The organism is Streptomyces sp. NPDC007264 (assembly GCF_042869095.1).
In the GTDB taxonomy this organism is placed as follows: Bacteria; Actinomycetota; Actinomycetes; order Streptomycetales; family Streptomycetaceae; genus Streptomyces.
In genome coordinates this window covers 224,052-335,967 of the sequence record NZ_JBIAFD010000002.1, presented here as the reverse complement: position 1 = coordinate 335,967, position 111,916 = coordinate 224,052, and the positions used below count along the sequence as shown (strand labels likewise).

The 111,916-nt window shown below is 72.9% G+C and carries 102 protein-coding genes and 3 pseudogenes (1 of these 105 running past the window's edge); 55 read left to right on the top strand and 50 right to left on the bottom strand.

All coding sequences use genetic code 11. The features are described 5' to 3' along the window. A pseudogene (gene mgt, locus ACFYMU_RS04265) lies at positions 1-300 on the top strand (macrolide-inactivating glycosyltransferase); it begins 961 nt to the left of the window's first position. Between the two features lie 62 nt (positions 301-362). Here the strand turns inward: mgt and ACFYMU_RS04260 are convergent. Further along, on the bottom strand, positions 363-2,633 hold the full coding sequence (locus ACFYMU_RS04260; protein ID WP_388367507.1) for an MMPL family transporter: 2,271 nt from the start codon (positions 2,631-2,633) through the stop codon (positions 363-365). A gap of 369 nt (positions 2,634-3,002) precedes the next feature. Between ACFYMU_RS04260 and ACFYMU_RS04255 the strand changes: the two genes are divergently transcribed. Continuing rightward, complete coding sequence (locus ACFYMU_RS04255) at positions 3,003-3,620, top strand: DsbA family protein (RefSeq protein ID WP_388367505.1); 618 nt, start codon at positions 3,003-3,005, stop codon at positions 3,618-3,620. A 36-nt stretch (positions 3,621-3,656) separates the two neighbouring features. On the opposite strand, the gene ACFYMU_RS04250 is transcribed toward ACFYMU_RS04255, so the two are convergent. From ACFYMU_RS04250 to ACFYMU_RS04180, 15 genes are all read right to left on the bottom strand, one after another. Next, entirely contained in the window at positions 3,657-4,394 is a 738-nt protein-coding gene (locus ACFYMU_RS04250) for a sirohydrochlorin chelatase (RefSeq protein WP_388367503.1), read from the bottom strand. Positions 4,395-4,402: 8 nt separating this feature from the next. Then, the gene (locus ACFYMU_RS04245; RefSeq protein WP_388367501.1) at positions 4,403-5,311 is read right to left on the bottom strand and encodes an ABC transporter permease; all 909 of its coding nucleotides are present in this window, start codon (positions 5,309-5,311) and stop codon (positions 4,403-4,405) included. Then, positions 5,298-6,077: an ABC transporter ATP-binding protein gene (locus ACFYMU_RS04240; protein WP_388367499.1), complete on the bottom strand. Its 780-nt coding sequence runs from the start codon at positions 6,075-6,077 to the stop codon at positions 5,298-5,300. The genes ACFYMU_RS04245 and ACFYMU_RS04240 overlap by 14 nt, the downstream gene beginning before the upstream one ends. 45 nt (positions 6,078-6,122) lie before the next feature. Next, positions 6,123-7,235, bottom strand: coding sequence for an aliphatic sulfonate ABC transporter substrate-binding protein (locus ACFYMU_RS04235; RefSeq protein ID WP_388367497.1), 1,113 nt, complete (start codon positions 7,233-7,235; stop codon positions 6,123-6,125). 264 nt (positions 7,236-7,499) lie between these two features. Next, entirely contained in the window at positions 7,500-8,828 is a 1,329-nt protein-coding gene (locus ACFYMU_RS04230) for a sulfate adenylyltransferase subunit 1 (protein WP_388367495.1), read from the bottom strand. Positions 8,829-8,830: 2 nt separating this feature from the next. Continuing rightward, complete coding sequence (gene cysD / locus ACFYMU_RS04225; protein ID WP_388367493.1) at positions 8,831-9,766, bottom strand: sulfate adenylyltransferase subunit CysD; 936 nt, start codon at positions 9,764-9,766, stop codon at positions 8,831-8,833. Beyond that, entirely contained in the window at positions 9,763-10,332 is a 570-nt protein-coding gene (cysC, locus tag ACFYMU_RS04220) for an adenylyl-sulfate kinase (protein WP_388367491.1), read from the bottom strand. The genes cysD and cysC overlap by 4 nt, the downstream gene beginning before the upstream one ends. 2 nt (positions 10,333-10,334) lie before the next feature. After that, the gene (locus ACFYMU_RS04215) at positions 10,335-11,045 is read right to left on the bottom strand and encodes a phosphoadenylyl-sulfate reductase (protein ID WP_388367489.1); all 711 of its coding nucleotides are present in this window, start codon (positions 11,043-11,045) and stop codon (positions 10,335-10,337) included. Continuing rightward, a complete protein-coding gene (locus ACFYMU_RS04210) occupies positions 11,042-11,227 on the bottom strand; it encodes a hypothetical protein (RefSeq protein ID WP_388367487.1) in 186 nt (61 codons plus the stop codon). Before ACFYMU_RS04210 ends, ACFYMU_RS04215 begins: the two co-directional genes overlap by 4 nt. Next, positions 11,224-12,915 carry a nitrite/sulfite reductase gene (locus ACFYMU_RS04205; protein WP_388367485.1) on the bottom strand — a complete coding sequence of 564 codons (1,692 nt, stop codon included), beginning with the start codon at positions 12,913-12,915 and terminating at the stop codon, positions 11,224-11,226. The genes ACFYMU_RS04210 and ACFYMU_RS04205 overlap by 4 nt, the downstream gene beginning before the upstream one ends. Positions 12,916-13,054: 139 nt before the next feature. After that, positions 13,055-13,138, bottom strand: a complete 84-nt coding sequence (locus ACFYMU_RS04200; RefSeq protein WP_310591794.1) for a putative leader peptide — start codon at positions 13,136-13,138, stop codon at positions 13,055-13,057. 127 nt (positions 13,139-13,265) lie between these two features. Continuing rightward, a complete protein-coding gene (locus ACFYMU_RS04195) occupies positions 13,266-13,838 on the bottom strand; it encodes a GNAT family N-acetyltransferase (protein WP_388367483.1) in 573 nt (190 codons plus the stop codon). 63 nt (positions 13,839-13,901) lie between these two features. Continuing rightward, entirely contained in the window at positions 13,902-15,290 is a 1,389-nt protein-coding gene (locus ACFYMU_RS04190) for a hypothetical protein (RefSeq protein WP_388367481.1), read from the bottom strand. Positions 15,291-15,438: 148 nt separating this feature from the next. Then, entirely contained in the window at positions 15,439-16,806 is a 1,368-nt protein-coding gene (locus tag ACFYMU_RS04185; protein ID WP_388367480.1) for a GAF domain-containing protein, read from the bottom strand. A 308-nt stretch (positions 16,807-17,114) separates the two neighbouring features. Then, positions 17,115-18,749, bottom strand: coding sequence for an acyl-CoA dehydrogenase family protein (locus ACFYMU_RS04180; RefSeq protein ID WP_388367478.1), 1,635 nt, complete (start codon positions 18,747-18,749; stop codon positions 17,115-17,117). Between the two features lie 124 nt (positions 18,750-18,873). Between ACFYMU_RS04180 and ACFYMU_RS04175 the strand changes: the two genes are divergently transcribed. Genes ACFYMU_RS04175 through ACFYMU_RS04165 form a run of 3 tightly spaced genes read left to right on the top strand, consistent with a single transcriptional unit; the run spans position 18,874 to position 21,767 of the window. Then, on the top strand, positions 18,874-20,031 hold the full coding sequence (locus ACFYMU_RS04175; RefSeq protein WP_388367476.1) for a YihY/virulence factor BrkB family protein: 1,158 nt from the start codon (positions 18,874-18,876) through the stop codon (positions 20,029-20,031). A gap of 55 nt (positions 20,032-20,086) precedes the next feature. Continuing rightward, complete coding sequence (locus ACFYMU_RS04170) at positions 20,087-21,028, top strand: AraC family transcriptional regulator (RefSeq protein WP_388367474.1); 942 nt, start codon at positions 20,087-20,089, stop codon at positions 21,026-21,028. Positions 21,029-21,032: 4 nt separating this feature from the next. Then, entirely contained in the window at positions 21,033-21,767 is a 735-nt protein-coding gene (locus tag ACFYMU_RS04165) for a helix-turn-helix domain-containing protein (RefSeq protein ID WP_388367472.1), read from the top strand. On the opposite strand, the gene ACFYMU_RS04160 is transcribed toward ACFYMU_RS04165, so the two are convergent. From ACFYMU_RS04160 to ACFYMU_RS04150, 3 genes are all read right to left on the bottom strand, one after another. Continuing rightward, complete coding sequence (locus ACFYMU_RS04160; RefSeq protein WP_388367470.1) at positions 21,750-22,151, bottom strand: VOC family protein; 402 nt, start codon at positions 22,149-22,151, stop codon at positions 21,750-21,752. The two genes, ACFYMU_RS04165 and ACFYMU_RS04160, sit on opposite strands and share 18 nt — an antisense overlap. 92 nt (positions 22,152-22,243) lie before the next feature. After that, positions 22,244-23,587, bottom strand: coding sequence for a sensor histidine kinase (locus ACFYMU_RS04155; RefSeq protein WP_388367468.1), 1,344 nt, complete (start codon positions 23,585-23,587; stop codon positions 22,244-22,246). Next, positions 23,584-24,276, bottom strand: a complete 693-nt coding sequence (locus ACFYMU_RS04150; protein WP_388367466.1) for a response regulator transcription factor — start codon at positions 24,274-24,276, stop codon at positions 23,584-23,586. The genes ACFYMU_RS04155 and ACFYMU_RS04150 overlap by 4 nt, the downstream gene beginning before the upstream one ends. Before the next feature lie 98 nt (positions 24,277-24,374). Here ACFYMU_RS04150 and ACFYMU_RS04145 point away from each other — a divergent pair, with 98 nt between their 5' ends. After that, complete coding sequence (locus ACFYMU_RS04145; RefSeq protein WP_388367464.1) at positions 24,375-24,956, top strand: hypothetical protein; 582 nt, start codon at positions 24,375-24,377, stop codon at positions 24,954-24,956. A 95-nt stretch (positions 24,957-25,051) separates the two neighbouring features. On the opposite strand, the gene ACFYMU_RS04140 is transcribed toward ACFYMU_RS04145, so the two are convergent. Genes ACFYMU_RS04140 through ACFYMU_RS04125 form a run of 4 tightly spaced genes read right to left on the bottom strand, consistent with a single transcriptional unit; the run spans position 25,052 to position 28,339 of the window. Continuing rightward, positions 25,052-25,273 carry a ferredoxin gene (locus ACFYMU_RS04140; protein ID WP_388367462.1) on the bottom strand — a complete coding sequence of 74 codons (222 nt, stop codon included), beginning with the start codon at positions 25,271-25,273 and terminating at the stop codon, positions 25,052-25,054. After that, positions 25,270-26,598 carry an NADH-ubiquinone oxidoreductase-F iron-sulfur binding region domain-containing protein gene (locus ACFYMU_RS04135; protein ID WP_388367460.1) on the bottom strand — a complete coding sequence of 443 codons (1,329 nt, stop codon included), beginning with the start codon at positions 26,596-26,598 and terminating at the stop codon, positions 25,270-25,272. The genes ACFYMU_RS04140 and ACFYMU_RS04135 overlap by 4 nt, the downstream gene beginning before the upstream one ends. Further along, positions 26,595-27,326 (bottom strand): ferric reductase-like transmembrane domain-containing protein, encoded by a 732-nt coding sequence (locus ACFYMU_RS04130; RefSeq protein ID WP_388367458.1) that lies wholly within the window; start codon positions 27,324-27,326, stop codon positions 26,595-26,597. The genes ACFYMU_RS04135 and ACFYMU_RS04130 overlap by 4 nt, the downstream gene beginning before the upstream one ends. Next, a complete protein-coding gene (locus ACFYMU_RS04125) occupies positions 27,323-28,339 on the bottom strand; it encodes an FAD:protein FMN transferase (protein ID WP_388367456.1) in 1,017 nt (338 codons plus the stop codon). Before ACFYMU_RS04125 ends, ACFYMU_RS04130 begins: the two co-directional genes overlap by 4 nt. A gap of 3 nt (positions 28,340-28,342) precedes the next feature. Between ACFYMU_RS04125 and ACFYMU_RS04120 the strand changes: the two genes are divergently transcribed. Continuing rightward, complete coding sequence (locus ACFYMU_RS04120; protein ID WP_388367454.1) at positions 28,343-28,906, top strand: hypothetical protein; 564 nt, start codon at positions 28,343-28,345, stop codon at positions 28,904-28,906. Between the two features lie 175 nt (positions 28,907-29,081). Next, positions 29,082-29,336: pseudogene (locus ACFYMU_RS04115) on the top strand (carboxylesterase family protein); the annotation flags it as partial. 122 nt (positions 29,337-29,458) lie between these two features. Here ACFYMU_RS04115 and ACFYMU_RS04110 read toward each other — a convergent pair. From ACFYMU_RS04110 to ACFYMU_RS04100, 3 genes are all read right to left on the bottom strand, one after another. Further along, positions 29,459-30,244 (bottom strand): alpha/beta fold hydrolase, encoded by a 786-nt coding sequence (locus ACFYMU_RS04110; RefSeq protein ID WP_388367452.1) that lies wholly within the window; start codon positions 30,242-30,244, stop codon positions 29,459-29,461. 221 nt (positions 30,245-30,465) lie between these two features. Further along, entirely contained in the window at positions 30,466-31,395 is a 930-nt protein-coding gene (gene mmuM / locus ACFYMU_RS04105; protein ID WP_388367450.1) for a homocysteine S-methyltransferase, read from the bottom strand. Then, on the bottom strand, positions 31,392-31,784 hold the full coding sequence (locus ACFYMU_RS04100) for a winged helix-turn-helix transcriptional regulator (RefSeq protein WP_388367448.1): 393 nt from the start codon (positions 31,782-31,784) through the stop codon (positions 31,392-31,394). The genes mmuM and ACFYMU_RS04100 overlap by 4 nt, the downstream gene beginning before the upstream one ends. Before the next feature lie 96 nt (positions 31,785-31,880). Here ACFYMU_RS04100 and ACFYMU_RS04095 point away from each other — a divergent pair, with 96 nt between their 5' ends. The 4 genes from ACFYMU_RS04095 to ACFYMU_RS04080 all read left to right on the top strand — a co-directional run bounded on the left by ACFYMU_RS04095 (position 31,881) and on the right by ACFYMU_RS04080 (position 35,747). After that, on the top strand, positions 31,881-32,762 hold the full coding sequence (locus tag ACFYMU_RS04095) for an NAD(P)-dependent oxidoreductase (protein WP_388367446.1): 882 nt from the start codon (positions 31,881-31,883) through the stop codon (positions 32,760-32,762). Positions 32,763-32,947: 185 nt separating this feature from the next. After that, positions 32,948-34,063: an aminoglycoside phosphotransferase gene (locus ACFYMU_RS04090; RefSeq protein ID WP_388367444.1), complete on the top strand. Its 1,116-nt coding sequence runs from the start codon at positions 32,948-32,950 to the stop codon at positions 34,061-34,063. Positions 34,064-34,449: 386 nt separating this feature from the next. Further along, complete coding sequence (locus ACFYMU_RS04085; RefSeq protein ID WP_388367442.1) at positions 34,450-34,953, top strand: hypothetical protein; 504 nt, start codon at positions 34,450-34,452, stop codon at positions 34,951-34,953. Then, positions 34,950-35,747, top strand: coding sequence for an isocitrate lyase/phosphoenolpyruvate mutase family protein (locus ACFYMU_RS04080; RefSeq protein ID WP_388367440.1), 798 nt, complete (start codon positions 34,950-34,952; stop codon positions 35,745-35,747). The genes ACFYMU_RS04085 and ACFYMU_RS04080 overlap by 4 nt, the downstream gene beginning before the upstream one ends. Here ACFYMU_RS04080 and ACFYMU_RS04075 read toward each other — a convergent pair. Both ACFYMU_RS04075 and ACFYMU_RS04070 read right to left on the bottom strand, forming a co-directional pair. Further along, positions 35,719-36,630, bottom strand: a complete 912-nt coding sequence (locus tag ACFYMU_RS04075) for a hypothetical protein (RefSeq protein WP_388367439.1) — start codon at positions 36,628-36,630, stop codon at positions 35,719-35,721. The two genes, ACFYMU_RS04080 and ACFYMU_RS04075, sit on opposite strands and share 29 nt — an antisense overlap. A 4-nt stretch (positions 36,631-36,634) precedes the next feature. Continuing rightward, positions 36,635-37,012 carry a hypothetical protein gene (locus ACFYMU_RS04070; protein ID WP_388367437.1) on the bottom strand — a complete coding sequence of 126 codons (378 nt, stop codon included), beginning with the start codon at positions 37,010-37,012 and terminating at the stop codon, positions 36,635-36,637. Positions 37,013-37,780: 768 nt separating this feature from the next. Here ACFYMU_RS04070 and ACFYMU_RS04065 point away from each other — a divergent pair. Then, a complete protein-coding gene (locus ACFYMU_RS04065; RefSeq protein ID WP_388367435.1) occupies positions 37,781-38,197 on the top strand; it encodes a hypothetical protein in 417 nt (138 codons plus the stop codon). A 181-nt stretch (positions 38,198-38,378) separates the two neighbouring features. Here ACFYMU_RS04065 and ACFYMU_RS04060 read toward each other — a convergent pair whose 3' ends face one another. Together ACFYMU_RS04060 and ACFYMU_RS04055 are read right to left on the bottom strand one after the other, a co-directional pair. Further along, positions 38,379-38,948: a TetR/AcrR family transcriptional regulator gene (locus tag ACFYMU_RS04060; RefSeq protein WP_388367433.1), complete on the bottom strand. Its 570-nt coding sequence runs from the start codon at positions 38,946-38,948 to the stop codon at positions 38,379-38,381. A 72-nt stretch (positions 38,949-39,020) separates the two neighbouring features. Continuing rightward, positions 39,021-39,836 carry a class I SAM-dependent methyltransferase gene (locus ACFYMU_RS04055; RefSeq protein WP_388367996.1) on the bottom strand — a complete coding sequence of 272 codons (816 nt, stop codon included), beginning with the start codon at positions 39,834-39,836 and terminating at the stop codon, positions 39,021-39,023. 158 nt (positions 39,837-39,994) lie between these two features. Between ACFYMU_RS04055 and ACFYMU_RS04050 the strand changes: the two genes are divergently transcribed. Beyond that, complete coding sequence (locus tag ACFYMU_RS04050) at positions 39,995-40,432, top strand: DUF6892 domain-containing protein (protein WP_388367431.1); 438 nt, start codon at positions 39,995-39,997, stop codon at positions 40,430-40,432. 56 nt (positions 40,433-40,488) lie between these two features. Here ACFYMU_RS04050 and ACFYMU_RS04045 read toward each other — a convergent pair whose 3' ends face one another. Continuing rightward, the gene (locus tag ACFYMU_RS04045; protein WP_388367429.1) at positions 40,489-40,671 is read right to left on the bottom strand and encodes a DUF397 domain-containing protein; all 183 of its coding nucleotides are present in this window, start codon (positions 40,669-40,671) and stop codon (positions 40,489-40,491) included. After that, positions 40,668-41,528, bottom strand: coding sequence for a helix-turn-helix domain-containing protein (locus tag ACFYMU_RS04040; RefSeq protein WP_388367427.1), 861 nt, complete (start codon positions 41,526-41,528; stop codon positions 40,668-40,670). Before ACFYMU_RS04040 ends, ACFYMU_RS04045 begins: the two co-directional genes overlap by 4 nt. Positions 41,529-41,682: 154 nt before the next feature. Here ACFYMU_RS04040 and ACFYMU_RS04035 point away from each other — a divergent pair, with 154 nt between their 5' ends. Beyond that, positions 41,683-42,138 (top strand): ATP-binding protein, encoded by a 456-nt coding sequence (locus ACFYMU_RS04035; RefSeq protein WP_388367425.1) that lies wholly within the window; start codon positions 41,683-41,685, stop codon positions 42,136-42,138. Between the two features lie 97 nt (positions 42,139-42,235). On the opposite strand, the gene ACFYMU_RS04030 is transcribed toward ACFYMU_RS04035, so the two are convergent. Next, positions 42,236-42,640, bottom strand: coding sequence for a peptidase inhibitor family I36 protein (locus tag ACFYMU_RS04030; protein WP_388367423.1), 405 nt, complete (start codon positions 42,638-42,640; stop codon positions 42,236-42,238). 177 nt (positions 42,641-42,817) lie between these two features. Then, positions 42,818-43,852 carry a helix-turn-helix domain-containing protein gene (locus tag ACFYMU_RS04025; protein ID WP_388367421.1) on the bottom strand — a complete coding sequence of 345 codons (1,035 nt, stop codon included), beginning with the start codon at positions 43,850-43,852 and terminating at the stop codon, positions 42,818-42,820. A 285-nt stretch (positions 43,853-44,137) separates the two neighbouring features. Between ACFYMU_RS04025 and ACFYMU_RS04020 the strand changes: the two genes are divergently transcribed. The 3 genes from ACFYMU_RS04020 to ACFYMU_RS04010 all read left to right on the top strand — a co-directional run bounded on the left by ACFYMU_RS04020 (position 44,138) and on the right by ACFYMU_RS04010 (position 47,173). Continuing rightward, positions 44,138-45,127 carry a hypothetical protein gene (locus tag ACFYMU_RS04020; protein WP_388367419.1) on the top strand — a complete coding sequence of 330 codons (990 nt, stop codon included), beginning with the start codon at positions 44,138-44,140 and terminating at the stop codon, positions 45,125-45,127. A 235-nt stretch (positions 45,128-45,362) separates the two neighbouring features. Beyond that, on the top strand, positions 45,363-46,334 hold the full coding sequence (locus tag ACFYMU_RS04015; protein WP_388367418.1) for a helix-turn-helix domain-containing protein: 972 nt from the start codon (positions 45,363-45,365) through the stop codon (positions 46,332-46,334). 5 nt (positions 46,335-46,339) lie between these two features. Next, positions 46,340-47,173, top strand: coding sequence for an endo alpha-1,4 polygalactosaminidase (locus ACFYMU_RS04010; RefSeq protein WP_388367416.1), 834 nt, complete (start codon positions 46,340-46,342; stop codon positions 47,171-47,173). An 87-nt stretch (positions 47,174-47,260) separates the two neighbouring features. Here ACFYMU_RS04010 and ACFYMU_RS04005 read toward each other — a convergent pair whose 3' ends face one another. Further along, complete coding sequence (locus ACFYMU_RS04005; protein ID WP_388367414.1) at positions 47,261-48,169, bottom strand: LysR family transcriptional regulator; 909 nt, start codon at positions 48,167-48,169, stop codon at positions 47,261-47,263. Between the two features lie 103 nt (positions 48,170-48,272). On the opposite strand from ACFYMU_RS04005, the gene ACFYMU_RS04000 reads away from it, so the two are divergent. The 9 genes from ACFYMU_RS04000 to ACFYMU_RS03960 all read left to right on the top strand — a co-directional run bounded on the left by ACFYMU_RS04000 (position 48,273) and on the right by ACFYMU_RS03960 (position 58,214). Next, complete coding sequence (locus ACFYMU_RS04000; protein WP_388367413.1) at positions 48,273-49,103, top strand: oxidoreductase; 831 nt, start codon at positions 48,273-48,275, stop codon at positions 49,101-49,103. A 156-nt stretch (positions 49,104-49,259) separates the two neighbouring features. Beyond that, a complete protein-coding gene (locus tag ACFYMU_RS03995) occupies positions 49,260-50,546 on the top strand; it encodes an MFS transporter (protein WP_388367411.1) in 1,287 nt (428 codons plus the stop codon). 103 nt (positions 50,547-50,649) lie between these two features. Then, positions 50,650-51,381, top strand: coding sequence for a FadR/GntR family transcriptional regulator (locus tag ACFYMU_RS03990; RefSeq protein WP_388367409.1), 732 nt, complete (start codon positions 50,650-50,652; stop codon positions 51,379-51,381). 50 nt (positions 51,382-51,431) lie between these two features. Continuing rightward, positions 51,432-51,740 (top strand): hypothetical protein, encoded by a 309-nt coding sequence (locus tag ACFYMU_RS03985; RefSeq protein ID WP_388367407.1) that lies wholly within the window; start codon positions 51,432-51,434, stop codon positions 51,738-51,740. Positions 51,741-51,983: 243 nt separating this feature from the next. Further along, a complete protein-coding gene (locus ACFYMU_RS03980; protein WP_388367405.1) occupies positions 51,984-53,096 on the top strand; it encodes a TerC/Alx family metal homeostasis membrane protein in 1,113 nt (370 codons plus the stop codon). A 360-nt stretch (positions 53,097-53,456) separates the two neighbouring features. Beyond that, complete coding sequence (locus ACFYMU_RS03975) at positions 53,457-55,247, top strand: L-lactate permease (RefSeq protein ID WP_388367403.1); 1,791 nt, start codon at positions 53,457-53,459, stop codon at positions 55,245-55,247. A 44-nt stretch (positions 55,248-55,291) separates the two neighbouring features. After that, complete coding sequence (locus tag ACFYMU_RS03970) at positions 55,292-56,062, top strand: (Fe-S)-binding protein (protein ID WP_388367402.1); 771 nt, start codon at positions 55,292-55,294, stop codon at positions 56,060-56,062. Then, positions 56,059-57,504, top strand: a complete 1,446-nt coding sequence (locus ACFYMU_RS03965) for a LutB/LldF family L-lactate oxidation iron-sulfur protein (protein WP_388367401.1) — start codon at positions 56,059-56,061, stop codon at positions 57,502-57,504. The genes ACFYMU_RS03970 and ACFYMU_RS03965 overlap by 4 nt, the downstream gene beginning before the upstream one ends. After that, entirely contained in the window at positions 57,501-58,214 is a 714-nt protein-coding gene (locus ACFYMU_RS03960) for a lactate utilization protein C (protein WP_388367399.1), read from the top strand. The genes ACFYMU_RS03965 and ACFYMU_RS03960 overlap by 4 nt, the downstream gene beginning before the upstream one ends. Before the next feature lie 190 nt (positions 58,215-58,404). Here the strand turns inward: ACFYMU_RS03960 and ACFYMU_RS03955 are convergent, their stop codons facing one another. Continuing rightward, entirely contained in the window at positions 58,405-59,277 is an 873-nt protein-coding gene (locus ACFYMU_RS03955) for an aldo/keto reductase family oxidoreductase (RefSeq protein WP_388367397.1), read from the bottom strand. Positions 59,278-59,408: 131 nt separating this feature from the next. Here ACFYMU_RS03955 and ACFYMU_RS03950 point away from each other — a divergent pair, with 131 nt between their 5' ends. Continuing rightward, positions 59,409-59,855, top strand: a complete 447-nt coding sequence (locus ACFYMU_RS03950; protein WP_388367396.1) for a winged helix-turn-helix transcriptional regulator — start codon at positions 59,409-59,411, stop codon at positions 59,853-59,855. Positions 59,856-60,073: 218 nt separating this feature from the next. Here the strand turns inward: ACFYMU_RS03950 and ACFYMU_RS03945 are convergent, their stop codons facing one another. Next, entirely contained in the window at positions 60,074-60,307 is a 234-nt protein-coding gene (locus ACFYMU_RS03945; protein ID WP_388367394.1) for a hypothetical protein, read from the bottom strand. 442 nt (positions 60,308-60,749) lie between these two features. On the opposite strand from ACFYMU_RS03945, the gene ACFYMU_RS03940 reads away from it, so the two are divergent. Then, complete coding sequence (locus ACFYMU_RS03940) at positions 60,750-61,760, top strand: helix-turn-helix domain-containing protein (protein WP_388367392.1); 1,011 nt, start codon at positions 60,750-60,752, stop codon at positions 61,758-61,760. A gap of 23 nt (positions 61,761-61,783) precedes the next feature. Here ACFYMU_RS03940 and ACFYMU_RS03935 read toward each other — a convergent pair whose 3' ends face one another. The 3 genes from ACFYMU_RS03935 to ACFYMU_RS03925 all read right to left on the bottom strand — a co-directional run bounded on the left by ACFYMU_RS03935 (position 61,784) and on the right by ACFYMU_RS03925 (position 67,500). After that, the gene (locus ACFYMU_RS03935; protein ID WP_388367390.1) at positions 61,784-64,642 is read right to left on the bottom strand and encodes a glycoside hydrolase family 2 TIM barrel-domain containing protein; all 2,859 of its coding nucleotides are present in this window, start codon (positions 64,640-64,642) and stop codon (positions 61,784-61,786) included. A gap of 232 nt (positions 64,643-64,874) precedes the next feature. Continuing rightward, on the bottom strand, positions 64,875-66,149 hold the full coding sequence (locus ACFYMU_RS03930) for an ROK family transcriptional regulator (protein ID WP_388367388.1): 1,275 nt from the start codon (positions 66,147-66,149) through the stop codon (positions 64,875-64,877). 109 nt (positions 66,150-66,258) lie between these two features. Beyond that, a complete protein-coding gene (locus ACFYMU_RS03925; protein ID WP_388367386.1) occupies positions 66,259-67,500 on the bottom strand; it encodes an FAD-binding protein in 1,242 nt (413 codons plus the stop codon). A 158-nt stretch (positions 67,501-67,658) separates the two neighbouring features. Here ACFYMU_RS03925 and ACFYMU_RS03920 point away from each other — a divergent pair, with 158 nt between their 5' ends. The 3 genes from ACFYMU_RS03920 to ACFYMU_RS03910 all read left to right on the top strand — a co-directional run bounded on the left by ACFYMU_RS03920 (position 67,659) and on the right by ACFYMU_RS03910 (position 71,471). Beyond that, positions 67,659-68,333, top strand: a complete 675-nt coding sequence (locus tag ACFYMU_RS03920; protein ID WP_388367384.1) for a pyridoxamine 5'-phosphate oxidase family protein — start codon at positions 67,659-67,661, stop codon at positions 68,331-68,333. 61 nt (positions 68,334-68,394) lie between these two features. Next, on the top strand, positions 68,395-69,750 hold the full coding sequence (locus ACFYMU_RS03915; protein ID WP_388367383.1) for a radical SAM protein: 1,356 nt from the start codon (positions 68,395-68,397) through the stop codon (positions 69,748-69,750). A 215-nt stretch (positions 69,751-69,965) separates the two neighbouring features. Next, entirely contained in the window at positions 69,966-71,471 is a 1,506-nt protein-coding gene (locus ACFYMU_RS03910; RefSeq protein ID WP_388367381.1) for a cellulose binding domain-containing protein, read from the top strand. A 118-nt stretch (positions 71,472-71,589) separates the two neighbouring features. On the opposite strand, the gene ACFYMU_RS03905 is transcribed toward ACFYMU_RS03910, so the two are convergent. Further along, positions 71,590-72,876, bottom strand: coding sequence for an MFS transporter (locus ACFYMU_RS03905; RefSeq protein WP_388367379.1), 1,287 nt, complete (start codon positions 72,874-72,876; stop codon positions 71,590-71,592). Positions 72,877-72,991: 115 nt separating this feature from the next. Here ACFYMU_RS03905 and ACFYMU_RS03900 point away from each other — a divergent pair, with 115 nt between their 5' ends. From ACFYMU_RS03900 to ACFYMU_RS03885, 4 genes are all read left to right on the top strand, one after another. After that, a complete protein-coding gene (locus ACFYMU_RS03900) occupies positions 72,992-73,669 on the top strand; it encodes an ArsR/SmtB family transcription factor (RefSeq protein ID WP_388367377.1) in 678 nt (225 codons plus the stop codon). 205 nt (positions 73,670-73,874) lie between these two features. Beyond that, positions 73,875-75,125, top strand: coding sequence for an MFS transporter (locus tag ACFYMU_RS03895; protein WP_388367375.1), 1,251 nt, complete (start codon positions 73,875-73,877; stop codon positions 75,123-75,125). Positions 75,126-75,406: 281 nt separating this feature from the next. Then, positions 75,407-77,137, top strand: coding sequence for a lamin tail domain-containing protein (locus ACFYMU_RS03890; protein WP_388367373.1), 1,731 nt, complete (start codon positions 75,407-75,409; stop codon positions 77,135-77,137). Further along, positions 77,134-77,694 carry a hypothetical protein gene (locus tag ACFYMU_RS03885; protein ID WP_388367372.1) on the top strand — a complete coding sequence of 187 codons (561 nt, stop codon included), beginning with the start codon at positions 77,134-77,136 and terminating at the stop codon, positions 77,692-77,694. Before ACFYMU_RS03890 ends, ACFYMU_RS03885 begins: the two co-directional genes overlap by 4 nt. A gap of 97 nt (positions 77,695-77,791) precedes the next feature. Here ACFYMU_RS03885 and ACFYMU_RS03880 read toward each other — a convergent pair whose 3' ends face one another. After that, positions 77,792-79,366, bottom strand: a complete 1,575-nt coding sequence (locus ACFYMU_RS03880) for a long-chain-fatty-acid--CoA ligase (RefSeq protein ID WP_388367370.1) — start codon at positions 79,364-79,366, stop codon at positions 77,792-77,794. Between the two features lie 215 nt (positions 79,367-79,581). Between ACFYMU_RS03880 and ACFYMU_RS03875 the strand changes: the two genes are divergently transcribed. Next, positions 79,582-80,793 (top strand): TetR/AcrR family transcriptional regulator, encoded by a 1,212-nt coding sequence (locus ACFYMU_RS03875; protein ID WP_388367368.1) that lies wholly within the window; start codon positions 79,582-79,584, stop codon positions 80,791-80,793. 338 nt (positions 80,794-81,131) lie between these two features. Here ACFYMU_RS03875 and ACFYMU_RS03870 read toward each other — a convergent pair whose 3' ends face one another. Then, on the bottom strand, positions 81,132-82,340 hold the full coding sequence (locus ACFYMU_RS03870; protein ID WP_388367366.1) for an oxygenase MpaB family protein: 1,209 nt from the start codon (positions 82,338-82,340) through the stop codon (positions 81,132-81,134). 270 nt (positions 82,341-82,610) lie between these two features. Here ACFYMU_RS03870 and ACFYMU_RS03865 point away from each other — a divergent pair, with 270 nt between their 5' ends. The 9 genes and pseudogenes from ACFYMU_RS03865 to ACFYMU_RS03825 all read left to right on the top strand — a co-directional run bounded on the left by ACFYMU_RS03865 (position 82,611) and on the right by ACFYMU_RS03825 (position 92,793). After that, complete coding sequence (locus ACFYMU_RS03865) at positions 82,611-84,236, top strand: succinic semialdehyde dehydrogenase (protein ID WP_388367364.1); 1,626 nt, start codon at positions 82,611-82,613, stop codon at positions 84,234-84,236. A gap of 8 nt (positions 84,237-84,244) precedes the next feature. Then, positions 84,245-84,712 (top strand): DUF4334 domain-containing protein, encoded by a 468-nt coding sequence (locus tag ACFYMU_RS03860; protein ID WP_388367363.1) that lies wholly within the window; start codon positions 84,245-84,247, stop codon positions 84,710-84,712. After that, positions 84,709-85,761, top strand: coding sequence for an alcohol dehydrogenase catalytic domain-containing protein (locus ACFYMU_RS03855; RefSeq protein WP_388367362.1), 1,053 nt, complete (start codon positions 84,709-84,711; stop codon positions 85,759-85,761). The genes ACFYMU_RS03860 and ACFYMU_RS03855 overlap by 4 nt, the downstream gene beginning before the upstream one ends. A 50-nt stretch (positions 85,762-85,811) precedes the next feature. After that, positions 85,812-86,975: an acyl-CoA dehydrogenase family protein gene (locus tag ACFYMU_RS03850; protein ID WP_388367360.1), complete on the top strand. Its 1,164-nt coding sequence runs from the start codon at positions 85,812-85,814 to the stop codon at positions 86,973-86,975. A 108-nt stretch (positions 86,976-87,083) separates the two neighbouring features. Next, a pseudogene (locus tag ACFYMU_RS03845) lies at positions 87,084-87,929 on the top strand (3-hydroxyacyl-CoA dehydrogenase family protein); the annotation flags it as partial. 308 nt (positions 87,930-88,237) lie between these two features. Then, the gene (gene rsgA / locus ACFYMU_RS03840; protein WP_388367359.1) at positions 88,238-89,338 is read left to right on the top strand and encodes a ribosome small subunit-dependent GTPase A; all 1,101 of its coding nucleotides are present in this window, start codon (positions 88,238-88,240) and stop codon (positions 89,336-89,338) included. Positions 89,339-89,425: 87 nt separating this feature from the next. Continuing rightward, positions 89,426-90,910: a DNA-3-methyladenine glycosylase 2 family protein gene (locus tag ACFYMU_RS03835; protein WP_388367993.1), complete on the top strand. Its 1,485-nt coding sequence runs from the start codon at positions 89,426-89,428 to the stop codon at positions 90,908-90,910. A gap of 2 nt (positions 90,911-90,912) precedes the next feature. Next, positions 90,913-91,470, top strand: coding sequence for a methylated-DNA--[protein]-cysteine S-methyltransferase (locus tag ACFYMU_RS03830; protein ID WP_388367357.1), 558 nt, complete (start codon positions 90,913-90,915; stop codon positions 91,468-91,470). A 93-nt stretch (positions 91,471-91,563) separates the two neighbouring features. Continuing rightward, complete coding sequence (locus ACFYMU_RS03825; protein WP_388367355.1) at positions 91,564-92,793, top strand: SGNH/GDSL hydrolase family protein; 1,230 nt, start codon at positions 91,564-91,566, stop codon at positions 92,791-92,793. Between the two features lie 98 nt (positions 92,794-92,891). Here ACFYMU_RS03825 and ACFYMU_RS03820 read toward each other — a convergent pair whose 3' ends face one another. Further along, positions 92,892-93,872 carry a helix-turn-helix domain-containing protein gene (locus ACFYMU_RS03820; protein ID WP_388367353.1) on the bottom strand — a complete coding sequence of 327 codons (981 nt, stop codon included), beginning with the start codon at positions 93,870-93,872 and terminating at the stop codon, positions 92,892-92,894. A 244-nt stretch (positions 93,873-94,116) separates the two neighbouring features. Beyond that, on the bottom strand, positions 94,117-94,854 hold the full coding sequence (locus ACFYMU_RS03815) for an SDR family oxidoreductase (RefSeq protein ID WP_388367351.1): 738 nt from the start codon (positions 94,852-94,854) through the stop codon (positions 94,117-94,119). Between the two features lie 143 nt (positions 94,855-94,997). Here ACFYMU_RS03815 and ACFYMU_RS03810 point away from each other — a divergent pair, with 143 nt between their 5' ends. The 3 genes from ACFYMU_RS03810 (at position 94,998) to ACFYMU_RS03800 (ending at position 99,105) form a co-directional block, all read left to right on the top strand. Continuing rightward, a complete protein-coding gene (locus ACFYMU_RS03810; RefSeq protein ID WP_388367349.1) occupies positions 94,998-95,570 on the top strand; it encodes a TetR/AcrR family transcriptional regulator in 573 nt (190 codons plus the stop codon). 183 nt (positions 95,571-95,753) lie between these two features. Beyond that, on the top strand, positions 95,754-97,265 hold the full coding sequence (locus ACFYMU_RS03805) for a PP2C family serine/threonine-protein phosphatase (protein ID WP_388367347.1): 1,512 nt from the start codon (positions 95,754-95,756) through the stop codon (positions 97,263-97,265). A gap of 97 nt (positions 97,266-97,362) precedes the next feature. Then, a complete protein-coding gene (locus tag ACFYMU_RS03800) occupies positions 97,363-99,105 on the top strand; it encodes a pyruvate dehydrogenase (RefSeq protein ID WP_388367345.1) in 1,743 nt (580 codons plus the stop codon). 104 nt (positions 99,106-99,209) lie between these two features. Here ACFYMU_RS03800 and ACFYMU_RS03795 read toward each other — a convergent pair whose 3' ends face one another. Next, positions 99,210-99,935, bottom strand: a complete 726-nt coding sequence (locus ACFYMU_RS03795; RefSeq protein WP_388367343.1) for an SDR family oxidoreductase — start codon at positions 99,933-99,935, stop codon at positions 99,210-99,212. A gap of 104 nt (positions 99,936-100,039) precedes the next feature. Between ACFYMU_RS03795 and ACFYMU_RS03790 the strand changes: the two genes are divergently transcribed. Beyond that, positions 100,040-100,888 (top strand): LysR family transcriptional regulator, encoded by an 849-nt coding sequence (locus ACFYMU_RS03790; RefSeq protein WP_388367342.1) that lies wholly within the window; start codon positions 100,040-100,042, stop codon positions 100,886-100,888. Between the two features lie 403 nt (positions 100,889-101,291). Continuing rightward, positions 101,292-101,690: an ATP-binding protein gene (locus tag ACFYMU_RS03785; protein ID WP_388367990.1), complete on the top strand. Its 399-nt coding sequence runs from the start codon at positions 101,292-101,294 to the stop codon at positions 101,688-101,690. 58 nt (positions 101,691-101,748) lie between these two features. Here the strand turns inward: ACFYMU_RS03785 and ACFYMU_RS03780 are convergent, their stop codons facing one another. Continuing rightward, a complete protein-coding gene (locus ACFYMU_RS03780; protein WP_388367341.1) occupies positions 101,749-102,792 on the bottom strand; it encodes a DUF2637 domain-containing protein in 1,044 nt (347 codons plus the stop codon). 765 nt (positions 102,793-103,557) lie between these two features. Here ACFYMU_RS03780 and ACFYMU_RS03775 point away from each other — a divergent pair. Next, positions 103,558-104,379 (top strand): GntR family transcriptional regulator, encoded by an 822-nt coding sequence (locus tag ACFYMU_RS03775; protein ID WP_388367340.1) that lies wholly within the window; start codon positions 103,558-103,560, stop codon positions 104,377-104,379. Positions 104,380-104,448: 69 nt separating this feature from the next. Here ACFYMU_RS03775 and ACFYMU_RS03770 read toward each other — a convergent pair whose 3' ends face one another. The 3 genes from ACFYMU_RS03770 to ACFYMU_RS03760 form a co-directional block, all read right to left on the bottom strand. Continuing rightward, entirely contained in the window at positions 104,449-104,955 is a 507-nt protein-coding gene (locus ACFYMU_RS03770; protein WP_388367338.1) for a DUF2231 domain-containing protein, read from the bottom strand. 184 nt (positions 104,956-105,139) lie between these two features. Then, a complete protein-coding gene (locus ACFYMU_RS03765; RefSeq protein WP_388367336.1) occupies positions 105,140-105,889 on the bottom strand; it encodes a hypothetical protein in 750 nt (249 codons plus the stop codon). Between the two features lie 164 nt (positions 105,890-106,053). Next, positions 106,054-107,826, bottom strand: coding sequence for a PucR family transcriptional regulator (locus ACFYMU_RS03760; protein ID WP_388367335.1), 1,773 nt, complete (start codon positions 107,824-107,826; stop codon positions 106,054-106,056). A 199-nt stretch (positions 107,827-108,025) separates the two neighbouring features. On the opposite strand from ACFYMU_RS03760, the gene ACFYMU_RS03755 reads away from it, so the two are divergent. Genes ACFYMU_RS03755 through ACFYMU_RS03745 form a run of 3 tightly spaced genes read left to right on the top strand, consistent with a single transcriptional unit; the run spans position 108,026 to position 111,871 of the window. Beyond that, the gene (locus ACFYMU_RS03755; RefSeq protein ID WP_388367333.1) at positions 108,026-108,916 is read left to right on the top strand and encodes an FAD binding domain-containing protein; all 891 of its coding nucleotides are present in this window, start codon (positions 108,026-108,028) and stop codon (positions 108,914-108,916) included. Further along, the gene (locus ACFYMU_RS03750; RefSeq protein WP_388367331.1) at positions 108,916-109,488 is read left to right on the top strand and encodes a (2Fe-2S)-binding protein; all 573 of its coding nucleotides are present in this window, start codon (positions 108,916-108,918) and stop codon (positions 109,486-109,488) included. The genes ACFYMU_RS03755 and ACFYMU_RS03750 overlap by 1 nt, the downstream gene beginning before the upstream one ends. A gap of 1 nt (position 109,489) precedes the next feature. Next, positions 109,490-111,871: a xanthine dehydrogenase family protein molybdopterin-binding subunit gene (locus tag ACFYMU_RS03745; RefSeq protein ID WP_388367329.1), complete on the top strand. Its 2,382-nt coding sequence runs from the start codon at positions 109,490-109,492 to the stop codon at positions 111,869-111,871. The last annotated feature ends 45 nt before the right edge of the window (positions 111,872-111,916 follow it).

Below are 111,916 nucleotides of genomic sequence, written 5' to 3'. Positions count from 1 at the left end.
GCGGGCGGCAGCCAGGAGGGCCTCGCGACCGCCACGCCGATGGTGGCGGTGCCGCAGGCCGTGGACCAGTTCGGCAACGCCGAGATGCTCCGGTCGCTCGGCGTCGCACGGCATCTGCCCATGGAGGAGGCGACGGCCGAGGCCCTGCGGGAGGCGGTCCTGGCGCTCGTCGACGATCCCGGCGTGGCACGCCGGCTCAAGGAGATCCAGGAACGGACGGTGCAGGAGGGCGGCACCCGACGGGCGGCCGACCTCATCGAGGCGGAGCTCCCGCACCGCGGCGCGCCCCGCGAGCCCTGACACGCGAGGTGGCCGGGGCGCAGGCCCCGGCCACCGTCGTCCACGCCGTCACCGGCAGCGGGTCACACGCCCACCTTCTCGTCCTCGACCGCCGGCGGAATGGGCGCCACCGGCGCCGGCTCGTCGTGCGTGAGGTCGGGCAGCCGGTTCAGCCACTTCGGCAGGTACCAGTTGCGCTCGCCGAGCAGGGCCATCACCGCGGGGAGCAGCACCCCGCGGATGACGGTCGCGTCGATCAGCACCGCGGCGGCGAGGCCCACGCCCATCTGCTTCATGGACTGCATCGACAGGGTGCCGAAGATCCCGAAGACGGCGACCATGATGACCGCGGCGCTGGTGACGACGCCCGCCGTGGTCACCACGCCGTGCATGATCGCCTCCTTCGTCGTACGGCCCCGCAGGCGCGCCTCGCGGATCCGGGAGACCACGAACACGTGGTAGTCCATCGAGAGCCCGAAGAGGATGACGAAGAGGAACAGCGGCAGCCAGGTGACGACGGCGCCCACGCCCTCGGCGCCCACCAGCGACGCGCCCCAGCCGTGCTGGAAGACGGCGACCAGGATGCCGTACGCCGCACCGGCCGACAGCAGGTTCAGCAGGATCGAGGTGATCGCGACCGTGAGCGAGCGGAACGACAGCAGCATCAGCAGGAAGGCGAAGATCACGACGAAGGCGAAGACCGGTACCACCGAGCCGAGGAGCCGGTCGTTGAAGTCCTGCGAGCCGGCGACCTGACCGGTGATCGGCGCCTGTACCCCGTCGATCTTGCCGAGGGTCTCCGGCCGCACCGTGTCGCGCAGCAGCTTCAGGCTCTTGCCCGCCTTGTCCAGATCGGAGCCGCCGACGAGGGGCACGGAGATCAGGGCCACGTTCTGGGCCTCGTGCACCTTGACGTCGACCGGGCCGCGCGAGGCACCGGAACTGATCGCCCGCGCCCGGAACTCGGACAGCGCGGCCTTCACGTCGGCGGCGCCGATGTCCTTCGCCTTCACGACGACCTGGGCCGGGTCGGAGCCGCCGGGGAAGGCGTCGTTGACGCGGGTGTACGTGCCCACGATGGGCAGCCTGTCCCCGAACTCCTGGTCCAGGGTCAGGTTCTGGGTCTTCATGCCGAGCGCGGGCGCCGCGATCGCCAGCAGGGCTCCGGCCGCGACCGCCAGGGAGACGGCGGGCCGGGCGAGGACGACCTTGAGGACGGCGCCCCATGCCCGGCTGCCCTCCTCGACCGAGCGGCCGCGCCGGGCCAGCCGCTTGCTCCGGCTGTCCGGGTGGAGGAACGGGATGCGCCCCTTCTCGACCCGCTCGCCCAGCAGCGACAGCAGCGCGGGCAGCACGGTCACCGAGCCGACCATGGCGACCGCGACGACCATCAGCGAGGCCAGACCCATCGCCTCGAAGGTGGCGATCCCGGTGAACAGCAGGCCCGCCATCGCGACGCAGACGGTCACACCGGAGACGATGACGGCGCGGCCACTGGTCGCGGCGGCGATGCGCAGCGCGGTGCCCGGGTCCCGGCCGGCCGCGCGCTCCTCGCGCTCGCGCCGCAGGTAGAACAGGCAGTAGTCGACGCCGACGGCCAGACCCACGAGCAGCATCACGGAGTTGGCGGTGTTGTCCATCGGCTGGAGATGGCTGACGACGCCCATCAGGCCCATCGTCGCGATGATCGCGGTGAGGGCGAGCGCGACCGGCAGCAGCGCGGCGACCACCGCGCCGAACGCGATCAGCAGGATGCCGAGCGCCATCGGCACCGCGGAGTACTCGGCCTGCTGGAAGTCGTCACCGTACGCGTCGGAGAACGTCTTCTGGATGCTGGCCCCGCCGATCTCCTCGATCCGCAGCCCCGTGTGCTCCTTCTGCACCCCGGCGACGGCCTTCAGCACCGGCTCGACCCGGTCGCCCGCGGTGTCCGCGTCGCCGCGTATGTCGAACTGCACGAGCGCGCTGCGGCCGTCCTTGGAGATGGTTCCCGCGTCGTACGGGGAGGTGACGTTCGACACCCGGCCGGTGCCGTCGACGGCCCGCACGACCTGGGTGACGGCGGCGCGGAACTGCGGGTCCGTGGCCGTGGTCCGGCCGTCCTTCGCCTGGACCAGGACGGTCTCGCCCGCCGGCCGCTTGATCCCCGCGTCCTCGATGATCTTGCTGGCGGTGTGGGTCTCGCCCTGGAGCTGGTCGCTCTCCTTGACGTCGACCCGGCCGGCCGCCGACCCGGCGGCCATCGCCAGGACGACGAACAGCACCCAGATGCCGACGGCAGCCCATCGATGCCGGGCGCTCCAGCCGCCGGCCCGGGCGGCGAAGCCCCGCACCCTCGTATCTCCGTTCCCCATGACGGGCTGCCCTCTCGTGCGCGGGTGGCGACCCCCTGCCGCCACCGTCCGCTACGAAGGTATGCGGGATATAAGCGCCGCTCGTCGTGCTGCCCGGTGAACCGTGCGCGGCCCGGGTCATCCCCTCGGACCCCGCCGCCTCAGCATCTGGGAGGACAGTGGCCCCTTACATCTACCCGGGTTCTCCCGCTCCGGGATCAGGGTCGGGGCGCCGGCCGTGCGGTCCCCGCCGGGTGCCGGGCGCGCCGGCGCACGGACGAGGTGCTCGGGCCGGCCGTCACGACGCGGGACGGCGGCCGGAAAGTGGACCAGTGGAACGGTCATCGATTGGACCGGAGGCCTGCGCCAATCCCCGACTAGCGTGACGGCATGCAGAACACCTCTCCCACCCGTGTCGACTTCTACTTCGACCCCGCCTGCCCGTTCGCCTGGATCACCTCCCGCTGGCTGCTGGAGGTCGAGCGAGAGCGTCCGCTCGACCTCCGCTTCCACGCGATGAGTCTGTATCTCCACAACATCGGCAACGAACTCCCCGACTGGTACCGGGAACTGGTCGACAAGTCGATCGGCCCGGTGCGGGTCGCCGTGGCGGCCGCCGAGCGGCACGGCGAGAAGGTGCTGCGTGACCTGTACACCGCCTTCGGCACCAGGATCCACGAGCGCAAGGAGGAGGACTTCGACACGGTGGTCGCCGAGTCGCTCGCCGAACTCGGTCTCCCGGCCGAGCTGTCCGCCGCCGCGCACGACCCCGCGTACGACGACGCCGTGCGCCGCAGCCATGACGCCGGCGCCGAGCCCGACTCGGGCGGCTACGTGGGCACACCCACCCTCCACGTCGACGGGACGGTGTGGTTCGGGCCGGTCCTGCGCGCCGTCCCCCGTGGTGCGCGGGCGGCCGAACTCTTCGACAGCTTCCGGGTGCTGGCCGGGCATCCCGACTTCTTCGAGCTGAAGCGGACCCGCACGGGCGGCCTGTCCTTCGACTGAGCCGGGCGTGCACGCGGGCGTCGTACGCCCGTGCCCTCAGGCGCCCATCGCGGCCGGCACCGGCGTCCGCGCCGCGTCGTAGCGCTCCAGCAGCAGGCGCGCCACCTCCGGTGCCGGGCCGAGCACCTCGGCCAGGACGTCCGCCTCGGCGGCGCCCCGCGCGATGCGGTCCGGCAGGAACCCCGGCGCCAGCACGTACGGCGCCACGGCCACCCGCGCGCAGCCCAGGGCCCGCAGTTCGCGCACGGCGTCCTCCGTGCGCGGAAGGGATGCGGAGGCGAACGCAGGCCGCACGGCGCACCAACCGGTGAGCCGCCACTCCCGCGCGATATCTGCGATCACTGCGATCGCCTCCGGGTCGGTGGACCCCGCCGAGGCCAGTACGACCCCGGTCGAGGACTTGTCGGCGGGGCCCAGCCCCGCCTCGTACACACGCCGTTCGAGGGCGCGCAGCAGCAGGGGGGAGGGGCCGAGCACGTCCGCCTGACGGACCCTCAGCCCCGGTGGGGCGTTCCGCAGGACCGCCGGGATGTCCGCCTTCGCGTGGAACGCCCGTGTGAGCAGCAGGGGCAGGGCCACGACGTCGCGCACCCCCTGAGCCGCCAGCGAGGTGAGCATCCCGGGCACGGACGGGACGTTGAAGTCCAGGAACGCGGTCTCCACGCGCAGCCACGGCCGCAGCGACCGCACCCGCCGTACCAGGGCGTGGACGGTCCCGGCATGCCGCGGATCGCGGCTGCCGTGGGCGACGACGAGCAGGACCGGACGGTGCATCGGGGCGCTCACCTCTGCACGAGCAGACCGCGGCTGCGCAGCACCCACCGCTCCAGCGGACTGAAGATCAGCAGGTCGATGGCGATGCCGACGAGCAGAACGAGCAGGATGGCCTCGAACACCATGGCCATGTCGCTGGCGTTGCGGCCGTTCTCCAGCAACTGGCCGAGGCCCACCCCCAGGTCGGGGAAGGACGCGATGATCTCCGCCGCCATCAGCGAGCGCCACGAGAACGCCCAGCCCTGCTTCAGCCCCGCGACATAGCCGGGCAGCGCGGCCGGCAGCACGATGTGCCAGGTCCCCCGCAGACCCGTCGCGCCCATGGTGCGGCCCGCCCGCAGGAACAGCGGCGGCACCTGGTCGACGCCGGAGACCAGGCCGTTGGCGATGGACGGGACGGCGCCGAGGAGGATCACCGCGTACATCATCGAGTTGTTCAGGCCGAGCCAGATCACGGCCGGCGGCACCCACGCCACGGAGGGCAGCGACTGCAGGCCGGACAGGATCGGGCCGATGGCCGCGCGCACGAACCTCACCCGCGCCACCAGCAGGCCCAGCGGGGTGCCGATGGCCAGGGCGAACAGGAAGCCCAGCAGGCCGCGGGAGACGCTGGTCCAGATGTAGTCGAGCAGCGTGCCCTGCAGCCAGGACTCGTGGACCACGTCCCACACCGCGGACGGCGAGGGCAGCTTGCTCGGATCGGTGACGATCCGCAGCGAGATCAGTCCCTGCCACACCGCCAGCACCAGCGCGACGGCGATGACGGGCGGCAGTATCTTCTGGGTCAACGTCTGCCGGAACGGCGGGCGGCCGGTGGCCGTCGTCTCCAGGGCGTCGAGACCGGCCTCCACGCCGGCCAGCTCCGAGGTGCTCCGGTCGGCGGCGGTGCCCGCCGCGGTGGTCTCACTGCTGGCCATGACGCCGGATCTCCCCACGCAGTACTTCGGTGATCTCTCTGGACAGGTCCGCCACGGGGGCGTCCTCGATGCGGCGCGGCTGCGGTATGTCCACGGTCCACTCACGGGCCACCCGCCCCGGCCGCGAGGAGAGCAGCACCACGCGCTGTGCCAGCCGCACCGCCTCACGGACGTTGTGCGTGACGAACAGGACCGACAGGCCCGTCTCACGCCAGATGCGGGTCAGCTCCTCGTGCAGCACATCACGGGTGATGGCGTCGAGCGCCGCGAACGGCTCGTCCATCAACAGCAGTTGGCTGTCCTGGGCGAGCGCCCGGGCCAGCGCGACGCGCTGGCGCATCCCGCCGGACAGCTCGTGCACCCGCTTGCCGTGCGCGCCCTTGAGCCGGACGAGTTCGAGCAGTTCCTCGGCCCGGCCGCGCCGCTCGCTCTTCGCGACCCCCCTGAGCCTCAGGGCGAGTTCGATGTTCTTGCCCGCGGTCAGCCACGGGAAGAGGGCGTGCTCCTGGAACATCAGCGCCGGGCGCCCCTGGGTGGTGATGCTGCCCGAGGTCGGGGCGTCGAGCCCGGCGACCAGGTTGAGCAGCGTCGACTTGCCGCAACCCGAGGCACCCAGGAGGGTGACGAACTCGCCGGGCTGGACGTCCAGCGTGATGTCGTCGAGGACGAGCTGCTGCCCCGTGGGCCCCGCGAAGGACTTCGAGACGTGCGCGATGCGGGCGGCGTGCTCCACCGCCTCGGCGGCCTTGGCGTATGTCATGGCCACGGTCGTCACCTCCTGGGAACTCTGGGAACGCTTCGGGGTCGGGACTCAACGGACGCCGAGGCCGGCGTCGTCGACGGTGCTGTCGCCCTCTTCCTCGAGGACCTTGTTGAGGAGCGTGAGGTCGTAGATGCCGCGCAGGTCCGGCTTCTTCAGCAGACCGGCCCGGGCCGCGTGGTCCGCCTCGGCGCGGAGGGTGGCGGCCAGCGGGTCGTCGGTGGTCCGGATCGACCTCCACGCCGGGTCCAGGACGTTCGCCGGCAGCGCCTTGCCGGAGTCCGCCTCCAACTGCCTGTTCGCCGCCGCCTTCGCGGCGTCCGGATGGGCCGCGATCCACTTGTTGGTCTCGACCGACGCCCGCAGCACCGCCTCGACGGCCTTCGGGTGCTCCTTCAGGAACGTCTGCGAGACGACGATGTTGGTGATCACGAACGTCCCGCCGGGCCACAGCGACGACTCGTCCAGCAGGACCCTGCCGCCCTCGGCGACCAGTCTGGACGCGGTCGGCTCCGGAACCCAGGCGCCGTCGACGGAGCCTGCCCTGAAGGCGTCCGGGATGACCTTGTTGTCGCTGCGCACCACGGTGACCTCGCCCGTGCCGCTCTGCGCATCGACCTGCCAGCCCCGGCCGGCGATCCAGTGCAGGAACGCCACGTCCTGCGTGTTGCCGAGCTGAGGGGTCGCGATCTTCCTGCCCCGTACGTCCTTCAGAGACCTGATCTTCTCCGGGTCGACGACGAGCTTCACACCGCCGGACGCCGAGCCGCCGACGATGCGCAGGTTCCTGCCGTCCGACCTGGTGTAGCCGTTGACCGCAGGGGAGGGGCCGATCCAGCCGATGTCGACGGAGCCCGAGTTCAGTGCCTCGATCTCGGAGGGGCCCGCGTCGAAGGTCGCGTACTCGGCCTTCGTGGCGCCCAGCGCCTTCTGGAAGGTGCCCCGTTCACGCCCGACGAGGGCCGTGGCGTGGGTGAGATTGCCGAAGTAGCCGATCCTGACGGAGTCGAGACCGTCGGTCTTCCTGGCCCCGGCGGCGATCGCCTGGTCGGCCGCGCCGTCCTTCGCCTGGGAGCCGTAACCGCAGGCGGCCAGGGTGAGGAGGGCGAGCGCGGCGAGCACGGGCGCGCCCCGGCGACGGGGTGAAGGACGGTTGGCAGGCACGGGAGGTGGTCCTCTCGTCGGCCCGGCGGTCACGGTCTGTCAGGTCGTGGCCGGGAGGTCGGCAGGTTTTCGTCGTCTCTTCCGCGGCAGGGGGCGGGGCGACGGCAGGACGCGCGGGCGGGGCGCGCAGGTCATCCCGCACATCGCGCCACTCCGCCCTGCCCGCTCCCGAGCAGGCCTCCCCCAGACTTCGTCCGGGGGGACCCCCAGCCGATGCGGCCCCCCTCCTTCGCGAACGTCGCGTAGACGTCGGTGGCGTTCACGTCAGAAGTCCCAGCCGTCGTCCTCGGCCGCGTCCTGGACCGGGTCGGGGGCCGCGAAGGACTCGCCGACCATGCCGGCCGTCAGCGTGGTGCCGTCGGCCGGATCGATCAGGATGAACGAGCCGGTGCGCCGCGAGTCGGCGTACGAGTCCACCGGCAGCGGCTCGGCGGTACGGATCTTCACCCGGCCGATGTCATTGGCGGCCAACTGCCCCGGATGCGGGTGCAGGGACAGGTCGTCGAGCGTGAGACGGGACGGGATGTCCTTGACGATCGCCTTGACGGTGCGGGTGCCGTGCTTGAGCAGCACGCGGTGGCCCACCGCCAGCGGCTGGTCGGCGACGTGGCAGACGGTCGCCTCGATGTCCTGCGTGGTCGAGGGCGCGTCCTCGGTCGGCACGATCAGGTCGCCGCGCGAGATGTCGAGGTCGTCCTCCAGCAGCAGGGTCACCGACTGCGGGGTCCAGGCCGCGTCGACCGGCCGGCCCAGCAGGTCGATGCCCGACACCCTGGTCGTCCGCCCGGACGGCAGGACGGTGACCGGATCGCCGACGCGGAACGTGCCGGCGGCGATCTGGCCCGCGTATCCGCGGTAGTCCGGGTGCTCGGCGGTCTGCGGACGGATCACGTACTGCACGGGCAGCCGCGCGTGGCAGTGGGCCAGGTCGTGGCTGACCGGGACGGTCTCCAGGTGCTCCAGGACGGTCGGCCCGCCGTACCAGTCCATGTTCGCGGACGGTTCCACGACGTTGTCGCCGGCCAGGGCGGAGATGGGGATCGCGGTGACGTCGGGGACGCCCAGTTCCGTCGCGTACGCGGTGAACTCCTCGGCGATCGCCGCGAAGACGGACTCCTGGTGGCCGACCAGGTCCATCTTGTTGACGGCGAGGACGACATGCGGGACCCGCAGCAGGGCGGCGATCGCGGCGTGGCGGCGGGTCTGCTCGACGACGCCGTTGCGGGCGTCGACCAGGACGACCGTCAGTTCGGCCGTCGAGGCGCCGGTGACCATGTTGCGGGTGTACTGCACATGGCCGGGGGTGTCGGCGAGGATGAACCGCCTGCGCGGGGTGGCGAAGTAGCGGTAGGCCACATCGATCGTGATGCCCTGCTCGCGCTCGGCGCGCAGGCCGTCGGTGAGCAGCGCGAGGTCCGGGCCGTCCTGTCCACGGCTCGCCGAGGCGCGCTCCACGGCCTCCAGCTGGTCGGCGAGGACCGACTTGGAGTCGTGCAGCAGACGGCCGACCAGCGTGGACTTGCCGTCGTCGACCGAGCCGGCGGTGGCGAACCGCAGGAGCGTGGTGGCGGAGAGTTCTGTGGTCGTGGTCATGCTCAGAAATACCCCTCGCGCTTGCGGTCCTCCATGGCGGCCTCGGAGAGCTTGTCGTCGGCGCGCGTGGCGCCGCGCTCGGTCAGCCGGGACGCTGCGATCTCGGCGATGACCTCCTCCAGCGTCACCGCGTCGGAGTCGACGGCGCCGGTGCAGGACATGTCGCCGACGGTCCGGTACCGCACCCGTCGCTTCTCGATCCGCTCGCCGTCCTTGGGGCCGCCCCACTCGCCGGCCGTCAGCCACATGCCGCCGCGCCGGAAGACCTCGCGCTCGTGCGCGAAGTAGATCTGCGGCAGGTCGATGTCCTCACGGGCGATGTACTGCCACACGTCCAGTTCGGTCCAGTTGGACAGCGGGAAGACACGGACGTGCTCCCCGGGCGCGTGGCGGCCGTTGTACAGGTTCCACAGCTCCGGGCGCTGGCGGCGCGGATCCCACTGGGAGAACTCGTCGCGCAGCGAGAAGACCCGCTCCTTGGCGCGCGCCTTCTCCTCGTCCCGGCGCCCGCCGCCGAAGACGGCGTCGAAGCGCTCGGACTGGATCTTCTCCGTCAGCGGCAGCGTCTGCAGGGGGTTGCGGGTCCCGTCGGGGCGCTCCTTGAGGACCCCGCGGTCGATGTAGTCCTGCACGGACGCCACGTGCAGGCGCAGCCGGTGCGTGTCGACCGTGCGGTCGCGGTACCGGAGCACCTCGGGGAAGTTGTGCCCGGTGTCCACGTGCAGCAGCGCGAACGGCACCGGCGCGGGCGCGAACGCCTTCAGCGCCAGGTGGAGCATGACGATGGAGTCCTTGCCGCCGGAGAACAGGATCACCGGCCGCTCGAACTCGCCCGCCACCTCGCGGAAGATGTGCACGGCCTCGGACTCCAGCGCGTCCAGGTGGCTCAGGGCGTACGGGCTTCCCGTGCCCTCCGCGACCTCGGCGACGGTCGTCATGCCAGTCCCCTCTCGCTGAGCAGCGTGTACACGGCCGCCACCGACTCCTGCACGGTCTGGTGCTGCGACTCGATGCGCAGATCGGGCGTCACGGGCTCCTCGTACGGGTCGTCGACCCCCGTCAGGCCGGTCAGTTCGCCCGCGGCCTGCTTGGCGTACAGGCCCTTCACATCACGCACGGAGCAGACGTCCACGGGGGTCGCCACGTGCACCTCCAGGTACGGCGCACCGCTGGCCCGGTGGCGCTTGCGCACCGCCTCGCGGCTGTCCGCGTAGGGCGCGATCACCGGGACGAGCGCCTTGACGCCGTTGCGGGCGAGCAGGTCGGCGAGGAAGCCGATGCGCTGCACGTTGGTGTGCCGGTCCGCGCGGTCGAAGCCCAGCCCGGCCGAGATGAACTCGCGGATCTCGTCGCCGTCGAGCACCTCGACCCGGTGGCCCTCCGCACGCAGCCGCCCGGCCAGTTCGTACGCGATGGTGGTCTTGCCGGCGCTCGGCAGACCCGTGAGCCAGACGGTGGCTCCGGTCGTCACGTGTGACTCCTGATTCGTAGAGGTCCCGGTCATGGTCAGCCGTGCAGCCCGCACTCGGTCTTGGCGCGGCCCGCCCAGCGGCCGGCCCGCGCGTCCTCGCCGGCCAGGACCCGGCGGGTGCAGGGGGCGCAGCCCACGGAGGCGTAGCCGTCCATGAGCAGCGGATTGGTGAGCACGCCGTGTGCGGCGACGTACGCGTCCACGTCGTCCTGGGTCCAGCGGGCGATCGGCGAGATCTTGACCTTGCGGCGCTTCTCGTCCCAGCCGACGACCGGGGTGGCCGCCCGGGTGGGGGCCTCGTCGCGGCGCAGCCCGGTGGCCCAGGCGTCGTAGTCCCGCAGCCCTTCCTCCAGGGGCAGGACCTTGCGCAGCCTGCAGCACAGGTCGGGATCGCGGTCGTGCAGCCGGGGGCCGTACTCGGCGTCCTGCTCCTCGACCGTCTGACGCGGGGTCAGGGTGATGACCTCGACGTCCATCACGGCCTCGACCGCGTCACGGGTGCCGATGGTCTCCGGGAAGTGGTAGCCGGTGTCGAGGAACACCACGCCGACGCCGGGCATGGCCCGCGAGGCCAGGTGGGCGACCACCGCGTCCTCCATGGAGGAGGTCACGCAGAAGCGGCTGCCGAAGGTGCCGGCCGCCCACTGGAGGATCTCCAGCGCGGAGGCGTCCTCCAGGTCCCGGCCGGCCTGCTCGGCGAGCGCCTTCAACTCCTCGGCGGAACCTCGTTCCTGAGCCGTCGTCATATCTGGTCTCCTCCGTTGTCGGCCGGCCTCGGACCGCGCGCGAGCAGCCCGAGGAACGTCAGCCGGAAGGCCCGGTTGCACGCACCGCACTCCCAGGTGCCTCCCCCGCTCTCGACTTCGCTCGGCCGCAGGTCCTCGTCGCCGCAGTAGGGGCAGTGGAAGGGGGCCGCCCGCTCGCTCACGACAGTGCCTCCTCGTCGGCGCGCGCGACCCAGGTGGCGAACCGCTCGCCCTCGGCCCGCTCCGCCTGGAACCGCTTCAGGACGCGCTCCACGTAGTCGGGCAGTTCCTCCGCGGTGACCTTCAGACCGCGGACCTTGCGGCCGAAACCGGCCTCCAGGCCGAGTGCGCCGCCCAGGTGCACCTGGAAGCCCTCCACCTGCTCGCCCTTGTCGTCCAGGACGAGCTGGCCCTTGAGACCTATGTCGGCGACCTGGATACGGGCGCAGGCGTTCGGGCAGCCGTTGAGGTTAATGGTGATCGGCTCGTCGAAGTCCGGGATGCGGCGCTCCAGTTCGTCGATCAGCCGGGAGCCCCGCGCCTTGGTCTCGACGATGGCGAGCTTGCAGTACTCGATGCCGGTGCAGGCCATGGTGCCGCGCCGGAACGGCGAGGGGCGGACGGTGAGGTCCAGCGACTCCAGGCCCTCGACCAGGGAGTCGACCTGGGACTCCGCGACATCCAGGATGATCATCTTCTGTTCGACGGTGGTGCGTACCCGGCCCGAGCCGTGCGCCTCGGCGAGGTCGGCGATCTTGGTGAGGGTCGCGCCGTCGACACGGCCGACGCGCGGGGCGAAGCCGACGTAGTAACGCCCGTCCTGCTGGCGGTGGACGCCGACGTGGTCGCGCCACCGCTGGACGGGCTGCTCGGGAGCGGGGCCGTCGACCAGCTTGCGGCCCAGGTACTCGTCCTCCAGCACCCGGCGGAACTTCTCGGCGCCCCAGTCGGCCACGAGGAACTTCAGACGGGCCCGGTTGCGCAGCCGGCGGTAGCCGTGGTCGCGGAAGATCGACAGCACGCCCTCGTAGACGTCCGGGACGTCCTCCAGCGGCACCCAGGCGCCCAGCCGCACGCCCAGTCTCGGGTTGGTGGACAGGCCGCCGCCGACCCACAGGTCGAAGCCCGGCCCGTGCTCGGGGTGCCGGACGCCGACGAACGCGACGTCGTTGATCTCGTGCACCACGTCCAGCAGGGGCGAGCCGGAGATGGCCGTCTTGAACTTCCGCGGCAGGTTGGAGTACGCCTTGTTGCCCAGGACGCGGCGCTTCATCTCCTCCAGGGCGGGGGTGGCGTCGATGATCTCGTCCTCGGCGATGCCGGCGACGGGGGACCCGATCATCACGCGGGGGGTGTCGCCGCAGGCGGTGACCGTGGACAGGCCCACGCCCTCGAGGCGGTTCCAGATCTCGGGGACGTCCTCGATCCGGATCCAGTGGTACTGGACGTTCTGCCGGTCGGTGATGTCGGCGGTGCCGCGCGCGAACTCCTGCGCGACCTCGCCGATGACGCGCAGTTGACGGGTGGTCAGCCGACCGCCGTCGATCCGGACGCGCATCATGAAGTACCGGTCGTCCAGCTCCTCCGGTGCCAGGATCGCGGTCTTGCCGCCGTCGATACCGGGCTTGCGCTGGGTGTACAGGCCCCACCAGCGCATCCGGCCGCGCAGGTCGTTGGGGTCGATGGAGTCGAAGCCCCGCTTGGAGTAGATCGTCTCAATGCGTGTCCGCACATTGAGACCGTCGTCGTCCTTCTTGAACTGTTCGTTGCCGTTGAGCGGGGTGAAATGACCCGCGGCCCACTGACCCTCGCCACGGTGACGACTCACCTTGCGGCGGGGCGCGGCGGAATTCTGCGGGGTGGCGGCCATGGCGGACACGTCCTTCGGGACAGGCAGGGGAAAGCGGCAGCGACCTGCGCGGACGGGGGCACGGGCAGGCGTGCGCGCCCCTGCGCAAGGGTCGGGAAAGTCGAGAAAGGAAGAGAAACCGGCGCGGGCGGACGGGCGCTCAGCGGGCCGGACAGATGGCGCTGGACATGCGGCCGAGATCGACGTGCCGTCGACTCACCAAGGCGATTCCAGTTCCGGACATGAGGAAAGCCTGGCACGGCGATCTGGACACAGTCCAGTTTCGCCCATCATGCGGACACCCTTGTCTCGAGATGCGAGACAAGGGTGTCGTCGGTCACATGGTGCGGCCGTGTTCGCGTCCTCGCAGGTCAGAGGGCCGACGCCCCGGGCCACGGGCCGGGGGTGGGGACCTCCGGTTCCTCCTCGACCCGGGTGTCGAACAGCCGGAAGCCACGGCGCTGGTAGTTGACCAGCGCGTGCTCGCCGTCCTTGCTGCACGTGTGCAGCCACACCCGCTTCGTCGGCGCCAGCCCCGGCCAGCGCTCCGCGAGGTCCCACGCGCGCGCGGCCCCGTACGACAGCAGGTGACCGCCGATCCGCCGCCCCCGGAAGGCCGCGAGGAGCCCGAAGTAGGCGATCTCCACGACCCCGTCGTCCTGCGGCTCCAGTTCCACGTACCCCGCGGGCGTGCCCCGGTCGTGGGCCACCCAGGTCTCCACGCCGGGCCGGTCCAGGTACTCCCGCCACCGCGCGTACGTCCAGCCCAGCCGGTCGACCCAGCGGATGTCCCCGCCGACCGAGGCGTACAGGAAGCGGCTGAACTCCGGTGACGGCACCTCGGCGCGGACGACGCGGACATCGCCCTCGGGAGCCGCCGCGGGCAGCAGGTCGGCGGGGGACGTCTGCTCCAGGGACCACGTGGTCACGGTGATGCTGCTCATGCGGTCAGAGAACCACGGGCGCACGCGGTACGACAAAGCTGTTCCGGCCCGTGGTCCGGCGCCCTATTCCACGGCGTCGTCCACGGCGCCGAGCGGCACCGCGTACAGCACCCGTCCGCCGGCCCGGCCGTCTCCCGGGCCGCCGTCGCCGCCCGGCACCCCCTCCGTCAGGGTCCACAGCTCGCCCGTCTCCCGCCAGTACGACAGGGACGCGGTGTGCCGTCCCCAGCACGCGTGGCTCTCGTCGGGCCCGCACCGCGCCGCCTTCGCCGTGAACGTGGTCTGCCGCCACAGCGTGCCGCGCCGGCCGTCGGACGTCGGCGCGCGGTCGACGTACCAGTCGGCCCGTCCCGCTCCGTCGCGCCGGTGCGAGAGCACGCCCAGCACTCCGGCTCCCTCGGTCTCGAACACCTCGGCCGCCCTGACCTCGCCGCGCGCGTCCGCGGCGAGCAGACCGCCGCGGCCGGGCCCGGTGCTGTACGCGTAGCGCCACACGTGTGCCGCCCGGTCGCTGCCGCGGGCCCGGGAGGACTCGCTCGCGACCAGGCTGGCCGGGACCGAGGTGCGGTCGAGGGAGAGGGCGGAGAAGCAGGGCGCCGCACGGTCGTCCGCCGTCGAACAGGGGCCGCCGGTGAGGCGGTAGGAGCCCACCGCGGGCAGCACGTACCGGTAGCCGTGCGCGGCGAAGCCGCCCTTCACCCTGCCGATCGCGCGGCTGTCGACGTTCGCCCTGAGGATGCGGTGCAGGTCGAAGACCAGCAGGGAGCCGCGCGCGGCGGCGATCAGCTTGTCCTGGTACCAGACCATGCCGGACAGCCGGGCGTGGACGGCGGTGTAGTCCTTGCCGTCGGCGCGCGGCGCGACCAGCAGCACCCAGCGGTAGGCGAGGCGGGCGGGGTCGTTCGCGTCGATGAAGGCGATCCTGGCGAGTCCCCGGTCCGCTGCCGGGCCGCCCGCACGGCGGTCGTCGTGCGCCCAGCCGGACAGGACGACCCGGTCGGGACCCCAGCGACCGTCGTCGTGGGCGTCGCCGGAGGTGGTGACGGTCCGGGGCAGCCACCGCGTGGTGGTCGCGTCGCGGCGGTCCCAGCAGTAGGCGCGCGTGGCGGCCGGTTTCACGGGCAGCGCGTCCGTCTCGGCCGCGTCGCACCCGGACCGGTCGCGCATGGTGCGGTCGGCGGAGGCGAGGACGCCGTGCACGCCGACGTCGCCCCCCATCGCACGGGAGAGCGTGTCGAGGGTGCCGGGGGCGGTGAGTTCCTCGTGGAGGCGGAAGGGCGCGGTCTCGGCCTGCGCGGTCACACGGGTCAGCCCGCCGGGGTCGTCCCCGCCCACGGCCTGTGAGGTGCTGATCAGCGTGGCGGCGGCGGTGAGCGCCAGCGCGGTCCCGGCCAGCGTGGCCCGCAGCGCTCTGCCCCTGCGTCGGCGACGGTGCCTGCCACGGTGCTGCATACATCCTCCCGGGGTAGGCCAACTGCTCCTCGTGATCCGTATGTTGACGGGGGAACGGGTGGGGTGGCCTATGGGAGGGATGCTACGGCAGACGCCCGCGGGACCGGTCGAAGACCCGGGAAAAGCAGGGTTATCCCCACCGTGAGGGTTAGCTGCCGCGGGAGTGTGCGGCAGGCGGCTGGGTGGCGGGCGGCTGGGCGGTAGGCAGCTGGGCGGCGGGGCGGGGGACGCCGGCCAGGGCGTCGCGCGCCCTCACCACACCCGGCGCCACGGAGTGCGGCAGCAGGTCCCGCGGGTCGTCCGGAGTCAGCACCTCCACCTGCGCCGGCTCGCGGAAACGATATGGCCGGTGTTCCAGAAAGGCCCCGAGATAGCGTCGTACGCGGGACATCTCCGCGCGGACCGTGACCGTGCGGGCCGGGTCCCCGAACATGTCGGCGGCCAGGGCGGCGGCGGTGCGGCCCGTGCGGCCGAGCGCGAGCAGGTAGAGCAGTTCGGCGTGCCGGGGGCTGAGTTCATGGGTCCAGGAGCCGGTGTCGCCCGACACCGTCACCGACCAGCGGTGCGGATGCCCCAGATCGAGGACGATCCGGGCCGCGGGCGCCGCCGCGGGCGCGTCCGCGATGCGCACCAGCCAGCCGCCCGGCAGCGGCTCCACCTCGCAGGGGCCCAGCGACGGCAGCAGGCACCGGCCCGGCGACAGGGACGCGGGCAGCGCCACACGGCTGGTGTACGGCATCCCGGTGACCGCCGCCGTCCAGCCGTCCTTGTCCACCGCCAGCGCCCGGCCGCCGCCGAGCTTGGCGAGCAGCGGAGCGGCCACCGCGCGCAGCCGCTCCAGCGAGCCGAGATGGATCTCCCGCAGCCGCGCCTCCGCGAGCTTGGCCACCGAGTCCACCCACGCGAGCGTCGCGGGGTGCACGGTCTCCACCGGGCCGCTCACGTCCACCACCCCCAGCAGACGGCCGTCGCGCGGGTCCGTGATCGGGGCGCCCGCGCACGTCCACGACACCTGCGAGCGGACGAAGTGCTCGGACGCGAAGACCTGCACCGGACGCCGGGTCACCACGGGGGTGCCGACGCCGTTCGTGCCGACGGCCTCCTCGCCCCAGTCCGCGCCGGGCTCCAGGCCCAGCCGGTCCGCCCTGCGCAGCACCCGGGAACTGCCCTCGCGCCACAGCACCCGGCCGTCCGCGTCGGCGACGACCATGATGTGCTCGGCGACGTCCGCGACCGACAGCAGACCCTCCCGCAAGACGGGCAGCACGGGACGCAGCGGGGAGTCGCGGCGGCGCTGCTCCACCTCGTCGCGGCCGAGCGGGTCGGCTCGGACGTCGTGATCGGGGTCGACACCGCTGCGCAGCATCCGCCCCCACGACGCCCCGATCACCGGGCGCGGCGGTACCGGCGCGCGCTGTCCGGCGAGCGTGGCGCTGCGCACCGCGCTGAGCAGGCGCGCCGCCCGCGCGGTGTCCAGGGCGGCGAGCCGCGTGATGTCGTCCGCCGAGTACGGCACTGGACCTCCCCGATGTCCCCGTCCGTCCCCCTCCGCCGCGGGCCGGAGCACCCGGTCCGCGGCGACGGTGGCCTCATCCTGCCGCCTGCCCCGGACGGAGGGGCGTACTCCGCCCACAGCGGGCACGTTGCAACCCCCTGCAACTCTGGCGAACGGCCACGGGGTCGTTGAAAACTTGGGCGACGCCGCTCCGGCGGCGTCCACGCTCCTTCAACGGGGGCGGCAGAGCGGGGGTGGTGCCGTGTCGGCGCAGCACCACCCCTGCGACGTACTCCCCCCGGGACGCCCTCGGCGTACGGGGCGGGGCGTCAGACGACCGGCCTCGCCCGCTCCACCACCGCGGCCAGGTCCAGGCTGTGCGGCAGGGTGCCGAAGGCCGCGCCCCAGTCGCCGCCGAGACGGGAGGCGCAGAAGGCGTCGGCGACCTCCGGCGGCGCGTGGCGGACGAGCAGCGCGCCCTGGAGCACCAGCGCGAGCCGCTCCACCAGGCGGCGTGCCCGCGCCTCGACGCCCTCCAGGTCGGAGAGTTCGGTCAGCAGGCCCTTGACCGCGGCGTCCAGGCGGTGGTCGGCGCCGTGCGCCCGGCCGACCTCCTGGAGATAGGCGTCGAGGGCCTGCGGTTCGCGCTGGAGCGCACGCAGCACGTCCAGGGCCTGCACATTGCCCGCGCCCTCCCAGACGGAGTTGAGCGGCGACTCGCGCAGCAGCCGGGGCATGCCCGACTCCTCCACATAGCCGTTGCCGCCGAGGCACTCGGAGGCCTCGGCCACCATCGGGGTGCAGCGCTTGGTCACCCAGTACTTGGCGGCCGGCACCGCGAGCCGCAGGAACGCCCGCTCCTGCTCGCTCCCGTCGTCGTACGCCGCCGCGAGCCGCAGGGCGAGCGTCGTCGCCGCCTCCGACTCCAGGGCCAGGTCGGCCAGCACGTTGCGCATCAGCGGCTTGTCGATGAGCCTGCCGCCGAACGCCTCCCGGTGGGAGCAGTGGTGGAGCGCCTGCGCCACCGCCTGCCGCATCAGCGCCGTCGAGCCGAGGACGCAGTCGAGCCGGGTGGCCGCGACCATCTCGATGATGGTGCGCACCCCGCGGCCCTCGTCGCCGACCCGGCGCGCCCAGGTGCCGGCGAACTCGACCTCGCTGGAGGCGTTGGACCGGTTGCCGAGCTTGTCCTTGAGCCGCTGGATCATGAAGGTGTTCCGGGTGCCGTCCGCCAGCACCCGCGGCACGAGGAAGCAGGTGAGCCCGCCCGGGGCCTGGGCCAGCACCAGGAACGCGTCCGACATGGGCGCCGAGCAGAACCACTTGTGGCCCGTCAGCTCGTACGTGCCGTCCTCGGTGAGCGGCCGGGCCGCGGTCGTGTTGGCGCGGACGTCGCTGCCGCCCTGCTTCTCCGTCATCCCCATGCCGAAGATCACGCCGGCCTTCTCCGCGGCGGGGCGCAGATCCGGGTCGTAGACCGTGGAGGTCAGCCGGGGCTCCCACTCGGCGGCGAGCGCGGGGTCCGTGCGCAGGGCCGGCACCGCGGAATGCGTCATCGACAGCGGGCAGCCGTGGCCCGCCTCGGCCTGGCTCCAGACCACGAACGAGGCCGCGCGGCGCACATGCCCGCCCGGGCGCGACCAGGCCGCCGTCAGCCCCGCGGCGACGCCCTTGCCGAGCAGCCGGTGCCAGGCCGGATGGAAGTCGACCTCGTCGACGCGGTTGCCGTAGCGGTCGTGGGTCCGCAGTTTCGGCGGGTTCTCGTTCGCCTGGGCTCCCCACTCCTGCACCTGGGCGGAGCCGGCGCTGAGGCCGAGCCCCGACAGTTCGGAGCGTGCCTCGTCGAGGAGAGCCGGGTCCAGATGCCGCTCGACGGCCTCCGCCAGGGCCCGGTCGGCGGTGAAGACGTCGTACCCGACCAGGGGCGGAGCCTGGTTGGTCACGGTGTGCGTGCTGGGTGCCATGGGAGCGAACCTACTCCTCGGTAGGCCGCCGGTCACCCGTCTTGCGGCGGCGCATGCCCCCTCTCCGTGCGGCCCACCTCACCGGGGGATGAGTGCGGGCCCCGGCGGCGGATACCTTTATGGCGTGCAGCCAGCAGCAAGTGACCTCCCCGAGCGGCCGTCCGGCCGTCTCCACCGTGCGCGTGCCCTCTACCGGAACGTCTCCAAGCGCAGGACCGCCTGGCTGCTGCTGAAGGACACGGTCAACTCGTGCATGGAGTACCGCATCCTCGGTCTCGCGGCCGAGGCGGCGTTCTTCACGCTGCTGTCCGTGCCGCCGCTGCTGCTCAGCCTGATCGGGCTGCTCGGGTACGTCGACGACTGGACCGGCGCCGACACCATCCAGAGCCTGGAGAACAACCTCCTGGAGGCGTCCCGCACGGTCCTGTCCGACAAGGGCGTCACGGAGATCGCCCAGCCGATCCTGCACGACGTGATGAAGGGCGGCCGGCCCGACATCATCTCCATCGGCTTCCTGTTCGCCCTGTGGTCGGGGTCGCGGGCCGTCAACGTCTTCATCGACACCATCACGGTGATGTACGGGCTCGACGGCACCCGGGGGATCGTCAAGACCCGGCTGCTCGCGTTCGTCCTCTTCATCGTGGCGCTGCTGATCGGGTCGATCGCGCTGCCCCTGATGGTGGCGGGGCCGGACGCGGTGGTCGACGTCGTGCCGTGGTCGACGACGGTGGTGCAGATCCTGTACTGGCCGGTGGTCATCACCCTGTCCGTGGTGTTCCTGACGACCCTCTACCACGTGTCGGTGCCGGTGCGCTCGCAGTGGGTGGAGGACGTGCCCGGCGCCCTGGTGGCGCTGGCGATGTGGGTGCTGGGCAGCATCCTGTTGCGCGTCTACCTGACCCACACGGTGGAGGGGCCCACCATCTACGGTTCGCTGGCCGCGCCCGTGGCCGTGCTGCTGTGGATCGGCGTGTCCGCGTTCGCGGTGCTCGTCGGCGCGGCCGTCAACGCGGCGATCGACCGGGTGTGGCCGGCCGCGGCGACGGCGGCGGCCAGGGAGGCGAACGAGCGGCTGCGGCAGGAGCAGGCGGCGGAGTACGTGGCCCGCGCGGCCGCGGCCCGCGCGGCCGACCCCGACGACCCCGACGACCCGGACATGCCGTCGGAGTTCCCGGAACGCTGGTCCCGCTTCCTGCCCCCGGAGGACGTCACGTCACGGCTGCGGACGCATGCCCGCAGCGTGCCTCCTCCGGCACGGAAGGCGGACGGCACGGGGGAGTGAGCCGGTCCGTCGCCGGAGCCGCGCGCTCACCCGGTGCGCGTCTACCCTGACGCGCATGGACGCACTCGCAGGACTCCTGGAGGGCCCCCGCGCGCGGGGCGCGTTCATGATCCGGGCGTGCTTCGACCCGCCGTGGGCCGTGCGCGTCGAGGACCGTGCTCCGCTGACGGTCATGCTCATGGTCCGCGGGGACGCCTGGGTCCTGCCGGAGCGGGCGGGGCGGACCCGGCTGCGGGCGGGCGACCTGGCCATCGTGCGCGGGCCGGACCCGTACACCTGTGCCGACGACCCGGCGACCGAACCGCAGGCGCTGATCCTGCCGGGCGCCGAGTGCCGCCACCCCGACGGACGGCCCCTGAACGGGGCCATGGACCTGGGCGTCCGCACCTGGGGCGACCGGCTTGACGGTGCCACGGTCCTGCTGATCGGCACGTATCCGGCGCCGGGTGAGATCGGCGGCCGGCTGCTCGACGCCCTGCCACCGCTGCTGACGCTCACCCCCGAGGTGTGGGACTGCCCGCTCACCCCGGTCCTCATGGACGAGGTCGTCCGCGACGGACCGGGGCAGGAGGTGGTGCTCGACCGGCTTCTGGACCTGCTGGTCATCGCCGCGCTGCGGGCCTGGTTCGCGCGGCCCGAGGCGGAGGCGCCCGCCTGGTACCGGGCGCTCGCGGACCCGGTCGTCGGCCGGGTGCTGCGCCTCCTGCAGGACGATCCGGCCCACCCCTGGACCGTGGCGTCGCTCGCGTCCGCCGCCGGGGTGTCCCGGGCCGCGCTCGCCCGCCGGTTCAGCGATCTCGTGGGTGAGCCCCCGATGACCTATCTGACCGGCTGGCGGCTGGCCCTGGCCGCGGACCGGCTGCGGGACACCGAGGACACCCTGGAGGCGATCGCCCGCCAGGTCGGCTACGGCAGCGCGTTCGCGCTGTCCAGCGCCTTCAAACGGGTGTACGGCATCAGCCCCAGGGAACACCGGGCCGGCGCGGGCGTAGCGTGAGCGCATGGCTGCCGACGAAGACCCCGCGGCCCCCGGCCGGGGCGTCGAGGGCCCTGGATACGCGGAACGGGCGTCCCGGCTCGACGGCGCGGTCGTGTGGACGAACACACCGACCGCCGCCGGGCCGCCGGTCCTGCCCGACGGCTGCGTGGACCTGCTGTGGAACGAGGGCAGGCTCCTGGTAGCGGGCCCGGACACGCACGCCCACCACCCCGGGAGCCCGCCCACGCGCTGGGCCGGCGTCCGCTTCCGCCCCGGCACCGGACCCGCCCTCCTGGGCGTACCGGCGTACGAACTGCGCGACCGTCGCGTCGACTTGGCCGACCTCTGGCCCGCTGCCGAGGTGCGCCGGCTGGCCGGGCGGGTGAGCGCCGCCGCCGATCCGGCGACCGCGCTCGAGGAGATCGCGCTGGCGAGGGCCGGACGGGCGCCGGTCCCCGACCCGCTGCTCGGTGCGCTGGTCGCGGCCCTCGAGGCGGGCCGCCCGGTCGCCGCCACCGCGGACGCCCTGGGCCTGGGCGCACGCCAGGTGCACCGCCGCTCGCTCGCCGCGTTCGGCTACGGCCCGAAGACGCTGGCCCGGGTGCTGCGGCTGCAGCGGGCGCTCGCGCTGGCGCGGTCAGGGGTGCCCTACGCGCAGACCGCGGCCCGTGCCGGATTCGCCGACCAGGCGCATCTGGCGCGGGACGTGCGGAGTCTGGCGGGGATGCCGCTGGGTGACCTACTGGCCCGCGGGTAGGGGCGCGAACAGGTCGACGCCGTTGCCGTCCGGGTCGTGCACGACCGCGTACCGCATCCCCCACACGGCGTCCCACGGCTTGAGCTCGCCGTGGTACCCGGCGCCCACCAGGTCCTCGTACACGCTGTCCACCTCGGCGGGGGAGTCGCAGCGGAAGGCCGTCGCGACCCGGCCGCCGCCGGCCGGGGGCCGCCGGCCCGGGTGGAAGGAGCGGACGGTCTCCTCGGTGTCCAGGGCGAGCCGCAGCCCACCCGGCAGTTCGGCCTCGACGTGCGGCTGCCGCTCGGCGCCCTCGGGGAAGACGAGGCCGAGACGGCGGTAGAAGGCGAGGGACGCGGCCAGGTCGGAGACGACGACGCCGATCACATCGAATCGTGGAGTCATGCGGCCACCGTAGGAGGGCGACCGGGGCCGGGTCTTGAACGAATCGGACGTGGGCGGTCCCGGGCGGACGACCGTGGGCGGCTCGGGCGGGATCACCGCGAGCCGGTGCCGGCGTGGGGCGGACGCACAGGGCGCCGGTGGCGGCGTGGCGGGGATCCGGGCGGGGCGCCCAGCTCCAGCACGATCGACGCGCCACCGTCCGGCCCGTTGTCCAGCTCCAGCGTTCCGGCGGCCGCCCTCGCCGTACGCCGCGCTATGTCGAGGCCGAGCCCTGTGGAGCCCGCCTGGCTGGCGCCGCGCTCGGTGGGGAAGCCTCCGGTGAATCCCGGCCCGGCGTCCCGCACCGTCAGCCGTGCGCCGCCGCCCGGCCGAGGCGAGAGGCCGATGCCGAAGGCGACTCCGTCCGGCGTGTGCGCGAAGACGTTGTCCAGGAGCACGTCCACGCAGGCCGCCAGGTCCTCGGCGGAGGCGAGCACGGGAATCGGGCCCACCGGTATCCGGACCGACATCGGCCGCTGCTGCTCGTCCGCGAGCACCGACCAGAAGTCGGCGCGCTCCCGTACGACCGCGGCGGCGTCGCAGACCGCCCACAGGCCGCCGTGGGACGGGCGGCGCGCCTCCCGGATGATGTCGCTCACGGTGCGTTCCAGCGTGTCGAGTCCCTCGCTGATGGTCCGGCTCTCCTCGGGGTCGGCCAGCGACTCCGCCTCGATGCGGAGCGCGGTCAGCGGGGTCCGCAGGCGGTGCGAGAGGTCCGCGACGGACTCGCGTTCCCTCGTCAGCAGTTCCCCGATGCGCTTGGCCAGGGTGTTGAGCGCGGTTCCCACCTTGCGCACCTCCGGCGGACCGGCGGGTGACGCCCTGGCCGACAGATCGCCCGCCCCGAGGCGATCGGAGGCGTGCGCCAGATCGCTGAGGGGCCGGACGAGCGAACGGGCGAGCCGGTCGGCCACCAGGACGCTCAGCACCAGCAGCCCGGCCCCCACCGCGCCCAGCAGCAGCCAGGCCGTGCCGAGCCCGTGGCGCAGTTCGGACTCCGGGGCGAAGACACGGATGACCGCCGTGCCCTCCGGCAGTCCCTGGACCGCGACCAGGACCTCGACTCCCCCCGGGGCCCGGGCGACGATGCTGCGTCCGCTCGCGGCCAGGCGCATGGCCTGCGAGCGCGGCGCCGACGCCCCCACGGTGCCGCCGTCGGCGAGGAACACGGTCAGGGGACTGGCGGGGGTCGCGGCGTCCAGTTCCCTGACGACCTGGGCCAGTCGGGGCCGGTCCAGGGTGGCGACCAGGGGCGTGACCGACTGGGCCCGGGTCACGGCCCCGTCGATCGCACGGTCCTCGGCGACGGTGCGCACGAGCAGTCCCAGGGGCAGCAGGAAGGCGACCAGGACGAGAGAACTGGTCGCCACCACCAGAAGCACCAGACGCCGCCTCATGGCGCCGTCGGATCCATGAGTTTGATACCGACGCCGCGCACCGTGTGCAGGTAGCGGGGTTCCTGTGCGGTCTCACCGAGCTTGCGCCGAAGCCAGGCGAGGTGCACGTCCACCGTCTTGTCCGCGCCCCCGTAGGGCTGCCGCCAGATGTGGGTGAGCAGATCGCGTTTCGGCACCACCTGCCCGGCGCGCACGGCGAGGTAATGGAGCAGTGCGAACTCCTTGGGGCTCAGCTCCAGCAGTCGGCCCTCCAGCCGCACCTCGTGCGCGTCCGGCCGGAAGGCGAGGCCGCCGACCACGGTCGGTTCCACGCCACCGGCCCGGTCGGTCGTGGTGCGGCGCAGCACGGCCCGTATCCGGGCGTCGATCTGGCCCGGTCCGAACGGTTTGACGAGGTAGTCGTCGGCTCCGGCGTCGAGCGCCCGGATCATCTCCGCCTCCTCGTCCCGGGCCGTGGCGACGATCACCGGCACGTCACTGACCGCGCGGATCATGCGAAGGGCCTCATAGCCATCGAGATCGGGCAGCCCCAGATCCAGCAGCAGCAGATCCGGCCGACGCTCCACCAGCAGGCGCAGCGCTTCCAGGCCGGTGCCCGCGCTGGCGACCGCATGCCCCCGCTCCGTCAGGGAACGGGTCAGCGCAGTGCGTATCGCCGCATCGTCCTCCACGAGCAGCAGCTGTGCCATGGCGCCATACGATAATGCAGCCGGTGCCGTGTGCCCCACGCCTGGCCTTGTCGAAGCCTTTACCCGGCTTTAGGACGCGAGCGGCCATGATGACGCCCATGAACGCGCGCGTATTCGGAGGTGTGGCCGCCTGGACCATCGGCGCCGCGATGGCGACCGCCCTGAGTCTCCTCGCGATCTCGGCGCTCGGTGACGGCATCTACGCCGGCCGGTCGCGCACCTGGAGCGGCGACGACGTCGCCCGCGCGCTGGCGGCCGCCTCCTCGGACCCGGACGCCACTGCCTCGGACCCGGCCGCCGCCCCCACGGATCCGACTGCGGCACCCTCGGGCAGCCCGCACGTCGGATCGCCGGCCGACGCCGAAACCGGCTCTTCGCGTCCGGCCCCGGCCGTGTCGCCCTCGCAGACCACCGGCCACACCGACGCCGTGGCGTCCTCCGGAGGCACCGCGCTCGCCGCGTGCGGCACGGCAGGGGCGTATCTCGTGTCGTGGAGCCCGGCGGAGGGGTACCGGGTGGAGTCGGTGTCCCGGGGGCCCTCGCGTGTCGCCTCCGTGACGTTCGCGTCCTCCCACTCGCTGGTCGTCCTGCGGGTCGGCTGCTCCTCGGGCGTCCCCACGGCGCAGGTCGACACCGCCTCCGAGGACGACGCCGAGCACGAGGGCGACGATCACCACTGAACCCGGTCGGCCGGACACGGCGAGACCCCCGCCGGACACCGTGCAGCCCCGGCGGACACCGTCCGCCCGACCGGACACCGTGCCGCGGACTCGGCTCAGGACCGCGCCCGGGCGCGGGAGGAGCGGTCCAGGATCAGCGCCAGTGTCGGGCAGCTCACCACCGCGCGCTCGGCGTGCCCGACGAGTTCGGGGGGCACCGCGCCGGGGGCGAGGATCGGGTATCCCCACGGGTCCAGGCTGATGATCTCGCCCAGGAGTTCGGCGCACATGCCGTGCGCCTCGCAGGTGATGGGGTTGACACGCAGCCTGTATCTCACCGGAACTCCCAGTCTCGTGCGTGATCGTCCGGCAGGGGCAGCAGCGGCGGGCGTTCCAGGCCCGTGCAGGGACGGTCCTCGTCGTGCCAGTACGCGTCCTCCGCGAACGCCGTCAGCGCACTGCGCACCAGGTGGGTCGCCCCGTCGGGGTGCTTGCACGCTCCGCGGCCCTCGACGAGTTCGACGAGCTGCCGGACGCGGGCGAGCGTGCGGCCCCGGCCGCCGCTGTAGGCGAGGGTGACGAGTTCGTTCGACAGCTCCGGAAGCCCCCTGACGCACGGCCCGCACTGCCCGGCGGTCTCCTCGGCCAGGTAGCGGACCACCCGTGCCGTCTCGGCCAGCCCGCAGGACGACTCCGGCAGCGCGATGACGATCCCCGCGCCCATGGCGCCGCCGACCGCCCGCAGGTCGGCGTGGGTCAGCGGGGTGAACCAGGCGGTGTCGGCCGGAATCCACGTCCCGAAATAGCCGCCGACCAGGATCGCGCCGGCACGTTCCACCAGCCCTCCGGCAAGGGTGACGGCGTGTCCGACGGGAGTGCCCATCTCGACCTCGTGGACGCCCGGCCGGCCCACGGCGCCGCTGACCGTGACCAGGGTCGTCCCCGGTGCGCCCGGCGTGCCCGCCGACCTGAACCACACATCGCCGTGGCGGGCGATCAGCGCGAGGTGGCCCAGCGTCTCGACGTTGTTGACCACGGTCGGACGGCCGTGCACACCGCGCTCGTGCGGTCGCGGCGGCGCGAACGTCGGCTTGGCGGGCCCCTTGTTGAGGTACCGGACGATGGCCGACTGCTCGCTCGACACATAGCGCCCGGGTATCCCGACCAGCCGGATCGGTACCGGGTCGAGACCGGCCTGCCGGCGCTCGGCCAGCGCGTGGTCGAGCACGGTGAGCACCGCGGTGTCGGTGCGGTGCACGGCGAGGTACGCCTCGTTCGCGCCCACCGCGTACGCCGCCAGGGAGATCCCGTCCAGCACGAGGTGCGGTACCCGGGTCAGCAGCAGGTGGTCCTTGGCGCTGCCGGGCTCCCCCTCCGAGCCGTTGGCCACGACGACCGGCGTGCCCCGGCGGTCCAGCACCGAGCGCAGCTTGCGCCCCGTCGGGAACCCCGCGCCGCCCCGGCCGGTCAGCCCGGACCGCTCGACGCGGTCGATCAGTCGGTCCGGGCGGTCGCGGTCACCCGGCCCGCCCAAGGGCGGACGGCCGTGCAGGGCCAGGTGCTCGGTGAGGCCGGCCGGCCCGTTCCGCGGGGCACCGGCGAGCAGTCGGGGCAGTCGCGGTGCGGCGGGAAGACGGTTGCCCGCCGTGGTGGTCAGCGTCATGAGGCCCCCATCGCGGAGGCGGGCGGCACGGGCGCGAGAGCCCGCTGGGACCAGCCCGGGGCCAGCGGTCCGCTGCTCGCCCACCCCCAGCCGGCCAGCACCACGGCGACCACCGCCGTCGCCACCGCCAGCCGCAGGCCCCTGCGCTCGGGCCAGCCGGCCGCGAGCCGCCACACGGACGCCCCCAGGACCGCGCCGAGACAGACCAGCACCAGAGCCGCCCCCCAGACCGTCGCCGGGTCGGTGCCCGTACCGAGCGCATGCACCACCGCGACCGGCCAACTGACGTACGCGAGCCAGTGGATCGCCCGCCAGCCGCGGTGTCCCATGCGTACGCGGACCAGGCTGGTGACGATCAGGGCGATCAGCAGGTCGGAGGCCACCGTGCCCAGACCCAGCCACAGGGGACGGTAGTTCGCGGCGAAGGGAAGGAAGGCGTCGGTCGGACGGATGTCGGTGTACGAGTCCACGACCGTGGTCAGGACGTGCAGAGCGAGGAAGACCGCCGTGAGCAGGGACGTGTTGTTGTGCAGTCCGACGGTGACGAAGCGCGGCCACTTCGGGCTCGCGAAACGGACCGTGGTCAGCACACCCAGCGTGACGCAGAGGGTGAGCAGGAGCAGCGCGACGAGCCCGGTGGCACGCGTCGCGTACCACAGGCCCGGTCCGTCGAAGGACACCTCGTAGGGCAGCGCGAGGGAGGGGGTCGTCAGGGTCATCGTGGTCATCCGGTTGTTCCGTGGGAGTGTGGCCAGGCGCCGGTGACGGTGGCGCGGCCGTCGGGGCGGACCAGGAGCGCCGGCACGGCGAGCCCTTCGAGCCACTCGACCGCCGCCTCCCCCCGCACGACGGCGGCCGTCGAGGCGGTGTTCGCCCCCACGCACGTCGACGCGGCGACCGTCACGGTCTGCCATGAGGAGGGGGCGCACTCCCCGGTGTGCGGGGAGACGATGTGGTGGACCGTCTCCCGGCCGCGGCGCCAACGGCGCACCCCCGTCCCGGAGGTGGCGAGGCCGCCCTCGGTGATGGCGACGGCCCGGTGAGGTGCGCCGGAGCGCGCGGGGTCCGGGTCCTCGCCGGCCGGGGAGGTGCCCCCGCCGGCGGGGGACGTGCCGTCGGTGACCAGGATGCGCCAGCCGTCGTCCGGCGCCGGTCCCGCGACGGAGATGTCACCACCCAGGTTGACCAGCACGCCGCAGCCGACGGCGGCATGGATCCGGGCCGCGGCCCGGTCCGCCGCCAGCGCCTTGGCCGTCGCCCCGAGATCGAGCACCAGCCCCGCCGGGACCCGTACCACGCCCGCCTCCGCGTCGAGTTCGACCACGCGCCAGCCGGGCACCGGCCGCGCGGTCACGACGGCCCTGGAGCCGTCGCGGGCGACCTCGGTGAAGTCCCGGTCGTAGCCGAGGTCGACCAGCACGCCGCCGCACGTCGGGTCGACGTCGCCGTCGGTGGCCGCCGCCGCGTCCAGGGCGACGGCGAGCGCGTCGACGAACGTGCCGCTGACGCGCAGCGGACGGCCGTCGGCCCGGTTGAGCGCGCTCAGTTCGGAGTCCTCGCGGAATCTGGAGCAGGCGAGGTCGATCGCCGCGAGTTCCGCGTCCAGCAGCCCGCGGGCCTCCTCCAGCGCCGCGGGGTCCGCGACCAGCAGGGTGACGACGGTACCCAGGGCGCGGAATTCCGCGCGGGCGACGCCGGGAAGCGGCGCGACGCCGCCGGCCGGCCGGGCGGAGCCGCTCATCCCTTGGGACTCGGCGACGACGTCGTCTGCGTGGGCTTCGGCGTGGGCTTCGGCGCCGTGCTCGTCGGCGTGATCACCGGGGCGGTGGTCTTGCGGGTGGCCGTCGGGGCGGGCGCTGCCGAGCGCGTGGTCGTCGCGGCGGTCGGCGTGCGGGACTTGCTCGGGGCGGCCGAGGCGGTCGGGGACGCGCTCGCAGAGGCCGAGGCGGACGGCGAGGCCGAGGGCGACTCCGACGCGGAGGCCGTGGGAGAAGCGGAGGCGTTCGCACCGACCCCGCCCGGGGCCGACTCGGTGCCGGGCGACTGGGTGTCGGCGACGACCGGCGCGGACCGCGTGAAGAGCGTCGCGAAGGCCACCGTGGCCAGCGCGCTGAGCTGGGTGACACGCCAGGTCAACCTGGACAGCCGTCGGAGGCCGTCGTGGCGCTCCGCGTCGGCGGTGTCCCTGTGTTTCATGGTTCGCTCCTGCCTGGGGGTCAGGGCCCTCGTGGGCCCCTGCGGGGCCGGTCGCTGCTGTGCGGTGGAGATCCCCGCGCGTGCTGTCTCACCCCAGCGGAGAGCGGGTTAAGGCCCCCCTAAGACGACGCTAATCTCGGACGAGCGGGGCGCCACCGCGACGGAACGTCACGGGACGACGACTGCGGGACACGCCTCGGGCCGGAACCCGGTGGGACACCACCGCGGGCGGGGAAGTGATGTGATGCCGTGATGTGCGCTGTCCCCAGTGGTGAGGAGTGGGCCGGATGGACCGTGCGGACGAGGCGACCGAGACCCCGGCGGGGCTGTCGGACCCCGTGGTCCGCACTCCCCACGGGGCCGTGCGCGGCCGGTACGAGAACGGGGTCGCCGTCTTCCGCGGCATCCCCTACGCCGCCCCGCCCTTCGGCCCGCACCGCTTCCGCCCGCCCGTTCCGCCCGAGCCCTGGGACGGGGTGCGCGACGCGGGCACGTTCGGGCCGACGCCGCCGAAGCCGCCGTACTCGGAGGCGTTCGCCCGCTGCTGCGTGGCACGGCACGGCTGACGGCGAGGACGGCGGCCGGCGTCGGCGACGGGCGTCGCGGCGATGAACGAGGCGGTGACCAGGCCGTCGTCAATGGTGACGAAGCGCCCTGCCGCCGGTCAGCCCCACAGTTCCCGCAGAGCGGCGTTGACGGTGGCGGGCTGCTGGGTGTGCGGGTAGTAGCCGGGCACGCGGAGCAGCCGGCCGCCGACGGCGTCGGCCACGGCCTCGGCGCAGGCGATCAGCGGTTCGCCCACGTACGCGCGGTACAACTCCGGTGCGTTCCGCCAGCTTCCGCAGATCACCAGCGTCGGCCACGGAGCGGCCCGCAACGGTTGCAGCGGCACCGTCGCCTCCCACACCGGGCGTTCGCGCAGTGAGGTGGCCACCGCGCGGAGGCGCTGCGGCGTGGGATCCGGCATGGCCATTCCGAGGCCCTCCGTGGACGCGCGCAGATACTCCTCCGGCGTGACCGAATCCGGCACACCGGTGCCGCCGCGCAGCCGGTGCAGCATGTCGTCGACCACCGGGTGGCCGGCGGCCGCGGAGAACGCGGAGGGCTGGATCAGCGTGAGGGAGCGTACGAGATCCGGGCGGCGCCCGGCCGCGAGCATGGCCGCCACGCCGCCGTTGCCATGGCCCACCAGGTGCGCGCCGCCGTCCTGTTGCGCCAGCAGGTCCACCAGGTCGTCGGCGTCGGTGTCGACGTCGCTGCGGTCGGTGTCCGGGCTGGCGCCGTAACCGCGGCGGTCCACCAGCAGCAGACGGTGGCGGTCGGCCAGCGGTCGCTGCGCGGCGAACCCGTACATCTCGTCGCTGCCCCAGGTGAAGATGTTGTGTGCGAAGACCGCGGGGGCTCCCTCGCCCCCGGTCTCGTCCCACACCGTCACATGAAGGGCGGTCACCAGCGAACTCCTTCCATCCGGCATCCTGCGTCCGTCCACCTGCCCGTCGTGGCGGCCGCCGGGCGCCGGCGCCGTGTCCGGTCCGCAGGCCGTGGGGGCGGGGCGGTGGTGGCCATGCGATCACACCAGGCGTGCGGTGGCAGGACAAGACGCTCCCTCGCCTGACGTCGGGTCGGCCACCACCGCGGCCACCACGCGGCGCCCGCCGCACGGCCGCCCCGTCACCGGGTGCCCCGCAGGCTCGCCGCGACCGACGCGATCGCCTCCGGTCCCACCCGGCAGCAGCCCCCGATCAGCCGCGCCCCGGCGTCACGCCAGCGCGCGACCCGGGCGGCCGTGAACGTGGAGCGGCCGTCCCAGGCACGGGACCGGGCGTCCCAGCTCTCGCCGCTGTTGGGGTAGACGACGACCGGCTTGCCCGTGACGCGTGCGGCGGTCCGGATCGCGTCGTCCACGGCCTCGGGGGCGCAGCAGTTGACCCCCACCGCGATCACCTCGTCCGCGTCGGCGGTCAGGGCGAACGCCTCCTCCAGCGGCTGTCCGGCACGGGTACGCCCACCGGAGACCGTGTACGACAGCCAGGCGGGCACGCCGAGCCCGCGCACCGCCCGCAGCAGTGCCACGGCCTCGTCCGTGTCGGGGACCGTCTCCAGGGCGAGCACGTCGGGCCCGGCCGCGGCCAGCACCTCCAGGCGCGGGCGGTGGAACCTCTCCAGTTCGGCGACGGTGAGGCCGTAGCGGCCCCGGTACTCGGAGCCGTCCGCCCGCATCGCCCCGTACGGCCCGACGGATGCCGCCACCCACAGGGGTCGCGCGACGCCCTCGGCGTGCGCGCGTGCCGCCGCCTCGCGGGCCAGGTCCACGCTGAGCGTCAGGAGCGCGGCCGTCCGCTCACGACCGATGCCGCGCCGCGCGAAGCCCTCGAAGGTGGCCTGGTAGCCGGCCGTGATCGCCACGTCCGCGCCCGCCCCGAAGTACGCCAGATGCGCCTCGGTGATCGCCTCCGGCCGCTCCGCCAGCAGCCGCGCCGACCACAGGTCGTCGCTCAGGTCGTGCCCCGCCGACTCGAGCTGGTTCGACATGCCGCCGTCCAGGACGAGCGTCCCGGCGGCGAGGGCGTCGGCGAAGGGGGGAGCGGTGCTGCCGGTCATGCCACGACGCTGGCTTGACTCTGTCGGGGATCGGCCTTTTCCTCCAGCCCTCGGCTGGCCGACCGCTCGCGGCCCCAGGCGGCCAGCGGCTGGAGTGCGTCGTTGAGGCGCATGCCGTCCTCGGTCAGTGAGTACTCGACGCGGGGTGGCACCTCGTCGTATGAGACGCGGCGCACGACGCCGTCCGCTTCCATCTCACGCAGGTGAGAGGCCAGCACCTTCTCGGTGATGCCGGGAAGCAGTCGTCGCAGCTCGCCGAAGCGACGGCAGGGGCGCTCGTGGAGCGCCCAGAGGATCAGTACCTTCCACTTGCCACCGATCACCTCCATCGCGGTGTCGATCCCGCAGACGTGTCCGTCCGGTGCGCCTGGCCGGTTCAGCGTCGTCATGCCCCACCCTTCTGACGTGCTCGCTCACCCCGGGGTAACCACCCACGACCAAGTGCGTACTTGATCACCTCCGGACCTGTGGCCAGCCTAATCGGCATGGCACAGAACTCCGTTGAGAAGGCTTCCGTCACACTGCTGGGCCTCGGCGCGATGGGCACCGCGCTGGCCCGTACCTGGCTTGCCGCCGGCCACCCGCTCACCGTCTGGAACCGTACCCCGGCCCGCTCCGCGGCACTCGCCGCCGAGGGTGCACGGGTCGCGGACAGCGCCGCTGAGGCGGTCGCGGCGAACACCCTGATCGTTGTTTGCCTGTTGGACGACGCCTCGGTCGAGGAGGTGCTGGCCGGCACCGACCTGGCCGACAGGGACCTGGTCAACCTGACCACCGGCACCCCTGCCCACGCCCGCGCCCGCGCCGAGTGGGCCCGCGAGCGCGGCGCCCGCTACCTGGACGGCGGGATCATGGCCGTCCCTCCGATGATCGGCGTCCCGGAAGCCGGCGGCTACGTCTTCTACAGCGGCTCGCCAGAGCTGTTCGAGCGGCACCAGTCGACCCTGGGCGTCCCGGCCGGCACCACCTACGTCGGCGACGACGCGGGCTTCGCGGCCCTGCACGACGTGGCCCTGCTCAGCGCCATGTACGGGATGTTCGCCGGGGCCGCGCACGCCTTCGCCCTGATCCGCAAGGAGGACATCGACCCCGCGGCGCTCGCCCCGCTGCTCGCCGACTGGCTCGTCGCGATGGCCCCGGCAGTTCACCAGACCGCCGACCAGCTGCGCAGCGGCGACTACACCAAGGGTGTCGTCTCCAACCTCGCCATGCAGGTGGCCGGCACGCCGACCTTCCTGAGCACCGCCGAGCAGCAGGGGGTCAGCCCGGAACTGCTCAGCCCCTACCTCGAGCTGATGCGCCGCCGCCTGGCCGAGGGCAGCGGCGAGGAGGACCTGACGGGTGTGATCGACCTGCTGGTGCACTGACCGGCCACCTGCCGCCCCAGAGGCGACCGTGCTGGTCACAGTCCTCAACGAGCAGCTGCGACCAGCACTTTCACAACACGCCCTGGCTTGGCTGGTGCCCCGGCAGGCAACGTCTGCCCGTCGAGAGTGCGTGCCGGGTGTCGCGACGGGGCAGACGTTGCCTGTTGGGGCACTAGCCTTGCGGGATGACCGACCCCGCGCTCCTCGACGCCGCCGTGCGCGAGATCTTCGGTACCTCGGCGGGCAAGGCCGTCCTGACCCCTCTCGCGCACAACCCGGGGAACGGGGTCACCGCGGGCGTGTGGCGCGTCACCGCCGAGGACCGCTCGGCTGTCCTGAAGCTGCTGACCCGTACCAAGGAGGCCACCGCGCAGTGGACGGCCTCGGACGATCCCCGGCACTGGAACTTCTGGCGCCGAGAGGCGTACGTGTACGAGTCCGGGCTCGCCCAGGTGTGGCAGCGGTGGGGCGTTCGCGCGCCGCGGCTGCTGGCCCGGGTCGAGCACTCCGACGGCGACGTGGCACTGTGGCTGGAGGACGTGCCGGGCGAGCCGGGCACGTCGTGGTCGATCGCGCGGCACGCCGAGCACGCCCACCGTCTCGGCGCCGCGCAGGGCGCCGTCGGCGAGCGGCGGCACCCCTGGCTCTCGCGTCGTTTCCTGCGCGAGTACACCGGTGGCAACGTGCTCGGCCGGGATCTGCTCGACGACGACGACGCCTGGCGGCAGCCGCTGGTCCGCGACCACTTCCCGGCGGGGCTGCGCGAGAGCATGGTCCGGCTGCACCACGACCGGGAGTGGTTTCTGCAGATCATGGAGTCGCTGCCGCGGGTCTTCAGCCACCTCGACCACTGGCCCGCCAACCTCCGGGCCCATGGCGCGGACAGTGTGCTGTTCGACTGGGCGTTCGCCGGGGACGGCGCGCTCGGCGAGGACATCGGCAACCACGTCCCCGACTCGGTCCTCGACCTCTTCGTCCCCGCCGCCCGGCTGCCGGAACTGGCCGCGGCCGTGTACGACGCCTATCTGCACGGCCTGCGGGCGGGCGGCTGGCGGGGCGACGAACGCCTCCTCCGCCTCGGGGTGTGCGCGTCGGCCGTGAAGTACGACTGGCTCACGGGCCTGATGCTCGCCCGCGCGAGTGAGGAGCAGCAGCTCGACTACGGCGGCGCGCGGACCGTGCCCGCCGAACTGCGCTACCGGGAACGCGGTCTGACGCTGGCGTTCCTGGCGGACCGGGCGGCCGAGGCCCGGGCCCTGGCGCCGTCCCTGGGCTTTCCGCCGCCGCCGACGGGCCGCTGACCCGCCACCGCAAGGACCTCGCCGGAGGACGGCCGCTGCCCGTGACACTGATCGTCGGCCGACGGCCCGAGACGGGCGGTACGCTCGACCACGGTGCGACGGTGTCCGTGGGTCTGGTGCGAGACGCGCTCGTGGCGGAAGATCTGATACCGGAGGGTAGTTCGCGTTGACCGCGAGGGCGCGCCACCCCTCCCGCGCGGGGTGAATGCACCGGTTGCCGCCCCGCCCACAAGCGCCTGGGGCGTCCCGACCGGAACCGGGGCGCCCCAGGTCCGTGTCCGGGCGTGCGGGCGTGCGGGCGTGCGGGCGTGCCCCGGGTGCCCGTCGGCCGTCTTGGGTACGACAGTTCGGTCCGGGCCGAAGCGATCCGCCCCTAGCGTCTCCGCATGACCGACACACAGCGGGAGAAGCCGGCGCCGCAGCACACGGCCGGAACCAGGAGCCCGCAGGAAGCCCTCGCCGCGGGCGTCACCGGCATGGTGGACCATGTCCTGGCGCTGGCCGCCACCTGGACCGCCTGGGACGGCAGGCCCTGCGCCGTCGACGACCGGGTGTACACCCCGCACAAGGTGATCCGCCGCGTCGCCGACCATCTCGTCGACCATCTGGCGGAGTTGGAGGCACGGCTCGCCGGACGGCGGCCGCAGCCCGACCACTGGCACGCGTCGGCCGTCACCACCGAGGCGGACCTCGCCCCCTTCACCCGGCAGGACCTCGACGAGGCGCGCAGCCGGCTGACCCGGCTCGCCGGGATCTGGACGGACCGCCTGGGCGCGCTCACGGACGAGCAGCTCGACCGGTCGCCGGGCGAGGGCTGGAGCTTCGCCGAACTCGCCCGGCACCTGGAGGGATCGAGGTACTACGCCGACGCCGTGGGCGACCTCTCGTGACGACGCCCTTCCGCGACCTGCACCACGCCGACGGACCCCTGCTGCTGCCCAACGCCTGGGACCACGCATCGGGGGCCGCCCTGGCCGCCGCGGGGTTCACGGCGATCGGCACGACGAGCCTGGGTGTCGCCGCTGCGGCCGGGCTGCCCGACGGGGCGGCCGCGACCCGTGAGCACACCCTGGGGCTCGCCCTGACCCTCGGCAGCGAACCCTTCCTGCTGTCCGTGGACGCCGAGAGCGGTTTCGCCGAAGACCCGGACGCGGTGGCGGAGTTCGCCCGCGAACTCTGGGCCGTGGGTGCCGTCGGCATCAACCTGGAGGACGGTCTGGGACCCGCCGCGCTGCACGCCGCCAAGATCGCCGCCGTCAAGTCGGCCGTGCCGGGCCTCTTCGTGAACGCCCGCACCGACACGTACTGGCTCGGCGACGGGGACCGGGCGGACACGCTCCGCCGCCTGGACGCGTACCAGGAAGCGGGTGCGGACGGTGTGTTCGTGCCGGGGCTCAGCGATCCGGGGAGCATCGCCGACCTCGTGCGGCACGTCGAGGTCCCCCTCAACATCCTCTACACGCCCACCGGACCGGCCTTCGGTCACCTCGCCGCCCTCGGCGTGCGCCGTGTCAGCCTGGGCTCCCTCCTCTACCGCCACGCGCTGGGCGCGGCGTTGACGGCCGCCGACGCCGTCCGCACCGGCCACCGGCCACCGGGCGCGGCCCCGGCGTACGACGAAGTGGGAGCCCTGAGCGGCGGACGGCGCCGCCCGGTCACCTGCCCTTGCGTACCCGGCGGGTGACCTGTTCGCCTTCGGCGGGGGTGAGGGGGCCGGTGCTGTCGGCGGGTGCGGTGCCGAGCGCGACGGCGAGGGCGCGGCCGTGGAGGTCGACCGCCGATTCGCTCAGGTCGGTGAGTTCGGCGATCGCGGTCCGGGCTCGTGTCCATGCGCTGAGACCCGTGACCAGCGCGGCCGGCAGAGCCGGCCACCACAGCGTGCCGAGTACGAGGTATGGAAGCGCCCACGCCCCGGTGAGCACGGCGGCGGCGAACTGGCCGTTGGCCGTGGTGAGTTCGGTCCGGACGTGTTCCGGCAGCACCAGCCAGAGGCGTGGCCAGCCGAAGGTGAGGTCGAGTCCGTACCTGTCGAGGCTGATCTGCTCGACGGCGGCGACGCGATCACCCATCCACGTGGGCCGTGCCGGCTTCGCCGGGGACAGCCGGTTGATCCGGTGCGCGACGGCGTCGATGTCGTGCTGCTGTTCGGGGGTTCGCTCGGGCAGCGGGTACCGCCGCTGGAGCTCCTGCCGGTGCTCGACCAGCCCGGTCCATCGGCGCGTGCGCGCCCGGGTCCGCCGCCGCGCCGCCCACCGCAGCCCCGTCGGCCACCGGCCGAGCCACCCCGCGCGGAGCGGCCCCGCGAGTGCCTGCACGATCAGCCCGACGCCTGCGGAGGCGAGCAGTGACGCGACGACGACCAGGATCTGAGCGGGACCGGGCGCCCTGCTCAGAGAGGTGCCGAGCATGGATGCCCGCGAGGCGAGCAGGCGCAGGTCGAGGGCGTGGGTCCAGCCGAGTTGCAGGCCCACCCAGACGCAGGAGACGAACAACAGGCCCGGGACGGCGAGCAGGCCGACCCAGCGTTCGGCCAGTTTCTTGGCCAGTTCACCGAAGAAGTTGCCCATGCCGTCAACGGGAGGTCATCGGCAGGCCGGTGACCTCGCATCGCGGTATCGGACCCGCCGGTACGGTGTGGGACACCCGGTCGCAGGCGCCGTCGGGACAGGCGAACGTCTCCTCGTCGGCCCGACCGGAGCCCGCTCCCGGCAGGCTGCTGCTCAATCCCCGCAGCGTGTCGGCTCCGCAGGTGCCGAGCAGTTGGTCCAGCAGGGGCAGGATGGGGCGGCGCTCGCGAGCCGCGGCCTCGATCCGGGACAGGAGGAGCCGCTTCTCCTCAGGCTGGACGGCGCACTCCCGCCGGAGTTCGCGCAACTCGTCGCACAACGCGGCCAGTGCGAGCCGTTCAGCGGTATCGGCCGTGTCACCGGCGTCGGAACCATGCTCCATGATCTGACGAGGGTAGCCGCGAGCCACTGGCTGAGTGCAGGGGTTGAGGTGGCGAATCCTTCTTGTGAGGTGTTGTCTCGACGGCGGCCGGAGCGAGCGTGCCGCGCCGGCGCCGGTGGAAGCCGTGCCTCCGTCGCCGGCAGGACACGATCCGCCAGGACCACCGTGACGCCCGGCGCAACCGCCGTTCCCGCGGCCGACAACACTGTGTCCACCCGTCAACGACCGCGCCTCAGCCGATCGACCCAGCGGCCGGGGCCCCGTCGTGACCGGCGAGAACGCGGCCGAAGCGGTCGGCCGTCCGCTGCTCCTGAAGCCCTGGCTCCGCCGGGGCTTCGCCCCCAGTGATCGTCGGGCGACAGGATCGGCGCCCTGCGCTCCGCTTGAGCTCGGATCTCGACGTGAGATTCGTGAGCCGTGACACGGAACGCCTCCTCGTACGAGGTCAGGGCTGCACTCATGGCTCCGCCCGCGAGGCCCCGGCGACGTATGAGTGATGCCAGCCACGTGAAGAAGCCCAGGACCACTGCGAGGATCGCAACCACGATCAGGAACGGTGAGAAGGCCCCCATGGGCAGGAGCCTACTTCATCGATGCTCGAAACCCTCCGGTGCCGGCCACCACGACCCGTGGCCGGCGACTCCACACCGGGCGGCCGCCGCCCGGCCGAGGCGTCGTGCAGGACGCCGCGGTTCACCCCCGCGGTCCGCCGGCCCCACGCGAGAACGCCGGGGCACGCGTCAGCGAACGGCACTGCCGTTTGGCACGATGGCGATCACGAGTCACACCCTCGCGTACTCCGCCGCGGACAAGGCCCACGTCCTGGCCTATCTGGGCAGCAAGGGCAATCTGAACGCAGACCAGCGGCGCCGCCTCGACGGGATGCGCAAGGCCGCGCAGGCCGCGCAGGACGACCTCGACCGCCAAGGCGTCGACCGGGGCCTGTCCGTCCCCGACGCCCCCGACCACCTCATCGCCGGGCGCACCGACTCGGACGCACTGTGCGCGGGCAACGCCTACAACTGCGCTGTGCAGCACATCGTCCTGGACCGGATGGCTGCCGACTTCCGGTACGACGTCCAGGAACTGATCGACAACCTGGAGACCGAGCACAACGAGTGGGAGTACGCCACGAAGAACATCGGCTGGTACACCCAGGACACCCTCTTCTTCAATCTCACCTGACCGACCGCCCTGCAGGACAGCCCGTACCGCTCTCACGTCACGCCCGGCGAGGGGTGCTGTCCCACCGACGCAACCGCGGCCGTCAGGGCGGCGGCCACCCCGTGGAACGATCGGGGGAAGCGATCAGGAGGCCCGCCGCGGGCCTCGGACCGGGGCCGGACGGCGAGCGGTCACGGCCGTCCTACGAGCGCGGCCAGTGCGACAGGGCCACGTGCAGGGCGTCGACGGCCTTGTCCCACGACGCCTGTACGTCCCGGGGCGCGCCGAAGCCGCCGGCGGCCTCGAGGGCGCAGTAGCCGTGGAAGGTGCTCCGCAGCAGGCGTACGGCATCGGTCAGATCGGGTTCGCCGAGGCCGTAGGCGCGGAGCATGCCGTAGGTGATCTCGGCGGTGCGGCGGAGGGCGGGGGAGTCGGCGACGAGGGTCTGGTCGATACGGATCTGGGTGGCCGCGTACCGGCCCGGATGCCGGAGCGCGTACTCCCGGTAGGCGCCGGCGAAGGCGGCGAGCGCGTCCTTGCCCGCGCGCCCGGCGACCGCCGCGGCGATGTGCTCGATCATCTCACCGCCGGCGAGCAGGGCGACGCGGGTGCGCAGGTCCTGCAGATTCCTGACGTGCGAGTACAGGCTCGCGTCCCGCACGCCGAAGTGCCGCGCCAGGGCGGACAGCGTGACATGGTCGAACCCGGCCTCGTCCGCGAGGTCGGCCGCGGCGGCCACGATCCGCTCGACGGTGAGCCCGGCACGGGCCAAGGGGCAGCTCCTCACCTCGGGGTCCTGGGCGAGACCCTGGACGGCCAGATCAACAGGAGAACGGGCGGCGCTCTACCGGCGGACCGCCGAGATCAGTCCGCCGGGGCTCTCCTCGCGCCGCGGCGGGGTGCCGATCGGGCGGCCGTAGGCGGCGGCGCGCTCGCGCAGGGTGTGGCTGCCGGCCTCCCAGCCGTGCCCGGCCAGCCAGCCCACGGGGTCGTCGGGCATCTCCGACACCCACAGGGACGCCGCCGATCCCGGCACGGCGTCCGCTCCGAAGCGCTCGATCACACCCCGCGAGCCCAACGTCAGCCCCATCCGACTGCCCGCCGCCGACTGCGCGCCGATCCGGGCCAGCAGCAGCTCCACCGCGTCCTCGGGCAGATAGATCAGCAGTCCTTCGGCGATCCACACGGTCGGCACGGTCGGGTCGTGTCCTGCGGCGGCCAGCGCGCCCGGCCAGTCCTCACGCAGATCCACCGCGACGGTGATCCGCTCGCAGCGGGCGACGGCCCGCTCCCGGCGCAGCACCGAAGCCTTGAAGTCCAGTGGCGCGGCGGTGTCGACCTCGAACAGCCGGGTGTCCTCGGGCCAGTCCATCCGGAAGGCCCGGCTGTCCATGCCGGCGCCGAGCAGGACGACCTGCCGGACGCCGGACGCGGAGGCCTGCCGCAACAGGTCGTCGAGGAACTTCGTCCTGATGACGATGGAGAACGCCACGCCCTGCCGGCGGCGTCGCGCGGCCTCGTCACCGTGCAGGGGCGGCGAGGAGAGCCCCAGGCCGCCGGCGGCGGCGAAGGCCTGTGCCAGTGGGTCGCGGAACAGCGCGTCCTCCCGCTCGGTCTCCAGCGCCCGCACCCTGACCACCCCCACCGCCGTGGCCCACACTCCCGACGGCTGTACCCGCTCCGGCTCATCAGTCACCGCGCCAGCCTAGGGGGCGACGGCACGGCCGCGAACCGGCCGCCGTGTACGGCCGACCCGCCTCTGGCCGTTCATGTGCCGGTGCCGGTGCCGCCGGCGGACCCCGCTGATATACGTGGGCCATGGCCGCCTTCCGTGATTTCTCCTTCAAGCTCGTTGTCGTAGAGAAGCTCATGTACGGGGACAAGACGCTGACCCCCGCGTTCAGCCTCGAGCAGCACATGCGGGAGCGCGGTGTCGAGGACCTGCACCGCTACGTGGAGGAGAACGACCTCGCGTTCACGATCCTCGACGAGGCCAGGGCCTACTTCGAGGCGCTGGAGATACCCGAGGAGCTCCTCGCCACCGTGGACGAGTTGACTTTCGACGGCGGGCACCGGGTCTACATGGAGTGCGCTCCGGTCTGGGACGGCGAGGACGACCTGTTCGACGTGCGCTCCCTGGACGATCTGGACCTGCTGCCGAACCTTGAACTCGTCATCGGAGCCCAGGACTTGGAGTACATGTGCCCGGGGGCAACGGACATCCTTGCGGCCCGGGGTATCACGGGACGCCATTAAGGCGTGTCGGCGACGCCTCACACGATCGGGGGCCGGCCCGGCGGGGTGACCCTGCCTTACCGGCCGACGTGCCGGCAGAAGTCGGCCCAGGCGGCGGGGGAGAGGGCCAGCCGGGGGCCGGTGGGGTTCTTGGAGTCGCGGACGTGGACGGTGGAGGGGGAGGGGGCGATCTCGATGCAGTCGCCGGAGTCGTCGCCGCTGTGGCTGCTCTTGTACCAGTGCAGTTCAGGGGTGCTCATAGGGTTCCTCGCATCCGCTTCAGCAGGCTCCGGGAGTCCTCCGGGGTGAGAGCCTGTGAACGCAGTTTCGCATAGCGCATATGAAGCACACTGATCGTTCTCGGGCTGACGATGAACTGGCTGCTTTCCTGGCCTTCCAGATAGGCGAGCCATTCGTTCTCGAGGGTTTCCGCCAGCCGGATGGGGCCGTTCAGCCCGGCGTGGACACCCCGCGACATCGGCATCACTTGAAACTCCACGTTGCGTGGCCCCGTGGCCTCCAGGATCTGATCGATCTGCTTCCGCATGACGTCCGGTCCGCCGGTCTCCCGTCGCAGGACGTGTTCCTCCACGATGAAGCTGAACGCCGTGTTGGGCCGCTCCCTGAGCAGCGACTGTCGCTCCAACCGCGCCGTGATCATCGCCTCGACCTGCGAGTCCGTCAGCAGCGGCAGCCGCTCGCTGAAGAGCGTCCGCGCATACGCCTCCGTCTGCAGCAACCCCGGCACCAGCCGGTTCTCGTACGTGTACAGGCTGATCGCCTGCTCCTCCAGTTCCGCCCACTGCCGGAACCAGGACGCCAGCCCTCTCTCGCGGCCGACGTGCTTGTACACCGCCTTCAGCGCGCCGAACGCGTCCAGGACCTGTTCGGCCCGTTCGACGAAGGCGCGTGGCGGGAAGCGTCGCCCCTGCTCGATCGACGCGACGGTCGACGGCTGGTACCGGACGAGCGGCGCGTACTGCTCCTGCGTGAGACCCGCCCGTTTGCGGAACGCCTTGTGTGCCGCCCCGAACGCCTTCAGGCTGTCGGAGGGTTCGGGCTCGCCCGTGGTCGTGGTCGTGGTCGTGCTCGTGGTGACGATGGTGCCGTCGGTCATGCCGGGAACCCCCGAGTGCAATGGTGCCAACCCCGCCAAGTGCCCCATGGTCACGTACCGTTACCCGCACTGTCCACTTCGTGAACTCGTACGGTGTGCGGCGTACGAGCGTTGTACCTGGTGCGACGGGCTCGGGCCCGGGGAGCGTTGGGCCATGCACGCAGACCTCCGGCTCCACGAGACCGTCACCGTACGTACGTTCACCCAGCTGTTCAGCAGTACCCCGCGCGGTGCCCGCCTCGCGCGGCGGCTCGTCGCCCATCGCATGGACGTGTGGGGGTTCCCGTACGACGGCGACGCCGCCCGGCGCGTGAGCCTCGTGGTCGCCGAGCTGGCCGCGAACGCCGTGCGGCACGGGCGTGTTCGCGGGCGCAGCTTCCGGGTGCGACTGCTGTTGGACGGCGGCGTCGTACGCGTCGAGGTGGCCGACGCGCGGACCGACCGGCTGCCCGTGCTGCGGGAGCCCGACGACGAGGGCGGGCGCGGGCTCGTGCTCGTCGCCGCCCTCGCCGAGCGGTGGGGTGCCGAGCCGCGGCCGGGCTGCGCGTACAAGGTCGTCTGGGCCGAGGTGAAGGTGGCGGTCGGCGATCCACGGCGAGGAGAGGCCTGAGAGCGTAGGACCCCAGGATCCCAGGACGCCCTGGACCGTGGCGGAGGCGGCCCCCTCCTCCGGGCCGACCGCCTCCGCCACGTCTGCCGTCTCGGGCTCAGCCGCAGGCGCCGTCCACCCAGCGGTGGGACTTCAGCATGTACGTGCCCGCGAGGTTGCCGCGCGTGCCCTGGGGGGTGCATCCCTTCCTGGTGTTGTAGTTGGCCCACTGGTAGTAGGCCACCCCGGTGAGGCTGCTGTCGGTACCCCGGTTCCAGACCGACTTCACGTTGGTGGTCTGGGACCAGGAGCACTTGATCAGGCCCTGGGTCCAGTCCGGGTCGGCCTCGGTCCATGCGCACTTGCTGCCCGTGCCGTCGGAACCCGTGTAGAAGCACACGGTGCCCTCGGCGCAGGAGCCCCAAGCGGTGGCGGCGGCGTGCGAGGTACCGGGCAGCGCCAGCACCGCGGCCAGGGCTGCGGCGCTGGTGGCCGCGGCGAGGGCGGAACGCAACTTGGTCATGCGGGTTCCCCATTTCTCGGTGGGCGGGTCCGTCCCCGCAGGGACGACACGCACGGGTCTGTGACCGGCCCGCGCCCTGAGGGCGACGGCCGGCTCCCAACTCCGGCCGCGGGCCCGAACCGGCCCGCCGTGCGGGTGGTGTCGGGGTCCGTACCGGAAGTCTGTGGTTTTGCGCCGTCAGGTCACGGCTCGACCGGCGAAGGCGTCGGTCCTGGGGCCGGCCGCGGACGGTGGGCCGCCCGCCCTGCGCAACTCGCGTGGCGGAACCCCGTACACGGCCCGGAAGTGGCGGCTGAACTCCGCCGCGTGCCGAAATCCCCAGTGAGCCCCGATGGCCTGCAGGGTGAGACCGGACTTCCGGGGATCGAGGAGGTCGTGGCGGCAGCGCTCGAGCCGTCTCCGGCGGATCCATCCGCCCACGGTGATCCCCTGCTCCTGGAACAGGCGGTGCAGATGCCGGACGGAGATGTGATGCGCGGCGGCCACCGCGTCCGGCGTCAGGGAGCCGGCATCGAGGTGACCCTCTATGAAGGAATGGATGCGGGCCAGCAGAACCCGTCGTCTGCTCTCCGCCGGTACGGCCCTCTCCACGTCCCCGCGGTGCGCGAGCAGTGCCACGGTCAGATCCCGCAGGACCGTGCCCAGGCCCGAAGGGTCATGGCTGCCGTGAAGGTGCGTCTCGTCGACGAGGCGTCGCAGCAGGGAGAGCAGTACGGCCCCCGCGCCTGCGGTGCTCTCCAACGGCGTGTTGATCAGCCGCGCCACGCGAGCCGCGGGCAGCCCCAGGTGGGATCGCGGTATGGCCACCGTGACGGTCTCCACCGGCTCCGCCGCCCCTGAACGCCCCGGAGTCCGCACCACCGCCTCGAACGGCCGGGCCGCGTCCATGAGGAACAGCGTTCCCTCGTTCATGACGATGTCCGTCTTCCCGGACACCAATCGCTGCTGTCCACTCCTCACCCAGGTGAGCTGGTACACGTCGATGTCGTCCGCGCGCACCATCCGAGGAGTGCGCCGGCACCGCAGCGCCGTGTACGCGGGTGCGGCGACCTTGGCGACTCCGAGGTCGAGCATCTTCAGCCTGGCCCGGAACGCGAGCGGCTCATCGCACAGGAGGCTGCTGGCCAGCAGCTCGCGCCGGACCAGCTCGCACCACCACGGAAACCGGTCCGCGGCGGGCAACTCCTCGCAGCTGTACGCATACTCACTCACGACTCGGCACCTCCGGTCGGTGATCTTGGGTCAACCGACACCGACTTTGCAAGAAATTGGCCAACGATCGATCACATCTGGTCGCGGATCGTCAAAAGCCGGTCGCTGGGCCGGTTGCGGGGACTGCGTGCGGTGGTGCCGGACGGCTCCCTGGTTGTTCACCTCCCGTCCCCACGGCATGGGGCGTCGGTTCATGCCGTGGGGACAGATTGACCCCGCTCACCCCAGGAGGATACGATGAGAACGTGGCGCCGTGCGGGGCTTGCAGCCGTTGCTGTGAGTGCCGTGAGTGCTTTGTGGCTGGGCCTGGCGACGGGACCGGCGTCGGCCGGGCCGACGGCCGGACCCGAGGACAGGCCGTTCACCTTCGCCGTGATCGGCGACATACCCTACGGCGACCAGCAGATCGCCGGCTTCCCCGCCACCATCGAGCAGATCAACGCCGATCCGGACGTGCAGTTCGTCGATCACCTCGGCGACATCAAGAACGGCTCGACCGTCTGCAGCGACGCCTACTTCAACACGATCAAGTCGGATTTCGACACGTTCGAGGACCCGCTGGTCTACACCGTCGGCGACAACGAGTGGACCGACTGCCACCGCCCCAACAACGGGGCGTACAACCCGCTGGAGCGCCTTGCGGAGATCCGCAAGGTCTTTTTCCCCCGCCCGGGGCGCACCCTCGGGCGGCACGCCGTCCGGGTGGCCTCACAGGCCGACGAGGGCTACCCCGAGAACGTCCGGTACACCCGGGCCGGTGTCGCGTTCGCCGCCCTGCACATCGTGGGCAGCGACAACAGCATGGCGCCGTGGACCGGCAACACGGCGCCCACCCCGGAGCAGAGCGCCGAGGTCCTGGGGCGTACGGCCGCCGTGATCCAGTCGATCCACACCACCTTCGACGCGGGCCGCCGTGCCCACAACAAGGCCGTGGTGCTCCTCACCCAGGCCGACATGTTCGACCTGACGGTCACCGGCCCGTCCTTCGCCGACTACTACGCCTTCCAGCCGATCGTCAGGGCGATCGCCCAGGAGTCGGCCGCCTTCGGCCGGCCGGTGTACCTGTTCAACGGTGACAGCCACGTCTACACCAGCGACAGCCCGCTGACGGACGGCTCCAAGTGGCTGTCCTTCTACGGTGTGACGACCGCTGCGAACAACCTGCACCGCATCACCTGCGACGGCTCGGGCAACGCCCACGACTACCTGAAGGTGACCGTCGAACCGCGCGGCCGCCAGGTACTCACCTGGACCCGGGTGCCGTTCGGCTCCTGAAAGGGGTCGGGCGAGGGCCGAGGAACTCCCCCCGGACCCCTCGGGCCTCGCCCGGCCGACGCAGGAGGCCGGGCACCCCCGTACCCACAGCCTGCCTCCTGCGGTCGACACCGGTCCCATCCTGGCGGCCCCGTCCCCGCCTGTCATTGACGCACAGCGCACAACCCGTTGGCGTTCCGCGCACGCCATACTGGGCCTCAGGACCGGTGCCGGTGAGAAGGGTGGGGGCCGACAGGTGATCGAACTCAACAGCCGGGACCTGCCGCCGGCCGAGCGGCTGGACTGGTTCCGTGAGTTGGTGGCCCGCGACATGGCGCCCCACGACATCGTCACCGAGCACCTCTCGGACTTCGCCGCCTCGGCGACGCTCCTGTCGCTGGGCGATCGCATCGGGGTCTCCGGCGTCGCGTTCCCCGCCATGCGGTCGATCCGTACCCGCCGACTCATCCAGCGTTCGGATCCCGAACTGTGGGTCCTGGCCCTGGTGGTGAAGGGCGCCATGCAGCGGGAGCAGGGCGGCAACCGCGTCGAACCGCGCCCGGGTGACCTGGTGCTCTACGACACCTCCCAGCCGTACTGGGCCTCGATCGACACCGACGACGCGGCCCGGTCCATCGTGCTGCACCTGCCCCGGAGCGCGGTGCCCGTTCCGGAGCAGGCGCTGCGTCGACTGGTCGCCACCGCGCTGCCGTCCCGTACCGGCATCGGCGCCCTGCTGAGCCAGTTGCTCCGCGGACTCGTCGAGCAGGGGCCGACACTCGAAGCCGGCCGGACCCCCCGGCTGGCCTCCGCCGTGGTCGACCTGACCGTCGCGTTCCTGGCGTCTCTGAGCGACGGCGAGGGACCGCAGAACGCGTCGGCACGGCGAGCGGCGCAGTTGCACCGGATCAAGTCCTTCATCCGCTCCCGGCTCGGCGAGCCGGGGCTCACTCCCGCGGCCGTCGCCGCCGCCCACCACATCTCGCCACGCGCCCTGCACTACCTGTTCCGTGAGGACGGCCGCACCGTCGGCGCCTACATCCGCGAACAGCGGCTGGAACGCTGCCGGGCCGAACTCACCGACCCCGGGGCGGCCCGCCGGAGCGTCGCCGCGATCGCGAAGAGCGCCGGTTTCTGCGATCCCGCCGCCTTCGGCCGGGCCTTCAAGGCGCGCTACGGAACACCCCCGGCGGAGTACCGCCGCAGCCGGGGGCGGTCGCGGTCATGAGCCGGATGCGCGGGAATCCCCGGACATACCTGGGCGTGGCCGCCGCCGTGTGCGCCGCGGCTCTCGCCGCTTCGGTGTCGGCCCGGACGCACGCACCGGACCGAACGCATGCGCCGCGGCAGGCGGGAGAGGTGTCCCCGCCCCCCACCCATGCCGGATTCGACTACCAGATCGGCGGCCCCTACACCCCGCCGGCCGGGGTGCGGGTGGTCAGCCGCGACCACGAGGCGTCCCCCGCCGCCGGCCTCTACACCATCTGCTACGTCAACGCGTTCCAGGCGCAGCCCGAGGCCGAGAAGGAGTGGGACGCGGACCTGCTGCTGCGCGATTCCGCGGGCAAGGCCGTCTACGACGACCAGTGGGGCGAGGCCCTGCTCGACCTGCGCACCGACGCCAAGCGCAAGCGGGTCGCCACGAAGGTGAACGCCTGGATCGACCAGTGTGCCGCCAAGGGGTTCAACGCCGTCGAGCCGGACAACTACGACAGTTACACCCGCTCGCGCGGGCTCCTCGACGCCGCCGACGCGCAGGCGTTCATCAGGCTGCTGTCCCGCCGCGCGCACGCCGACGGGCTGGCGATCGGCCAGAAGAACACCGCCGAACTGGCGGGCAGCCGCCACGAGAACGGCCTGGACTTCGCGATCACGGAAGAGTGCGGGAGGTACGACGAGTGCGGCGCCTACACCGACGCGTTCGGCGACCACGTGATCGACATCGAGTACTCCGGCGAAGGCATGGCGCGGGCGTGCGCCCGGTGGGGCCGGACGCTGAGCATCGTCCGGCGCGACCTCGCCGTCTCCCCGGCGGGCAGCGGCGGCCACCTCCGGAAAGGCTGCTGAGACCCCACGTGCGCCGTCGCGCCGGTCGAGGCGTCCGGCGGGGGCCGATCCGCGTCCGCGGGAGCGGAGAAGGTCCTCGCGGACGCGTCAGACGGCGACCGTGTCCCGACACGCCTGCGCATACGCCCCGACCAGCGGGCGCCCTCCGTCCTCATGGCGCCAGGCCAGGGCATAGCGGCTGGGGCCGACGCCCCGGACCGGGCGGGTGGTGACACCACCCAGGGTGATCAGCGGGGCGTTGCCCTGGGCCACCAGGCAGACACCGAGCCCGGCGACGAGCGCCTCGTACGTCTCCTCCGCCCCGGCGATCTCCGCGCCGATGCGCGGTGCTCGGCCCGCCCGGGCGTCCAGGGCGAGCCAGTAGTCGCGCAGCGGACCCGCGCTCGGCGGCAGGGCGAGGAACGGCTCGTCGAGCAGGTCCGCGAAGTCGATCTCGGCGCGGGCGGCGAGCGGATGCGTGCCGGGCAGGGCGACCAGGCGGGGTTCCTCGGCGAGCACCGTCCAGGCGTAGCGCTCCTGGTCGGGCAGCGGAAGCCAGACGAAGGCGACGTCCGCGCCGCCGTCCGCCAGGCCCGCCGTGGGGTCCTCCCAACTCACCTGGCGCAGCCGGACGACGGCCTCGGGGTGTGCGGCGGTGAAGCGGGAGCGGATGGCCGGCAGCAGCCCGCCGCGGCCCGGGCTGGTGCTCATGCCGACCACGAGCGTGCTGCGCTGCGCCGCCTTGGCCGCCTCCACCGCGGCCGCGCCCTCCTTCCATGCGTCCAGCACCCGCCGGGCGTGCGGCAGCAGGGCCTCGCCCGCGGGCGTCAGCACCACCTCGTGCCGATCGCGGCGGAACAGCTCGGCCCCCAACCGGCGCTCCAGGGCCCGGATCTGCTTGCTGAGCGCGGGCTGGGACACGTACAGCCGCTCGGCCGCGCGCGTGAAGTGCAGTTCCCCGGCGACCGCGAGGAAGTAGCGCAGGTCCCGGGAGTGAACATCACTGGTCATAACCATGGGCTATCACCGCTGGTATTGGACGGGCAACGGCAGACGGCAGCAGGCTGGTTCGGGTCAGGGGCCCCTGGGGGTCCACGGGCACGATGCGCGGGGAGTCGTCGTGAACAAGGTATGGCTGGTGACCGGTGCGAGCAGCGGCTTCGGGCGGGCGATCACTCAGGCGGCCGTGGCCGCCGGTGATGTGGTCGTCGGCGCGGCGCGGCGCTCCGAGGCGATGGACGACCTGGTCGCCGCGCATCCCGACCAGGTGGAGGCGCTGCGGCTGGACGTCACGGACGGGGCCGCGGTCCAGGAGGCGGTACGGGACGTGGTGGCGCGGCACGGGCGGATCGACGTGCTCGTCAACAACGCGGGCCGCACGCATGTCGGCGCCTTCGAGGAGACCACCGACCGGGAGCTGCGGGACCTGTTCGAACTGCACGTCTTCGGTCCGGCGGCCCTGGTGCGGGCGGTGCTGCCGCACATGCGCCGGCGGCGCTCGGGCGCGATCGTGCAGATGAGCAGCATGGGCGGGCAGATGTCCTTCGCGGGCTTCGGGGCGTACAGCGGCACGAAGTTCGCGCTGGAGGGCATGTCCGAGGCGCTCGCGGACGAGGTGCGGGAGTTCGGCATCAAGGTGCTGATCGTGGAGCCGGGCGCGTTCAGGACCTCGCTGTTCGCGACGGGCCGGGCCGGCGTCAGCACGGACAGCGGGGTGTACGGCGGAGTGAGCGAGACCCGCGAGTTCCTCGCCGGCGGCGACGGCACGCAGCCCGGTGACCCGGCCAAGGCGGCGGCCGTCATCCTGGCCGCGCTGGAGGCGGAGCACACCCCGCTGCGGCTGCCGCTCGGCGACGACGGCGTGGGCGCCGTCCTGGCCCACCTCGACCAGGTCCGCGAGGACGTCGGTGCCTGGGAGAAGCGGACCAGGGCCACTGCCTTCGACGCCTGATCCGGTCCGGATGCCCACGGCCCGCCACCGCGACGGCCCCCCGGGACGGCCCCGGACCGCCTGCGCGCCGTCCTCGGGAGCCGATCACCACCGGCCGTCCGGGCGCCGTAGGGTGGTACCCCTCGATCGTGCGGGCGCCCCGAGCGCGCAGGGGGCATGAGGGGGGAGCGGCCGGTGCGGGGGACGCGATCGCCGGGGTACGGCCGGGACTTCGGGATCTTCTGGGCGGCGCAGACCCTCTCGGTGCTCGGGGACTCCTTCGCACTGATCGCGCTGCCGCTGCTCGTGCTGGAGGCGACCGGTTCCCTCGCGCGGATGGGGCTGTTGACGGCCGTCGGGGGCGCGGCGGCGGTGCTCGCCGGGGTCTTCGCCGGGGTCGTGGTGGACCGGGTGGACCGCCGGAGGCTGCTCATCGCCTGCGACGCCGTCCGCATGGCGCTCTACGCGCTCATCCCGCTGGTGTGGCTCGCCGGGCCGCGGGTCTGGCTGCTGTACGCGGTGCTGCCGGTGTGCGAGGCCGTCGGCATGGTCTTCTCCGTCGCGTACGTCACCGTCGTACGCGGCCTCGTGGGCGGCGAGCGGATCACCGCCGCCAACGGGCGGCTGAACGCGACCGCCGCGGCGGCGGGGGTGGCCGGACCGCTGTGCGCGGGCGTCGTGGCGGCCTGGGCGGGGCCCACGGCCGCCGTGGCGGTGGACGCGGCGAGCTTCGGGGTGTCGGCGCTCTGTCTGGGCTTCGTGCGGTTCAGCGCGGGCACGCCCCTCGACCCGGGCACGCCCCTCGACCCGGGCACGCCCCCCGGCCCGGGGGCGGACCGGGAGGGACGGTGGCGGGACCTGGTGGCCGGGGCGGCCTTCCTGCGCCGCCACCCGGTGCTGCGGGTGCTGACCCTGCTGCTCGCGGTGTTCAGCTTTCTGGAGTACGGCCTGAACGACCTGCTCATCTACCACCTCGAGCACGACCTGGGGCAGAGCGACGGCGCGGTCGGCACCGTCCTCGCGATCGGCGCGATCGGCACCGTCACCGGGTCCCTGCTGGTCGCCCGGGTGCGCCGCGGGCTCGGCTTCGGCCCCACCTGGATCGGCGCGGTGGCCGTCTGCGGGTGCGCGCTCGGCGGCATCGGCTGGGCCCGCGCCGTACCGGCCGTCGCGCTGCTGGCCGCGGTGTTCCTCGGCGGCGTCAGCGTCGCGGGGACGTGCTCCATGTCCCTGCGCCAGGAGGTGACGCCGCAGCACCTGCTGGGCCGGGTCACCTCCGCGTTCTGGACCCTCCACTACGCGGCGGCCCCGGTCGGCGCGGCCGTGGTCACCTGGGTCGCGCAGCACCACGGCACGGCGCCGGTGGGCGCGGTGGCCGGCGCCTGCTGCGTGGGCGTGGCGGCCGTGGCGCTGCTCACCCCGGTCCGCACCCGCCGCCCGGAGGCGGCCGCCGAGGCCGCGTGAGCGTCCGTGCGCATGGCGTCACTTGGTCCGACCGAACCATGGTCCTCCCTGAGATAGGCTCGTCTCAGGCGATATCGCCGGGCGAGCGAGGCAGGGGGAGTCCATGACCGGGACGGCGGGCTGGGAGCCGCTGCCGCGTGCGAGGACCTACGAGCTGGTGCTCGAACGGATCGAACAGCTCATCCTGGACGGGAAGCTGAGAGTGGGCGACCGGCTGCCGCCGGAGCGGGAGCTGGTGGAACTCCTCGGTGTCAGCCGGGCGGCGATCCGCGAGGCGCTGCGCGTCCTGGAGGCCCAGGGAGCCCTTCGCCCGCGTGTCGGCACGGGGCCGGACTCCGGCAATGTGATCGCCGCGATGCCCAGCGCCGGGCTGACCCAGTTCCTGCGTCTGCACATCGCGCTCGCGAACTTCCCGCTCGACGACGTGATGGTGGCGCGCGCGGCGCTGGAGCGCTGCAGCGCGCAACTGGCCGCCGCCCAGGCCACCGAGGAGGACCTGGCCACCCTGCGCGGGCTGCTGGAGCGCATGGACGTGCCCGGGCTGCCGCGCGAGGAGTTCAACGACCTGGACACCGAGTTCCATGTCGCCGTCGCCGAGGCGGGCGGCAACCGCCTGGTCGCCGACATGACCATCGCCGTGCGCAACGCCGTGCGGCACACCTTCCTGGACGTCTTCCACCGCATCGAGGACTGGGAGGCGGTCGCCGAGCGGCTGCGCGCCGACCACCACGCCGTGTACGACGCCATCGCCGCCCGGGACGCGGAGCGCGCGGGCGACACGGTGGAGCGGCACATCCGCGCCATCCACCAGGACGTCATCCACCCCGTGCTCTGACCCGGCCCGTCCGTCAGGGCAGCGGCCGTGCGGGGGGAGGCTGCGCGTACGTGGTCGGCCGGGGCCCGCTGCCAGGCCTGCTCTGCCTGTTCGGCGGGGACCGTCTCGCGGGGGAGGAAGGTGTCCCGCAGCTCGCCGGCCCGGTGCTCGGCATCGGCGGGGCGGCGCAGGGAGACCGTGGGGTCGATGGCGCAGCGGTCGCGGCGGCCGACGCGGGTTCGGGTGAGGTAGCCGACGTTTTCGAGGTCGGCGACAATGACCTGGACGGCGCTCCGGTGATGCCGATCGAGGTGGCGACGTCGCGCAGCCGCATCTCGGGTCTCGCGCGAGGTGCGGCAGGACCCTTGCCTGGTCGGTGAGGAACGTCCGGGTCTCGCGGCGGGTGGAGGGACCGGTCACCGCCCTCACCGCACGATGGCCGCTCCGTGTCCGGCCGCCCCCAGCGGGGCACTCGGGCCGGGGAAGCAGCCGCGATCCGCGGCGGGCCCGCCCGTCCACGCTGCCGCCCCGGTCCCCTCGCCACGGCCTCGCCCCCTCCGTGACCGTCGTGCCCGGTGAAGCCCCGCCGGGCCCACCCTCCAGGTGAAGGAGGCCTGATCGCCGTGAACGACCCGTCCTTCCCCGTCCCGCTGTGGGTGTGGGCCGCGGTGACCCTCGGCATCGCCGTGATGCTCGCGGTCGACCTGCTGGCCCACCGCGACAGCCATGTGATCGGGTTCCGTGAGGCGGCGATCTGGAGCGCTGTCTGGATCGCCGTCGGTCTCGGCTTCGGCCTCACCGTGCTGGCCTGGCAGGGCGGGGACGCGGCCTCCACCTACTACGCCGGCTATCTGATCGAAAAGGCCCTGTCGATCGACAACATCTTCGTGTTCGCCCTGGTCTTCTCGTTCTTCGCCGTACCCGACGCCTACCAGCACAAGGTGTTGTTCTGGGGCGTCATCGGCGCGCTGGCGGCCCGGCTGGTGTTCATCCTCATCGGCGTCGAACTGCTCAGGGTCTTCTTCTGGACCGCCTACCTCTTCGGCGCGTTCCTGATCTGGACCGGCTGGAAGATGGCCTTCTCCAAGGAGGAGGAGGTCCATCCCGACCACAACCCGATGGTCCGCCTCGTCAAGAAGATCATTCCCACCGATGCGCGGTTCCACGGCGACAGGTTCGTCACCCGCGTCAGCGGACGCCGGGTGGCGACCTTGTTGTTCGTGGTCCTGGTCGCCGTCGAGGCCACCGACCTGATCTTCGCCGTCGACTCCGTCGCTGCCGTCCTGGCCATCACCACCAACACGTTCCTGGTGTGGACCGCCAACGCCTTCGCCGTCCTGGGCCTGCGCAGCCTGTACTTCTGCCTCGCCGGACTTCTGCGCCGCTTCGTCTACCTGCACTACGGCCTGGCCGTCCTGCTCGCCTTCGCCGGAGTCAAGCTCATCCTGTCCGAGACCCCTGTCGGGAAGCTGCCCATCCCTCTCACCCTCGGCTTCATCGCCGCCACCATCATCATCTCGATCGCATGGTCCGTGATCGCCACCCGCGACCAGGCACCCGAGACCGGCACGCCCGAACGTGCCGGCACCGACCCCACTGACCACCCTGGATCCGACACCGGATCCGACACCGGATCCGACACCGGATCCGACACCGGATCCGACACCGGATCCGACACCGGATCCGACACCGGATCCGACACCGGATCCGACCCCGGGAAGAGGGCCCCGTCGTGACGGTCGTGCTCCCCTGGCGGTCGGTGGGCGCCTGAAGGAGGTGCTCGCTCGGCGGTCGGTGCGGGCCTGACGGAGATGCTCGCCCGGCGGTCGGTGCGCGCCTGACGGAGGTGCTCGCCCGGCGGCCGAGGCGCGAGAGGCGGCCGACGCCCCCGTGCCGGTGCGCAGGCAGGACGAGCCTCGGGCGTGCCCTGGGGGGCGGGCAGGGAGGGCGATGGCGCCGCCCGTCGCTCGGCCGGACCGGGCTCCAGCGCCGAATCGTTGCCGCGCGAGGTCTGGACGCCGGGGTTCCGCTGTGCTTGGCTACCGAGCCGTCCAAGCTATGGTCTGACCAAGTCCTCAAATGGAGTGTGGGCCGCCATGTACCAACCCCATCTGGCTCCTGTGGCGGAGAGCCTCGCGCTCTCCTCGCTGCTCGCCGCCCTGCCCCTGGCCACGCTGTTCGTCCTGCTCGGCGCGGTACGGGCCAAGGCGCACTGGGCCGGGCTCGCGGCGCTCGGCGTCGCGCTCGGCGTCGCCGTCGCCGGATACGACATGCCCGCGGGCCTCGCGCTGCTGGCCGCGAGCCAGGGAGCGGCCTTCGGCCTGTTCCCGATCATGTGGATCGTGCTGACCGCCCTGTGGGTGTACCAGCTCACGGTGGCCAGCGGCCGCTTCGAAGACCTGCGCCGCGCCTTCGGCCTGATCAGCGACGACCCCCGGGTGCAGGCGGTGATCATCGCCTTCTGCTTCGGCGGGCTCCTGGAGGCGCTGGCCGGATTCGGCGCGCCCGTGGCGATCACCGGCGTGATGCTGATGGCGCTGGGCTTCAGCCCGTTGCGCGCGGCGATCACCGTGCTGGTCGCGAACACCGCTCCGGTCGCGTTCGGCGCGATCGCGACCCCGATCATCACGGCCGGCGGACTGACGGGGATCCCGTTCACGGACATCGGCGCCTACGTGGGCCGTCAGACCCCGGTGATCGCCGTCTTCGTGCCGCTGCTGCTGGTCGCGCTGGTCGACGGGCGGCGCGGAATGCGCCAGACATGGCCCGTCGCCGTGGTGGGCGGCGTGGCCTTCGCGCTCGCCCAGTTCGTCAGCGCCACCTACATCTCGGTGGAGCTCACCGACATCGTCGCCTCGCTGGTGGGCCTCGCCGCCATCGTCCTCTTCCTTCAGGTGTGGAAGCCGCAGGGCGGGGAGCGGGTACGGGCCGCGCTCACCGGCTCCGACCCGGCGGCGCCGGGTGCCTCCGAGGTCCGCTCCGGCGGGGCGGCCGCGGACGCCGCGGGAGAGCCGGCCGAGGGCCGGGACCCGTCGCTCCCGGGCGGGGCGGGCGGGACCCCGGTGGCCGAGTCCGGTACCGCGACACAAGCGCGGCCCGTCACCGCAGCCACCGCCACCGCCACCGCCACCGACCGCGTCGGCGCGAGCGGGGTCGCCATGGCCTTCCTGCCGTATCTCCTCGTCATCGCCGTCTTCGCCGTCGCCAAGCTGTGGGAGCCCGCCAAGGAGTTCCTCGCCGGAACGGACGTCAAGATCGCCTGGCCGGGGCTGGACGGCCATGTGCTCACCGCGGCGGGCAAGGTGTCGGCCGCCACCGTCTACACCCTGCCCTGGCTCTCCTCTCCCGGCACGCTCCTGCTGCTGTCCGGTGTGCTCGTCGCCGCCGCGTACCGGCTGAGCCCGGTCGTCGCCGCGAAGGAGTTCGTCGAGACCCTGGTCAGGCTGCGCTGGGCCCTGCTGACGGTGGCCAGCGTGCTCGCCCTCGCCTACGTGATGAACATGTCCGGGCAGACGATCACCATCGGCAGCTGGATCGCCGGAGCCGGCACGGCGTTCGCCTTCCTCTCCCCGGTGCTCGGCTGGCTCGGCACCGCCGTGACCGGCTCGGACACCTCGGCCAACGCCCTCTTCGCCACGCTGCAGCAGACCGCCGCGCACAAGGCGGGACTCGACCCCACCCTGCTGGTCGCGGCCAACACCTCCGGCGGCGTCGTCGGCAAGATGATCAGCCCGCAGAACCTCACCATCGCGGCCACCGCCGTCGGCATGAGCGGCCGGGAGTCGGAGCTGTTCCGGGGCGCGATCAAGTGGAGCCTCCTGCTGCTGCTCGCCATGTGCGTGCTGGTCTTCCTGCAGTCCGACCTGCTGGCGGGGATGCTCCCCTGACCCCGCCCGCACCGCCCGCCCGCACCTGACGAAAGACGGCAACGATGCGCGTCGCGCTGTTCATCACCTGCTTCAACGACACCCTCTTCCCCCACACCGGCCGGGCCGTGGTCCGGCTGCTCGAACGGCTGGGCTGCACGGTCGACTTCCCCCAGGAACAGACCTGCTGCGGCCAGATGCACTTCAACACCGGCTACCAGCGGGAGTGCGTCCCGCTCGTGCGAGGCTTCACCGAGGCCTTCGCCGGTTACGACGCGGTCGTGACACCCTCCGGATCGTGCGCCGCGATGGTGCGCGAGTACCACGGGCGGGTCGCCGAGGCGGCGGGGGACATCCCCCTCGCCGCCGCGGTGGCGGCCACCCCGCGCGTGTACGAACTCTCCGAGTTCCTCGTCGAGTACCTCCAGGTCATCGACGTGGGCGCCTACTTCCCGCACCGGGTCACCTACCACCCGACCTGCCACTCGCTGCGCATGCTCGGCGTCCGGGACAAGCCGCTCGACCTGCTGCGGGCCGTGCGCGGCATCGACCTCGTCGAGCTGCCCGCGGCCGAGCAGTGCTGCGGCTTCGGCGGCACCTTCGCCCTGAAGAACTCCGACACGTCCGTGGCCATGTGCGCGGACAAGGCACGGCACGTGCTGGCCACCGGCGCCGAGGTGCTGTGCGCCGGCGACAACTCCTGCCTGATGCACATCGGCGGCATGCTCTCCCGGCTCAACACCGGTGTCCGCACCATGCACCTGGCCGAGATCCTCGCGGCCACCGAGGACGATCCCGCGTCCCTCGACTCCCGCCCCGGGACGGTGACGTCATGAGCGGCACCGTCGACCTGGGCATGCCCGCCTTCCCGCGAGCCGCCCGGCAGGCACTCACGGACACGCAGCTGCGCCGCAACCTGGCCCACGCCACCGGCACCATCCGCCGCAAGCGGGCCGAGGTGGTCGGCGAACTCGACGACTGGGAACAGCTCCGCGAGGCCGGGCGCGCCCTCAAGGAGCGCACCCTGCGCCATCTCGACCGCCATCTGGTCCAGTTGGAGGAGCGGGTGACCGCCGCCGGCGGCCGGGTCCACTGGGCCCGGGACGCCGCCGAGGCCAACCGGATCGTGACCGGACTCGTCGAGGCCACGGGCGAACGCGAGGTGGTCAAGGTCAAGTCCATGGTCACCCAGGAGACCGGCCTCAACGAGGCGCTGGCACAGGCGGGCATCGCCGCGTACGAGACGGATCTGGCCGAACTCATCGTCCAGCTGGGCGACGACCACCCCTCGCACATCCTCGTCCCCGCCATCCACCGCAACCGCGCCCAGATCAGGGAGATCTTCCTGCGCGAGATGGGCGCGCGGGGCACCGCCGCCCCGCCGGACCTCGGGGACGATCCCCGGGAACTGGCCGAGGCCGCCCGCACCCATCTGCGCGCCAAGTTCCTGCGCGCGAAGGTGGGGATCTCCGGGGCCAACTTCCTGGTGGCGGAGACCGGGACCGCCGTGGTCGTCGAGTCGGAGGGCAACGGGCGCATGTGCCTCACGCTCCCGGACACCCTGATCTCGGTCGTCGGCATCGAGAAGGTCGTGCCGACCTGGCGGGACCTGGAGGTCTTCCTCCAACTGCTGCCCCGCTCCTCGACCGGGGAGCGGATGAACCCGTACACCACGACCTGGACCGGCACGACCGACGGCGACGGGCCGCGCGCCTTCCACCTCGTCCTGATCGACAACGGGCGCACCGACACGCTCGCCGACCCCGTCGGCCGTCAGGCGCTGAGCTGCATCCGCTGCTCGGCCTGCCTGAACGTGTGCCCGGTGTACGAGCGGGTCGGCGGACACGCGTACGGCTCGGTCTACCCCGGGCCGATCGGCGCCATCCTCACGCCTCAGCTCGGCGGCCTGGCCACGCCCGTGGAGCGCTCGCTGCCGTACGCGTCGACGCTGTGCGGGGCGTGCTACGAGGTCTGCCCGGTCAAGATCAACATTCCGGAGGTGCTGGTCCACCTGCGGGCCGAGGTCGTGGACGAGGCCCGCCGGCGCCCCGTTCCCACGCCCGAGCAACTGGTGATGAGGACGGCCCGGTGGACCCTGGCCCGCGCGCCGCGGCTGGCCGCGGCGCAGCGGGCCGCCGCCCTGGCCGGACGGCTGATCGGGCGGCGCGGGCGCATCCGGCGGCTGCCGGGGCCGCTGTCCGGCTGGAGCGATGCCCGCGACCTGCCGGTCCCGGCTTCCGAGAGCTTCCGTGCCTGGTGGAGGAGGACCCGCCGATGACCCCCACGACGACGCCCGGTGCCCGCGAGGAGATCCTCGGCCGGATCCGGCGCGCCCTGGCCGACGTACCGCGGGACGAGTCGCCCGCGGACGTGCCCGTCCCCCGGGACTACGAGCAGGGCGGCACCCCGCCCGCGGGTTCGGCGGCGGCCGTCGCGCTGCTCGCCGAACGGCTCGCCGACTACGGGGCCGCGGTCCGCGTGGTGACCGAGGACTCCGTGGCCGACGCCGTGGCGCAGCTCCTGTCGGCGGCCGTGAGCGTGGTGGTGCCGCCGGGATTCCCGCCCGCCTGGCGGTCCGCGCTCCCACCCGGACGGGTGCTGGCCGACGAGCCGGCCCTCACGGTCGGCGCGCTCGACGCGGCCGCAGCCGTCCTCACCACGGCCGCGGTCGCCGTCGCCGGGACCGGCACGCTGGTGCTCGACGGCGGCCCCGGCCAGGGCCGCCGCGCGCTGACGCTCGTTCCCGACCACCACGTGTGCGTGGTCCGGGCCGACCTGACCGTCGCCTCCGTCCCGGAGGCGCTCGCCCGGCTGGATCCCGCGCGGCCGCTGACGTTCGTCTCCGGTCCCTCGGCCACCAGCGACATCGAACTGGACCGGGTCGAGGGCGTGCACGGCCCCCGCACGCTGGAGGTCGTGATCGTCGTCGACGCCCCGGCGGGCGACGCGCTTCCCGACGACGAGGACGGGCCCGCCGCCGGCGCGTAGACGGCCGACGGCCCCGTGGCCGGCCGGAGCACCGGTCGGCCACGGCGTCCGGCGCCGCCGCGCCGACCGGTGGGGAGAACCGGCGGGCCACGGACCACCGAGAAGGCGACCGGGGCCGGAGAGTGGATCGTGGCCTCGGCGGTGGCCTGCGGGCCGTCCGTGGCTTGTGGGCCGTCCGGCTTCGGGGCCTTCAGCGGCTGATGTCGTCCAGCTCGGTCAAGTCCTCAGGAGACAGGGACAGTCCCGCGCCGACGATGTTCTCGCGCAGATGTGCCGTCGATGACGTGCCGGGGATGAGCAGGATGTTCGGTGATCGCCGCAGCAGCCAGGCCAGTGCGACGGACACCGGTGTCGCCTCCAGCCGGGCGGCGACCGCCGAGAGCGCCGAGGACTGAAGCGGGGTGAAGCCCCCGAGGGGGAAGAAGGGCACGTACGCGACACCGTCGGCGGCGAGCCGGTCGATGAGCTCGTCGTCGTGGCGGTGGGCGAGGTTGTACAGGTTCTGCACGCACACGATCGGCGCGATGCCCTGTGCCTCGGTGACCTGCTCCTCGGTGGCGTTGCTGACCCCGAGATGGCGGATCAGGCCCTGCTGCTGAAGCTCGACGAGGGTCTCGAACGCCTCGGCGAGCGAGCCGGGCTGGGGGCCTTCGGCGTTGCCGAGCCGGAGGTCGACCACGTCGAGTACGTCGAGCCCGAGGGACTTGAGGTTGTCGTGGACCTGGCTGCGCAGGTCTTCGGGCCGACGGGCCGGAGGCCAGCCGCCCTGCTCGTCGCGGGTCCCGCCCACCTTGGTCACGATGTGCAGCGACTCGGGATAGGGATGCAGTGCCTCGCGGATCAACTCGTTGGTGACACGCGGCCCGTAGGCGTCGCTGGTGTCGATGTGGGTGATACCGAGGTCGACCGCTGCACGCAGAACGGCCAGGGCACCGTCGCGATCGGCGGGCGGCCCCATCACCCATGGGCCGGCCAGTTGCATGGCGCCGTAACCGAACCGGGTGACGGTCAGGTCGCCCAGGGTCCAGATGCCGCCGGGCAGGGAGAGGGAGGGGGTGCTCATCGTGTCGCCTTTCGTCGTGCACGTGGGGGTGGCGCCTGCTGCCTCCCTGCATCAGCATTGGAGAGAAACTTCCTGCCGGGAAGTAGGCACTTCGAAGTGCGCAACCCACCCATCGGTGAGAGGTGCGATCAGTGGCGACGACGAACGCGGCCCAGAAGAGGGCCCAGGCCAAGGTGGAGTACGACGCGTTCCTGGCAGGCTGCCCCAGTCGGCAGCTGCTCGACCGCATCTCGGACAAGTGGGTCGTCCTGATCCTGTGTGCGCTGGGCGGTGACCACGGCCCTCGCCGGCCCGGTGCGGCCCACGCGGACGCTCCGAAGGCGATGCGTTACTCCGAGATCTCTCGTCTTCTGGCCGGGGTCAGCCAGAAGATGCTGACCCAGACGCTACGGTCGCTGGAGCGTGACGGTCTGCTCACCCGTACCGTGACGCCGACCGTCCCTGTCACCGTCTCCTACGAGCTGACCGACCTCGGTCTCTCGCTCCACCGCATGACCCGCGGGCTCAGGGACTGGGCGCAGACGCACATGGCCGAGGTACTGGCACACCGCGAGAACCACGACGCCCGAACCCCCTGACGCCTCCCGTCCGACCGCCCGACAGCTCCGTATGCTCGGCGCCACGCCCTCAACGGCGAAGAGCCCGACCGGCACAATCCCGTGCCTGCCCCGGAAGCGGTGAGGGGCCGCCGACGGACCGGCGGCCCCTGTGTGGGCCTAGCAGCGCGTGCCGAGCGGGCTGTCGGGCCCGCCGTAGCGCTGCGCACTGCCCGCAGACACGTCGGTGCGATCCGCGACTAGCAGCCGGCTATGTAGCCCGGGGGAACCGACACTCTGTCGACCCTTACGTACGAGCTGTAAATCCATCCGAATGTGGTGTAGTACCAGAGATTTCCCGCGCCGTTCGTGTACTTGCAGTAGATTTCCACTCCGCTGTTGAGGGCCCGGTGGCCGGTGACCTTGCACTCGGCTGCGGGGCCGTTGTGAACGGCTGCCCGGTCCTTGGTGACGGTGCCTTCCGCGTGGACCACGTCGGCTCCTTCCCAGCCGCAGTACTCCTGTACCGCACGCAGTGGCGATGCCACGGGAGCCGGCTGTGCCGCCTGGGCGGGTGCCACGGAAAACCCCAGGGCCAGGACGGCACCTGCGGCACCTGCGACTGAGTACGCCCAACTCGATTTCATGTTCTGCCTTTCCTGGGACCGACGCCGTCTGCGCTCGCCATGCCCGACCGGCCGGGCAAGCGCCCACGACTGACCCTCCTGGTGCCTGATACCTCCCGCCGGCCTCCGCGCTGGGCAGGCCGACGACAACAGCCCGAAGCGTTCCAATGGCGGTGGGCGGGAACAACCCGGTATAGCGTTCGCGTATCTTCGGAACGTTGCTCACCGGGTTCCGAACATGGCCGAACACCGCACTTGATTGACGAGTTCGGCCGAGCCGCGTGCAGTTGCCGGCGGCTACCGTGGAGCGATGCAACAGGACAGGGCCGAGGTGCCGTCGGACGCACCACAGCCGGAACGGGCCGGCACTCCGGAGGAGTTCACGTCGGCGTTGCGCACCTTGCGGATCTGGTGCGGATTGACCTACCGCCAACTCGAGGGGAAGTCCGCGGCCTTCGGGCACGCCATGCCCGCCAGCACGATCGCCACCACCCTCGGCCGCAGCACGTTGCCCCGCGAGCCGTTCGTCGCAGTGTTCACCCGTGCCTGCGGGCTCGATGAAGCCGACGTCGAGCGGTGGCTGGACGTGCGCCGACGCCTCGCCCTGGGCCGGCAGCCTCCCTTCCCCCACAGCGGCGACACCCCGTCCGACATGGACCAGGACGCGGCGACGAACCCCGCGGAAGGCCGCCGAAAGCCGTGCCGGAGCCGCTGGCGTCACCCGCTGCACCTGCTCGCAGCCGCTTCGATCGGCGCCGGGGCAGCGCTGGGCGTGTACCCGCTGCTTTTGGACCTCGGCGAAAAGCAGCACACCGCGCCCACAACGCATCCGGTGCAGGGACTGGCCATTCTGGCCGTGGGCAGTTGGGCGCAAATACACCCCGCCCGCACACCACACCTCTGCCTCACCGAGGGAAGGGACCGAACGCACCGCTACTCCACGGCTGTCGCAGCCCAATTCCCGTGCGCGAAAGCCCGCCAACCGCGCACGTACATCGAACCCCTCGGTGACAACGCCGTGCAGATCCAGTGGCATCACCCGAAGTACGGCATCGGGTGCCTCACCCTTCTACGCGACGGCCCCGGCCGCGATCTGTTCGAGCCCCGAACCGACTGTGCCGATGACGACCCCGCACAGCAGTTCCGCGTCGAACCGATCGGCCCGCCGGGCGCCGCCCATTTCCGTCTGCGCTCCGCCGCCACTCAGCAATGCCTTTCGCTCCGTGACCAAGACACCGGAGAGGGCACGGAAATCGTCCAGGGCCGCTGCTCCGGCGCCCGCGACCAGGAGTTCCTCATCGCCCTCCAGCCGCCCCCGTGAGGACGGCCGGCGGGCCGTGGTGGTCAGCCGGTCTCCGAGAACACGAAGGAGAACTCCGCGGGCTCCGCCCGCAGGAAGTACCGCGGCAGCGGGCCCGGGCCGCACGACTGGGAGCCGATGCCGTGCTGGCCGTGGTCGAGGTTGACCCACACGGTGTCGCCCGGCGTGAGGTCGGTGAGGTGCCGCGCGGCGTCCAACTGCTCGGTGGTCCAGCGGCGCGCGCTGAACCAGAACTCGGGGTCGCCCTCGATCCTCAGGCCGCCGATCTCCGCCCAGCGGACGTCGGCACGGGCGCCGTTCTCCTGCGGGCGGACGTACGGCGTCTGCAGCGCGTCGACGGTGGACTCCCAACGGCCCAGCTCCGCGGCCGACCTGGTGTCCGGGTACGCCTCGCCGGGGCCGCCGCCGAACCACCGCACGCGGTCGGCCGCACCGGACAGCCCGAACCGGATCCCGAGCCGCGGCAGCGGCACCGTCCAGTCACCCTCCGGCCGCACGGACACGGTCAGCCGCAGCCGACCGCCGTCGGACGTCCAGCGGTACACCGTGGCGAGGGCCACGTCCCGGGCGGCCGGGGCCACCCGGGTCCGCACGGTCAGCGCGTCGTCGCCCACCTCCACGGCGTCCAGGCGGTGGCGCACGCGGTGCAGGCCGAGCTTGCGCCACAGCAGGCCGTGGCGCGGATCCGACTGCCACGCGGCGCCCTCGTCGTTGTCGGTGGGCGCCCGCCACACGTCCAGGCGCAGGCCGGTCACGTCCACGCCGCCCACGGTGCGCAGCGCTCCCGTGCGGGCGTCGAAGGACGCCGGTCCCAGGGTGATCCGGCCGTCCGTGTGCTCGGGGGCCGCACCGGTGGCCGCCCCGACCGGCGCCCGCTCGGTGACGGGGAACTGACCCCACGCCACCTGGTGGTCCTTCGGTCCCCACGCGGTGTCCGCCGCCAGCAGCGCCCGTACCGTCCACCACGCCTCACCGTCCGCCCCGCCGGGCGGCTCCGGCAGCTTCACGTCCGCCGACTCCCCGGCCCCCAGGGCGGGCACCCGCAGCGTGCCCGACGCCACGGTCTCGCCGTCGACCTGGTACGCCCAGGTGAAGGCCAGGGCCGACAGGTCCGCGAAGTCGTGGGCGTTGCGGATCCGCACCGTGCCGCCGCCGGCGCCCTCGATGCGGACGGGCTCGATCACCTTCTTGTACTCGACCAGGCCCGGAGAGGGACTGCGGTCGGGGAGGAGCAGCCCGTCGCAGACGAAGTTCCCGTCGTGCAGCTCCTCCCCGAAGTCGCCGCCGTAGGCGAAGCCGTACCGCTCGTCCTTGATGCCGTGGTCGATCCACTCCCAGATGAAGCCGCCCTGGAGGCGGTCGTAGGTCTCGAAGAGCCGCTGGTAGTCGGCGATGCCTCCGGGGCCGTTGCCCATGGCGTGCCCGTACTCGCACAGGACGAGGGGGAGCCCGCGGCGCCTGCGGGTGCCGCCGTCCAGGCCCCGGCCGATCCGCTCGACCTCCTCGTGGAACGCGTACATGCGCGAGTACATGTCCGTGTCACGGCAGGTGGGGTCGCCCTCGTAGTGCACCAGCCGGGAGGGGTCCCGGGCGTGGATCCACTCGGCCATCGCGGTCAGGCCCCGCCCCGTGCCGGCCTCGTTGCCCAGCGACCAGATGACGACCGACGCGTGGTTCTTGTCGCGTTCCACCATGCGGGCGGCGCGGTCGAGGAGCGCGGGGGTCCAGCGGTCGTCGTCGACCGGGTTGTCGCGCCAGCCCTGCTCGACGAAGCCGTGGGTCTCCAGGTCGCACTCGTCGACGACCCACAGGCCCAGTTCGTCGCACAGGTCGAGGAAGGCCGGATGGGGCGGATAGTGCGAGGTACGCACGGCGTTGACGTTGTGCCGCTTCATCAGCAGCACGTCCTCGCGCATGGTCGCCGGGTCGAGGGCCCGGCCCCGCTCCGGGTGCCACTCGTGCCGGTTGACGCCCTTGAACAGCACGGGCCGCCCGTTGACCTCGATCAGGCCGTCCCGGAGGACGACCGTGCGGAAGCCGATCCGCAGCGGCACCCGCTCGCCCTCGGTGGCGAGCACGCCGTCGTACAGCCTCGGGGTCTCCGCGGTCCACGGCTCGACGCGGACCGTCACGGACTCGCCGGTGGCGGCATCGATGTCGAGGGCGGGCACGGTGACCCGGCCGTCCACGTCCGAGTCGACCCGGAGCGTGCCCTCGCCGGTGAGGTGGTCGTAGGAGGCGTGCACGAAGAAGTCGAGGACGCCGCCCGCCGGGCGGTGCAGCAGCGCGACGTCCCGGAAGATGCCGGGCAGCCACCACTGGTCCTGGTCCTCCAGGTACGAGCCCGCGGACCACTGGTGGACCCGGACGGCGAGCACGTTGCCGGCCGGCCGGAGCAGGTGCCCGACCGCGAACTCGTGCGGCAGCCGCGAGCCCTTGAACACGCCGAGGTCCGTGCCGTTCAGCCAGACGCGGGCGCAGGACTCGACGCCGTCGAAGCGCAGTACCGCCCCGCCGTCCGACGGCCAGTCGGACGGCAGGTCGAAGGTGCGCAGATGGTCACCGGTCGGGTTCTCGGTCGGCACATGGGGCGGGTCGACCGGGAACGGGTAGAGGTGGTTGGTGTAGATGGGGGAGCCGTGGCCCTGGAGGGCCCAGTGGCCGGGGACCGAGACGTCCGCCCAGTCTCCCGCGTCGTATCCGGGTTCGGCGAACGAGCCGTCCTCGGCGTCGGCGGTCGCCGACACCCGGAAGCGCCAACTGCCGTTCAGGGAAAGGGATGCGGCGTCCGAGGACGCGTACCGGGCGCGCGGCGGCAGCGTCCCGCTGCCCGGTGAGACGTCCTCGACGTAGTCGACGGCCGTGGGGGTGCGAAAAGACATCGGTCTCCTAGTTCGGCCTGTGATTCCGGTCGGTGCGAGATCCCCTGCACCGGCCAGTGCCAAAAGGCGGCTGCGGTGCCGGACGCCACCCTTCGACCAGGGCTTCGGCAAGGGGTTGGACGAAGTCGGCGGGAAACGTGGTTCGGTGCGAAACGCCGTACCGGGCGCGGGACACCGGACGCCGCGGGCGTGCGGGCCGCCGCCGCGGCTGAACCGGTGCGTCCTTCCGGCGTCACGGAAGCGGTGCGGTACGGCTCCTCGCGGGGTGGGAGCGGGCGGCGGGACTCTGGTTGACCTGCCGGAGCGCGCCCTCCAGGGCGAAGGTCGCGGCTCCGAGGCACACCGGGTCGGTGGGGATGGGGGACAGGACGATCTCGGTGGCGGCGAACGGCCGTCTCAGCGCGTGCCGGCCCACGGCCTCGCGCACCTCGGCCAGCAGTGGTTCGCCGAGCGCGGCCGCGACCCAGCTGCTGAGCACGACCACTTCGGGGTTGAGCAGGTTGACCAGGTCGGCGATCCCGGCCCCCAGGTAGCGGGCGGTTTCCCGGACGACCTTCAGCGCGACCGGGTCCCGCGCGGCGGCCCCGCGTGCCAGCGCGTCGATCGTGGCGGTCTGGTCCTCGGGGTGCAGCAGGGCACTGCGCGGGCTCAGCTCCCGCAGGTTCTGCATGATGCCGGGCGCCCCGACGTACGTCTCCACGCAGCCGTGGTTGCCGCAGTGGCACAGCCGTCCGTCCAGCACGAGGGTGGTGTGCCCCCATTCGCCGGCGCTGTTGCTGACACCGCGGTGCAGCCCGCCGCCCAGCGCGAGGCCGGCGCCGACCCCGGTGCCCAGATTGACGACCACCGCGTCCTCCCGCCCGCGGGCCGCGCCGAACCACAGCTCGGCGACCGCGCAGGCGCGCAGCGGGTTGTCCAGGTACAGCGGGTAGGCGATGTGCTCGGCGAGCAGGTCGAGCAGCGGCACGTCGTGCCAGTCCCAGTTCGGGGCGTACTCGCTGACACCCCGGGCGCGGTCCACCTGGCCGGGCACGCTGACGCCGACGCCCAGGACGCGGGCGCCCTCCACACCTGCCTGGGTGACCACCGAGCCGACGGCCGCGGTGACATGGGCGACGACCTGCTCGGGGCGGTTCTCGCCGGGGCGCATGTCCTCGTCGGCGCGGGCGAGCACGGTCAGCGCGAGGTCGAACAGCTCGACCCGCACGTACGTCTCCGCGATGTCGACGCCGATCAGCGCGCCGCCCGGCGCGTCGACGGCGACCAGACCACGCGGGCGGCCGCCCGCGGAGTCCTCGAAGCCGACCTCGGTCAGCATGCCGAGGTCGAGCAGCTCGCCGACGAGTGTGGCGACCGTGGCCAGGCTCAGCCCGGTCGCGGCCGCCAGTTCCTGCCGGGACGTGGGCGAGTGGGCGATGATCTGTCGCAGCACCCCGTAGCGGTTCGCGGTGCGAATGTCGCGTGAGGTGCGCTTCACCGGCACGGTCCGCGCCTCCCTCCAGGCCATGGCGAGGCCCCGTGCCTCGGTGCGGCGTGAGCCTATGACGGTGAAGGGGCTTTCAACAAGGGTTGGGAAAGGGGGTCTACGAAGTCGGGGAGGGGGGCTTCGAGGTCCGTCATCCCACGATCCCGTCCACGAAGGCGTTCCGGAACGTGCCCGCGGGATCCAGCTCCCGCGCCAGCGCCGCGAAGTCGCCGAGCTTGGGACAGCGCTCGCGGAGCACCTCGGCCGGCATCGTGAACACCTTGCCCCAGTGCGGCCGGGCCCCGAAGCGGTCGAGGGCCTCCTCGACCCGCCGCACCACGGGCAGCACGGCGGCCGTGTCCGCGATCCAGGTGAAGTGCAGCGCCACCGTGTCCCTGCCGTACGCCGGGCTCAGCCACTGGGTGTCCGCGGCGACCGTCCGCACCTCGCAGGTCTGCAGCACGGGTGCCACCGTCGCGCGGATCGCGTCGAGGGCGTGCAGCGCGTCGAGGGCGAACGGCCGCGGCAGCAGGTACTCCGACTGCAGCTCGGCGCCGCTGCTCGGCGTGAACTCCGCCCGGAAGTGCGGGAGCCGCTCGTGCCAGGGCCCCGGGACGCCGAACTGCGGGGTGCAGTTGACCGCGGGCATGCCCGGCACCGGGTGCAGCGCCTCGGTGGCGGGCGCGGCCCACGGGAAGTCCGGCAGCGGCTGGTCGGTGCGGCGCTTGAGCCACACCTGTCCGAAGCCCGGCGCGCGCCAGTCGGTGAACAGGCTCACGCTGTAGGCCGTCGCCGCCACCGTCTCGAAGTCCAGCCCCTCCAGGGGGAGTTCGGTGAACACATACTGCTCGACCGTGAAATCGGGCTCCAGGTCGAGGGTGAGTGCGGTGACCACGCCGAGGGCGCCGAGCGCGGTCACGGCGCCGTCGAAGCGGTCCTCGCCCCGGGCGATCCTGAGCACCGAGCCGTCCGCGGTCACCAGTTCCACCTCGCGCACGGCCGAGGCCAGCGAGCCGTTGGTGACGCCCGAGCCGTGCGTGCCCGTGGCCACCGAGCCGGCCACCGAGATGTGCGGCAGCGAGGCCATGTTGTGCAGGGCGAGGCCGTGCTCGTGCACCACCCGGGCGAGTTCGGCGTACCGGACGCCGCCGCCGACCCGTACCGTGCGGGCCGCGGTGTCCACGTCCACCCCGGCAGGCAGCGCGGACAGCGAGAGCAGGACGCCCTCGGGGCCGGGCTCGGCGATCTCGTTGAACGAGTGCCCGCTGCCGAGCACCCGCACGGCCGCGCTGTCCGCGACGAGCGAGCGGAGCGCGTCGAGCGAGCGGGGGCGGTGCAGTTCCCCGGCGGTGTAGGTGATGTTGCCCGCCCAGTTGGTGACCGGCTCCGTCATCGCTGTTGTCCCTCCCCGTGGCGCCGAGGGCCACGCCCTCCACGGGAACCTACCCCGACGACGACCATAGGTGCGGATTCCGTCTGAGAGCCAAGCGGATCATGCTGATTGCGCAAATATCTGTCGCCGATCCTGCGATATCGGTAGTCTCGGCACTCATGGTCCAGCATCCACTCCCGTCCGTCCTGCCGCAGACCGGGCTCACCCGGCACCGCCGCCTGCGCGAGCAGGGCAGCCTGCGGCGGGCCGATCTCGAAGCGATCCTCGACGCGGGCTTCGTCTGCCACCTCGGGGTGATCGTCGAGGGGCGGCCGCTGGTGGTGCCCACGGTGTACGGCCGGGACGAGCGGCGGCTGTACCTGCACGGCTCGGTGGCCAGCCGCAGCCTCGCGGGCGGCACCCCCGTGTGCGTCACCGTCACGCACGTCGACGGGCTGGTCCTCGCGCGCTCGGTCTTCGAGCACGGTGTGAACTACCGCAGCGCGATCATCCACGGCACCGCCCACAAGGTCACCGACCCCGACGAGAAGCTGGCGGGGCTGCGGCGGCTCACCGAGCACGCGACGCCGGGGCAGTGGTCGTACGCCCGGCGGCCCGACCGGAAGGAACTGGCCGCCACCACCCTGCTCGCCCTGTCCCTCGAGGAGGCGTCGGTCAAGATCCGGGCCGGCGCCCCCGACGACGGCGACGGGCCCGACGCCGGGTCGGGCGTCTGGGCCGGGACCCTGCCGCTCACCGCCACGTGGGGAGCTCCCGAGCCCGACCCCCTGCTGGCGCCGGGCATCCTGCCGCCCGAGCACATAGCGCGCCGCGCGGGGACCCGGCACGGCTGACGGCCGGGCGGGGGCATACGGTGAGGAGTCGAACGCGTACGCAGGGAGCGAGGAGAACGGGATGGGTGACGGCCGCACCGCGTTGGTCGAGGATCTGATGCAGCGGTTCCCGCATGTGCCGCGGGAGGCCGTCTTCAAGGAGGACCTGCTGCGGGGCGGTGTGGCCTTCGACCCCTCGGCGCTGAGCGACAACGAGGGCGGCGAGGTCAAGCCGAAGTCGTACTTCATCTTCTCCTTCGACCACGGCACCCTGCCCGAGCTGGGCGAGGCGGCCCTGCGGCGCCCGCCCGAGGAGATCATCCTCACCGGCGGCCCGTACGACCTGCGCCGGACCGTCGTCTCGGTGCGCGTGAACCCGTCCTCGCCCTACCGGGTGGCCGCCGACGACGAGGGACTGCTCGGGCTCTACCTCGACGGGCGGCGGATCGCCGACGTCGGCGTGCCGCCCATGCCCGAGTACTACCGGCACACCCTCTCCAACGGGAAGTCGGTGATGGAGGTCGCCCCGACCATCCAGTGGGGCTACCTGATCTACCTCACCGTCTTCCGCGTCTGCCAGTACTTCGGCGCCAAGGAGGAGTGCCAGTACTGCGACATCAACCACAACTGGCGCCAGCACAAGGCGGCCGGACGGCCCTACACCGGTGTGAAGGACGTGGCGGAGGTCCTCGAGGCGCTGGAGATCATCGACCGGTACGACACCGCGAAGGCGTCCACCGCCTACACCCTCACCGGCGGTGCCGTCACCTCGAAGGTCGCGGGCCGCGACGAGGCCGACTTCTACGGGCACTACGCCAAGGCCATCGAGGAGCGCTTCCCGGGCCGCTGGATCGGCAAGGTGGTCGCGCAGGCGCTGCCGAAGGACGACGTGCGGCGGTTCAAGGACTACGGGGTGCAGATCTACCACCCCAACTTCGAGGTGTGGGACCGGCGGCTGTTCGAGCTGTACTGCCCCGGCAAGGAGCGGTACGTCGGCCGGGACGAGTGGCACCGGCGCATTCTCGACTCGGCGGACGTCTTCGGCGCGCGCAACGTGATCCCCAACTTCGTCGCGGGCGTCGAGATGGCCGAGCCCTTCGGCTTCACCACCGTCGACGAGGCGATCGCCTCCACCACCGAGGGCCTGCGCTTCTTCATGTCGCACGGCATCACGCCGCGTTTCACCACCTGGTGCCCGGAGCCCACCACCCCGCTCGGCAAGGCCAACCCGCAGGGCGCGCCGCTGGAGTACCACATCCGGCTGCTGGAGGCGTACCGCGCCACGATGGACGACTTCGGTCTCTCCTCGCCCCCCGGCTACGGCCCGCCCGGCCCCGGCCGCGCGGTGTTCTCCGTCAGCTCCTTCATGGACAGCCTCCCCGCGGACGACGGGGGAGAGGAAGGGGCGGGGCAGCCGTCACAGGCGTCCCGGGTGTAACACGAACGTCGTGTGCCCCGCTGAGTGAGCACAAGGGGCGCGCGATCCGTACAACTCAACAGAGCGCGACCATGCGGTAACGGTAATTGAATACGCCGCTTGTCAGTTGTGTGAGAACCGTGAAAGGCTCTGGGCCTGTCGTGAGACGCCGTCAACTCTCCTGTATCTCCGGGGAGTTGGCTTTGCCTGTGGAAGCAGCGGAAGCAGGAGCCCTCATGCCCGACCTTCCCACCCCCCAGGACGCCGCCGAGGCCGCACTGTTCTCGGAGTGCTGGGACGCCGTCCTGTCGTACGCCGACCTGTGCACCTCCGGCTCGGTCGCCGGCCGGCACCTGGCCACCGAGGCGTTCGCCCACGGCATCCATGAGGCGCGCGCGGCCGAGGCGCAGGCGAGGGCCGGCGGGCGCCGCATCGCGCGGCTGCCCCGGATACCGCTGCTGCTGACCGCCGTGCGCACCACGGCGGCGGCATGGGAGGCCGAGGGCAAGGGGCACCGGCTCGACCCGGATCTGCGACTGTGGCTCAACTCCGAGAACGCCGCGCGGTACACGGGACCGCCCCTGCGGCGCCCCTTGGCCCTGCGCGGGCTCAAGGACATGCAGGAGGCGGACGCGGCACTGCTGTGGCTGGTGGAAGTGGAGGCGCTCCCGCTGCCCGAGGTGGCCCGCCGGCTCGGCCTGGACCCGGCGACCGCACCCGAGGAGCTCGGTCAGGTGCGGGCGCTGTTCCGGGACCGTTGCCAACGCAACCACCTCGACACGCCCATGGACGCCGCATGCCGCAGCTATGCCCGGCTCCTGGACGCGGTCACCCGCTCGCCGGCCGCCGAGACGCCGGAGGACCTCTCGCGGCACCTCGCCACCTGCGTGGAGTGCGCGGAGGCGGCGGCATGCCTGCGACTGCACGGCGGGGGGACACCCGCCGCGCTGGCGGGCGGAGTCCTCGGGTGGGGCGGCCTCGCCTATCTGGAGCGGCGGCGGCGGGCCGCGGAGGCGGGGCTCACCGGCGGACGCACGGACGCGGGCAGCGACCGGGGCGTCACGGTGGGCACGGCGGCGCGGCCCCGGGTGGGCCGGGCCGGAATCCTCGCCGGCGCGGTCATCGTGTCCGCGCTGGCACTGACGGTCTCGCTGATGCAGCTCGGCACCTCGCAGACCCGGACCTCCGCGGCCGGCGACTCGACGGACCGCCGGCCGGTCGCGGACCCGACGCCGTCCCTGCCGCCCCTGCCGTCCCTCGGCTCACCCTCCGGCAACGGCGGCGCCGGTGGCGCCTCCCACGCACCCTCGGCGACCTCCGGCACCGGGGCGAAGAGCGCAGACCGCGACACGGAGCCGCAGGGCAAGTCGACCAGTCCCATGGCCGACCCGCCGTCCGCGTCGTACCCGGGCACCCGGGCACCGTCGACGTGCCGGGCCAGGTACGAGGTGGTCGACGAGTGGCCGGACGGCTTCCAGGCCACCGTGACCGTCACCTCGACCACCACCCTCGACGACTGGCGCATCGGCTGGACGTTCGCCGACGGCCAGCGCATCACCCAGATGTGGGACGGCACGTACGCCCAGGACGGGTCCGAGGTCACCGCGAAGGCCGCCGACTACAACAAGCGGGTGGCGGCGAACGGCACGTTCTCCGTCGGCTTCCTCTCTTCGTGGCACGGCCGCAATACGGCGCCGCGCGACTTCACCGTGAACGGCGCCAGGTGCTCGACGTCGGGCTGAACGCACCGCCCGCCGCACCGCTCCGGTTCACCGTCGCCGGACCCGGCCGCCGCGGCACGGCCGCCGTGCACCACCACCGGCCCGCGCCCCATCGCCACAGGGCCCGCCGAACCCGGCGTCAGCGCGGCGTGGCCGGCCGCGGACGGGTCTCGTACATGCGCACCGCCACCACCACGCCGGCCGCGGCGGTGAGCGCGGCCACGGCCCAGATGGCCGTGATGACGCCGTAGGCGTCGGCGAGGGCCCCGGCCAGCAGGGCGCCGACCGCGAAGCCGCCGTCGCGCCACAGACGGTAGACGCCGACCGCGCGGGCCCGCCAGGCCGGGTGGGCGACATCGCCGATCACGGCGAGCAGGGTCGGGTAGACCATGGCGGTGCCGGCACCGAGGAGGATCTGGGCGGCCGCCCAGACGGGGAAGGCGGTGCCGACGGCGACCAGGCCGATGGCGACCGCCTGGAGCAGCATGCCGGCGCTGATCAGGTGCTTGCGCCCGACATGGTCGGACCACCAGCCGGTCAGCAGCTGCCCGGCGCCCCAGACGGCGGGGTACAGGGCGGCGAGCAGGCCGATCCGGGCGACGGACAGGCCGTGCGCGGCGTACAGCAGCGGGAAGACGCCCCAGGCGAGCGCGTCGTTGAGGTTGTTGACCATGCCCGCCCAGCTCGCGGACGAGAGCGCCTTGTCGTCGAGGCTCGTGATCCGGGCGATCCGGCCCGTGGTCAGCTCCCCGTGGTGCTCCGGGTTCCTGGGGGCCGGGTGGAGGGCGGCCTCGGCGCGCGCGTGGTCGCGGGTCTCCCGGACCGCGAGCACGGACAGGCCGAGGCCCAGGGCCGCGTAGGCGATGCCGAGGAAGAACGGCTGGGGCCGCAGTCCGGAGTGGGCGGCCACGGCCCCGGTGGCCATCGCGGTGACCGCCACCGCGCCGTAGCCGGCGGCCTCGTTGAGGCCCATGGCCAGGCCCCGGCGCGACGGGCCGACGAGGTCGATCTTCATGATGACGGTGGTGGACCAGGTGAGGCCCTGGTTGACGCCCAGCAGGATGTTGGCGAAGACCACCCAGCCCCAGGAGGGCGCCCAGATCAGCAGCAGCGGTACGGGGACTCCGACCAGCCAGCCGGCCACCAGAACCGGCTTGCGGCCGAACCGGTCGGAGAGCGTTCCGGCGAAGAAGTTGGTCGCCGCCTTGGTGGCCCCGAACGCCACGATGTACGTCAGCGCGGCGGTGTAGGCCGACAGGTGGAAGACCCGGTCGGCCAGCAGCGGCACGACCGTGCGCTCCTGGCCCAGTTCACCGCCGACCAGGGCGTTGACGGCGACCAGCAGCACGAACTGGGTCAGGTTGGCCCGCAGGCCCAGGCGTATCGAGCCGGGCGGGGCGGGCGGGGCGGGGGCGGGTGTGGTCATGGTCCGTGCTCCAGGTCGGGGCCGGGGCGGTGGCCCGGTCGGGGAGGGGCGTGAGTGCTCTGGCGTCTGCACCCGTCCTCCCCTACGATATTCCATGGATTTATGGAGGATGTCCATGGCGGAGAAGACGAAGGCCGATGTGAAGGCGCAGCTCTACGAGGCGTTCGCCGTCAGCGGCAAGGCGCTGGCCAGCGGAAAGCGCCTGGAACTGCTGGACCTGCTCGCGCAGGGCGAACGCACGGTGGACGCGCTGGCCAAGGCGGCCGGGCTGAACCTGACCACCGCCTCGGCCCATCTCCAGATCCTCAAGCAGGCCGGATTCGTCACCACCCGCCGGGAGGGCGTACGGATCCACTACCGACTGGCCGGAGACGACGTCGCGCGGCTCTTCGCGCTGCTGCGCAGGGTCGCCGAGGCCCACCGGACCGCCGTCCCCGCCGCCCGCGACGCCTACCTCGGCGACGACGGAGCCGCCGAGCTGACCCGCGAGGAACTGCTCGCCCGGGTCGGGACGGGCGACGCCCTGGTCCTCGATGTGCGTCCGGCGGAGGAGTACCTGGCCGGGCACATCCCCGGCGCGCTGTCCGTCCCGGTGGAGGAACTGGCCGAGCGGGTCGACGAACTGCCCGAGGGCGCGGAGATCGTGGTGTACTGCCGGGGCGCGTACTGCGTGCTCGCCTACGACGCGGTACGGCTGCTGACCGCCCGCGGCCGCCACGCGATCCGCCTCGACGACGGCATGCTGGAGTGGCGCCTGGCCGAACTCCCCGTCGAAACCGGGGCCGCGGCGTGAACGAGGACCTTCCGGCGGCTCGGAGAGCGGCCGACGGGCCGGCCCGTCCGGGGTGCGGCGCGGGCCGCCCCGGCCGTCGGGCAGCCTTCGGCCCCGGCCACCCGGCCGACCGGCCGTCCGTCCCTGCTCCCGAGCGCCGGCACGGGTGCCCGGGGGACCGTCGCGCCGATCGACGGCGACCGATCCCGGCGAAAGGGCCCACCACGTGACGAGCACCGCCTCCCCGTCCACGACCGGCATACGCGCCGCCGCACAGCGCCGGACCCTCACCGTTCTGGTCGTCTCCCAGATCCTCAGCGGCGCGGGCCTGGCCGCCGGTATCACCGTCGGTGCCCTGCTCGCCCAGGACATGCTCGGCGCCACCGGCCTGGCCGGCCTGCCCAGCGCCCTGTTCACCGCGGGAAGCGCCGTCGCCGCGATCACCGTCGGCCGCGTCTCCCAGACCCACGGGCGCCGCCCCGGCCTCGCGGCCGGCTACGCGACCGGCGCGCTCGGCAGCGCGGGCGTCATCACCGCCGCCGTCCTCGACAGCCCCGCCCTGCTGTTCGCCGCCCTCTTCGTCTACGGCGCGGGCAGCGCCACCAACCTCCAGGCCCGCTACGCCGGCGCCGACCTCGCCCCGCCCACCCACCGCGCCCGCGCCATCTCCACCGTCCTGGTCGCCACCACCCTCGGCGGCGTCGTCGGCCCCAACCTGGCCGCCCCCACCGGCGACCTCGCCGCGACGCTCGGCATCCCCCGCCTGGCCGGACCCTTCCTGCTGTCCGGCGCCGCCTACGCCTGCGGCGCCCTCGTCCTGGCGCTCTGGCTGCGCCCCGACCCGCTGCGCCTGGCCCGCACCCTCGACACCGCGCAGCCGGCGGCCGCCACGGGGGCGGTCCAGGAGGCCGCGGCGCCGCAGGGGCTGCGCGGCGGGGCCGTGCTCGGCGCACTCGTCATGGTCGTCAGCCAGCTCGTCATGGTCGCCATCATGACCATGACGCCCGTGCACATGCATGACCACGGCCACGGCACCGCCGCCTCCGGCCTGGTCATCGCCATCCATGTCGGCTCGATGTACCTGCCCTCACCGCTCACCGGCCGCCTCGTCGACGCCTACGGCCGCCCGGCCGTCGCCGTCGCCTCGGGCCTCACCCTCCTCGTGGCCGGGGTCGTCGCGGCGACCGCCCCCGCCGACTCCGTCGCCCTGCTCGCGCTCGCCCTCGCCCTGCTCGGCCTGGGCTGGAACCTCGGCCTGGTGTCCGGCACGGCGATCATCACCGACACCGTGTCCCTGGCCAACCGCGCCAGGACCCAGGGCACGGTCGACGTCGCCATCGCCGTCGCCGGCGCCACCGGCGGCCTCGCCTCCGGCGTCGTCGTCGACCTCGCCGGCTACCCGGTCCTCGCCCTGACCGGCGGCGTCCTCGCCCTCGCCGTCCTGCCGGCCGTGGCCGTCACCGCCCACGGCCGATGACCGCCGGCCACGGACCGGGCGCGTGTGTCGGTTCGTTCCCGTTCGGCATCCGTCAGGCGCGATACCTCTTCCACGTCACCTCGTAGCCCCAGGAGCCGTGCTGCCTCGGGAGCATCGTCCGCGGTGGCCGTGCCGCGCACAAGGGGCGTCGCGCATCGACTCCCCCCGATGGACGCACAGAAGTAACGCCTTGTCTGCCCGGGGGCGTTGGCGGGCACAGTACTCTCCGGCAATCGCTGCGATCGGTCGCGTCGCCGACCCGGACTTCGGAGGATCCCCCTGTGCACAGACCCCGTCTCCTGATACCCCTGTTTCTGGCAGCCGTGTTCACGGTCGCCACCGCCTTTCTGAGTCCCCACACCGCGTCCGCGACCGTGCCGGACGCGCCGCACTGCTCCACCGCCGGCACCTGGCGCCAGGGTGAGCTCAACATCTACTGGTTCGACGTCGATCAGGGCGACTCACAGCTCGTCGTGGGCCCGACCGGCCGCACGCTGCTCATCGACCTCGGCGAGACCGCGTTCAACTCCACCGGCACGAACACGAACGCTACGCGCGTCGCCTCCGAGATACGCTCCATATGCGGCGTATCCTCCGGGCCGGTGCACCTGGACTACGTGATGGCCTCCCACCAGCACCTCGACCACATCGGCTACGCCGCAAACCCCAACGACACCACCACGTACGGCAACGGCCTCTACCAGCTGCTGACCCCGCTCTCCTCCGGCGGCCTCGGCTTCACCGTCGGGCAGTTGATGGATCACGACGGCGGCGTATGGACCGACACCAACGGCGACAGCGACTGCGACGTCGGCACGTCCGCCGCGCCCAGCACCGAGACCGCCTGGCACAACGCGGGCACCACCTCCCTGACCGCCAAGCGGTGGATCTGCTGGCTCTACGGACCCTCGGGACAGGCCGACCGCGCCAACATCGACGGCAAGGTCGTGCGCATCACCAACGCGAGTCCCTGGCCGTCGCTCGACCTCGGCACCGGCGTCGCCTCCAACGTCGTCGAGGCCAACGCCAAGGACGTCATGCAGGCCGACGGCACCACCCCGGTCAGCGGCGACCACACCGCGGACGCCACCCCGCCGAGCGAGAACGACTACTCGATCGCACTGCGCACCACCTGGGGGCCGTTCGCCTACGCCACCGCGGGCGACAGCGACGGTGAGTACTCCGTCAGCGTCAACGGCTACACCTACAACAACATCGAGAGCCTGCTCGCGTCGAAGATGGGCACGGTCAACGCACTGCGCGCCAACCACCACGGCTCCTCGCACTCCTCCTCCGACGCCTACGTGAACTCCACCCACCCGCAGGTCGGCTTCATCTCCTGCGGCGTCAACTCCTACGGGCACCCGGGCAACCGCACCCTGAACGCCTTCCGCAGCGTCGGCGCGGACATCTACCTCGCCAACAACCCCTGCGACACCACCGACACGACCGGCGCGGCCATCGACTACTCCGGCACCTTCAACCACAACGGAACCGTGCACCTGGCCACCAGCGGCAGCGGCGCCGGCTTCACCGTCGACTACGACGCGGGCACCCGCACGTACACCACCTCGGGCAGCTCCGGCGGCGGCGCCGGGGATCCCACCCAGGTGAAGGTCAACGAGTTCCTGATGGCGCCCTCCTCCGGGACCGAGTGGGTGGAGCTGTACAACCCGACCGCGAGCACGGTGGACGTCAGCGGCTACTCCATCGACGACGCCGCCGGCGGCGGCGGTTCGCCCAAGCAGATCCCGTCGGGCACGACCATCCCGGCCGGCGGCCGGTGGGTGATGGACTTCGCCTCCGGGTTCCTCAACAACACCGGCTCGGAATCCGTACGGTTCCTGAAGATCGTCGGGGGCGTGGAGACCGTCTACGACACCTACTCGTACTCCCTCGGCTCGACGCAGTACGACAAGGTCTTCCACCGCGCCGCAGACGGCGGAACCTGGTGCGGCACCATTTCCTCCGATGTCACCAAGGGCACCGCCAACCCGGCGAGTTGCCCGTGAGAGCCCTGACCGTCCGGGTGGCGGTGGGCGCCCTGGCTCTGGCCGCCGCCGCCGTCGTGACCGCTTTCCTCGCCACCGCCCAGGACCGGCCCGCCGGCACCCTGAGCGGCGACGGCCGACTGGTGCTGATCAGCGGGCGGGACGACCACGGGCTCGTCGCCACCGCACGGGTCGCCCTGTACCGGCAGCCGGGCGACCTGACCCCGGTCGCACAGGTGAAGGACGGCGTCCTGGCCCGGGTCCTGTCGGTGAGCGGCAGCCTGCTCCAGGTGCGCACCGTCGACCGCGCGTCCGTTCAGGGCTGGGTCGACGACTTCTACCTGCGCGGCACCGTCCACCTGGCCGGTCCGGCCCCGGTCTGCCGGGTCCGGCTCGGCGGCCGGTTGCTCCCCGCGGGGGAACAAGCGGTCGTCCTCGACGTGCGGGGCTCCGAGGCCCGCGTCCGTGACGTCCGGACCGGCCGGTCCGGATGGGTGCCCCGCTCCGCCGTGCAGGAGCTGGCCCCGGCACCGGAGGCAGGATGCGCGCGGAAGAGGCAGGGGCACGACGAGCCGTGAGACGCCGCTGACCCGGGCCGCGGGTCCGGAAGGCCGTCACCTTCCGGGCCTGCGGCGCGGTTCCGAACGGGCCCGGCACGGGGCCCGCCGCATGCTTTCAGTCCTCGCCCGGTGTCCGCGCGCCGTCCTGGGCGCGCAGCGTGCTCTTGACGACCTTTCCGCCGGCGTTGCGGGGAAGCCGGGGAACCACCACGAGGGCCTTGGGCATCTTGAAGGAGGCGAGCTTCCCGTCGAGGAAGGCGGTCAGCTTCGGCAGCGACAGGTCGGCCTCCGGCGCGAGCGTGACGAACGCGACCGGCACCTGGCCCCAGCGCTCGTCGGACCTGCCGATCACCGCGACCTCCAGCACCGAGGGGTGCTCGGCGATGGCGTTCTCCAACTCGGCGCAGTAGATGTTCTCGCCGCCGCTGATGATCATGTCCTTCTTGCGGTCGGCCACCCAGACGAAGCCCTCTGCGTCCTGCCGGACCAGGTCGCCGGAGTGGAACCAGCCTCCGTGGAAGGCGTCCGCGGTCTCCTGGGGCTTGTTCCAGTACCCCTGGGTCACGGTGGGACCTCGGTAGACGACTTCGCCGACTTCGCCGACGGCGACGTCGTTCATGGAGGCGTCGACGATGCGGTACTGGATGGTCGGGATCGGCCGGCCGACCGATCCGAGCTTGCGCAGCGAGTCCTCACCCCGAAGGACGCAGGTGATCGGTGAGGTCTCGGTCTGGCCGAACACCGCGACATTGAGGGCGTCGGGGAACTTCTCCGCCATGGCTCGAAGCGTCGCGTCGCTCGCCGGCGCGGCCCCCCAGCTGATGACGCGCAGCTTGAGGTCACGCCGGTCGATGCCGGGCTGGGCGCAGATCAGGTCCCACTGCTGCGGCACGTTGAAGACGATGGTGGCGCCCTCGCGTTCATAGGCGTCGAGTACGGCCCGGGGGTCGAAGGCCCCGAGCGGGTGGATCACCACCGTGCCGCCGACCAGGAAGTTCGCGACGATCGAACCGAGGCCCGCGATGTGGAAGAAGGGCGCGGTCAGGAAGCCGACGTCGGAGTCGTCGAAGATCTCCATGGCCCGGATGCAGGTGATCGCCTGTACCTGCATGTTGCGGTGGGACAGCATCACCCCCTTCGGGCGGCCGGTGGTGCCCGAGGTGTACATGATCAGCGCGGTGGACTCCTCGCTGATGTCGGGCAGTTCCATCGGCTCGTGCGCGGCCAGGAAGCTCTCGTACTCGGTGCACCCCTCGGTCGCGTCCGACGCGCCGATGACGATCACCGTGGCGATGGATGCGGCGGCCGGCACGGCCTGGAGCAGCGGCAGCAGCTGCGCGTCGACCACGACGGCCGAAGGCGTGCAGTCGGCCAGGATGTAGCCGACCTCCGGCGGCGCCAGCCGGAAGCTGAGCGGGACGGCCATGGCCCCCAGGCTGTTGGCCGCGAACACGCTCTCCACGAACCACGGGTGGTTCAGGGTGAGCATGGCCACCCGGTCACCCGTCCGTACGCCTCGGTCGGCGAGGGCGGCCGCCAGTTGCAGCGACCGTCGCGACAGCTGGGCCCAGGTCGTGGTGCCCCCGAGATAGCGCAGCGCGGGCTTGTCGGGCCGCATCATCGCGTGGGTGGCCGCCTGTGCCATCCAGTGGTGACGGAAGGTCCAGGCGGGAGCCGTGTCGGTGGACATGCCACTCCTCGGATTCCGGGCGGGCGGGGGTGGGACCGAGCGCCATTATGCCCGCGACACCGCCGGTCAAGAAGCCTTTTGTTAATGGAAAATCACATGGGAAGTGAAGAGGGGGTCACGTGCCGCGCGACCTGCGCCGCAGTGGGTTCTGGCCCTCGATCGCCTTGTGATTCACTAGCGCGCATGGCCCTGTCCCCGCGTACTCCTGCCCTCCGGTGAACGCCGATCCGATCGCGGCCACCCGACCGCGCAACCGTAGGCAGCTCATCGTCGAGGCGGCCGGACGAGTGTTCAGCGAGCGCGGCTACCACGCGGCGTCCATGGAAGAGATCGCCGCCGGTGTGGGCATCAGCGCGGCGGCCCTGTACCGGCACTTCCCCAACAAGTACGCGTTGTTCGCCGAGTGCGCGAACGTCATGGCGGACCGACTCGTCGCAGCGCTCGACGACGTGCCGCCCGAGGCGGACCTGGCGGCGGTGCTCGGCGCCGTCATCCAGGTCACCGTGGCCCAGCGCGCAACGGGCGGCCTCTACCGATGGGAGTCCCGGTACCTCGATCGTGAGGACCGCCGGTTCCTCGGGGCGAAGTTCGCGCGCGTTGTCGGGCGAGTGACCGAGGCGGTGCGGCGCGAGTCCCCGCTGCCCGACGCGGAGCTGCCCGACGCGGAGCTGCCCGACGCGGAGCTGCCCGCCGCGGAGCTGCGCGCCGCGGCGGCCCTCGGGGCGATCGGGTCCATCACGATGCATCACGTCTCCATCGCCCAACGCAGGGTCGAGGACGTGCTGTTGGCGTGCGCCCTGCGCGTGGCCACGACCGACCCCGCCATGTCCGTCGGCGGTCCACGTCCTGTCGAACTGCCCGTCCAGCCGGTGCCGCGCACTCGGCGCGCGGAGATTCTGGCCGCCGCCGTCCCGCTGTTCGCGCGGGACGGGTTCGTCAAGGTCACCAACGGGCAGATCGCCGAGGCGGTGGGGCTGACGACGTCCGCCATCTACCGCCACTACCCCACCAAGGTGGACATCCTGGTGGCCGCCTGCCTGCAGGCGGCGGGACTGCTGGCCCAGGCGGTCGAGCAGAACCTCGACGAGGTGACCGACCCGCACGACGCCGTGGTCGCGCTGGCGGCGACGTACGTGGCCTACAGCTTCGAGCACACCGAGCTCACCAGCGTCGCCGAAGCCGAGGTCGCCGGCCTGCCGACCGACCTGCGGCAGCCCCTGATCCTCGCGCAGCGCGAGCACATCGCCGTATGGGAGCAGCAACTGCGGCTCGCCCGGCCGGAGTTGGACCCGCGTCAGGCCCGGGTCCTGGTGCATGCGGGGTTCGGCGTCGTGGTCGAGGCCGGTCGCAGGCTGCACTGGCAGGACACGCATGAACACCGGGACGCCGTCACCGCCCTGGTCGTAGGCGCCCTGGGCCTGCAGTAGCGGTGCCCTCCGGTCGATCGCCGCGGAGCGTCGCTGCGGCCGGGGAGTCCACGCCTGAGCTGCCGTCAGGGCGGCCCCTGTCGGCAGCTCGTGGCCGCGGCATGCACGAGGTCCACCGCGATGGCCTCCGGCGGCGAGCACGGTGCGAGCGGCGCGGTGCGAGCGGCACGGGCCGAGCGGCGCGGTGCGAGCGGCACGGGCCGAGCGGCGGATGCCCGTGCCGGCTCTGAGACGGGCCGTCAGGGCCTCGGGGCGGCCCGGGTGTTCCGTGCCGGGCAGGAAGCGCCCCGCGACCCGCCGGGCCGGTCGCGGGGCGTCACGCGAGCGGGCCTGCCGGCTCAGGCGCCGGGCCGGTTCGCGGTGGGGAGGGTGATCGGGGTCTGCGTCGCCGAGGTGCCGTTGTTCAGGTACAGCATGGCGATGCCGCGCACGAACTGGTCGAACAGGTAGAAGCCGTCCGGCACGATGGGCGACAGTCCTTCGCGGAACTTGACGTACGCCGGCCATGCGGCGTTGATCAGCGCCCGCGACACCAGGTCGTGGGGCAGGCCGAGCCAGTCGGAGTACTCGTCGCCGATCAGGTAGCGGACCATCTCGCTGACGAATCCGGTGTCCAGGCCCAGGACGGGGTCCTCGACGTACCCGAGCAGCGTCTTGGCCAGGCTGGTGCCCTCGGTCGTGGGGGCGACCACCGGCCACAGCATCTGGGCGGCCTGCCGCTGCGCGTCGGACCAGCCGGCGGGAATGAACTGGTCCTGCACGCCGAGCAGGTGGAGGGCGACCTGCCAGGCGTGCAGGTCCGCGGCCTGTTCCGCGGCCGACAGTTTGACGCCCCACTTCTGCAGGTTGTTGTGCGCGACGGTGGCCACCGAGTGGAACGTGATCAGGATGTCGCCGTTGCTGATCGGCTTCGGCTCATCCGCGGTCGCCATGAAGTGCGTCGAGGTCGGCAGCAGGTTGCGGACCGCGGAGTGCACCAGGCGCGTCTTGTTGGCGCTGACCACGAAGTGCCCCGTGGGCTCCCAGGCGGTCTCGCTGTGCAGGTCGTAGCCGAAGGTGAAGGTCTTGGCCGCGCGGGCCTTCATGTCGGCGCCGCCGGCGGACCAGTAGACCGCTCTGGCTTCCCGCGGGATCACGGTGCTCAGGATTCCGCTGCCGAGGCTCTCGGACACGAACAGGTAGCTGCTCAGGCGCTTGTAGAGCTTCTGGGACGCGGCGAGGAGGGCGGAGTCGGCCCACGGCGGCAGCTGGTTGACCTGCCTGAGGTAGTCGGTCAGGTAGTCCGGCATGCCGGACGGCAGGGAGTCGCTGTTGTCGACCCACGACTCCCAGGCCCTGTTGACCGCCGGGATCGTGCCGTCGGCGAGGAGCCGGGCCGCCACCTCGTCGGCCGTGGGGTCCCAGACCGAGAACGGGTCGGTGACCGTGTCGGTTCCGGCGATCGAGCCCGTGGACGACCACGACCATGCGTGGGACACGTCCGCCATGCTCACCAGGCCCAGCGCGGCGCCGAGCGTCAGCATGCGCCTTCTACTGAGATTTCCCATTTACATCCCTACTTTCGAGGCGGGCTGGATGTCGCCCCGTATACCGGTCCGAAGCGCAGGATACGAGCCGATTTCAAGGTTGCTCATGGCTGTGATTTTCGATTAACATAACGACGCGTTCCATCGTCGGCAAGGCCTCTGCACGGCCTGGACGTCACCGCAGCCGCACGGTGTCGCCGGCTCCCCCGGCGCCGCTGTCGCGGACGGGCGGAGAGCCGCCCTGTCCGACCCGCACCCGACCCGCACCCGTCCGGCATCCCTAGGAGCCCCATGAGTACGGAGCAGGAAAAGATCGAAGCGCCTCCGCCGCGGACGGCGACGAGCCCGCGCCCCGCATGGGTGAGCGACGAACTGATCGGGCAGTGGTGTGCGTGGGTGCACCGGGACGGGACCCGCCCGGAACGGGGCGCCGCCCGGCCGGTGACCGCGCTCGCGCCCTACGATCTGTCGCCGATCGCGCCCGTCCCCGCGTGCGCCCCGGAAGACGTCGAGTCCGCGGCCGCCGCGGCCCGGGCCGCCCAGCAGGAGTGGGCGCGGACGCCGATCGCGCACCGGGCCGGCATCGTGCTCGCCTTCCACGACCTGCTGCTGCAACGGCAGGGCCAGGTGCTCGACCTGATCCAGTGGGAGACCGGCAAGGCGCGGTACCACGCCTGGCAGGAGGTGGCGCAGATCGCGGCCATCGCCCGGCACTACGCGCGCCGCACCGCAAAATACCTGACCACCCGTCGTGTACGGGGGATGGTGCCCGGTCTGACGAAGGTCAGGGAACTGCGGGTGCCGAAGGGCGTGGTCGGTGTCGTCTCTCCGTGGAACTATCCCCTCTACCTCGGGGTCGGCGACGTGCTCCCGGCGCTGCTGGCCGGCAACGCCGTTGTCTCCAAGGCGGACTCCCAGGCCGCGCTGACCATGCTGTGGACCCGCGCCCTGCTGGACGAGGCGGGCCTGCCCGCCGATCTGTGGCAGATCGTGGCGGGTGACGGCGCCGTGGTCGGAACCGCCGTGGTCGACACCGTCGACTTCGTCTGCTTCACCGGGTCCACCGCCACCGGACGCACCGTCGCGGAGCGCGCCGCCCGGCGACTCATCGGCTCCTCCCTCGAACTCGGCGGGAAGAACCCGCTCATCGTGCGCGCGGACGCCGACATCGCCGCCGCGGCGGCCGGTACGGTCGTGGCCGCCTTCGCGAACACCGGGCAGATGTGCATCCACATCGAGCGCGCCTACGTGCACGAGAAGGTCTACGACGCGTTCCGCGACGAGTTCGTACGGGCGACGAAGGCGCTGCGGCTCGGACGGTCCTACGACTACTCGGCGGACATCGGGTCGCTGGTCTCGCCGGCACAGCTCGCTGCGGTGGAGGCCCATGTCGGCGACGCGGTGGCCAAAGGTGCGACCGTGCTCGCGGGCGGCCGGCCCCGGCCCGACATCGGCCCGCTGTTCTACGAGCCGACGATCCTCGAAGGCGTCACCCCCGAGATGGCCGTCTGCGCGGTGGAGACGTTCGGCCCGGTCATCTCGCTGTACCCCTATGACACGGACGATCAGGCTCTGAGGCTGGCCAACCAGGGGGCCTACGGCCTGTCGGCGTCGATCTGGTCGAAGAACACCCGCGAGGCCGAGCGGATGGCCGGGCTGATCCGCTCCGGATCGGTCAACATCAACGACGGTGCCGCCGCGGCGGCCGGCAGCATCGAGGCCGGCATGGGCGGCATGGGCGACAGCGGCCTCGGCCGCCGCCACGGGGCCGAGGGCATCCGCAAGTACACCGAGAGCCAGACGGTCGCCGTGCAGCGCCTCATGCCGCCCGGCCCGTCGCCGAAGCAGTCGGTGGAGAGCTTCGTCCGCCGCACCAACGGCCAACTGGCCCTGCTGCGCCGGCTGGGTGTGCGATGAGCGGCGGCATGTCCCCGGTGCTCGAGCGGTGGCGAGCCCTGCGGGCAGCGGCGGGTCCGGTCGACCCGGGCGAGCTCGACGCCCTGTGGGCGGACCTCGAGGTCGTCGACGCCTCGTCGATCCTCGGCTCCTGGCGGGGCTTCGCCTTCCCGACCGGCCACCCCGTCGAGCGGGTGCTGACCGGCAGCCGGTGGCACGGCAAGAGGTTCGTCGCACTGGACGACGCCAAACCGCTGATCTGCCGGGCGGAGGACGGCGGCCTCTACTCCGACACCACCTCGGGCCGAGGCGAGGCCAGCCTGTGGAACATCGAGTTCCGGGGCGAGGTGACCGCCACGATGGTGTACGACGGCATGCCGGTGTTCGACCACTTCAAACAGGTGGACGACGACACCCTCATGGGCGTGATGAACGGCAAGGCGGCCGCGGTGTCCGCCGACGGCGGTCTCTTCTACTTCGGCCTGGAGCGCGAATGAAGGTCTTCGCGCTGCTCTCGCGCGGCTCCGCGCCCAGCGAACTCGTCGAAGCCGAGCTGGACGACCCGCGGTCCGACGAGGTGATCGTGCGGATCGAGGCGGTCGGGGTGTGCCACACGGACCTCGTCACCCGGAAGAAGCTCGGCGAGCGGCCGGCGGTCCTCGGGCACGAGGGCTGCGGCACCGTCGAGTACCTGGGGTCGTCCGTCGACGGGCTCACGGTCGGGGACCGGGTCGTGATCTCCTTCGCGTCGTGCGGAGGATGCGCCCAGTGCCGGGCCGGCCGGCCGGGGTACTGCGCCTGGGCGAGGGCGCTCAACGGTTCGGGGCGGCGGCTGGACGCGTCGCCGACCCTACGCGTCCGCGACGAGCCGGTCTTCGGGGCCTTCTTCGGCCAGTCGTCGTTCGCCACGGCCGCGTTGGCCGATGCCGGATCATGCGTTCCGGTCGGCGACGTGCCACCAGCCGTCGTCGCCCCCTTGGGCTGCGGGTTCCTGACCGGCGCGGGCGCGGTGCTCAATGTCCTTCGCCCTCGTCCAGGCGACCGCCTGCTGGTGGTCGGCGCCGGCGGCGTGGGCGCCGCCGCAGCGCTGACGGCTCTTTCCGAAGGCGTCGAGGTCGTCGTGGCGGAGCCCGTCGCAGCGCGCCGCGCACTTGTCGCCCGGTACGGTGCCACGGCCGTCGCCTCGCTGGCCGACCCGATTCCGGCAGTGACCCACGCGCTGGACACCACGGGGCGGCCCGAGTCGATCGCCCGCGCGCTCCCCCTGCTCCAGCCGCACGGCGTGTTGGTGCTGGTCGGGCTCGGCCCTGCCGAAGCCAGCGTCGACGTACGGACGTTGATGGCGCGTGGGCTGCAGGTACGCGGCTGCGTCGAGGGCGATGCCGAACCGTCGGTCCTGATACCCGAACTGGTCCGGCGGTACCGGTCCGGTCTCCTGCCCCTCGACCGCCTGGTCACCACCTACGCCCTGGGCGACTTCGACCGGGCGGTGGCAGACCAGCAGGCCGGACGGACGCTGAAGCCGGTTCTCCTGCCCGGAGGTTGACCGCGCGCACTGCCTTCCCCCTTCGACCGTGATCTGGAACAGGAGTTCTGATGGCCGGTGTGACACCCGTGAAGCGGTCGCTCTACGAGGACGAGCACGAGCTCCTGCGGGAGACGGTTCGTGCGTTCGTCGACAAGCACGCCGCCCCGCACGCCGCGCGGTGGCGGGCCGAGGGCAAGGTCGACCGCGAGCTGTTCCAGGAGGCCGCCCGCGCCGGGATCCTCGGCTTCAACATCCCCGAGGAGTACGGCGGCGGCGGGGTCACCGACTTCCGCTTCAACGCCGTGATCGGTGAGGAGTTCTCGCGCCGTCCCGTCTCGGACGGGCTCGCCGGGGTCGCGCTGTCCAACGACATCGTCGTGCCCTACTTCACCGACCTGACCGACGACGAGCAGAAGGCCCGCTGGCTGCCCGGCATCGCCGCCGGTGAGTTCGTCGTCGCGGTGGCGATGACCGAGCCCGGGACCGGCAGCGACCTGGCCGGTATCACCACCACCGCCGTCCGTGACGGCGACGACTACGTGGTCAACGGCAGCAAGGTCTTCATCTCCAACGGCCAGAACGCCGACCTCGTCGTCACCGCCGTGCGGACCGGTCCGGACCGCCACGGCGGGATCAGCCTGCTGGTCGTCGAGGCCGATCGTCCCGGCTTCTCGCGGGGTCGCAACCTGGAGAAGATCGGCCTGCACGCCCAGGACACCAGCGAGCTGTTCTTCCAGGACGTCCGCGTGCCGGTCGCCAACCGGCTCGGCGAGGAAGGCTCGGGCTTCACGTCCCTGATGCGCAACCTTCCGCAGGAACGGATCTCGATCGCCGCGGGCGCCGTGGCCTCCGTCGAGGGAGTGCTCGAACGCACCCTGGAGTACGTCAAGGAACGCAAGGCGTTCGGCAGGCCGATCGGCTCCTTCCAGAACACCCGCTTCGAACTGGCCGACATGGTCACCACCGCCCGGGTGGGCCGCGCCTACCTCGACGATCTGCTCGCCAGGCACTCCCGCGGCGAGCTCACGGCGGTGGACGCCGCGGCTGCGAAGTTCTGGGCCACGGAGCAGTACGTCACCATCGTCGGGCGCTGTCTGCAACTCCACGGCGCCTACGGCTACATGCTCGAATACCGCATCGCCCACGACTACCTCGACTCGCGCATCACCACCGTCTACGGCGGCACCACCGAGATCATGAAAGAGATCGTCGGCCGCGACCTGGGCCTGTAGCCCCCGTTCAGACGCTCCGGGGGAGACCTCCCGCGCCGCGCACTCCGGGGTCCGAGCCCTTCCGCACAACGTCCCGTCCCGAGAAAGGGGGCGTCGTGTCCGACGCCTACATATATGACGCCGTCCGGTCGGCGCGAGCGGGACTTCATCGGCGTCCACTTCTTCAGCCCGGTGGACAGGATGCGCCTGGTCGAGATCGTCCGCGCGCCGCAGACGAGCGACAAGACGCTGGCCAAGGTCTTCGACTACGTCCTGCAGATCGGCAAGATCCCCATCGTCGTGAACGACTCGCGGGGATTCTTCACCTCACGAGTGATCGGCCGCTTCCTCGCCGAGGCCGTCGCCGCCGTCGGCGAGGGCGTCGAGCCGGCGAGTGTCGAGCAGGCCGCGCTCCAGGCGGGCTGTCCCGCGGGCGCTCTCCAACTGCTGGACGAGCTGACCCTGTCACTGACCCAGAAGATCCGCGTCGAGACCCGTGCCGCCGCGGAGGCCGAAGGCAGGACCTGGGCGGCGCATCCGTCGGAGGAGGTCGTGGACTGGATGCTCGAGCAGGGACGGGTCGGGCGACGGGAGCGCGCCGGCTGGTACGACTACGACGAGTCCGGCAAGCGGCTCGGCATCTGGCCGGGCGTCCGCGAGCGGTACGGCTCGGGGCAGCGCGTGCTGCCGATCGAGGACCTCCAGGAGCGGATGCTCTTCGCCGAAGCCCTCGACGCCGTCGACTGCCTCGACAACGGCGTGCTGACGAGCGTGGCCGACGCCGACGTCGGCTCGGTCCACGGCATCGGCTTCCCGGCGTGGACCGGCGGCGTCCTGCAGTACGTCAACCAGTACGACGGCGGACTGCCCGGTTTCGTCGCCAGGGCGCGGGAACTCGCCGCGACCTACGGTGAGCGGTTCCTGCCGCCCGCATCGCTGGTGGAGCGCGCCGAGCGCGGTGAGATCCTTGCGTGAGAACGTGCCGGGCTGTTCGCCAAGGGCCCCGGCCACCGGCAGGTGGGCCCCGTCCGGCGTAGGGGTGTGCCGAAAAGCCGTGGCGCCCGAGGGTGCGTGCCTCTAGGGTGAGGCTCGCTTCTCGCAGTGGCCGTCGGCCGCTGCTGTCGGCCGAGTGAGGAACGGGAGGTGTGACCGATGGCTGTCTCTGTGATGGGCGCTGCCCGTGCTCAGAAGTTCATCCACTCCACCTCCGTGGCCACCGGCTGACACCTCATCCCCGCGCGCCCGCGGCGCGCCGGCCGGGGCCACCCTGTGAAGGGTCCCCCTTGAAGTCCACTTCCGAGTCCTCTGCTTTCTCCGCGCTCGTCCCCTACGGCTGGGACGACGCCTGGGCGGACGCGTTCGCCCCCTATCAGGCCGAAGGGCTGCTCGCCGGGCGGGTCGTGCGTGTCGACCGCGGCCAGTGCGACGTGGTCACCGCCGACGGGGTGCTGCGCGCCGACACCTCCTTCGTCACCCCGCACGATCCCCTGCGGGTCGTGTGCACCGGCGACTGGGCCGCCGTCGAACCCGGGGGCAGCCCCCGCTACGTCCGGGCGTATCTGCCGCGCCGCACCGCCTTCGTGCGCTCCACCTCCTCCAAGCGGTCCGAGGGGCAGATCCTCGCGGCCAACGTCGACCACGCCGTCATCGCCGTCTCCCTCGCCGCCGAACTGGACCTCGGCCGCGTCGAACGCTTCCTCGCGCTGGCCTGGGAGTCCGGGGCGCAGCCGATCGTGGTGCTCACCAAGGCCGATCTGGTACCGGACGCGGTGACGCTCTCGTACCTCGCCCAGGACGTGCAGCAGACCGCGCCCGGGGTGCAGGTCCTGCCGGTCAGCTCGCAGCGCGGAGAGGGGCTCGACGTCCTCACCGCGCTCCTGGGGGGCGGCACGGCCGTGCTGCTCGGGCAGTCCGGCACGGGGAAGTCGACCCTCGCCAACGCGCTGCTCGGCGAGGACGTCATGACCGTGCGGGAGACCCGGGACGTGGACGGCAAGGGACGCCACACCACGACCACGCGCAATCTGCTCGCCCTGCCCGGCGGAGGCGTCCTCATCGACACGCCCGGGCTGCGCGGGGTGGGGCTCTGGGACGCCGGGACCGGCGTGGGCCAGGTGTTCTCCGAGATCGAGGACCTCGCCACGAACTGCCGCTTCCATGACTGCTCGCACGTCGCCGAACCCGGCTGTGCGGTGCTCGCGGCGGTGGCGTCCGGGGAGCTGTCCGAGCGGCGGCTGGAGAGCTACCGCAAGCTGCTCCGGGAGAACCAGTGGATCGTGGCGAAGACGGATGCCCGGGCACGGGCCGAGCTGCGGCGCGAGTGGAAACGCAAGGGAGCCGAGGGGAGGGCGGCGATGGAGATGAAGCGGGGGCGGCGGCGCTGAGGGGTGCCCCAGGGGGACGGCGGCCGAGACTCGGTGTCCGAATCCCGCCAGCCCCGTCCCCTCCCCTCGACCACACTGGAAGGCGTGATCGACGAAGACACCAGGTACGAGGCGGTGCGCAGCCGGGACGCCCGGTTCGACGGCGAGTTCTTCTTCGCCGTCGAGACGACCGGGATCTACTGCCGGCCCAGCTGCCCCGCCGTGCCGCCGAAGCGGCGGAACGTGCGGTTCTATCCGACGGCCGCCGCCGCGCAGTGTGCCGGGTTCCGGGCCTGCCGGCGGTGCCGTCCGGACTCCGTGCCCGGCTCCGCGGAGTGGGACGTGCGCGCGGACGTCGTGGGGCGCGCCATGCGCCTGATCAAGGACGGCGTCGTCGACCGCGAGGGCGTCGGCGGGCTGGCCCGGCGCCTCGGGTACAGCGCCCGCCAGGTGCAGCGGCAGCTCACCGCCGAGGTCGGTGCCGGACCCGTCGCGCTGGCCCGCGCGCAGCGCGCCCACACCGCACGCGTCCTGCTGCAGACCACCGCGCTGCCGGTCACGGAGATCGCCTTCGCGGCCGGATTCGCCAGCGTGCGCCAGTTCAACGACACGATCAAGGCGGTCTACGCCGCCACCCCGAGCGAGCTGCGCGCCGCCGCACCCCGCGGCGGACCCGCCGTGCGCCGCCCGGAGGCCGCGTCCGCCGGGATCCCGCTGCGGCTCGCGCACCGCGGCCCGTACCAGTCCACCGCCGTCTTCGACCTGCTCGGCCGTGAGGCGATCGCGGGCGTCGAGGAGGTCGAAGGGCCGCGCGGCCGCCGCACCTACCGCCGTACGCTCCGGCTGCCGTACGGCACCGCCGTCGTCGCCGTCGAGGAGCGGCGGCAGGGCGGTCTCCCGCCCCAGCGGCCGGAAAGACGGGAGACCGCCCACCCCGGCGGCTGGCTGGAGGCCCGGCTCCACCTCACCGACCCCCGTGATCTCACCACCGCGGTCCAGCGGCTACGGCGGCTGCTCGACCTCGACGCCGATCCGTACGCCGTCGACGGGCGCCTCGGCGCCGACCCCCGGCTCGCCCCGCTGGTCGCCGCCCGCCCCGGACTGCGCTCGCCAGGCGCTGCCGACCCGGAGGAGTTCGCCGTACGCGCCCTCGTCGGACGGGTCCGCGCCGAGCGACTCGTCCAGCGGTACGGGAAGGCGCTGGACGTCCCGTACGGCACCCTCACCCATGTCTTCCCGGAGCCGGCCGCGCTCGCCGACGCCGCGACCGGGACCGCGACCGCGACCGGGACCGGGACCGACCCCGCCGGGCCGCACGGCACGCTGGCCGCCCTCACCTCCGCCCTCGCCGACGGCGTCCTCCGCCTCGACGCCGGCGCCGACCGCGACGACGCCCACGATGCGCTGCTCGCCCTGCCCGGCATGGACCCTCGCACCGCCGCGGTCATCCGCACCCGTGCCCTCGGCGACCCCGACGTCGCGCCGCCCGGCGAGGACGTCCCGGACGCCTGGCGCCCGTGGCGCTCCTACGCCCTTCAGCATCTGAGGACAGCCGGACGACCGATCCACCCGGACACACAGGAAGACCACTGACCATGGCTCAGCACCATACCGTCCATCACACCGTCCTCGACAGCCCCGTCGGTCCCCTCCTGCTGACCGCCGACGCCTCCGGCGCGCTCACCTCCCTGTCCGTGCCGGGGCAGAAGGGCGGCCGCACCGCCCGACCGGAATGGCGGCACACACCCGCCCTGTTCCGGGAGGCCGAGCGGCAGCTGGCCGCCTACTTCGCCGGTGAACTCACGGAGTTCCACCTCGAGATGCGCACGGACGGCACCGCGTTCCGCGAGCGGGTCTGGGCCGCGCTCGCCTCCGTGCCGTACGGCGAGACCACGACGTACGGCGCCCTCGCCGCCCGGGTCGGGGCGTCCCGCGCCGCCGTCCGCGCCGTCGGCGGGGCGATCGGCGCCAACCCGCTGCTCATCGTCCGCCCCTGCCACCGGGTGATCGGCGCCGACGGCTCCCTCACCGGCTACGCGGGCGGTCTCGACCGCAAACTGCGGCTGCTCACCCTGGAGGGCGCGCTCCAGTCGCCCCCCGCCCCGCCCTCCCAGGCGCTCTCCACCCCGCCCGCCGTACGCCCGAAAGGGTGATGCGGGGTTGGCTCCCCGGCGTGTCGTGGGAAGCCATGGAGGGCTCGCCGGTCCCGTGCCACGGGGACCGCAGGGGAGGAAGGGCGCGCCCGCATGGTCCACCCGCATCGCGCCACCGGGGCCCGACGCCGGTGCCTCGCCGTCCTGGTGCTCACCCTCGTGTCCACCGCGGCCACCTTCCCGGGCACGTCCGGCCGCCCGGAGACGGCCCCGCGATGGACCGGCACCTGGGAGGCCGCCCCCTCCGGGACGGCCCCCGCCCTGCCCGGCGCCTCCCTCCGCAACGTCGTGCACACCAGCGTCGGCGGCAGCGCCGCCCGCGTCCGCATCACCAACCGCCTGGGCACCGCCCCGCTCCGACTCGACGCCGTCACCGTCGCGTTGCAGCGCCCGGCCGCCCCCGCGAGCCCCGACGCGGTCCCGGGCTCCCTGCGCACCGCCACCTTCGCCGGGGCCACCTCGGTGACCGTCCCGCCGGGCCAGGACCGAGTCACCGATCCCGTCCGGCTGAAGGTCCCCGCGGACGCCAATCTCCTCGTCACCGTGCACACCCCCACCGACTGCGGCCCGGCGACCTACCACCGCACCGCCCTGCAGGCCAACTTCCTCGCCCGGCACGGCAATCGGGCCGACGACACGGCCGGAGCCGCCTTCACCACCAAGGTCTCGCACTGGTACTACGTGACCGGCGTCGACGTCCTCGGGCCGGCCCCCGGCAGCGTCGTCGCGCTCGGCGACTCGCTCACCGACGGCAACGGATCCTCGTACGGCGCCAACCACCGCTGGCCCGACCTGCTGTCCCGGCGCCTGCGCGGCCGGCCTCCGAGCCGCCGGCCGGGCGTCCTGAACGCCGGCGTCTCCGGCAACCGCCTCCTTCGCGACGGTGTGGGCCCCAGCGCCCTGGCCCGCCTCGACGCCGACGTCCTCTCCCGCACGGGAGCGCGCACGGTGATCGTGCTGGAGGGCGTCAACGACCTCAAGGGCACCCCGCCCCGGGCCGATCCGGGCGCCTTCGTGCGCGCGTACCGCCGGATCGTGGCCCGCGCGCACGCCCACGGCCTGCGCGTCATCGGCGCCACCCTCACCCCGTTCGGCGGCAGCCGGGGCTGGACGCCGGCCCTCGAGGGCGTGCGGCGCGAGGTCAACGCCCTCATCCGCGGCGGGCTGTTCGACGCGGTGGCGGACTTCGACGCCGCCGTCCGCGACCCCACCCGCCCCGACCGCATCCGGCCGGCCTACGACTCGGGCGACCACCTCCACTTCAACGACGCGGGGATGAAGGCGCTCGCCGACGCCGTCGACCCGGCCGTTCTCACCGGCTGAACCGGACCCGCGGCCCGGCGCGGCGCGGCGCCGGTCGGGCGCGGCGCCGGCCGGTCCGCGCCGTGGGCACGCCCCGGCGACGAGGGGCACCGCACGGGTCAGCCGCGCGTCACCCAGCCCCGCTCGTAGGCGTGCCAGCCGAGTTGCAGCCGGGTCGTCACCCCGGTCAGTTCCATCAGCCGTTTCACCCGGCGCTGTACGGTCCTCAGCCCCAGGTCGAGCTGCTTGGCGACGCTTGCGTCCGTCAGCCCGGCGAGCAGGAGCGAGAGCACCTCCAGATCGGTGCCGTCGGGGCCGTCCGGTTCCCGCTCGGTGACGCCGGACGCCCCGAGACGCAGGGGCAGTGCCTCCCGCCACACCGACGCGAAGAGACCGGACAGCAGCTCCAGCAGTCCGCTCGCGTGCACGACGAGCGCCGCCGGCTCCGCGGTGTGCGAGGTCAGCGGCACCATGGCCAGCGACCGGTCGGCCACCACCAGCTTGGTCGGCACCGTGTCCAGGACCCGCACCTGCTCGTCGCGGGCGAGCGCGGCGGTCAGCTCGGTGATGCCGTCCGGGCGGTCCAGCACCGCCCGCTCGACCACCACCCGGTAGCGGACCCCGCGGCCGACGGCCTGCTTCTCCGCGTGGTTCTCCGCGCCCGTCACGGCGACCGGAGCGCCGGTGACCAGGGCGCACACCTCCTCGGTCGCCCCGAGCTGGAGCTGCAGGAAACGCCGGGCGATCGCGGCGGCGCCGCTCACCACCTCGACCAGGTCGTGCACCGCGGGCTCCCCGGCCGCCGCCCGGTACTCCTCGGCGAGGAGCGCCGCCGCCAGCTCGGCCTGCTCCAGCTCGTGCCGCTGCTGGGTGAGCAGCGCGCCGAGAGCCGCCCCCGGCGGTGCCGCGACCCAGCGGCCCGGCCGGGCCGACGACTGGGCCGCGAGACCCTGCCGTTCCAGCCGGCGCAGGGCGCGCTCGGTGTCGTGCTCACCGAGCATCAGCCGCCGTGCGAGATCGGGCACGTCGGCGGCGCCCACGGACACCAGCGCCCGGTACGCCGACTCGTGCGTCTCGTCCAGCCCTATCGCTGCCAGCATCAGCCGTTGTCCCTCCCCGAAGACAAGACCCCACGGTGCGGTCCGCGGCGGAAAACGGCCACGGCGCACACCCGCCTCGGCACATCATCGCCGTACCTCCGTTCACTGTGCCAAGAGCGGCCTCGACATCGGCGGGCCGGTTCTCCGCGAGAGCGAACTCACCGGCGAACTCACCGGCGAATCACCGGCGACACACCGGCGATCGCCTGCCGCCGGGCGGCCGCCGGCCGTTCCGTGCCGATCGTCAGGCCTGGGCCGTGGGGCGGACGACGATCTCGCCGATGTCGATGCCGTCGGGCTGCTCGATCGCGTAACCGATGGCGGAGGCGACCGCCGAGGGCGGCATGGCGATCTCGTCGCGCTGCCGGACCAGCGCCGCCGCCGCTTCGGGGCTCGCTCCCCTGCCCACGCCCTCCGTGTCGGTGAAGCCCGGCGAGACGAGGGTGACGCGCAGGTCGGGGCCGGACTCCTGGCGCAGTCCTTCGGAGAGTACTTTCACCGCCGTCTTCGTGGCCGCGTACACGCCCTGGGGGGACTTCACGACGTGGGCGGCGGTGGAGGCGACATTGACGAAGTGTCCGGAGCGCTGCCGCCGGAAGACGGGCAGTGCCGCCCCGATGCCGTTCAGCAGGCCCGTGACGTGGGTGGCGACCATGGCGTCCCAGTCGTCCTGGCGCAACTCGTCGAACGGCGAGATCGCCATGGTGCCGGCGTTGGAGACCAGGACGTCGAGCCGGCCGAAACGGTCGACCGCCGTGTCGGTCAGGCGCTTGAGGTCCGCGCGGCGCGTCACGTCGACGACGCTCCCGACGGCCGAGCCGCCCCGCGCCGTGATCCGGTCCACCACCGCGTCCAGCCGGTCCTTCCGCCGCCCTCCGAGCACCAGGCGGCCGCCCTGGCCGGCGAGATGGAGCGCCGTCGCCTCTCCGATGCCGCTGCCGGCGCCTGTGACCGCGATGACCTTGCCCTTGATGCCTGACATGACCAAGTCCTTGCTGAGGGGGTGAGTGCAGGTCGGTACGCTGACCCACAGTGGAACCGGGGGCGCCTCCGGTTGATGTCAGGCTAACTGGGGGCGCCTCCGGTTAGCAAGCTGCACAGAGCGAGAAGGGATGGCGAGCGCTGATGGCCGAGGAAGCGCAACGGCCGTTGCGGGCCGACGCGCGGCGCAACCGGGAGAAGATCCTCGCGGCGGCGGTGCGCCTGTTCACGACGGAGGGGCTCGACACCCACCTGGAGCGCATCGCCAAGGAGGCGGGGGTGGGCAGCGCCACGCTGTACCGCAACTTCCCCACCCGCGAAGCTCTGGTCGAGGCCGTCTACCGCAATGAGGTGGCCCGTCTGTGCGACGCGGCCCCCACTCTGCTGGCAGCGCAGCCGCCCTTCGAGGCACTGCGCGCCTGGACCCGCCTCTTCCTGGACTACGTGACCGCCAAGTACGGCATGATCGACGCCCTGCGCGACGTCGCCGCGACCGGCCACAACCCGTACGGGCACAGCCGTGAAATGATCCACGCCGCCCTGAGTGCCCTCATGGACGCGTGCGCGGCCGCCGGTGCGATCCGCACCGACATCGGCCCCGGCGACATCGCTGCCGCCCTCGAAGGCATCGCCCTCACCTCGGCGGGCCCCGAACAGCGACAGCGAGCGGAACGCCTGCTCGACCTCACCCTGGACGGTCTGAAGGCCCGTCCATGAGGGTCGGCACGGCACGAAGCCGCGCCCACGCACGACTCCGGCCCGTCTCCTGCCACCGGTCGCGTCACCGTTCGCGTCACCGTTCGAGGCGTGTGGTCCGACACGCCGTCAGGAGCCCTTCGCCCGGCCGGATTTTCCCGTTGCCCCGTTTCCCCGCGGCTCGCTCGGTGGACAATTGGGGGCATGAGTCAACAGGGGGAGAGGCCCACCGGCCACGAGGACGACTGGTGGGGGCAGTTGTACGACGACTCCGCCGGGGACACGGGGCCGGCTCCCGCGGCCGACAGCCTCGACGACCGCTTCGTCTCGGCGGCGGGGACGGTGGGCTCCGGCGCGACCGGGGACGTCCCCGAGGCACCGCCGACGCTGCCGGGGCAGCGCGGGACGGGACCCCGCGACGGCGCCCCGGCGGACGCGGCCTTCCCGTACACCGGCCACCCTCCAGCGCCGCCCGCGGGGGAGGACCCCCGCCGGCGCGGCGGTCCCGCCCCCTGGGACCCCCCGGTCCACCCGCCGCCCGGCACGCCGCCCCTGCCCGGTCGCCCGCCGGCAGACGCGCTCCCGCCGGCCCCCGGCGCCGGGCCCGTTCCCGCCGGGCCCGGGCCCGGAGTGCCGCTCCCACCCGGCATCGCACCCCCGGCGGCCCCGCCGACCGACGCCGTGCCGGCCGCGGGGGCGGCCCCGCCCGCGGACGCCGTGCCGCCCCCGCCGGCCGTCCCCCGTATGCCGCCCCCGGTCGGCCACGTCGGATCCGGGCCGCCCACCTATGACGCCGAGCCCACCGCCCTTCCGCTCGCCGACCCGGACGACCTCGACGACCTGGTGCCCGACACCGTGCTGGAGGGCGCCCGGTACGGTGCCTGCACGCTGCGGGCGGTCTCCGTGCGCGGGGACTCCGCCCGCTACCGCGGCGAGCCGCGCCGCGACTGCCTGCTCACCGCCCGCTTCGGGACCGGCGACGGGGCGCTCGTCCTGGTCGCCGTGGCGACCGGCGCCCGCGGCATGCCCGGCGCACACCGGGCCGCCGCCGAGGCGTGCCACTGGATCGGCCGGGCGGTCGGCCGCAGTCATCTGCGCCTGAGCGAGGACATCCGGGCCGCCCGGCGCGGCGACCTCAAGTCGGGCCTGCACCGGCTCACCACCCGCAGTCTCGGCAAGCTGCGCGCCGGCGCCGCCGAACAGGGCCTCGCCCCGGAGGAGTACTCCGCCGGCCTGCGCTGTCTGCTGCTGCCCGCCGACCCCGCCTGTCGCACCCGTGTGTTCTTCGGCGTGGGCCCCGGCGGACTCTTCCGGCTGCGGGACGGCGAGTGGCAGGACATCGAGCCCCGCGTCGCCGAGGCGGCCGGCGAGCCGGTCGTCGGCTTCGGCTCGCTGCCGGCGGAGACGCCCGAGGGTGACCGGCTCACCATGGACCTGGGCATCACCACGCCCCCGAGCCCCTATGAACCCGCCCCCGAGCCGTCCCGCGACCCCTTCCGCTTCCGGGCCTCCGTCGCCCAGCCGGGGGACACGCTGCTGCTGTGCACCGGTGGCCTCGCCGACCCGCTGCGCGACGAACCGCGGCTCGCCGAGCATCTGACGGACCGCTGGTCGAGGGGCGAACCGCCGGGCCTCGCCGCGTTCCTCGCCGACACCCTGGTACGGGTGAAGGGCTACGCCGACGACCGCACGGCGGCCGCCGTCTGGGAGGCGTGATCGCGGCGCCTGTGGATTGATGGTCTCAGGGTCCCCGCAGCCCGACGCCCGCCGGCCGGGGGAGCGCAGGACCCGAGACCGAAGGGTGCGTCGATCCATGGCCAAGCAGAACGTCGCCGACCAGTTCGTCGACATCCTCGCCCGCGCGGGGGTCAAACGCCTGTACGGGGTGGTCGGCGACAGCCTCAACCCGATCGTGGACGCCGTCCGCCGCAACGCCGCCGTCGACTGGGTCCATGTGCGGCACGAGGAGACCGCGGCCTTCGCGGCGGGCGCCGAGGCGCAGATCACCGGGAAGCTGACCGCGTGCGCCGGCTCCTGCGGCCCCGGCAACCTCCACCTCATCAACGGCCTGTACGACGCCCACCGCTCGATGGCCCCGGTGCTCGCGCTCGCCTCGCACATCCCGTCCGGTGAGATCGGGCTCGGCTACTTCCAGGAGACCCACCCCGACCGGCTGTTCGTCGACTGCAGCCACTACTGCGAACTGATCTCGACCCCGAAGCAGATGCCCCGGCTGCTGCACACGGCGATCCAGCACGCGGTCGGCCGGCGCGGCGTGAGCGTCGTCTCGCTGCCCGGCGACATCGCCGACCAGCCCGCCCCGGACAAGGCCACGGAGATCGCCCTCGTCACCTCCCGGCCCACCGTGCGGCCGGGTGACGCCGAGCTCGACCGGCTGGTGACGATGATCGACAAGGCGGAGCGGATCACCCTCTTCTGCGGCAGCGGTACCGCGGGCGCGCACGCCGAGGTCATGGAGTTCGCCGAGAAGATCAAGTCACCGGTGGCGCACGCCCTGCGCGGCAAGGAGTGGATCCAGTACGACAACCCGTACGACGTCGGCATGAGCGGTCTGCTCGGCTACGGCGCCGCCTACGAGGCCACCCACGAGTGCGATCTGCTGATCCTGCTGGGCACCGACTTTCCGTACAACGCCTTCCTGCCGCGCGACGTGACCATCGCCCAGATCGACGTGCGGCCGGAGAACCTGGGGCGCCGCTCCAGGCTCGACCTCGCGGTGTGGGGCGATGTGAAGGAGACCCTGCGCTGTCTCATCCCGCGTGTGCGGCCCAAGGAGAGCCGCCGCTTTCTCGACAAGATGCTGAAGAAGCACACGGGCACGCTGGAAGGCGTGGTGAAGGCGTACACGCGCAAGGTCGACAAGCACATTCCGATCCACCCCGAGTTCGTGGCGTCGGTCCTCGACGAACTCGCCGACGAGGAGGCGGTCTTCGCGGTCGACACCGGGATGTGCAACGTGTGGGCCGCCCGCTACATCTCCCCCAACGGTCGCAGGCGCATCATCGGTTCGTTCTCCCACGGCTCGATGGCCAACGCCCTGCCGATGGCGATCGGCGCGCAGTTCGTCGACCGGGGCCGGCAGGTCGTGGCGATGGCCGGCGACGGCGGGTTCTCCATGCTGATGGGCGACTTCCTGACGCTCGTGCAGAACGACCTGCCGGTGAAGGTGGTCCTGTTCAACAACTCCTCCCTCGGCATGGTGGAGCTGGAGATGATGGTCGCCGGACTGCCCTCGTACGGCACGGCCACCAAGAACCCCGACTTCGCGGCCGTGGCACGCGCGTGCGGGGCGTACGGCATCCGGGTCGAGAAGCCCAAGCAGCTCGCCGTGGCCCTGAAGGACGCCTTCCGGCACAAGGGCCCGGCCCTCGTCGACATTGTCACCGACCCCAACGCCCTGTCCATCCCGCCGAAGATCAGCGGGGAGATGGTGACGGGCTTCGCGCTCTCCGCCTCGAAGATCGTGCTGGAGGGCGGCGTCGGCCGCATGCTGCAGATGGCCCGCTCGAACCTGCGCAACGTGCCCCGGCCTTAGGCCCTGTCGTTGGGATCATCCCGGCGTCGCGTCGGCGGGAAGGCGCCGGGACCCACAGCCGGCCCGATCCGAACGACAGGACCCGGACGAGCACGACATCCGGATCACCACGGCACCTCTCCGTCCTCGTCGAAGAAGCCGCCGGTCGGGCCGTCGTCGGGCAGGGTCGCGAGCCGGATCGCGATCGTCGCGCCCTGTTGCGGGGTGCGGAAGCCGCGGAAGCCGTTGAGGTCGGTCGCGCAGTAGCCGGGACAGGCGGCGTTGATCAGGATGTTCGTGTCCTGCAGCTCCTTGGCGTACTGGACGGTGACGGCGTTCAGGAACGTCTTCGTGGGCGCGTAGGCGACGGAGATCGGGCCCGTCTCGGCGCCGGGGGTGGTCTGCAGGGTGAGGGAGCCGACACTGCTGGAGACGTTGACGATCCGCGGTGACGGCGAGCGGCGCAGCAACGGAAGCATCGCGTTGGTGACGCGGATGACGCCGATCACGTTGGTCTCGACGGCCGTCCGCACCGTCTCGACGTCGACGGTGGTGGGCAGCTGGGCCGTTCCGCCGGTGATCCCGGCGTTGTTGACGAGCACGTCGAGGCGGCCGGTGCGGTTCTCCGTCAGCGCGGCCGCGGCGGTCACGCTCGCGTCGTCGGTCACGTCCAGCGGTACGCCGAACGCGTCGACGCCGGCGGCCAGCAGCTTCGCCACGGCGGCCTCGCGCCGTTCCTCGTCGCGGGCGCCCACCCCGATGCTCCAGCCGAGGCGGCCCAGACCACCCGCGATCTCGTATCCGATGCCCTTGTTCGCGCCGGTCACCAGCGCGGTCTTCTGTTCGCTCATGCCTCCGATCATGTCCGGGCCGGGGCCGGACCGGCCAACACCGATCGGGTGGGCGGCGATACCGCACGGGTATCGATCCAGGTGCGGCCCAGTAGCATGGCCGCGTGGAGACACGGGAGTTGCGGTACTTCGTCGCCGTCGCCGAGGAACTGCACTTCGGGAGGGCGGCGCAGCGACTCGGAATCGCGCAGCCTCCGCTGTCGCGGGCGATCGGCCTGCTCGAACGGCGCCTCGGGGCGGTGCTTCTGGAGCGCAGCAGCCGTGCGGTCAGTCTGACCGAGGCCGGGTCGGTGCTGCTGCGGGAGGCGCGGGTGGCGTTGGAGGCGGTCGAGGCTGCCGAGCGTCGCACCCGCCGCGCCGCCCTCGCCGCCACCGGCCGGCCCGGCGTGATCCTCGCCAGCAAGGCCGGCGCGTCCGGTGAACTGCTGGCGAAACTGCTCGACGCCTACGCCGCCGAACCCGACGCGGTCACCGTCGATCTCCTCCTGTGCGGGATCGGCGAACAGGAACGCATGCTGCGCGAGGGCCGGGCCGACGTGGCGCTGCTGCACCGGCCGTTCGACAGCACGGCCGGCTTCGACACCGAGGAGCTGCGCGCGGAGAGCCAGGTCGTGATCCTGCCGGCCGGGCATCCCCTCACCACCCGGGTCCAGGTGCGCATGGCCGAGGTCATCGAGCTGGCCGAGCTGCCGCTGCCGCGCTGGCCCGGCCCCGACGGCACGTATCCGGACGGTCCCGGCCCGCGGGCCCGGGACCATGCCCAGCTGTACCAGCTGATCGCGCTCGGCCGCGCCTGCTGGATCGCGCCGGAGTCCTGCCGGTCCCAGCTGCGTGAGGATCTGGCCGCCGTACCGGTGCTGGACGCGCCGACGGTCACCACGGTGATCGCCTGGCCGCCCCACAGCCGCTCCCGAGCCGTCGCCGGACTGGTACGGGCCGCCACACGTCTGTGAGGGATGCGCAGGACGGCGTCCCGGTCGAGACGGCCGGCCCGGACCGCGCCGTTGTGGATCTCCAGCCCATCGGCGCCGGGGAGGCCGTGGGGGCCGGTTCGGGGGCGGTGGACCAGACGGTCGAGGTGCCGCCGGTGCTGGGCACCTTCGCGTGGCTCGTACAGGGGTTCAGGGGTTCACTTCCGCGGGCGGCGGCGCGCATCCACCCCGCGCCCGCGGTCGTTCTCGATTCGACATGACTGTCGCCCCGCCCACGGGGCATGGATCCCGTGAGCACGTTCGAGCAGGAGGAGACCGACATCACGTGCGGGCGGGGGACATGAACAGGCGAGCACGAGGGGGTGGCCCCGTGACCATCGGGGCCTCCTCGCCGGACAAGACGGAACAGACGACCGAGGGCCCGATGGGCCGGCCGAGGGCCGCGCACCTCAGACGAAGCCTGGGCCGGGCCGACTTACGGGCGGTCCCGGAGGCACGCCGGGCGCTGCGGGAACTGCTCACACACTGGGGAAGGCCGGAACGATCCGAGATAGCCGAGCTGCTCACGAGCGAGCTGGTCACCAACGCGCTGGTGCACACCGACCGGGAAGCGGTCCTGACGGTCACCGTCTCGGCACGCGGACTCCATGTGGAGGTGAGGGACTTCGTGGGACGCAGGCCGAGGCCGCGGGCGGCGAACCCCGACGACGGCACGCACGGCAGGGGCCTGATGCTGGTGCAGTCGCTCGCGGACGCCTGGGGCGTACGGCCGCACGGCGTGGGCAAAGCGGTGTGGTTCGACCTGGCCGCGGAAGCCGCGTGACACACGGGAAGGGGGCCCGGCGTGCTGCCGTGCCCCCTTCCCGTGACTGCGTCCGGGCTCAGCCGAACTGCTGCTCGAGGTCCTTGAGCTTGCGCTCGAGGGAGTCGAGGCGGGGCAGAGCCATGGTGTCGTCCTCGGCGGTGAGGTCGACGGTGATCGGGTCAGCGGAGGAGCTCCGGACGGGCTGGAGCGAGGGACGGGTGGTGCCGGCGGGCAGTTCCGCCGCCGGTAGGGCAGGCTCCGCAGGGGTGGGCGCGGGCGCCCGCTCGACGGTCTGCACCTCGACCTTGCGCCCGCCGTTGCCGCCGGTCAGCGCGCGGTGGCCGCGGCTGAGCGCCTTGAGCTGCGCGCGCTCGACCCGCTGCTGCTCGCGCTGCCGCGCCCTGTTCTGCTCCTTGGCGCGCTGGTCCTCACGGACCTCCTCGACGGCCTCGTCCAGGCTGCGCACACCCTCGAGGAGCATCAGCGACCACGCGTTGTACGTCTCACGGGGAGCCCGCAGCCAGCGCACTATGCGGATCTGCGGCAGCGGACGCGGCACCAGCCCCTGCTCGCGCAGTGCGGCACGGCGGGTCTGCTTCAGCGCGCGGTCGAAGAGCACCGCGGCCGACAGCGACATGCCCGCGAAGAACTGCGGGGCGCCCGCGTGGTCGACACCCCTGGGCGCGTGCACCCAGTTGAACCAGGCGGAGGCGGCCGCGAACGTCCACACCAGGATCCGGGAGCCGAGCGCCGCGTCGCCGTGGCTGGCCTCGCGCACCGCGAGCACGGAGCAGAACATGGCAGCGCCGTCCAGGCCGAACGGGACGAGGTACTCCCAGCCGTCGGTGAGGCCGAGGTTCTGCTGGCCGAAGCCCACGAGGCCGTGGAACGAGAGCGCCGCGGCGACGGCGGCACAGCAGAAGAGCAGCACATAGGAGGCCGTGGCGTACATGGTCTCCTTGCGCCTGCGACGCTCCTCGCTGCGCTCCCACGAGTCGTCGGCGCTCGTGCTCTCCCCGGACCGCTTGCCGCGCGCGAGCACCGCCACCGCCGCCAGCACGCCCAGGAGCAGTACGGCGCCCGGAAGCAGCCAGTTCAGCGATATGTCGGTCAGTCTCATTGGGGTCCCTTGCATTGGGATAGGGCGTAACGCCCGCCATAGTGGCCCAATCCCACCGGCCCTCAGGGGGTTTCGGGGCAAGAGGCCGCCAAGGAAGTGCAAGGGAATGCCCAGGGCGGCGTTCTGCTCGAACTGCCGCTTGAGGGGCGGGAGTTGAGTTCGAATAAGACTACCCGTACCGGTGGTGCCACGGAAAGTTCCTGCGACAAGTGAGGAAGTTGTGAAACGTCTGTCACCCGGCCGGGGTCTTGTCCGGGGTGGATCTTACGGTACGCGGCGGGCCGCCGTCGCCGGGGACCGCTGAAGCCGCCTCAACTTGTCGCGGCGTCCGGCCGCTTGCCCGGTCGCGCGGCGGGCGCCGCGGTCGTGCGCTTCACCCCTCGCGACGCGTCGCGAGGGCGTGCGGCGTGCGTCGCGCCGCACGTCGGCCGCGGGATTCCCCGGGCCGGTCCGCGTGACCGCGGGCCCTGCCGCGGCCGCTCCGGTCCCGGCCTCTGCGCCGGGGTTGCGCCGCGCGTCACGACCCGGGCACGGCCCGGACGTGACGTACGCCACACGGCCGGGCCGTCCCGGCCGGCCGGCCGGGGGCTGGAGGGGCGTACCGGAACGACCGTTGTGCGGCCGCTCGCCGGGGAGCGGGGCCCCGCTCCGGCCCACCGGTGTTTGAACCGGCGCGTAAGGCGCCTATGGTGCTTTACGAGCGGTAAACAACCCCCTGCACGAACCGCACGACGCACAGCACCGCCAGGACCGGAGGAGGAGCCCGTGGAGCAGGCCCGTTCCCGCAGCGCGGAGGGCTTCGCCCTGAGGGAGACCCCGTACGCCCCCGCCCGGGCCGCCCGGGTGCCCTCGCAGCTCCCGCCGGGAGAGGAGGTCCGCGAAAGGGGCGACACCCCGGGTGCCGCGCGCGGGGAGCACATCCACAGCGAGCCGCCCGTCCCGCCCCTGGAGGGGGCGCGACCCGTCGTCCAGCGGTCCTCCGTGCGCCGGCAGGTGCTCGACGCCCTGCGGACCGCGCTGGTCGCCGGAGAGCTGACGCCCGGCGAGGTGTACTCGGCACCCGCCCTCGGCGAGCAGTTCGGGGTGTCCGCGACCCCGGTGCGCGAGGCCATGCAGCAACTGGCGCTGGAGGGGGCGGTCGAGGTCGTGCCCAACCGGGGTTTCCGCGTCGTCGTGCGCGGCGCCCGCGAACTGGCCGAACTCGCCGAGATACGGGCTCTGATCGAGGTGCCGGTGATGCTGCGGCTCGTCCGCACGGTCCCCACCGAGCGCTGGGCGGAGCTGCGCCCGCTCGCCGAGGCGACCGTCCGCGCCGCGGCCTCCGGGTGCCGTGCGACGTACACCGAGTCCGACCGCGCCTTCCACCGCGCGGTGCTCCGACTCGCGGGCAACGAGCAGCTGGTGCGCATCGCCGAGGACCTGCACCGCCGGACCCAGGGGGTGCTCGTCGGCGCGCCCGGCCCGGCCGGCCGCGCCGATCTGATCGCCGACGCGGCCGAGCACACGGCGCTGCTGGACGCGCTGGCCGCCCAGGAGCTGCCGGTGGCGCAGTCCCTGGTGAGGGAACACTTCGCGGTCGCGCGCTGACCGCGTCCCCGCACGGAACCGGGCTGCCGCGGTTCTGTCCGCAGGCAGCCCGGTGCGCTCGGTCCGCGGTCAGTCGTCGTCGGACGTGCTCGTCGCGGTCTTGGAGTAGCCGTCGTGCCAGGCCGCCTTCGCACCGGAGTCACCGATGCGGTAGACGTCGACGACCGCTCCGGCGGCCACCACGAGGGACAGGACGGCGGCGGCCACCCGCACCGGGGTGCCGGACCAGCGGGAGCCGCCCGAGGCGTCGGCGGCCGACCTGCGGGCCGCCCACCAGACCAGGGCCGCCAGCACGAACAGGCCCAGGGCCCAGGGAAGCAGTCCGTCCCCGAGCTCGGCGTGCTCGCGGACCAGCGGGTCGCTGTCGACGTGGTTCTCCAGCCACTCCCCGGCCTCGGTGGTCAGCGGCACGGTGGCGAGCGTGCCCAGGGCGAGGACGGGCAGTACGACGCCGAAGCGCCGCGCGACCACCGGCCATATCGCGGATATCACCACGGCCAGCGCGGTCAGGGGGACGAGGACGACGACGGCGTGCACGAGCAGAATGTGCGCGGGCACGCCGTTGATCAAGCTCATCAGGAGATCTCCTCAGGGGGGTGGGCATCGGCGGCGTCAGCCTGGCACAGCAAGCTCTCAGGTTCTTCTGAGGTCACTGTGAAGCCGATTCCCGAAAAATCCCCCCACTCCCGATGCCTCGCCCTGGGGCCAGTGCTGTGGCCGGAAGGATGCAGACCTTTCCGGCCACAGCACTGGACGGGCACTAGACGGCCGGCGCCAACTGGGCCGCGAGCCACGTCGGTACGCCGCCCAGCAACCGGAACAGCCGGGCCGCCTCGGCCCGCAGCCGCGACGCCTCCGGCTCGGTCTCCGCGTCCGCGAGCGACGCCAGGGCCGGGGCGGTGCCGACGAGATAGCCCAACTCCTCGCGGATCCGCAGCGACTCCGCGAAGCCGTGCCGCGCCTCCGCCACCTCGCCGTCGCGCAGGGCGAGCCCCGCCAGATGGCGCCAGGTCAACGAGAGCAGCAGGGTGTCGCCGTGCGCGGAGGCGCTCGCGTGGGCGCGCCGGTAGGCGGCGCGCGCCGCCTGTGGGGAGCGGGCGAGGTTCTCGGCGAGGAGCCCGCGCCGGAAGTCCAGCAGGGCCCGCCCGGGGGCACCGGGCGGGATCAGCGCGGCGGCCCGGCCGAGCGCGGCCCGCGCCTCGTCCGCCCGGTCCCGTACGCCGTGCAGCGTCGCCGCGTAGGCCAGCTGTCCGCGCTCGCACGCGGCGGCGCCCCGCTCCTCGTCGGTCCGGGCCTGCGCCTCGGCGGTGCGCAGCGCGTCCTCGGCGTCCTCCCAGCCCTTCTCCGTGTACAGGCACCGTTCGACGAGCAGCGAGGTGCGCTGCAGCGCGGCCGCGGCCGTTTCCGCCCGGAGGAGGGCGGCCGCGTCGGCCCAGCAGGCACGCGAGCGCAGCCGCCATACCGCGGTCTGGAGGGGGTCGTCTTCTGAGGTCGTTCCGGTACCAGACATGGCGGGATACGCCACGTTGCCCTCCCCGAGCACACCATTGAGCTGTTGAGTGGTGGCATTCCAGCACCAATCGAGGTGCCGGGCCAAGAGGGTAGGTGAAGGATTTCACAAAGTCGTGCGTCTGGGAAGGCACGCGGTGCCACCCCAGCCACGGTGTGCTGACCTCAGCTCATGCGCAGCGCGAGGAAGAAATCGAGCTTGTCCTCCAGCCGGGAGAGGTCCCGGCCCGTCAACTGCTCGATGCGCCCCACCCGGTACCGCAGCGTGTTGACGTGCAGATGCAGCCGGGTCGCGCACCGGGTCCACGAGCCGTCGCAGGCGAGGAACGCCTCCAGGGTCGGGACCAGCTCGGCGCGGTGCCGGCGGTCGTAGTCGCGCAGGGGGTCCAGGAGCCGGGCCGTGAAGGCGCGGCGCACGTCGTCGGGGACGAACGGCAGCAGCAGGACGTGCGAGGCGAGTTCCTGGTGCCCGGCCGCGCAGACCCGGCCGGGTCGCGCGGCCGCGACCCGGCGGGCGTGCCGCGCCTCCTCCAGGGCACCGCGCAGCCCCTCGGCCGAGTGCACCGCGGCGCTGACGCCCAGCGTGACCCGCCCGTCGTCGCCGAGGCCCGCGGACAGCGGTTCCCGCACCGTCTCCAGCAGGGCGCCGGCGACGATGCCCGACTCGGCGCCGTCACGCTCCGAGGACACGGAGGCAAGGGGGACGAGCGCGATCGCCTCGTCCCCGATGTGGGCCACCGCGACTCGGTCGGAGTGCTCCGGGCCGGTCGCCCGGGCGTAGCCCGCGCTCGGCGGGCCCGGGGGAGAGTCGATCAGGATCTCCTCCAGCAGCGACCGGGCGATCGGACCCGCCTCGAGCCCGTCCCTCCGCGGCCCGCCGCTCCCCTCGGCCGAGGGGAGCGCGGGCGCCTGGGCCGTGTCGTCCCACTCGACCCGGGCCACGACCACCTGCCAGTGCGGGGCCGCGCCGAGGCCGGGCAGCAGCACGGGGGCGGCGACCCGAAGCCGGGCCGCGATCTCGGCGGGCGCCGCGCCCGTCTGCGTCAGCTCCACGACCTCCTGCGCGAGCCGCCGGCGCACCGTGCGGGCCGCCTCCCGCCGGTCCCGTTCGACCGCGATCAGCTGGGTGACGCCGTGCAGCAGGTCGAGCCGCTCGGGGGGCCAGTCCCCGGCGTCCGCCTCGACGGCGAGCAGCCAGTCGGACAGCACCGTCTCGCGCACGTCCCGGGGGGCGCCCGCGCGGCCCTCTCCGACGGCCGGCGGGCGGTTGTCCCACCCGCGGATCGGAAACAGCGAGAACGTCGTGGCGCCGACCGCCACCCGGTGCGGTCCGCGGCGGCCGCCGCGGACCGCCGCCAGGTGCTCGGCGGCCAGCCCGGCGCACACGTCAGGGGTGAGCCCCGGAGTCCGGCCGGCGACCGGCCGGCCGGTGGGGGAGAGCACCCAGGCGCGCAGATCCAGGTCGGAGCCCAGCAGGTCCAGGACGACGTCCGGACCGCCGCCGGCCGGGCCGGAGGTCATCATCCGCCGGTGCCGGTCCACCACGGCCGCGAGGTCACCGGCCCGTTCGCCGGAGACCTGACGCACGACGTGCTCCGTGATCGTCGCGAACGCCACCGACTCGTGGACGGCGAACAGGGGCAGGCGGTGCCGGGCGCACGCCACGATCAGATCGTCCGGGACAGCGCCCAGCTCCGCCTCACCCGCGGCCAGCGCCGCGACGCCCGCACCGACCAGGATGCGGACGAACGGCTCGGAGTCCGCGGCCTCGTGCCGCCAGGCGAGACCCGTGAGGACCAGTTCGCCGCCGGAGAGGTAACGGCTCGGATCCTTGAGATCCGTCGTCATCACACCGCTCACGGTGCGGTCCAGCTCGTCCTCGCCGCCGAGCAGGCGCAGCCCCAGCGCATCGGTGTTGAGCAGTGCGCGCAGCCGCATCGCGTCGTCGCCGTCCTTGTCGTGAAAGTCGGTTGTGTTTCCGGAGGAAAGCAGGGGGATTACCGATGGCTTCCGTTCATATGAATCTACAAGATGGGTGCCCTGGCCAGCCAACTCCTTCATGTTTTCGGTGACTGACCCCGGCGGAGAACAGGACGGTGTACTGGCTCCACTCATGAGACGAAGAAGAGAGCCGGTCATGGACTTCCTTCGCCCCGCAAGCTGGGAGGAGGCGCTCGCCGCGAAGGCGGAGCACCCCACCGCCGTACCGATCGCGGGCGGCACCGACGTAATGGTCGAGATCAACTTCGGCCACCGCCGGCCCGCCCGTCTGCTGGATCTCGGCCGCATCGGTGAACTCCACGAATGGGAGGTGGGCGAGGGCGGCGTACGGCTCGGGGCCTCGGTCCCGTACACGAAGATCATCGAGCAGTTGCGGGCCGAACTGCCGGGGCTGGCCCTGGCCTCCCACACCGTCGCCTCCCCGCAGATCCGCAACCGCGGCGGCGTCGGCGGCAATCTCGGCACCGCCTCCCCGGCCGGTGACGCCCACCCCGCCCTCCTCGCGGCCGGCGCCGAGGTCGAGGCCGCATCCGTACGCGGCACCCGCCGCATCCCGATCGACGCGTTCTACACGGGTGTGAAGCGCAACGCCCTCGCCCCCGACGAACTGATCAGGGCCGTGCACATCACGAAGGCCGACGGCCCGCAGCAGTACGCGAAGGTCGGCACCCGCAACGCGATGGTGATCGCGGTGTGCGCCTTCGGCCTCGCCCTGCACCCGGGGAGCCGGACCGTCCGCACCGGCATCGGATCGGCGGCACCCACCCCCGTCCGGGCCACGGCGGCCGAGGAGTTCCTGAACGCGGCGCTCGACGAGGGCGGCCACTGGGAGAGCGGGAAGGCCATCGCCCCCTCGGTCGCCGGACGGTTCGCCGACCTGTGCTCCGCCGCCTGCAATCCGATCGACGACGTCCGCGGCACCGCGGGCTACCGCCGCCACGCTGTCGGCGTCCTGGCCCGGCGCACGCTGACCTGGACCTGGGAGTCGTACCGCGGCGGCGCCCGCACCGCGAAGGGAGCCGCCTGATGCGTGTCCGCTTCACCGTCAACGGACGGCCGCAGGAGGCCGACGACGTGTGGGAGGGCGAGAGCCTGCTGTACGTCCTGCGCGAGCGCCTGGGCCTGCCGGGTTCGAAGAACGCGTGCGAACAGGGCGAGTGTGGCTCCTGCACGGTGCGCCTGGACGGGGTGCCGGTGTGCTCGTGCCTGGTCGCCGCCGGTCAGGCGGAGGGCCGCGAGGTCCTCACCGTCGAGGGACTGGCGGACCACGCCAGGCAGCGCTCCCGCGGCACGGGCGGCCGCGACCGCCCCGCGGACACGGCCGGGCACCCGCAGCCGAAGGGCGCCGGCGCCCACCGCGCGGAGGAGCCCGAACTGGCCCCGATCCAGCGGGCGTTCATCGACGCGGGCGCCGTCCAGTGCGGCTTCTGCACACCCGGACTGCTGGTCGCCGCCGACGAGATGCTGGAACGCCGCCCGAACCCCACCGACGCGGACATCCGCGAGGCCCTCTCCGGCAATCTGTGCCGCTGCACCGGCTACGAGAAGATCATGGACGCGGTCCGCCTGGCGGCGGCCCGGCGGTCGGAGGGGGTCTGACATGGCGGTGAACGGCGCTCCCGGCAGGATCACCCAGGGCTCCCGGACCCAGGGAGGCGTGGGCGAGTCCACGCTCCGCCCGGACGGCACCCTCAAGGTCACCGGTGAGTTCGCGTACGCGTCCGACATGTGGCACGAGAACATGCTCTGGGGGCAGATCCTGCGCTCCACGGTCGCGCACGCCGAGATCGTCTCGATCGACACCGGCGAGGCCCTGGCGACACCCGGGGTGCACGCCGTGATGACGTACGACGACCTGCCGGCCGAGGTGAAGCACTACGGCCTGGAGATCCAGGACACCCCGGTCCTCGCGCACGGCAAGGTCCGCCACCACGGCGAGCCGGTCGCGATCGTCGCCGCCGACCACCCGGAGACCGCGCGCCGCGCCGCGGCGAGGATCAGGGTGGAGTACCGGGACCTGCCGGTGATCACGGACGAGGCGTCCGCGACCGCCCCGGACGCGGTCCTGGTCCACGACGGCCGCACCGACGGCCACGCCCGGCACGTCCCGCACCCGAACATCGTCCACCGCCAGCCGGTCGTCCGCGGCGACGTGGCCGCGGCCCGCCGCCGCGCCGACGTGATCGTCACCGGCGAGTACCGCTTCGGCATGCAGGACCAGGCGTTCCTCGGCCCCGAGTCCGGTCTCGCGGTCCCGGCGGAGGACGGCGGCGTCGACCTCTACGTCGCCACCCAGTGGCTCCACTCCGACCTGCGGCAGATCGCACCGGTCCTCGGCCTGCCGCCGGAGAAGGTGCGGATGACGCTGGCGGGCGTCGGCGGCGCGTTCGGCGGGCGCGAGGACCTGTCGATGCAGATCCACGCCTGTCTGCTGGCCCTGCGCACCGGCAAGCCGGTCAAGATGGTCTTCAACCGCTTCGAGTCCTTCTTCGGGCACGTCCACCGCCACCCGGCCAGGCTGTCCTACGAGCACGGCGCCACGAAGGACGGCAGGCTCACCCATGTCACGTGCCGCATCGTGCTGGACGGCGGCGCGTACGCCTCCAGCTCCCCCGCGGTCGTCGGCAACGCCGCCTCCCTCGGCATCGGCCCCTACGCCGTGGACGACGTCGACATCGAGGCCGTCGCCCTCTACACCAACAACCCGCCCTGCGGCGCCATGCGCGGCTTCGGCGCCGTCCAGGCGTGCTTCGCGTACGAGGCGCAGATGGACAAGCTGGCCGGGAGGCTGGGTCTGGACCCGGTGGAGTTCCGGCAGCGCAACGCCATGGAACAGGGCACGGTCATGCCGACCGGCCAGGTCGTCGACTCCCCGGCCCCGGTCGCCGAACTCCTGCGCCGCGTCAAGGCGATGCCCCTTCCGCCCGAGCGCCAGTGGGAGACCACGGAAGGCGCCGACGTACGGCAGCTGCCCGGCGGTCTGTCCAACACCACGCACGGCGAAGGCGTCGTGCGGGGCGTGGGCTACGCGGTCGGCATCAAGAACGTCGGCTTCTCCGAGGGCTTCGACGACTACTCCACCGCCAGGGTCCGCCTGGAGGCCGTCGCGGGCGAGCCCGTCGCCACCGTCCGCACGGCCATGGCGGAGGTCGGCCAGGGCGGTGTCACCGTCCATGCGCAGATCGCCCGCACCGAGCTGGGCGTCGCCCGGGTGACGATCCACCCGGCGGACACCCGGGTGGGCAGCGCCGGTTCGACCTCGGCCTCCCGTCAGACCTACGTCACCGGCGGCGCCGTGAAGAACGCCTGCGAGCTGGTGCGCGCGAAGGTCCTGGAGGCGGGGCGCCGCAGGTTCGGTCCGTACCACCCGGCCTGGGCGACGGCCGAGCTGCTGCTGGAGGGCGGCAAGGTCGTCACCGGCGGCGGCGAGGTCCTCGCCGACCTGGTGGACGTCCTCGGCGACGAGGTCTTCGAGGCCGAGGAGGAGTGGCGGCACCGGCCGACCGAACCCTTCGACCCGCGCACCGGCCAGGGCGACGGCCACGTCCAGTACTCCTTCGCCGCGCACCGCGCGGTGGTCGAGGTCGACACCGAGCTGGGCCTGGTCAAGGTCGTCGAGCTGGCCTGCGCCCAGGACGTCGGCAAGGCGCTCAACCCGCTGTCGGTCGTCGGCCAGATCCAGGGCGGTACCGCCCAGGGCCTGGGCATGGCCGTGATGGAGGAGATCCTCGTCGACCCGGAGACGGCGAAGGTGCGCAACCCCTCCTTCACGGACTACCTCATCCCCACCATCCTCGACACCCCGGCCATCCCCGTCGACGTGCTCGAACTCGCCGACCGGCACGCCCCCTACGGACTGCGCGGAGTCGGCGAGGCCCCCACCCTGTCGTCGACCCCCGCGGTCCTCGCGGCGATCCGCGACGCCACGGGCCTGGAGCTGAACAGGACACCGATACGCCCGGAACACCTCACGGGCACCTGACCCTGCGGGTGAAGGTGGCTTCCGGAGTGAGGGGGCGTCCGGGGG

Coding starts and splice junctions, on each gene's coding strand:
- ACFYMU_RS04215 (WP_388367489.1), bottom strand. CDS start 11,045: ATGACGACGGCTCAGGAACGAGGTTCCGCCGAGGAGTTGAAGGCGCTC.
- ACFYMU_RS04190 (WP_388367481.1), bottom strand. CDS start 15,290: ATGCAGCACCGTGGCAGGCACCGTCGCCGACGCAGGGGCAGAGCGCTG.
- ACFYMU_RS03865 (WP_388367364.1), top strand. CDS start 82,611: ATGAGTACGGAGCAGGAAAAGATCGAAGCGCCTCCGCCGCGGACGGCG.
- ACFYMU_RS03760 (WP_388367335.1), bottom strand. CDS start 107,826: ATGCGGCTGCGCGCACTGCTCAACACCGATGCGCTGGGGCTGCGCCTG.
- ACFYMU_RS03810 (WP_388367349.1), top strand. CDS start 94,998: ATGGCCGAGGAAGCGCAACGGCCGTTGCGGGCCGACGCGCGGCGCAAC.
- ACFYMU_RS04250 (WP_388367503.1), bottom strand. CDS start 4,394: ATGCACCGTCCGGTCCTGCTCGTCGTCGCCCACGGCAGCCGCGATCCG.
- ACFYMU_RS03965 (WP_388367401.1), top strand. CDS start 56,059: ATGAGCGGCACCGTCGACCTGGGCATGCCCGCCTTCCCGCGAGCCGCC.
- ACFYMU_RS03960 (WP_388367399.1), top strand. CDS start 57,501: ATGACCCCCACGACGACGCCCGGTGCCCGCGAGGAGATCCTCGGCCGG.
- ACFYMU_RS04205 (WP_388367485.1), bottom strand. CDS start 12,915: ATGGCCGCCACCCCGCAGAATTCCGCCGCGCCCCGCCGCAAGGTGAGT.
- ACFYMU_RS03880 (WP_388367370.1), bottom strand. CDS start 79,366: ATGTCCACCGACACGGCTCCCGCCTGGACCTTCCGTCACCACTGGATG.
- ACFYMU_RS04035 (WP_388367425.1), top strand. CDS start 41,683: ATGCACGCAGACCTCCGGCTCCACGAGACCGTCACCGTACGTACGTTC.
- ACFYMU_RS04145 (WP_388367464.1), top strand. CDS start 24,375: ATGAACGCGCGCGTATTCGGAGGTGTGGCCGCCTGGACCATCGGCGCC.
- ACFYMU_RS03795 (WP_388367343.1), bottom strand. CDS start 99,935: ATGAGCGAACAGAAGACCGCGCTGGTGACCGGCGCGAACAAGGGCATC.
- ACFYMU_RS03815 (WP_388367351.1), bottom strand. CDS start 94,854: ATGTCAGGCATCAAGGGCAAGGTCATCGCGGTCACAGGCGCCGGCAGC.
- ACFYMU_RS03800 (WP_388367345.1), top strand. CDS start 97,363: ATGGCCAAGCAGAACGTCGCCGACCAGTTCGTCGACATCCTCGCCCGC.
- ACFYMU_RS04125 (WP_388367456.1), bottom strand. CDS start 28,339: ATGAGCGGCTCCGCCCGGCCGGCCGGCGGCGTCGCGCCGCTTCCCGGC.
- ACFYMU_RS03765 (WP_388367336.1), bottom strand. CDS start 105,889: ATGTCTGGTACCGGAACGACCTCAGAAGACGACCCCCTCCAGACCGCG.
- ACFYMU_RS04085 (WP_388367442.1), top strand. CDS start 34,450: ATGACCGACACACAGCGGGAGAAGCCGGCGCCGCAGCACACGGCCGGA.
- ACFYMU_RS04090 (WP_388367444.1), top strand. CDS start 32,948: ATGACCGACCCCGCGCTCCTCGACGCCGCCGTGCGCGAGATCTTCGGT.
- ACFYMU_RS03855 (WP_388367362.1), top strand. CDS start 84,709: ATGAAGGTCTTCGCGCTGCTCTCGCGCGGCTCCGCGCCCAGCGAACTC.
- ACFYMU_RS03805 (WP_388367347.1), top strand. CDS start 95,754: ATGAGTCAACAGGGGGAGAGGCCCACCGGCCACGAGGACGACTGGTGG.
- ACFYMU_RS04180 (WP_388367478.1), bottom strand. CDS start 18,749: ATGGCACCCAGCACGCACACCGTGACCAACCAGGCTCCGCCCCTGGTC.
- ACFYMU_RS03940 (WP_388367392.1), top strand. CDS start 60,750: ATGCAACAGGACAGGGCCGAGGTGCCGTCGGACGCACCACAGCCGGAA.
- cysD (WP_388367493.1), bottom strand. CDS start 9,766: ATGACGACCGTCGCCGAGGTCGCGGAGGGCACGGGAAGCCCGTACGCC.
- ACFYMU_RS03995 (WP_388367411.1), top strand. CDS start 49,260: ATGAGGGGGGAGCGGCCGGTGCGGGGGACGCGATCGCCGGGGTACGGC.
- ACFYMU_RS04100 (WP_388367448.1), bottom strand. CDS start 31,784: ATGACGACGCTGAACCGGCCAGGCGCACCGGACGGACACGTCTGCGGG.
- ACFYMU_RS03955 (WP_388367397.1), bottom strand. CDS start 59,277: ATGAGCACCCCCTCCCTCTCCCTGCCCGGCGGCATCTGGACCCTGGGC.
- cysC (WP_388367491.1), bottom strand. CDS start 10,332: ATGACCGGGACCTCTACGAATCAGGAGTCACACGTGACGACCGGAGCC.
- ACFYMU_RS03900 (WP_388367377.1), top strand. CDS start 72,992: ATGGCGGAGAAGACGAAGGCCGATGTGAAGGCGCAGCTCTACGAGGCG.
- ACFYMU_RS04255 (WP_388367505.1), top strand. CDS start 3,003: ATGCAGAACACCTCTCCCACCCGTGTCGACTTCTACTTCGACCCCGCC.
- ACFYMU_RS03970 (WP_388367402.1), top strand. CDS start 55,292: ATGCGCGTCGCGCTGTTCATCACCTGCTTCAACGACACCCTCTTCCCC.
- ACFYMU_RS04050 (WP_388367431.1), top strand. CDS start 39,995: ATGGCCGCCTTCCGTGATTTCTCCTTCAAGCTCGTTGTCGTAGAGAAG.
- ACFYMU_RS03825 (WP_388367355.1), top strand. CDS start 91,564: ATGGTCCACCCGCATCGCGCCACCGGGGCCCGACGCCGGTGCCTCGCC.
- ACFYMU_RS03850 (WP_388367360.1), top strand. CDS start 85,812: ATGGCCGGTGTGACACCCGTGAAGCGGTCGCTCTACGAGGACGAGCAC.
- ACFYMU_RS04155 (WP_388367468.1), bottom strand. CDS start 23,587: ATGAGGCGGCGTCTGGTGCTTCTGGTGGTGGCGACCAGTTCTCTCGTC.
- ACFYMU_RS03745 (WP_388367329.1), top strand. CDS start 109,490: ATGGCGGTGAACGGCGCTCCCGGCAGGATCACCCAGGGCTCCCGGACC.
- ACFYMU_RS04095 (WP_388367446.1), top strand. CDS start 31,881: ATGGCACAGAACTCCGTTGAGAAGGCTTCCGTCACACTGCTGGGCCTC.
- ACFYMU_RS03905 (WP_388367379.1), bottom strand. CDS start 72,876: ATGACCACACCCGCCCCCGCCCCGCCCGCCCCGCCCGGCTCGATACGC.
- ACFYMU_RS04150 (WP_388367466.1), bottom strand. CDS start 24,276: ATGGCACAGCTGCTGCTCGTGGAGGACGATGCGGCGATACGCACTGCG.
- ACFYMU_RS03860 (WP_388367363.1), top strand. CDS start 84,245: ATGTCCCCGGTGCTCGAGCGGTGGCGAGCCCTGCGGGCAGCGGCGGGT.
- ACFYMU_RS03750 (WP_388367331.1), top strand. CDS start 108,916: ATGCGTGTCCGCTTCACCGTCAACGGACGGCCGCAGGAGGCCGACGAC.
- ACFYMU_RS03975 (WP_388367403.1), top strand. CDS start 53,457: ATGTACCAACCCCATCTGGCTCCTGTGGCGGAGAGCCTCGCGCTCTCC.
- ACFYMU_RS03910 (WP_388367381.1), top strand. CDS start 69,966: ATGCCCGACCTTCCCACCCCCCAGGACGCCGCCGAGGCCGCACTGTTC.
- ACFYMU_RS04005 (WP_388367414.1), bottom strand. CDS start 48,169: ATGGTTATGACCAGTGATGTTCACTCCCGGGACCTGCGCTACTTCCTC.
- ACFYMU_RS03925 (WP_388367386.1), bottom strand. CDS start 67,500: ATGACGGAGCCGGTCACCAACTGGGCGGGCAACATCACCTACACCGCC.
- ACFYMU_RS03780 (WP_388367341.1), bottom strand. CDS start 102,792: ATGAGACTGACCGACATATCGCTGAACTGGCTGCTTCCGGGCGCCGTA.
- ACFYMU_RS03930 (WP_388367388.1), bottom strand. CDS start 66,149: ATGGCCTGGAGGGAGGCGCGGACCGTGCCGGTGAAGCGCACCTCACGC.
- ACFYMU_RS04070 (WP_388367437.1), bottom strand. CDS start 37,012: ATGGAGCATGGTTCCGACGCCGGTGACACGGCCGATACCGCTGAACGG.
- ACFYMU_RS03770 (WP_388367338.1), bottom strand. CDS start 104,955: ATGAGCTTGATCAACGGCGTGCCCGCGCACATTCTGCTCGTGCACGCC.
- ACFYMU_RS04195 (WP_388367483.1), bottom strand. CDS start 13,838: ATGAGCAGCATCACCGTGACCACGTGGTCCCTGGAGCAGACGTCCCCC.
- ACFYMU_RS03820 (WP_388367353.1), bottom strand. CDS start 93,872: ATGCTGGCAGCGATAGGGCTGGACGAGACGCACGAGTCGGCGTACCGG.
- ACFYMU_RS04010 (WP_388367416.1), top strand. CDS start 46,340: ATGCGCGGGAATCCCCGGACATACCTGGGCGTGGCCGCCGCCGTGTGC.
- ACFYMU_RS04065 (WP_388367435.1), top strand. CDS start 37,781: ATGGCGATCACGAGTCACACCCTCGCGTACTCCGCCGCGGACAAGGCC.
- ACFYMU_RS04135 (WP_388367460.1), bottom strand. CDS start 26,598: ATGACGCTGACCACCACGGCGGGCAACCGTCTTCCCGCCGCACCGCGA.
- ACFYMU_RS04045 (WP_388367429.1), bottom strand. CDS start 40,671: ATGAGCACCCCTGAACTGCACTGGTACAAGAGCAGCCACAGCGGCGAC.
- ACFYMU_RS04245 (WP_388367501.1), bottom strand. CDS start 5,311: ATGGCCAGCAGTGAGACCACCGCGGCGGGCACCGCCGCCGACCGGAGC.
- ACFYMU_RS04075 (WP_388367439.1), bottom strand. CDS start 36,630: ATGGGCAACTTCTTCGGTGAACTGGCCAAGAAACTGGCCGAACGCTGG.
- mmuM (WP_388367450.1), bottom strand. CDS start 31,395: ATGACCGGCAGCACCGCTCCCCCCTTCGCCGACGCCCTCGCCGCCGGG.
- ACFYMU_RS03785 (WP_388367990.1), top strand. CDS start 101,292: ATGGGCCGGCCGAGGGCCGCGCACCTCAGACGAAGCCTGGGCCGGGCC.
- ACFYMU_RS03755 (WP_388367333.1), top strand. CDS start 108,026: ATGGACTTCCTTCGCCCCGCAAGCTGGGAGGAGGCGCTCGCCGCGAAG.
- ACFYMU_RS04230 (WP_388367495.1), bottom strand. CDS start 8,828: ATGACCACGACCACAGAACTCTCCGCCACCACGCTCCTGCGGTTCGCC.
- ACFYMU_RS04170 (WP_388367474.1), top strand. CDS start 20,087: ATGGACGCACTCGCAGGACTCCTGGAGGGCCCCCGCGCGCGGGGCGCG.
- ACFYMU_RS04130 (WP_388367458.1), bottom strand. CDS start 27,326: ATGACCACGATGACCCTGACGACCCCCTCCCTCGCGCTGCCCTACGAG.
- ACFYMU_RS03830 (WP_388367357.1), top strand. CDS start 90,913: ATGGCTCAGCACCATACCGTCCATCACACCGTCCTCGACAGCCCCGTC.
- ACFYMU_RS03990 (WP_388367409.1), top strand. CDS start 50,650: ATGACCGGGACGGCGGGCTGGGAGCCGCTGCCGCGTGCGAGGACCTAC.
- ACFYMU_RS04200 (WP_310591794.1), bottom strand. CDS start 13,138: ATGTCCGGAACTGGAATCGCCTTGGTGAGTCGACGGCACGTCGATCTC.
- ACFYMU_RS03870 (WP_388367366.1), bottom strand. CDS start 82,340: ATGGGAAATCTCAGTAGAAGGCGCATGCTGACGCTCGGCGCCGCGCTG.
- ACFYMU_RS04160 (WP_388367470.1), bottom strand. CDS start 22,151: ATGACTCCACGATTCGATGTGATCGGCGTCGTCGTCTCCGACCTGGCC.
- ACFYMU_RS03920 (WP_388367384.1), top strand. CDS start 67,659: ATGGTCCAGCATCCACTCCCGTCCGTCCTGCCGCAGACCGGGCTCACC.
- ACFYMU_RS03915 (WP_388367383.1), top strand. CDS start 68,395: ATGGGTGACGGCCGCACCGCGTTGGTCGAGGATCTGATGCAGCGGTTC.
- ACFYMU_RS04165 (WP_388367472.1), top strand. CDS start 21,033: ATGGCTGCCGACGAAGACCCCGCGGCCCCCGGCCGGGGCGTCGAGGGC.
- ACFYMU_RS03935 (WP_388367390.1), bottom strand. CDS start 64,642: ATGTCTTTTCGCACCCCCACGGCCGTCGACTACGTCGAGGACGTCTCA.
- ACFYMU_RS04040 (WP_388367427.1), bottom strand. CDS start 41,528: ATGACCGACGGCACCATCGTCACCACGAGCACGACCACGACCACGACC.
- ACFYMU_RS04260 (WP_388367507.1), bottom strand. CDS start 2,633: ATGGGGAACGGAGATACGAGGGTGCGGGGCTTCGCCGCCCGGGCCGGC.
- ACFYMU_RS04030 (WP_388367423.1), bottom strand. CDS start 42,640: ATGACCAAGTTGCGTTCCGCCCTCGCCGCGGCCACCAGCGCCGCAGCC.